112 protein-coding genes, 2 tRNA genes and 1 pseudogene (1 of these 115 cut by a window edge) are annotated in these 113,103 nt (G+C 63.7%); 69 read left to right on the top strand and 46 right to left on the bottom strand.

The window, feature by feature from the left end; all coding sequences use genetic code 11:
- From NKI37_RS13425 to NKI37_RS13390, 8 genes are all read right to left on the bottom strand, one after another.
- Positions 1–366, bottom strand: the start of a protein-coding gene (locus NKI37_RS13425; RefSeq protein ID WP_352789278.1) for an amidohydrolase. Its footprint begins 1,014 nt before the window's first position; the window shows 366 of its 1,380 coding nt (coding positions 1–366); its start codon is at positions 364–366; its stop codon lies off the left edge, out of view.
- A 1-nt stretch (position 367) separates the two neighbouring features.
- Complete coding sequence (locus NKI37_RS13420; RefSeq protein ID WP_023699368.1) at positions 368–1,027, bottom strand: glutathione S-transferase family protein; 660 nt, start codon at positions 1,025–1,027, stop codon at positions 368–370.
- Positions 1,024–1,869: an aromatic ring-hydroxylating oxygenase subunit alpha gene (locus NKI37_RS13415; RefSeq protein ID WP_023699367.1), complete on the bottom strand. Its 846-nt coding sequence runs from the start codon at positions 1,867–1,869 to the stop codon at positions 1,024–1,026. Before NKI37_RS13415 ends, NKI37_RS13420 begins: the two co-directional genes overlap by 4 nt.
- Positions 1,866–2,519 carry a Rieske 2Fe-2S domain-containing protein gene (locus NKI37_RS13410; RefSeq protein WP_352514440.1) on the bottom strand — a complete coding sequence of 218 codons (654 nt, stop codon included), beginning with the start codon at positions 2,517–2,519 and terminating at the stop codon, positions 1,866–1,868. Before NKI37_RS13410 ends, NKI37_RS13415 begins: the two co-directional genes overlap by 4 nt.
- Before the next feature lie 157 nt (positions 2,520–2,676).
- Positions 2,677–2,910, bottom strand: coding sequence for an acylphosphatase (locus NKI37_RS13405; protein ID WP_023822906.1), 234 nt, complete (start codon positions 2,908–2,910; stop codon positions 2,677–2,679).
- A 297-nt stretch (positions 2,911–3,207) separates the two neighbouring features.
- A tRNA-Arg gene (locus NKI37_RS13400) sits at positions 3,208–3,284 on the bottom strand.
- Between the two features lie 162 nt (positions 3,285–3,446).
- Positions 3,447–4,349 (bottom strand): DUF1003 domain-containing protein, encoded by a 903-nt coding sequence (locus NKI37_RS13395; RefSeq protein WP_023703727.1) that lies wholly within the window; start codon positions 4,347–4,349, stop codon positions 3,447–3,449.
- Positions 4,350–4,778: 429 nt separating this feature from the next.
- A complete protein-coding gene (locus tag NKI37_RS13390) occupies positions 4,779–5,747 on the bottom strand; it encodes a D-alanyl-D-alanine carboxypeptidase family protein (RefSeq protein WP_023689149.1) in 969 nt (322 codons plus the stop codon).
- Positions 5,748–5,996: 249 nt separating this feature from the next.
- On the opposite strand from NKI37_RS13390, the gene NKI37_RS13385 reads away from it, so the two are divergent.
- The 4 genes from NKI37_RS13385 to NKI37_RS13370 all read left to right on the top strand — a co-directional run bounded on the left by NKI37_RS13385 (position 5,997) and on the right by NKI37_RS13370 (position 10,482).
- Positions 5,997–7,808, top strand: a complete 1,812-nt coding sequence (locus NKI37_RS13385; RefSeq protein ID WP_023714517.1) for a methyl-accepting chemotaxis protein — start codon at positions 5,997–5,999, stop codon at positions 7,806–7,808.
- 235 nt (positions 7,809–8,043) lie between these two features.
- On the top strand, positions 8,044–9,135 hold the full coding sequence (locus NKI37_RS13380; RefSeq protein ID WP_352789275.1) for a hypothetical protein: 1,092 nt from the start codon (positions 8,044–8,046) through the stop codon (positions 9,133–9,135).
- A 269-nt stretch (positions 9,136–9,404) separates the two neighbouring features.
- Positions 9,405–10,025, top strand: coding sequence for a nucleoside triphosphate hydrolase (locus tag NKI37_RS13375; RefSeq protein WP_023671222.1), 621 nt, complete (start codon positions 9,405–9,407; stop codon positions 10,023–10,025).
- Between the two features lie 85 nt (positions 10,026–10,110).
- Complete coding sequence (locus tag NKI37_RS13370; protein ID WP_023683605.1) at positions 10,111–10,482, top strand: hypothetical protein; 372 nt, start codon at positions 10,111–10,113, stop codon at positions 10,480–10,482.
- A 25-nt stretch (positions 10,483–10,507) separates the two neighbouring features.
- Here NKI37_RS13370 and NKI37_RS13365 read toward each other — a convergent pair whose 3' ends face one another.
- The 3 genes from NKI37_RS13365 to NKI37_RS13355 all read right to left on the bottom strand — a co-directional run bounded on the left by NKI37_RS13365 (position 10,508) and on the right by NKI37_RS13355 (position 12,833).
- Complete coding sequence (locus tag NKI37_RS13365; RefSeq protein ID WP_023671224.1) at positions 10,508–11,212, bottom strand: glutathione S-transferase family protein; 705 nt, start codon at positions 11,210–11,212, stop codon at positions 10,508–10,510.
- 152 nt (positions 11,213–11,364) lie between these two features.
- Positions 11,365–12,573, bottom strand: a complete 1,209-nt coding sequence (locus NKI37_RS13360) for a beta-ketoacyl-[acyl-carrier-protein] synthase family protein (protein ID WP_023671225.1) — start codon at positions 12,571–12,573, stop codon at positions 11,365–11,367.
- A 5-nt stretch (positions 12,574–12,578) separates the two neighbouring features.
- Positions 12,579–12,833, bottom strand: a complete 255-nt coding sequence (locus NKI37_RS13355; protein WP_023671226.1) for an acyl carrier protein — start codon at positions 12,831–12,833, stop codon at positions 12,579–12,581.
- A 235-nt stretch (positions 12,834–13,068) separates the two neighbouring features.
- Between NKI37_RS13355 and NKI37_RS13350 the strand changes: the two genes are divergently transcribed.
- The 5 genes and pseudogenes from NKI37_RS13350 (at position 13,069) to NKI37_RS13330 (ending at position 15,424) form a co-directional block, all read left to right on the top strand.
- Positions 13,069–13,890, top strand: a complete 822-nt coding sequence (locus NKI37_RS13350; protein ID WP_081726189.1) for an urease accessory protein UreD — start codon at positions 13,069–13,071, stop codon at positions 13,888–13,890.
- A gap of 30 nt (positions 13,891–13,920) precedes the next feature.
- Positions 13,921–14,223: an urease subunit gamma gene (locus NKI37_RS13345; RefSeq protein ID WP_023689153.1), complete on the top strand. Its 303-nt coding sequence runs from the start codon at positions 13,921–13,923 to the stop codon at positions 14,221–14,223.
- A gap of 10 nt (positions 14,224–14,233) precedes the next feature.
- Positions 14,234–14,488, top strand: coding sequence for a DUF1272 domain-containing protein (locus NKI37_RS13340; protein WP_023671229.1), 255 nt, complete (start codon positions 14,234–14,236; stop codon positions 14,486–14,488).
- A gap of 29 nt (positions 14,489–14,517) precedes the next feature.
- A pseudogene (locus NKI37_RS13335) lies at positions 14,518–15,110 on the top strand (HupE/UreJ family protein).
- An 8-nt stretch (positions 15,111–15,118) separates the two neighbouring features.
- Positions 15,119–15,424: an urease subunit beta gene (locus tag NKI37_RS13330; protein WP_023671231.1), complete on the top strand. Its 306-nt coding sequence runs from the start codon at positions 15,119–15,121 to the stop codon at positions 15,422–15,424.
- 26 nt (positions 15,425–15,450) lie between these two features.
- Here the strand turns inward: NKI37_RS13330 and NKI37_RS13325 are convergent, their stop codons facing one another.
- Both NKI37_RS13325 and NKI37_RS13320 read right to left on the bottom strand, forming a co-directional pair.
- Entirely contained in the window at positions 15,451–15,948 is a 498-nt protein-coding gene (locus NKI37_RS13325; protein ID WP_023689155.1) for a hypothetical protein, read from the bottom strand.
- A gap of 123 nt (positions 15,949–16,071) precedes the next feature.
- Positions 16,072–16,434, bottom strand: a complete 363-nt coding sequence (locus tag NKI37_RS13320) for a hypothetical protein (protein WP_023671233.1) — start codon at positions 16,432–16,434, stop codon at positions 16,072–16,074.
- A gap of 180 nt (positions 16,435–16,614) precedes the next feature.
- Here NKI37_RS13320 and ureC point away from each other — a divergent pair, with 180 nt between their 5' ends.
- The 8 genes from ureC to NKI37_RS13280 all read left to right on the top strand — a co-directional run bounded on the left by ureC (position 16,615) and on the right by NKI37_RS13280 (position 22,842).
- Positions 16,615–18,327, top strand: a complete 1,713-nt coding sequence (gene ureC / locus NKI37_RS13315) for an urease subunit alpha (RefSeq protein ID WP_031195771.1) — start codon at positions 16,615–16,617, stop codon at positions 18,325–18,327.
- 92 nt (positions 18,328–18,419) lie between these two features.
- A complete protein-coding gene (locus tag NKI37_RS13310; RefSeq protein ID WP_023683601.1) occupies positions 18,420–19,013 on the top strand; it encodes a hypothetical protein in 594 nt (197 codons plus the stop codon).
- A 42-nt stretch (positions 19,014–19,055) separates the two neighbouring features.
- Positions 19,056–19,661 (top strand): glutathione S-transferase family protein, encoded by a 606-nt coding sequence (locus NKI37_RS13305; protein WP_023683600.1) that lies wholly within the window; start codon positions 19,056–19,058, stop codon positions 19,659–19,661.
- Positions 19,658–20,260, top strand: coding sequence for an urease accessory protein UreE (gene ureE / locus NKI37_RS13300; RefSeq protein ID WP_023683599.1), 603 nt, complete (start codon positions 19,658–19,660; stop codon positions 20,258–20,260). Before NKI37_RS13305 ends, ureE begins: the two co-directional genes overlap by 4 nt.
- Positions 20,253–20,924: an urease accessory protein UreF gene (locus tag NKI37_RS13295; protein ID WP_023683598.1), complete on the top strand. Its 672-nt coding sequence runs from the start codon at positions 20,253–20,255 to the stop codon at positions 20,922–20,924. The genes ureE and NKI37_RS13295 overlap by 8 nt, the downstream gene beginning before the upstream one ends.
- Positions 20,921–21,379, top strand: a complete 459-nt coding sequence (locus NKI37_RS13290; RefSeq protein ID WP_023732687.1) for a DUF3995 domain-containing protein — start codon at positions 20,921–20,923, stop codon at positions 21,377–21,379. Before NKI37_RS13295 ends, NKI37_RS13290 begins: the two co-directional genes overlap by 4 nt.
- Positions 21,376–22,008 (top strand): urease accessory protein UreG, encoded by a 633-nt coding sequence (gene ureG / locus NKI37_RS13285; RefSeq protein ID WP_023671240.1) that lies wholly within the window; start codon positions 21,376–21,378, stop codon positions 22,006–22,008. The genes NKI37_RS13290 and ureG overlap by 4 nt, the downstream gene beginning before the upstream one ends.
- Before the next feature lie 66 nt (positions 22,009–22,074).
- Positions 22,075–22,842, top strand: coding sequence for a class II aldolase and adducin N-terminal domain-containing protein (locus NKI37_RS13280; RefSeq protein ID WP_352789269.1), 768 nt, complete (start codon positions 22,075–22,077; stop codon positions 22,840–22,842).
- Positions 22,843–23,202: 360 nt separating this feature from the next.
- Here the strand turns inward: NKI37_RS13280 and NKI37_RS13275 are convergent, their stop codons facing one another.
- Positions 23,203–23,835, bottom strand: coding sequence for an HAD family hydrolase (locus NKI37_RS13275; protein ID WP_023671242.1), 633 nt, complete (start codon positions 23,833–23,835; stop codon positions 23,203–23,205).
- Between the two features lie 220 nt (positions 23,836–24,055).
- Between NKI37_RS13275 and NKI37_RS13270 the strand changes: the two genes are divergently transcribed.
- Positions 24,056–25,015, top strand: coding sequence for a sugar-binding transcriptional regulator (locus tag NKI37_RS13270; protein WP_023671243.1), 960 nt, complete (start codon positions 24,056–24,058; stop codon positions 25,013–25,015).
- 35 nt (positions 25,016–25,050) lie between these two features.
- On the opposite strand, the gene NKI37_RS13265 is transcribed toward NKI37_RS13270, so the two are convergent.
- A complete protein-coding gene (locus tag NKI37_RS13265; RefSeq protein ID WP_023671244.1) occupies positions 25,051–25,236 on the bottom strand; it encodes a hypothetical protein in 186 nt (61 codons plus the stop codon).
- Between the two features lie 110 nt (positions 25,237–25,346).
- On the opposite strand from NKI37_RS13265, the gene NKI37_RS13260 reads away from it, so the two are divergent.
- From NKI37_RS13260 to NKI37_RS13215, 10 genes are all read left to right on the top strand, one after another.
- Positions 25,347–26,255 carry a LysR substrate-binding domain-containing protein gene (locus tag NKI37_RS13260; RefSeq protein WP_023739716.1) on the top strand — a complete coding sequence of 303 codons (909 nt, stop codon included), beginning with the start codon at positions 25,347–25,349 and terminating at the stop codon, positions 26,253–26,255.
- Positions 26,256–26,367: 112 nt separating this feature from the next.
- Entirely contained in the window at positions 26,368–26,709 is a 342-nt protein-coding gene (locus NKI37_RS13255; RefSeq protein WP_155921639.1) for a hypothetical protein, read from the top strand.
- Positions 26,710–26,934: 225 nt separating this feature from the next.
- A complete protein-coding gene (locus tag NKI37_RS13250) occupies positions 26,935–28,245 on the top strand; it encodes an ABC transporter substrate-binding protein (RefSeq protein WP_023714527.1) in 1,311 nt (436 codons plus the stop codon).
- A gap of 119 nt (positions 28,246–28,364) precedes the next feature.
- Positions 28,365–29,237 carry a carbohydrate ABC transporter permease gene (locus NKI37_RS13245; protein WP_023671249.1) on the top strand — a complete coding sequence of 291 codons (873 nt, stop codon included), beginning with the start codon at positions 28,365–28,367 and terminating at the stop codon, positions 29,235–29,237.
- Between the two features lie 11 nt (positions 29,238–29,248).
- Positions 29,249–30,073 carry a carbohydrate ABC transporter permease gene (locus NKI37_RS13240; protein ID WP_023671250.1) on the top strand — a complete coding sequence of 275 codons (825 nt, stop codon included), beginning with the start codon at positions 29,249–29,251 and terminating at the stop codon, positions 30,071–30,073.
- Positions 30,074–30,123: 50 nt separating this feature from the next.
- Positions 30,124–31,128 carry an ABC transporter ATP-binding protein gene (locus NKI37_RS13235; RefSeq protein ID WP_023689168.1) on the top strand — a complete coding sequence of 335 codons (1,005 nt, stop codon included), beginning with the start codon at positions 30,124–30,126 and terminating at the stop codon, positions 31,126–31,128.
- Entirely contained in the window at positions 31,125–31,892 is a 768-nt protein-coding gene (locus tag NKI37_RS13230; protein WP_023736921.1) for an L-iditol 2-dehydrogenase, read from the top strand. Before NKI37_RS13235 ends, NKI37_RS13230 begins: the two co-directional genes overlap by 4 nt.
- A gap of 46 nt (positions 31,893–31,938) precedes the next feature.
- Entirely contained in the window at positions 31,939–33,417 is a 1,479-nt protein-coding gene (locus NKI37_RS13225) for a mannitol dehydrogenase family protein (RefSeq protein WP_023736920.1), read from the top strand.
- An 11-nt stretch (positions 33,418–33,428) separates the two neighbouring features.
- Entirely contained in the window at positions 33,429–34,088 is a 660-nt protein-coding gene (locus NKI37_RS13220; RefSeq protein WP_023736919.1) for an HAD family hydrolase, read from the top strand.
- Positions 34,089–34,222: 134 nt separating this feature from the next.
- Positions 34,223–35,809 (top strand): FGGY-family carbohydrate kinase, encoded by a 1,587-nt coding sequence (locus tag NKI37_RS13215; protein WP_352789265.1) that lies wholly within the window; start codon positions 34,223–34,225, stop codon positions 35,807–35,809.
- Between the two features lie 54 nt (positions 35,810–35,863).
- On the opposite strand, the gene NKI37_RS13210 is transcribed toward NKI37_RS13215, so the two are convergent.
- The 7 genes from NKI37_RS13210 to NKI37_RS13180 form a co-directional block, all read right to left on the bottom strand.
- Complete coding sequence (locus NKI37_RS13210; protein WP_023683585.1) at positions 35,864–36,958, bottom strand: ABC transporter ATP-binding protein; 1,095 nt, start codon at positions 36,956–36,958, stop codon at positions 35,864–35,866.
- Between the two features lie 2 nt (positions 36,959–36,960).
- Positions 36,961–38,007, bottom strand: coding sequence for an NAD(P)-dependent alcohol dehydrogenase (locus NKI37_RS13205; RefSeq protein ID WP_023683584.1), 1,047 nt, complete (start codon positions 38,005–38,007; stop codon positions 36,961–36,963).
- 15 nt (positions 38,008–38,022) lie between these two features.
- A complete protein-coding gene (locus NKI37_RS13200; RefSeq protein WP_023671259.1) occupies positions 38,023–38,835 on the bottom strand; it encodes a carbohydrate ABC transporter permease in 813 nt (270 codons plus the stop codon).
- A gap of 11 nt (positions 38,836–38,846) precedes the next feature.
- Positions 38,847–39,713, bottom strand: a complete 867-nt coding sequence (locus tag NKI37_RS13195) for a carbohydrate ABC transporter permease (protein ID WP_023683583.1) — start codon at positions 39,711–39,713, stop codon at positions 38,847–38,849.
- A gap of 97 nt (positions 39,714–39,810) precedes the next feature.
- Positions 39,811–41,082, bottom strand: coding sequence for an ABC transporter substrate-binding protein (locus tag NKI37_RS13190; protein WP_023695883.1), 1,272 nt, complete (start codon positions 41,080–41,082; stop codon positions 39,811–39,813).
- Between the two features lie 229 nt (positions 41,083–41,311).
- Entirely contained in the window at positions 41,312–42,229 is a 918-nt protein-coding gene (locus NKI37_RS13185; protein WP_023671262.1) for an AraC family transcriptional regulator, read from the bottom strand.
- Positions 42,230–42,323: 94 nt separating this feature from the next.
- Positions 42,324–43,133, bottom strand: a complete 810-nt coding sequence (locus NKI37_RS13180; protein WP_023755457.1) for a helix-turn-helix transcriptional regulator — start codon at positions 43,131–43,133, stop codon at positions 42,324–42,326.
- 113 nt (positions 43,134–43,246) lie between these two features.
- Here NKI37_RS13180 and NKI37_RS13175 point away from each other — a divergent pair, with 113 nt between their 5' ends.
- The 6 genes from NKI37_RS13175 to NKI37_RS13150 all read left to right on the top strand — a co-directional run bounded on the left by NKI37_RS13175 (position 43,247) and on the right by NKI37_RS13150 (position 49,641).
- On the top strand, positions 43,247–44,383 hold the full coding sequence (locus tag NKI37_RS13175) for an ABC transporter ATP-binding protein (RefSeq protein ID WP_023755456.1): 1,137 nt from the start codon (positions 43,247–43,249) through the stop codon (positions 44,381–44,383).
- Complete coding sequence (locus NKI37_RS13170; RefSeq protein WP_352791445.1) at positions 44,364–45,527, top strand: ABC transporter substrate-binding protein; 1,164 nt, start codon at positions 44,364–44,366, stop codon at positions 45,525–45,527. Before NKI37_RS13175 ends, NKI37_RS13170 begins: the two co-directional genes overlap by 20 nt.
- 57 nt (positions 45,528–45,584) lie before the next feature.
- Positions 45,585–46,448, top strand: a complete 864-nt coding sequence (locus NKI37_RS13165; protein ID WP_352791447.1) for an ABC transporter permease — start codon at positions 45,585–45,587, stop codon at positions 46,446–46,448.
- Positions 46,448–47,260 carry an ABC transporter permease gene (locus NKI37_RS13160; protein ID WP_023671267.1) on the top strand — a complete coding sequence of 271 codons (813 nt, stop codon included), beginning with the start codon at positions 46,448–46,450 and terminating at the stop codon, positions 47,258–47,260. The genes NKI37_RS13165 and NKI37_RS13160 overlap by 1 nt, the downstream gene beginning before the upstream one ends.
- Before the next feature lie 28 nt (positions 47,261–47,288).
- Positions 47,289–48,050 carry an SDR family NAD(P)-dependent oxidoreductase gene (locus NKI37_RS13155; protein ID WP_352791449.1) on the top strand — a complete coding sequence of 254 codons (762 nt, stop codon included), beginning with the start codon at positions 47,289–47,291 and terminating at the stop codon, positions 48,048–48,050.
- 187 nt (positions 48,051–48,237) lie between these two features.
- On the top strand, positions 48,238–49,641 hold the full coding sequence (locus NKI37_RS13150) for an MATE family efflux transporter (RefSeq protein WP_023806246.1): 1,404 nt from the start codon (positions 48,238–48,240) through the stop codon (positions 49,639–49,641).
- A gap of 180 nt (positions 49,642–49,821) precedes the next feature.
- Here the strand turns inward: NKI37_RS13150 and NKI37_RS13145 are convergent, their stop codons facing one another.
- The 9 genes from NKI37_RS13145 to speB all read right to left on the bottom strand — a co-directional run bounded on the left by NKI37_RS13145 (position 49,822) and on the right by speB (position 59,526).
- A complete protein-coding gene (locus tag NKI37_RS13145; RefSeq protein ID WP_352791452.1) occupies positions 49,822–52,116 on the bottom strand; it encodes a hypothetical protein in 2,295 nt (764 codons plus the stop codon).
- A gap of 244 nt (positions 52,117–52,360) precedes the next feature.
- Positions 52,361–53,164 (bottom strand): ABC transporter permease, encoded by an 804-nt coding sequence (locus NKI37_RS13140; protein WP_352762029.1) that lies wholly within the window; start codon positions 53,162–53,164, stop codon positions 52,361–52,363.
- A complete protein-coding gene (locus NKI37_RS13135; RefSeq protein WP_352652466.1) occupies positions 53,161–54,015 on the bottom strand; it encodes an ABC transporter permease in 855 nt (284 codons plus the stop codon). Before NKI37_RS13135 ends, NKI37_RS13140 begins: the two co-directional genes overlap by 4 nt.
- On the bottom strand, positions 54,012–55,049 hold the full coding sequence (locus NKI37_RS13130; protein WP_352791454.1) for an ABC transporter ATP-binding protein: 1,038 nt from the start codon (positions 55,047–55,049) through the stop codon (positions 54,012–54,014). The genes NKI37_RS13135 and NKI37_RS13130 overlap by 4 nt, the downstream gene beginning before the upstream one ends.
- Before the next feature lie 77 nt (positions 55,050–55,126).
- Positions 55,127–56,215, bottom strand: a complete 1,089-nt coding sequence (locus NKI37_RS13125) for an ABC transporter substrate-binding protein (protein ID WP_023671275.1) — start codon at positions 56,213–56,215, stop codon at positions 55,127–55,129.
- 64 nt (positions 56,216–56,279) lie between these two features.
- The gene (locus NKI37_RS13120) at positions 56,280–56,927 is read right to left on the bottom strand and encodes an amino acid ABC transporter permease (protein ID WP_023695893.1); all 648 of its coding nucleotides are present in this window, start codon (positions 56,925–56,927) and stop codon (positions 56,280–56,282) included.
- A complete protein-coding gene (locus NKI37_RS13115) occupies positions 56,924–57,580 on the bottom strand; it encodes an amino acid ABC transporter permease (protein WP_023671277.1) in 657 nt (218 codons plus the stop codon). Before NKI37_RS13115 ends, NKI37_RS13120 begins: the two co-directional genes overlap by 4 nt.
- 6 nt (positions 57,581–57,586) lie before the next feature.
- Entirely contained in the window at positions 57,587–58,381 is a 795-nt protein-coding gene (locus NKI37_RS13110) for a transporter substrate-binding domain-containing protein (RefSeq protein ID WP_352791457.1), read from the bottom strand.
- An 83-nt stretch (positions 58,382–58,464) separates the two neighbouring features.
- Positions 58,465–59,526 carry an agmatinase gene (gene speB, locus NKI37_RS13105; RefSeq protein ID WP_352791459.1) on the bottom strand — a complete coding sequence of 354 codons (1,062 nt, stop codon included), beginning with the start codon at positions 59,524–59,526 and terminating at the stop codon, positions 58,465–58,467.
- Between the two features lie 212 nt (positions 59,527–59,738).
- Between speB and gcvA the strand changes: the two genes are divergently transcribed.
- The 8 genes from gcvA (at position 59,739) to NKI37_RS13065 (ending at position 68,828) form a co-directional block, all read left to right on the top strand.
- A complete protein-coding gene (gcvA, locus tag NKI37_RS13100; RefSeq protein ID WP_023671280.1) occupies positions 59,739–60,707 on the top strand; it encodes a transcriptional regulator GcvA in 969 nt (322 codons plus the stop codon).
- A 169-nt stretch (positions 60,708–60,876) separates the two neighbouring features.
- On the top strand, positions 60,877–62,181 hold the full coding sequence (gene pncB, locus NKI37_RS13095) for a nicotinate phosphoribosyltransferase (protein ID WP_023683568.1): 1,305 nt from the start codon (positions 60,877–60,879) through the stop codon (positions 62,179–62,181).
- Between the two features lie 191 nt (positions 62,182–62,372).
- Positions 62,373–63,815 carry a hypothetical protein gene (locus tag NKI37_RS13090; RefSeq protein WP_352791461.1) on the top strand — a complete coding sequence of 481 codons (1,443 nt, stop codon included), beginning with the start codon at positions 62,373–62,375 and terminating at the stop codon, positions 63,813–63,815.
- Between the two features lie 152 nt (positions 63,816–63,967).
- Complete coding sequence (locus NKI37_RS13085) at positions 63,968–65,272, top strand: ABC transporter substrate-binding protein (protein WP_023683566.1); 1,305 nt, start codon at positions 63,968–63,970, stop codon at positions 65,270–65,272.
- Positions 65,273–65,531: 259 nt separating this feature from the next.
- Complete coding sequence (locus NKI37_RS13080) at positions 65,532–66,413, top strand: branched-chain amino acid ABC transporter permease (protein ID WP_023683565.1); 882 nt, start codon at positions 65,532–65,534, stop codon at positions 66,411–66,413.
- A complete protein-coding gene (locus NKI37_RS13075; protein WP_023683564.1) occupies positions 66,410–67,372 on the top strand; it encodes a branched-chain amino acid ABC transporter permease in 963 nt (320 codons plus the stop codon). The genes NKI37_RS13080 and NKI37_RS13075 overlap by 4 nt, the downstream gene beginning before the upstream one ends.
- Complete coding sequence (locus tag NKI37_RS13070) at positions 67,369–68,094, top strand: ABC transporter ATP-binding protein (protein WP_023683563.1); 726 nt, start codon at positions 67,369–67,371, stop codon at positions 68,092–68,094. The genes NKI37_RS13075 and NKI37_RS13070 overlap by 4 nt, the downstream gene beginning before the upstream one ends.
- Positions 68,091–68,828 carry an ABC transporter ATP-binding protein gene (locus NKI37_RS13065; protein ID WP_023683562.1) on the top strand — a complete coding sequence of 246 codons (738 nt, stop codon included), beginning with the start codon at positions 68,091–68,093 and terminating at the stop codon, positions 68,826–68,828. The genes NKI37_RS13070 and NKI37_RS13065 overlap by 4 nt, the downstream gene beginning before the upstream one ends.
- Here NKI37_RS13065 and NKI37_RS13060 read toward each other — a convergent pair whose 3' ends face one another.
- Together NKI37_RS13060 and pncA are read right to left on the bottom strand one after the other, a co-directional pair.
- The gene (locus NKI37_RS13060) at positions 68,829–70,196 is read right to left on the bottom strand and encodes a sodium:proton antiporter (RefSeq protein ID WP_050588706.1); all 1,368 of its coding nucleotides are present in this window, start codon (positions 70,194–70,196) and stop codon (positions 68,829–68,831) included. It lies immediately after the preceding gene.
- Positions 70,197–70,281: 85 nt separating this feature from the next.
- Positions 70,282–70,896 carry a bifunctional nicotinamidase/pyrazinamidase gene (pncA, locus tag NKI37_RS13055; RefSeq protein ID WP_023683560.1) on the bottom strand — a complete coding sequence of 205 codons (615 nt, stop codon included), beginning with the start codon at positions 70,894–70,896 and terminating at the stop codon, positions 70,282–70,284.
- A 281-nt stretch (positions 70,897–71,177) separates the two neighbouring features.
- Between pncA and NKI37_RS13050 the strand changes: the two genes are divergently transcribed.
- Genes NKI37_RS13050 through NKI37_RS13025 form a run of 6 tightly spaced genes read left to right on the top strand, consistent with a single transcriptional unit; the run spans position 71,178 to position 78,473 of the window.
- Positions 71,178–72,041, top strand: coding sequence for an FAD binding domain-containing protein (locus NKI37_RS13050; protein ID WP_023683559.1), 864 nt, complete (start codon positions 71,178–71,180; stop codon positions 72,039–72,041).
- Between the two features lie 11 nt (positions 72,042–72,052).
- Positions 72,053–75,016, top strand: coding sequence for a molybdopterin-dependent oxidoreductase (locus tag NKI37_RS13045; RefSeq protein WP_502896367.1), 2,964 nt, complete (start codon positions 72,053–72,055; stop codon positions 75,014–75,016).
- The gene (locus tag NKI37_RS13040) at positions 75,013–76,554 is read left to right on the top strand and encodes a hypothetical protein (RefSeq protein ID WP_023693116.1); all 1,542 of its coding nucleotides are present in this window, start codon (positions 75,013–75,015) and stop codon (positions 76,552–76,554) included. Before NKI37_RS13045 ends, NKI37_RS13040 begins: the two co-directional genes overlap by 4 nt.
- Positions 76,554–77,438: a UPF0280 family protein gene (locus tag NKI37_RS13035; protein WP_352789748.1), complete on the top strand. Its 885-nt coding sequence runs from the start codon at positions 76,554–76,556 to the stop codon at positions 77,436–77,438. The genes NKI37_RS13040 and NKI37_RS13035 overlap by 1 nt, the downstream gene beginning before the upstream one ends.
- Positions 77,431–78,015, top strand: coding sequence for an amino acid synthesis family protein (locus tag NKI37_RS13030; RefSeq protein WP_023703687.1), 585 nt, complete (start codon positions 77,431–77,433; stop codon positions 78,013–78,015). The genes NKI37_RS13035 and NKI37_RS13030 overlap by 8 nt, the downstream gene beginning before the upstream one ends.
- Complete coding sequence (locus tag NKI37_RS13025) at positions 78,012–78,473, top strand: MarR family winged helix-turn-helix transcriptional regulator (RefSeq protein WP_023671294.1); 462 nt, start codon at positions 78,012–78,014, stop codon at positions 78,471–78,473. The genes NKI37_RS13030 and NKI37_RS13025 overlap by 4 nt, the downstream gene beginning before the upstream one ends.
- Before the next feature lies 1 nt (position 78,474).
- Here NKI37_RS13025 and NKI37_RS13020 read toward each other — a convergent pair whose 3' ends face one another.
- On the bottom strand, positions 78,475–79,587 hold the full coding sequence (locus NKI37_RS13020) for an aminomethyl transferase family protein (RefSeq protein ID WP_352789746.1): 1,113 nt from the start codon (positions 79,585–79,587) through the stop codon (positions 78,475–78,477).
- A gap of 70 nt (positions 79,588–79,657) precedes the next feature.
- Complete coding sequence (locus NKI37_RS13015; protein ID WP_023700430.1) at positions 79,658–80,428, bottom strand: ABC transporter substrate-binding protein; 771 nt, start codon at positions 80,426–80,428, stop codon at positions 79,658–79,660.
- Positions 80,429–80,676: 248 nt separating this feature from the next.
- Here NKI37_RS13015 and NKI37_RS13010 point away from each other — a divergent pair, with 248 nt between their 5' ends.
- Positions 80,677–81,567, top strand: coding sequence for an SGNH/GDSL hydrolase family protein (locus tag NKI37_RS13010; protein ID WP_023689203.1), 891 nt, complete (start codon positions 80,677–80,679; stop codon positions 81,565–81,567).
- Positions 81,568–81,589: 22 nt separating this feature from the next.
- Here NKI37_RS13010 and NKI37_RS13005 read toward each other — a convergent pair whose 3' ends face one another.
- Complete coding sequence (locus NKI37_RS13005; RefSeq protein ID WP_023700429.1) at positions 81,590–83,272, bottom strand: hydantoinase B/oxoprolinase family protein; 1,683 nt, start codon at positions 83,270–83,272, stop codon at positions 81,590–81,592.
- A gap of 1 nt (position 83,273) precedes the next feature.
- Positions 83,274–85,358: a hydantoinase/oxoprolinase family protein gene (locus NKI37_RS13000; RefSeq protein WP_352789744.1), complete on the bottom strand. Its 2,085-nt coding sequence runs from the start codon at positions 85,356–85,358 to the stop codon at positions 83,274–83,276.
- 220 nt (positions 85,359–85,578) lie between these two features.
- Here NKI37_RS13000 and NKI37_RS12995 point away from each other — a divergent pair, with 220 nt between their 5' ends.
- The 5 genes from NKI37_RS12995 (at position 85,579) to NKI37_RS12975 (ending at position 92,289) form a co-directional block, all read left to right on the top strand.
- A complete protein-coding gene (locus NKI37_RS12995; RefSeq protein ID WP_023671300.1) occupies positions 85,579–86,406 on the top strand; it encodes a ferredoxin--NADP reductase in 828 nt (275 codons plus the stop codon).
- 218 nt (positions 86,407–86,624) lie between these two features.
- A complete protein-coding gene (deoC, locus tag NKI37_RS12990) occupies positions 86,625–87,674 on the top strand; it encodes a deoxyribose-phosphate aldolase (RefSeq protein ID WP_023829345.1) in 1,050 nt (349 codons plus the stop codon).
- A gap of 225 nt (positions 87,675–87,899) precedes the next feature.
- Positions 87,900–90,272, top strand: a complete 2,373-nt coding sequence (locus NKI37_RS12985) for an aldehyde dehydrogenase family protein (RefSeq protein ID WP_352789741.1) — start codon at positions 87,900–87,902, stop codon at positions 90,270–90,272.
- A gap of 292 nt (positions 90,273–90,564) precedes the next feature.
- Positions 90,565–91,296: an SDR family oxidoreductase gene (locus NKI37_RS12980; RefSeq protein WP_352760008.1), complete on the top strand. Its 732-nt coding sequence runs from the start codon at positions 90,565–90,567 to the stop codon at positions 91,294–91,296.
- Positions 91,297–91,443: 147 nt separating this feature from the next.
- On the top strand, positions 91,444–92,289 hold the full coding sequence (locus NKI37_RS12975; protein ID WP_352789738.1) for a fumarylacetoacetate hydrolase family protein: 846 nt from the start codon (positions 91,444–91,446) through the stop codon (positions 92,287–92,289).
- Between the two features lie 81 nt (positions 92,290–92,370).
- Here the strand turns inward: NKI37_RS12975 and NKI37_RS12970 are convergent, their stop codons facing one another.
- Positions 92,371–93,390 (bottom strand): LLM class flavin-dependent oxidoreductase, encoded by a 1,020-nt coding sequence (locus NKI37_RS12970; RefSeq protein ID WP_023745836.1) that lies wholly within the window; start codon positions 93,388–93,390, stop codon positions 92,371–92,373.
- A gap of 82 nt (positions 93,391–93,472) precedes the next feature.
- Positions 93,473–93,670: a hypothetical protein gene (locus NKI37_RS12965; protein WP_155923605.1), complete on the bottom strand. Its 198-nt coding sequence runs from the start codon at positions 93,668–93,670 to the stop codon at positions 93,473–93,475.
- A gap of 60 nt (positions 93,671–93,730) precedes the next feature.
- Between NKI37_RS12965 and msuE the strand changes: the two genes are divergently transcribed.
- The 5 genes from msuE to NKI37_RS12940 are packed head-to-tail and all read left to right on the top strand — an operon-like array spanning position 93,731 to position 98,423.
- Entirely contained in the window at positions 93,731–94,288 is a 558-nt protein-coding gene (msuE, locus tag NKI37_RS12960; protein ID WP_023683545.1) for an FMN reductase, read from the top strand.
- Between the two features lie 55 nt (positions 94,289–94,343).
- Entirely contained in the window at positions 94,344–95,720 is a 1,377-nt protein-coding gene (locus NKI37_RS12955; RefSeq protein ID WP_352789736.1) for an LLM class flavin-dependent oxidoreductase, read from the top strand.
- Positions 95,721–95,744: 24 nt separating this feature from the next.
- The gene (locus tag NKI37_RS12950; RefSeq protein ID WP_023806227.1) at positions 95,745–96,593 is read left to right on the top strand and encodes an ABC transporter permease; all 849 of its coding nucleotides are present in this window, start codon (positions 95,745–95,747) and stop codon (positions 96,591–96,593) included.
- Between the two features lie 42 nt (positions 96,594–96,635).
- Positions 96,636–97,634: an ABC transporter substrate-binding protein gene (locus NKI37_RS12945; RefSeq protein WP_352789735.1), complete on the top strand. Its 999-nt coding sequence runs from the start codon at positions 96,636–96,638 to the stop codon at positions 97,632–97,634.
- Positions 97,635–97,658: 24 nt separating this feature from the next.
- Complete coding sequence (locus NKI37_RS12940; protein WP_352789732.1) at positions 97,659–98,423, top strand: ABC transporter ATP-binding protein; 765 nt, start codon at positions 97,659–97,661, stop codon at positions 98,421–98,423.
- 49 nt (positions 98,424–98,472) lie between these two features.
- On the opposite strand, the gene NKI37_RS12935 is transcribed toward NKI37_RS12940, so the two are convergent.
- The 3 genes from NKI37_RS12935 to NKI37_RS12925 all read right to left on the bottom strand — a co-directional run bounded on the left by NKI37_RS12935 (position 98,473) and on the right by NKI37_RS12925 (position 99,606).
- Entirely contained in the window at positions 98,473–98,862 is a 390-nt protein-coding gene (locus NKI37_RS12935) for a hypothetical protein (RefSeq protein ID WP_023693130.1), read from the bottom strand.
- A 102-nt stretch (positions 98,863–98,964) separates the two neighbouring features.
- Positions 98,965–99,040 (bottom strand) — tRNA-Ala (locus NKI37_RS12930).
- A gap of 173 nt (positions 99,041–99,213) precedes the next feature.
- Positions 99,214–99,606, bottom strand: a complete 393-nt coding sequence (locus tag NKI37_RS12925) for a TIGR02300 family protein (protein ID WP_023683538.1) — start codon at positions 99,604–99,606, stop codon at positions 99,214–99,216.
- Between the two features lie 206 nt (positions 99,607–99,812).
- Here NKI37_RS12925 and aroA point away from each other — a divergent pair, with 206 nt between their 5' ends.
- The 5 genes from aroA to NKI37_RS12900 all read left to right on the top strand — a co-directional run bounded on the left by aroA (position 99,813) and on the right by NKI37_RS12900 (position 105,372).
- Positions 99,813–101,171: a 3-phosphoshikimate 1-carboxyvinyltransferase gene (aroA, locus tag NKI37_RS12920; RefSeq protein ID WP_352789728.1), complete on the top strand. Its 1,359-nt coding sequence runs from the start codon at positions 99,813–99,815 to the stop codon at positions 101,169–101,171.
- A gap of 59 nt (positions 101,172–101,230) precedes the next feature.
- The gene (locus tag NKI37_RS12915; RefSeq protein ID WP_023693132.1) at positions 101,231–101,734 is read left to right on the top strand and encodes a hypothetical protein; all 504 of its coding nucleotides are present in this window, start codon (positions 101,231–101,233) and stop codon (positions 101,732–101,734) included.
- 26 nt (positions 101,735–101,760) lie between these two features.
- Positions 101,761–102,405: a (d)CMP kinase gene (gene cmk, locus NKI37_RS12910; RefSeq protein ID WP_031195781.1), complete on the top strand. Its 645-nt coding sequence runs from the start codon at positions 101,761–101,763 to the stop codon at positions 102,403–102,405.
- Between the two features lie 205 nt (positions 102,406–102,610).
- Complete coding sequence (rpsA, locus tag NKI37_RS12905) at positions 102,611–104,308, top strand: 30S ribosomal protein S1 (protein WP_023671316.1); 1,698 nt, start codon at positions 102,611–102,613, stop codon at positions 104,306–104,308.
- A gap of 242 nt (positions 104,309–104,550) precedes the next feature.
- Positions 104,551–105,372: an MOSC domain-containing protein gene (locus tag NKI37_RS12900; protein ID WP_352789725.1), complete on the top strand. Its 822-nt coding sequence runs from the start codon at positions 104,551–104,553 to the stop codon at positions 105,370–105,372.
- 135 nt (positions 105,373–105,507) lie between these two features.
- On the opposite strand, the gene NKI37_RS12895 is transcribed toward NKI37_RS12900, so the two are convergent.
- The 4 genes from NKI37_RS12895 to NKI37_RS12880 form a co-directional block, all read right to left on the bottom strand.
- Positions 105,508–106,215 carry an SDR family NAD(P)-dependent oxidoreductase gene (locus NKI37_RS12895; RefSeq protein WP_352789722.1) on the bottom strand — a complete coding sequence of 236 codons (708 nt, stop codon included), beginning with the start codon at positions 106,213–106,215 and terminating at the stop codon, positions 105,508–105,510.
- Between the two features lie 187 nt (positions 106,216–106,402).
- Positions 106,403–107,983 (bottom strand): 5-guanidino-2-oxopentanoate decarboxylase, encoded by a 1,581-nt coding sequence (locus NKI37_RS12890; protein ID WP_023739671.1) that lies wholly within the window; start codon positions 107,981–107,983, stop codon positions 106,403–106,405.
- Entirely contained in the window at positions 107,980–108,648 is a 669-nt protein-coding gene (locus tag NKI37_RS12885; RefSeq protein ID WP_352520586.1) for a TetR family transcriptional regulator C-terminal domain-containing protein, read from the bottom strand. The genes NKI37_RS12890 and NKI37_RS12885 overlap by 4 nt, the downstream gene beginning before the upstream one ends.
- Entirely contained in the window at positions 108,618–109,490 is an 873-nt protein-coding gene (locus NKI37_RS12880) for a dimethylarginine dimethylaminohydrolase family protein (RefSeq protein WP_023755779.1), read from the bottom strand. The genes NKI37_RS12885 and NKI37_RS12880 overlap by 31 nt, the downstream gene beginning before the upstream one ends.
- Here NKI37_RS12880 and NKI37_RS12875 point away from each other — a divergent pair.
- From NKI37_RS12875 to NKI37_RS12855, 5 genes are all read left to right on the top strand, one after another.
- Positions 109,417–109,572, top strand: a complete 156-nt coding sequence (locus NKI37_RS12875; protein ID WP_196813600.1) for a hypothetical protein — start codon at positions 109,417–109,419, stop codon at positions 109,570–109,572. The two genes, NKI37_RS12880 and NKI37_RS12875, sit on opposite strands and share 74 nt — an antisense overlap.
- Before the next feature lie 144 nt (positions 109,573–109,716).
- Positions 109,717–110,532 carry an ABC transporter ATP-binding protein gene (locus NKI37_RS12870; protein ID WP_023671322.1) on the top strand — a complete coding sequence of 272 codons (816 nt, stop codon included), beginning with the start codon at positions 109,717–109,719 and terminating at the stop codon, positions 110,530–110,532.
- Between the two features lie 54 nt (positions 110,533–110,586).
- Complete coding sequence (locus NKI37_RS12865) at positions 110,587–111,387, top strand: transporter substrate-binding domain-containing protein (protein WP_023671323.1); 801 nt, start codon at positions 110,587–110,589, stop codon at positions 111,385–111,387.
- Positions 111,388–111,526: 139 nt separating this feature from the next.
- Positions 111,527–112,240: an ABC transporter permease gene (locus NKI37_RS12860; protein WP_196813869.1), complete on the top strand. Its 714-nt coding sequence runs from the start codon at positions 111,527–111,529 to the stop codon at positions 112,238–112,240.
- A complete protein-coding gene (locus NKI37_RS12855) occupies positions 112,240–113,049 on the top strand; it encodes an ABC transporter permease (protein WP_023750417.1) in 810 nt (269 codons plus the stop codon). Before NKI37_RS12860 ends, NKI37_RS12855 begins: the two co-directional genes overlap by 1 nt.
- Positions 113,050–113,103: the final 54 nt, after the last annotated feature.

Raw genomic sequence — 113,103 nt, 5'->3', positions numbered from 1 at the left:
CTTTATCATCTCTGCCATCGCCGTGATCGAGGCGTGGTAGAAACAATCCTCGTTGAGCCGGGAGAAGATCGGATAGATCCGGTCGAGCCATTCGATGACCGACAGCTTCGTCCAGTCGAGTTCGGCACGGTTGCGCACAAAGCACTGAAAGAAGTGATGGTGCGTGTTGACGAGGCCGGGATAGACGAACCAGCCGTCGGCGTCCTGCACGATAGTACCGGCCGGCAACTCGCTTCTGTGCAGGCCTTGCCCGATTGCCTCGATCTGCGGGCCATTCGTCAGCACATCGACATTGCGCCGGACGCTCGGACCCCTGCCCTCGTCGGTGATGACCGCTGCGCAATTCTTCAGGAGATAGCCGGTCACCTCACGCCTCGTCCAGCATGGGTCGCGGTTCGGGCTTCAACTCGTGCAGCCGGTGGATACCGGGCATTTCGATGAAATTGTCGAGGCTGCGGAGCGCTCGCGACCAGAGCCGGATCGTGGGATACGGATCGAGGGAAACGCCGCCGTCGGGCGCGAGCGCGACGTAGGGAAAGCAAGCAATGTCGGCAATCGTCGGCCGGTCGGATGCGAGAAACCGATCGCCACGCATTTTTTGTTCGAAGAGGCCGGCTTCCAGCTCACGTAGTGCCGCTATGCCATTGGCCTGAAGCGCACCGATGTCACCGGGACGCAGCAGCATCTCATGCAGGCGCGCGCCGCCGAGGTTGGCGGTCAGCCTGTGCGAGAAGGAAAGCCATTGCTGGATGCGCGCCGTCTCCTCGGGGGCGCCGCTGCCGAGCCAGGCCGGTGCTGCCTTCGCGGCGAGATAGCCAAGCATGGCGGAAGACTCGGTCAGGATCAGGTCGCCGTCTTCAAGGATCGGGATGGAGCCTCCCGGATTAAGCGCCATAAGCTCGGGGCCACGATGCTCGGCGCCGGGATGGAAGTCGACCGGGCGGATTTCGAGCTTCACACCTGACAGCGTCGCCATCAGGCGCACCTTGTAGCAACTTGGGGAGAGGATGTAGTCGTAAAGCTTCATTGTGCCACCAATTGCGCGCCGTAGGTATAATTGTGGCGCTTCAGCCAGCGGCGATAGGCGACCGAGGTCAGGTCGGCGCGCGTCGGGATTTCCATGCCGGGATCGAGCGGCAAAAGACGCGGGATCTGGTTTTCGAGGATCGAGCGGTCCTGCAGGAAAATCGTCTGCTGGAAATGGATGAGGTCGGTCTGTGGCGTCTCGTCATCAAAAAGCGCCATCCACGGCCAGACGTCGCAGAGATCCTCGGCAAGCGGCTGGACGAATAGCGCAATCACATCCCATTCGCCCGGGCGCGGCGGGCAGGTCTTGTAGAGGACTGAGCAGGTCGGAGCCGGCACGCGGTACATGTATTCCGTCGTGATACCTCCGCTCGCGGATTTCGCCGCCTGCGGCTGGTAGAACTTCACCTGGGTCGCCCAGACCTCATCCTCTTCCTCGCGGATATCGACCTTGTAGTTTTCGACCTCGGTATGTGGCTCCGAGCCGAGGATGTCGGTATGGACGAAGGGGAAGTGTGCGATGTCGAGGAAGTTCTCGACGGCACGGAGCGGCGAGCAGCGCACCCGCACCACGCCGACATCGACGAAGCGGCGCCCGGGCTGGTCTGCCTCGGGAATCGGAAAGACCGGTTTCTTCGGTTCGCCGAGCGACGACCAGATATGGCCATAGCGCACCGAAACCGGCAGCACGCGCCCGTTTTCGCCTGTCACTTTCGCCGCGCCATTGGCGTCGAGCGCAACCTTGATCCGCTCGTCCATCAGGGTGGTCTCGCGCCCATAGCGGTCGAGCCGGCTGAAAAGCCCGACCGGATACCATTCGTCGCGCATCGCATCGTCGATCATGGCACAGCCCCTTTCGCCTCGATCCCTTCGGCCATGCGCCGAAGGCTCTCGGCGGCTCGCGAGGCGGCGATGCGCTCGGACGCATCGCAATCGGCTGGAACAAGGACGTGGATCAGCGTCTCGCCGGCTTCCTGCGGGATAGGCAGCAGGCGAATTGCCGGCGCGCCGGGTGCCTGCCAGACGTATCCTTCAACGGTGGCCTTCGTACCGGCAGCGACCGAGAGCGCCGAATGTCCGGCACGGGCCGTCAATGAACGGAGCGGCACGTAACCCTCAAAAAGGGGTGGGTTGCCATCAGGCTCTCCATCAGCGACCCAGATGATCCCGCCGGCCTCTTCGACCAACCGGGTCGCAACGCGAATCGTCTCCGGCGGCGTGAGGCTGGGATGGGCAGGAATGCGCAGGCACTGACCGGCCTGCGAATAGGTCCAGCCGTGATAGATGCAGGAGAGCGCCTCGCCGCGCACGAAGCCATGGGAGAGGCGCATGCCGCGATGCGGACAGCGATCGGCCGATGCCGCCAAGCGCCCCGATTGGCTTCGCCAGAGGGCAATGGGACCGGCGGGCGTCCGCGCCGGCATTACCTGTCCTGTTGGCAGATCCTGGGAAAGGGCGACCGGCACCCAGGTGTCCGTCTTGTCGGACAGCATGACCTTACTTTCCGTACTGATACTACTGTTTCCCGACCAGAGAGATGCCGGCGCAAGGAGTTGGCGAACCGCTCGATGCGGCTGACGTATGCATAATTATTTCGCAATTGCAATATTGATTAAATTAAGTGCAAACGGAGGGTAACCACACGCAAAGCTATATGTTTTTTTGCTCGACAGGCGCGCGGTCGACCGTCTCGACCCAGACTTCAATGGGCCCAAGCGAACATCCCATCTCCATCATGTCGATCAGTTCCGCCGCACCGGCAATATCGAGTTCGATGCGATCGGTGCTTGCATGAGCGATGTGGTGCGCGAGACCGAGCTTGGCCGCATGGCGCATGATCCAGGGCAGGAAGGACGCGGGTTCGAGGTGGCCGCGAATGGTCATCCGCTCATGCAAGCGGTGTTGACTTTGCTTCATCACGAACGGAACGCGCGCCTTGGTGTCATGGTCGGCAGCATAGCGTCTGACTGAACGGGCGGAAGTGGTAATCGACGCGCCATGACGCCGAATATGGACTGATCGCCCATGCCTACACCGGGCACTCATGCATGTCGCCCAGAAGTGAGCCGCGGTTCTGGGACAACGACATGCATTAAAACAAAGACTTCAAGCGGGTCGCATGGATCCGTTCAGCGTGACGCGCTTTAGGGTTATCTGAGCTATTGTAATACATGGGTAGATTGGCGCACCCGACAGGATTCGAACCTGTGACCTCTGCCTTCGGAGGGCAGCGCTCTATCCAGCTGAGCTACGGGTGCCTTCAAGGAACCTGAAAACGAACCAGCCGATAGGCCGGCCAGCCACGGCTTCTTAGCGGAAGCCGCGCCGGGCTTCAACGGGCAATTGGCGTGGCGATATTTTCGAAGCCACGTCGCGCGGCTTGGCAACTTCGCGTCCGCCCTGCAGCCTCAGCCCGGGACTCACCCCGCCACCTCCACCTTCGCCACCCGCCTGCGCACCCTGCGCGGCGCCCGCTTCGCCTTCTTCGCGCCGGTCAGTTCGTGCATCGCATCCAGCTGCATCTGCTGCATTTCGGCCAGCCGCGTCCATTGGCGCGAGATCAGATAGTCGAGCTTTTCGTGCAAATGGCGCACTTCCAGCTCGGCTTTCAGGTTCACCCGGTAGTCGTTGAACGAGCGCAGGCGGTCCTTGGCCTCCGTCCGTCTCTGGCTCATCATGATGATCGGCGCCTGGATGGCGGCGATACAGGAGAGCAGCAGGTTGAGCAGGATGAAGGGGTAGGGGTCGAAGGCGCTGCTCACGCCCGCGATCAAATTGATGCCGATCCACACCGCAAGCACGCTGCCGAACGAGATCAGGAACCACCAGCTGCCGCCGAAAGCCGCCATGTTGTCGGAGACGCGGTCGGCGAACGAGCGGTGCTCCTCGAACTCCTCTTCCGAGTTTTCCGAAATCGTGTCCTGCCTGGCGATCGATTCGACCACCTGGCGGTCGAGCTCGGAGAATTCGCCATGCTCCTGCTGCAGCAGCTCCTCCATGTAGCGCATGCGGTAACGGCCGAGCTCCTCCCGGCTGATGCGGGCGCCGCGCGGCAGGTCGGGATGATCGGAGCGGATGCGGTCGGCCAGGCTCGGCCTGAGGTCGTCGATGCGCACCAGGTCACGCTTGCGAAACTTTCTACCTGATATCGCCGACGGTTTTCGCTTCGGCTTCAGGCGGCCATGGGGTTCGGAGTCCGGCACATCGGGCGCTTCCAGCGCCTCGTCGGCAACCAGTTCGGCGTCGTGGGCGGGCGGCGCCTCGAAATACTCGCCGCCGCTGTCGTTTTCATTGTCGGCCTGTTCGGATGGTTTTGGGCTCATGATGCCGGCTCCTGCTGTCGCGCCCACGATACGCCAAGGCGAGGCGGCATAGCCACTGTGGCGGTGAAGATTGGGGGCTTGTGCATGCTTGTGATGAATGCCTGCTGCAATTGCCCGTGGCAGCGCAGCCCCCCGGGGCCTCGCTCGCCTGCTGCTCGGCAATCAGACCGCCGAAGTGCTGTTGCCGACGGAGGTCGCGCCTGCTGCAGAGTTAAGATGAGGCAGCGATCCTTCACGACCCCCCTCTGTCCTGCCGGACATCTCCCCCTCAAGGGGGGAGATCAGATGTCGCCATGGCTTCGCCAAACACGAAAAAGAGGCGAGACGCCGAAGCTGCTAATCTCCCCACTTGAGGGGGAGATGGCCGGCAGGCCAGAGGGGGGTGCTGTCCCGCCGGCGTTTCAGAGTTCCTCCACCCAACGACGGGTTCTATTGCGGCGGTAAACCAGGCAACTGCGACCCCTGCGCCGGCAAACCAGGCGGCGGCAGGCCGGGCGACGCGGCCGGCTGATCTCCCGCAAACATCAGCCGCGTCTTCGTATCGGCCATGGCGGGCGACAGACTGCGCTGGATCAGCGCTTCGACATGGTCGTTGCGCTGCCTAGCGCTGTCGGCGCCCATCACCACCACGATCAGATGCCGGCCGTCGGCATTGTAGGACGTGACGATATTGTAACCGGATGCCCTGATATAGCCGGTCTTGATGCCGTCGACGCCGCGCACCCGGCCGAGCATGTCGTTGTGGCCGCGCACCAGCCGGCCGCGGAACATGAAGTCGCTTTCGGAGAAATAGTGGAACTGCTGCGGGAAGCGGGCGCGCAGCGCCATCCCCAGCGTCGCCATGTCGCGCGCCGATGTGTGCTGGCCATCGTCGGGCAGGCCGGAGGCATTGCGGAAGACGGTGCTGCTCATGCCGATCTGGCGCGCCTTGGACGTCATCATGGCGGCGAACTGGTCCTCCGAGCCGCCGAGATATTCGCCCACCGCCACCGCCACGTCATTGGCCGACTTGACCACGATCGCCCGGATCGCCGAATCGACATCGATGCTCTCGCCGCGCTTGAAGCGCAATTTGGTCGGCGGCTGCCGGGCGGCATTGTCGGAGACCGGAATCTGCGTTTCCTTCGAGACGCGGCCGGACTCCAGCGCCTCGAACAGCAGGTACAGCGTCATCATCTTGGTCAGCGACGCCGGATAGCGTTGCGCCCTCGAACTGACTTCGAACAGCGTCTTGCCACTGCCGGCATCGACGACGATGGCCGCATATTTCTCCTGCGGCGCCGGCACCGCCAGCACGCTGTCGGGCGGTGCGGTGGTGCTGCAGCCGGCCACGAAGACAAGCAGCAGGAGGGCTGCGAGAAATTTCTGGGCGGGGGAGGGGAAATGGAAATTTGGCAAGTCAAGTCCGGCGTTGCTGAGAGGGCCGGAACCTAGCCTAACCCATTTTGTTCGTCCATTTGGTTAACGGCGGAGCTGCCGATGACGCTGCCAATCTCCCCCGCAAGGGGGGAGATCAGATGTCGCTTCGGCTTCGCCAACCATCGGCGCTGAAACGGCAACCTCCCGAAATCGCCTGCTTCCTGTCCTGTTTTGCCTGCGGGGTCGCGGTGCTGATATAGAGGCGGCAATTGCTTGGGGGATTTGACAATGACCGGTGACATCGGCGCGGCTGCGCCATCTCTTATCAGGGCTTCGCTCAGCCGCACCGGCAAATGGGCCGGCAGCGTCGCTTTCATCGGCGGCGCCGCATCCGACATCCTCAATCCGCTGGCGCCGTTCGCCGCCTATATCGCGCTGGTCGCTTCGGTTGCCGCCGCCGTCATCGCCATTGCCATCGTTCTGCGGCTGGTGCTGGCCGCCAAGGCGCTGCCGGCGCTGATCTTTGCCACCAGCGCTGCCGCCGTCGCCGGCGGCGTCTATGGCCTGCAGCAGCAGTCCAATTCGCAGAACGGTGTGATCGCCGGCCTGGTGCCGGCCATCGCCCAGTTGCAGCAGCAGATGGGCATCGTCTCGGCCAGGGTGGCCAGGATCGAGCAAACGGTAACCGAGACGAAGCTGGCGGTCGACCAGGTCAAGCAATCGACCGACGCGGTGGCGAAGAAGACCGAGGAAATTGCGTCGACCCAGCAGCAGCAGGCTGAGCAGGGCGCGCAGACGCAAAAGTCGGTAGAGGCGGTCAAGCAGACGACCGAAACGCTCGCTGCCGGCCAGCAGAAACAGGCCGAGCAGGCGGATAAGCTTCAGGCGACCACCGAGCAGATCGCCGCCTCGATCGACACCATCGCCAAGGGCTTTGCCGCATTGGCCGCGCAGGGCGGGACGATCGCCGAGCCGAAGCGGCCGGACGAATTCTATCACAATGCCCGCGTCTACGAGCTTTCCGGCGACATGCTGAATGCGCGGCGCTCCTATCTCGCTTTCGCCGGTTTCGACGTCGACGCCGTCGATCCCTACACACGCTTCGCCACCCTGCTGCGCGTGCAGGACGGCAAGGCCGGCGCCCGCGAAGTGTTCGGCGCCCTGGCCGACAAGGCCAAGGCGCTGTCGATCAAGCTGGTCCATATCCTGCAGTTCGACGATGCCCAGCGTCTCGACAAGCTCAACGCCTTCATCGCCGCCAATCCGGATTTCGCACCGGCCTATTACCTGCTCGCGCAGGAGTTTTCCGAGGATCGCCTCGGCGTCCAGTCGCTGTCCGACAAGCGCAGCGAGGCCGAGGCGCTGACCAGGTTCGTCTCCTATGAAAAGGAAGGCGGGCTGCTCAAATATTTCGTCGACCAGACGCAGCTCGCCGACTGGCTCGACCGCAGCCGTACCCGCCTGACGGCGCTTGGCGACGTGCTCGACCCAGCACGCTTTGCCCCGACGCTGACGCCGATGCGCTCCAATGCCGGCTGGACGATCTCCATCTCGCTGCCCGAGGCCGCGACCGGCATTTCCTGGCGCATGGGTGTGTCAGGTCCGTTCACCGACACCGGGCTGATGGCGATGAACGACCAGCGCACCGGCAAGCCGATGCCCAATCCGAGCTTCGAATTGCCCGACAGCACCACGGCCACCACCATCGGGGTCAAGTATCTCGATCTCAGGGGCCGCGAGACCGGGCCGTTCAACATAAGTTTCGATCCGGACGCAGCGCTGCAACAGGGCAACAAACAGATCCTCGACCAGTTCTGGACGTCGTGGATCGCCTTCGACGCCAGCGGCAATCATGGCCTGGTCTATTTCTCCCAGATGCTGTCGTTCCGCTGCGGCATCAAGGAGGTGCGCTACAGCCTGAACGGCACGGCGCTCGACAGGGAGATCAAGCTGCCGCCTTGCGACAAGAAGGACCCGTACGCCATTCCTTATGACTACCAGCCTTACTTCAAGGTCGCCGACAACGTGACGTCGATGGCGGTGCAGGTCACCTACACCGACGGCACCAAGTCGCCGGTGCGCGAGTATAAGCGGCAGTAGGCGCCCACCCTCCCCCATGTGGGGAGGGTCGATCCGCGTAGCGGATCGGGGTGGGGGTCCTCGTAGGGCGCTACCCCCACCCCGTCGATCGATCTCCGCTTCGCTCCGATCGCTCGCCGACCTCCCCACAAGGGGGAGGGTAAAAATCGCCCTGATGCAAAATGCCGGTCGCTGTGCTTGCGCATCCCTCGCGGAGCGGGTTTGTTCGCTGCCATCAGAATCAGCAGGTGCGCGGATGGATACGGTCACGATCAAGGCAAAGGGCATTTCGGTCACGCTCGATCTCATTGTCGGCCATATCGCCGACATAACGGTCGACAGCGATGGCCGCCAGCTGAAGCCGCTGCACCGCGCGCCCTGGATCGATGCCGGCGAGACGCTGCCGCCGGACCTGCCTGAAGGCACGGTGCGGCTGTCGGGCGATTTCCTATGCGCACCGTTTTCGGCCAGCGACATCGAGGCCGCACCGCTGCATGGCTGGCCGGCCAACAGCCCCTGGGATGTCACCGTCAGCGAAGCGACATCCGACGGCTGGCGGGCCGTCTTCCGGTTGCGCCGCACGGTGATGGGCGCGACGGTCGACAAGATCTTCACGCTCCGCAACAGTCATCCCTTTCTCTATCAGGAGCATGTCTTTTCCGGCGGTTCCGGAGCGGTCTCCGCCGCCCACCATCCGATGGCGGCGATGCGCGATGGCGGCCGGCTGGCCTTTTCGCCGAAGCGCTTTGCCGGGACACTGGACGCACCGCTGGAGCCCGATCCGGCCCGCGGCCGCTTCAAGCTTTCCTATCCCGCCCGCTCGACCGATCTGACGCGCTTTCCAGCCACTGGCGGCGGCACGCTCGATCTCACCGACTACCGCATGGAGGATGAGCGCGAGGATTTCATCACCCTGGTCGAAGCCGATCATGACGGTCCGGGCTGGACGGCGCTGGCGCGCCGGGCCGAACAGGATCTGGTGCTGGTGCTGAAGAACCCGGCGGAGCTTCCGGTCACCATGCTGTGGTTCAGCAATGGCGGCCGCGACTACGCGCCGTGGAGCAGCCGCCATCGCGGCGTGCTCGGCATCGAGGACGGCCGCGCCGCCATCGGCCATGCCGCATCGATCGACGACAATTGGCTGAAGCGCGAAGGGGTCGCGACCGCTTTTACCCTCGGCGGCGAAGTCTCCTTCCGCCATGTCATCGGCACGCTGCCGCTGGCGAGCGGCGAGCCGCCGCGCGCTATCGGGACAGCCTCAGGTCACATGCATCTCACCGGAGCCGATGGTTCGACCCGCGATGTCGCATTCGACAGCGATTTCCTGCGGATCGGCCAGCCCGGCTGATTTTCGAACGCTGGCCCTGCCCCTCACCTGCCTGCCGGCATCCTCGACACACGGCACATGGAGCTTGTCCGCCGCACCGCCGCGCCAACCAATCTGCTTGGCGCTGCGGCGGACGCATAGGGGGAGAAGTGTTACCCATCTATCGGCTGCACACCGGCAGGGCGACGAGGGGCAGCGCTGACGTGGCGGATGTCGTGAGATTGCCCAAATCGCGGTTTGAAATTTCCTCAAACTGCCGACAAGATGCAAAGCATAACTGGAAGCGCCCAATGTCCGAAATCGCCCATCTCGCCGCCACCATCTTCAAGCGCGCCGGCAAGGCGAAACGCTTCATCGTCGCCATTGCCGGCCCGCCCGGCGCCGGCAAGTCGACGCTCTCGGCCGGCCTGCATGATCTGTTGCCGGAGGGCGCGGCTGAAGTCGTGCCGATGGACGGCTTCCACTATGATGACATCGTGCTCGACCAGCGCGGCCTGCGGTCAAGAAAGGGCGCGCCGGAGACTTTCGACTTCGCCGGCTTCGAGACGCTGTTGAAGCGCATCCGTTCGGGCGAGCCAGACATCGCCATTCCGGTGTTCGACCGCAGCATGGAATTGTCGCGCGCCGCCGCCTCCATCGTTGCCGCCGAGACCAAGTTCATCCTGGTCGAAGGCAATTACCTCCTGCTGGACGAGGAGCCGTGGTCGCGGCTGGCGCCGCTGTTCGACTTCACCATCTTTGTCGATGTGCCGCGTGCCGAACTCGAGCGCCGCCTTCTGGTGCGCTGGCACGAGCATGGCCGCTCCGACGAAGACGCCCGCGCTTGGATCGCTTCCAACGACATGCCCAACATCGATCGCGTGCTCGGCCGTCGCAGGTCCGCCGACCTGGTTGTTGGCGATCCCGCATAGTTCGCTGGACTTCGGAACGGGAACCTTAAGACTTTCAGGTCGTTATCTCTCATCGGCAATCGTGCCGCCGTGAGGGAACCGTCAGATGGCAACCAAGGCAAAAACACCCGCCAAGAGCAAGACCGCTCAACCCAAAGCCAGGCAGGCAAAGGCCACGCAGGCGAAGGCAGGCGCCGGCCCGGCGATCGCCGAGCGGTCCAAGGACGCAAAGCCGGCTTTCGGCAAAGCGGCGCCAAAGAAGGTAGAACCGGTGGCGACGGCAAAGGTGACGGCGAAAACCGCCAAACCCAAGAAGCCGGCAAGCAGCGGCTCGGTGGCCGGCGGCGCGATGCGCACCGTCAAGGCGACCGCCAATGTCGCCGCTGGTGCGGTGGCGGCGACAGCCAGGGGCGCTGCGTCGCTCGCTGCGTCCGTCATCGGCAAGGGCGGCTCGAAAAGCAAGGCCAAGGCGAAATAGACCCGGCTGCTTCGGCTGGCCGAGGTCAATTCCTGGCGGGAATGGTCAGGCCGCGCTGCACCGCGGGCCGCGCCAGCCCGCGCTCCAGCCATGCCGCGACGGTGGGGAAGTCGTCGAAGCCGACGAGTTCGCGCGCCTCGTAGAAGCCGATCAGATTGCGCACCCAGCCCAGCATCGAAATGTCGGCGATGGTATAGTCGTCGTCCATGATCCAGGTTCGACCCTTCAGCCGCGTCTCCAGCACCCCGATCAGCCGCCGCGATTCATTGCGGTAGCGATCCAGCGGCCGCTTGTCGGCGATCTCGCGTCCGGCGAATTTGTTGAAAAACCCGACCTGTCCGAAAATCGGCCCGATCGCCGCCATCTGGAAGAACACCCATTGGATGGTCTCGTAGCGCCGCGCCGGATCGGCAGGGATCAGCTTGCCGGTCTTGTCGGTGAGGTAGAGCAGGATGGCGCCGGATTCGAACAGGCCGAATGGCCTGCCGCCCGGCCCGTCGGGGTCGATGATCGCAGGTATCTTGCCGTTCGGGTTCAGCGACAGGAATTCCGGCGTCCAGCTCTGGTCCTTGCCGATATCCACCAGATGCGCCTCGTAGGGGAGGCCGAGTTCTTCCAGCGCGATCGAGACTTTCACCCCATTCGGCGTCGTCGCGGAATAGAGCTGCAGGCGGTCGGGGTGGCTGGCCGGCCAGCGCTTGGTGATCGGAAAGGCGGACAGGTCGGTCATCGAAAGCTCCGGTCGGGAATTTGGCGCGGTATCGCGCCGTCTGGCGAGTTGCGAAGGATTATCCTCGGCTTCTTTGCCGATCAACCGGTCGAAGGTGCACACACCGTCTTCGCAGTCATTCAGGGCCAGTCGCTCAGGCCAGTCGCTTGCCGTCAGACCGCCTTGAACGCCACCACGGCATTGGTGCCGCCGAAGGCAAAACCGTTGCTGATCGCCGCGCGCACCTTGCGCTCGCGCGCCACATTCGGCGTGATGTCGAGATCGCAGTCGGGGTCGGCCTGCCGGAAATTGGCCGTCGGCGGCACGATGCCTTCGCGGATCGCCATCACGCAGGCGATCATTTCCAGGCCGCCCGAGGCGCCGAGGCAATGGGCATGCATCGACTTGGTCGACGACACCGACAGCTTATAGGCATGGTCGCCGAAGACGCGCTTGATTGCCGCCGTCTCGATCTGGTCGTTGGCCTTGGTGCCGGTGCCGTGGGCGTTGAGATAGTCGACGTCCTCGGGATTGAGCCCGGCGTCCGCCAGGCAGGCGCGCATCGCCGCCGTCGGTCCCTCGACAGTCGGCGCGACGATATCGGAAGCGTCGGCGGAAAGGCCGGCTCCAGCAAATTCGGCCAGAATGGTCGCGCCGCGCGCCATGGCGTGTTCATACGTTTCCAGCACCGCCATTCCAGCACCTTCGCCGAGCGACAGGCCTTGGCGATCGGCCGAGAACGGCCGGCAGGTATCGGGCGCCAGCACCCGCAGGGCCTCCCAGCCCTTCAGGATGCCCCAAAGCAGCGGCGCGTCGGTGCCGCCGGCGACCATGACATCGGCGCGGCCGAGCCGGATCTGGTCGACCGCCGAGGCAAAGGCGTGATTGGACGAGGAGCAGGCCGAAGTGACGCCGAACACCGGCCCGCGCAGGCCGAGATTCATGCTGACATGGCCGGATGCCGCACTCGGCATCACTTTCGGCACGGTGAAGATGCCGGCCCGGTTCTTGCCGTCGACCAGGATGGCGCGATAGTTCTCCTCGATCGCCTCCCAGCCGCAGACGCCGACGCCGACAACCGCGCCCATCCGGTAGGTGGTTGCTTCAGTCGATGTCAGGCCGGCATGCTGCATGGCTTCGCGCGCGGCAATCGTCGCCAAAAGGCTGAAGCGGTCCATCGACACGGTCTGCTTGTGGCTGATGCCATGGTCGGGCAGCGTCTTGATTTCGCAGCCGACCTTGACCTTCAAATCATGCAAACCGGGATTGCTGATTTGACCGATGGCCGATCGGCCGGCCCGCATTTCGTTCCAGATTGCAGGCGCATTGGCGCCGAGCCCGCATATGCCGCCGATGCCGGTAATGACGACGCGCTTTTGCATTCAGCTCAGGCTTTTTTCGCAATCAGCGCGCGAACAGCCTCAACCATATCGCCGACATTCTTGAGATTGCTCCAGGCATCGACCGTGTTCATCTCGATCTCGATGCCGTACTGCTCCTCGAGATCGAAGATGATCTCGGTCAGTTCCAGGGAATGGATGCCAAGCGCGGTCAATTCCGTATTGGTGGTGATCTCTTCGCCACCGGGCTCCGCATGTGCCCTGATCTTGGCGATGATTTCCGTTGCCAGCTCGTCAGCCATTCGATTCCTTCCCCAATTTTATAACGTCGCGGTGCCGATTGGTTGGCGCCCCTGTTGCCTGGACTGAAATCGCCGTCGCCTTCAAAAACCCGCCAGGCGCAGCATGACCGTTCCAAAGAGGCTCCCTCTATAGAAACGGAAACGCTGTCAAGCAACAAGCTATATCAACAAGCACCATATCGACAAAGCGCCGGGAGTGCTTAACGTTAGCGCCGTGGATACGTTGCAGCATGTCTTGATCCCAGCTCTTCCGGCCCAGCGCGCGGCCGGGGCGGCCCGGCTTGCGTGCGGCGTCAGGGATGGACGCACCCGGCTTTTGCGCCTCTATCAGGACGGCTCGGCCAAAATCCGCATGCCGGCCGTTGCGGCCGATCCGCTCGAAGCCGTGCTCATCAACACCGCCGGCGGTCTGACCGGCGGCGATCGGCTCGGCTGGGAAATCGATGTCGGGCCAGGTGCCTCCGCCTCGATAACCACCCAGGCCTGCGAAAAGATCTATCGTGCCGCTAGCGACCGCGCCGAAGTTCGGGTGAAGCTCAGCGTCGGCGCGGGCGGGCGTATCGCCTGGCTGCCCCAGGAAACCATCGTCTTCGACCGCTCGGCCTTTGCCCGCACGCTCGAGGTCGAGCTTGCCGCAGGCGCCGAGGCATTGCTGCTTGAAGCCACCATATTCGGCCGCCTCGCCATGGGCGAAGAGGCCGCGCACGGCCATTTCCACGACCGTTGGCGTGTCCGCCAGGATGGTGCGCTCGTTCATGCCGAGGATTTCCGCATCGGGCCGGCTATCGCGGCGGCACTTGGCCGCCCGGCGGTCGCCGGCGGCGCCATTGCCGCTGCGACGCTGCTGATGGTCTCGCCGCAGGCCGAAGCCTTGCTCGATCCGGCCCGCGACATCGTCGGCGCCGACGGCGATGCCAGCGCCTGGAGCGTCAAAAAATCTGGCAAGCTTCTTGCGAGGCTGTTTGCCGAGGACGGCTATCAGCTGCGCAAGCGGCTGGTTCCGCTAGTCGAACTGCTCAACGGGCGGGCGGGTCTGCCCAAATTATGGTCACTCTGAGCCAAATACAGGCCAAATCCAGGAAAGCGCATGAACCTGACGCCGCGTGAAAAGGACAAGCTGCTCATCGCCATGGCGGCGATCGTGGCGCGCAAGCGGCTGGAACGCGGCGTCAAGCTCAATCACCCCGAAGCGATCGCGCTGATCACCGATTTCGTCGTCGAGGGCGCCCGCGACGGCCGCCCGGTCGCCGAACTGATGGAGGCCGGCGCCCATGTCATCACCCGCGGGCAGGTGATGGAAGGCATCGCCGAGATGATCCACGACGTGCAGGTCGAGGCGACCTTTCCCGACGGCACCAAGCTGGTGACCGTTCACGAACCGATCAGGTGAGGAGAAAACGATGCTGGAGCTGCGACCGAATTGCGAATGCTGCGACAAGGACCTGCCGCCGGAAGCGGCGGACGCGCTGATCTGCACCTTTGAATGCACCTTCTGCGCTGACTGCGCTGAACATGTGCTGGGCGGCGTCTGCCCGAACTGCGGCGGCAATTTTTCCGCACGCCCGATCCGCCCAGTGGAGAAACTGGTGAAATATCCGGCCTCGACCCAACGCGTGCTCAAGGCCGAGGGCTGCGGCCCGCGCAAGGCTGCGTGATTGTTTTCGTGACTTCGAAGGGAAGACCGATGATCTCTGCTTCAACCAAACGCACCACGCTTGCAGCGATCCTGCTGCTGGCGGCGGCGATGCCCGCCTATGCCCATGTCGGATCGGCACGACCTCGTCCTTCGCGGCGGGCTTCGCGCATCCGCTGTCCGGCCTCGACCATATGACCGTCATGGTAGCCGTCGGCCTGTGGGCGGCGCTCAAGGGCGGCAAGGCAATCTGGGCCTGGCCGCTGGCCTTTGTCGGCGTCATGCTGGTCGGCGGCGCGCTCGGCATGCTCCACGTGCCGGTGCCTTTCGTCGAACCGGGCATCCTTGCCTCCGTCGTCGCGCTTGGCTTGCTGGTGGCGTTGGCGGTCGATCTGCCGGTCTCGGCCGGAGTCGCCATCATCGGCCTGTTCGCGCTGTTCCATGGCCATGCCCACGGCACCGAAGTGCCGGAAAATGCCGGTGGACTTGACTATATGGCCGGCTTTGCCGTTGCCACCGCACTTCTCCATGCCATGGGCATCGCTGCCGGCCTTGGCCTCGGCATGCGCTTTCGCGGGCTTGCCCGCGCCGCTGGCGCCGCTTGTGCTGCAGTCGCCGTCGGCCTGGTCTTCGGCGTTTTGTGAGGCTAACGATGATTCCCGGCGAAATCATCACGGCAAGCGGCGACATCGAGCTCAACAAGGGGCTGCCGACGGTGACGCTGAAGGTGGCCAACAGCGGCGACCGGCCGATCCAGGTCGGCAGCCACTACCATTTCTTCGAGACCAATGAGGGGTTGAAATTCGATCGCGACAAAGCGCGCGGCATGCGTCTGGACATTGCCGCCGGCACCGCGATGCGCTTCGAACCGGGACAAGAGCGGGACGTCACGCTGGTGCCGTTCGGAGGAAAACGCGAGGTCTACGGTTTTCAGCAGAAGATCATGGGCAGGCTGTGAGATCGACGGGGTCGGGCGCCCTGAGGTCAGTTCGACGGCCTGGCCGCCGCGTAGATGACGATTCTTGCCGAGCCGTCGAATTCCACCGCAAGGACGTCTTCCGTAAGCACGCGCCGCGAATCGATGGCGTTGAACAGCAAGGCGTTGGCGTCGATCTCCTTGCGCAGTTCCGCAATGTCATCCTGATGCTGTTCGACCTTGCTCTCGACCGCCGGCGGCGGGCCGCCTTCGCTGCGCGCCGCGTCGGTGAGGAAGACGATATCCACAGTATCGAGCTTGGACGTCTTGCGCACGGCGCCGATGTTCTCACGCGTCCGCTCGATCGCGGTGATGATCTTGTTGGTCTGTGGTTCCGTCCGCGCCTCCTCCTGCCGGACATCGGAGCCGACGATCCTGTTGACGGTGTCGGCCCGGTTGACGGCGTCAGCGCTTTCAAGACCTTGCGCGGCTTGCGGGCCGAAAGCTGCGAGAAATGTGCAGGCAGCAAGGCTCTGGAGCCATCTGGTGTCGGCAAAGACAGGCATTGCTCGCTCCTGGTGGACTTTTCTGTGCAACGCCGTTCGGCGCCAAAGGAACGAAACGCCTCCTGTCGGGCGAAGGTTCCCTGTGGGCTGGCGGGCCGGGGGCCGGCCCGCCAAGCGCTTCTTTCAGCTTGCCTTCTTGGTGACAAGGGTCAGCGCGCCATCGGTGGTCATGCTGGCGGCGACCACCTGTGCCGAGGTGAGCCCCTTGGCTTCGAGCGCCGACTTGATCTGCGGCGTCGCGTCGATCGAAGAGCGCAGTTTCTGCAGCCCGGCATCGCCACGCTGGGCGATCACCTGATTGACCTGCGTCTGGGTGGCCTTGGGCAATTCGCTGATATCGACGATGTTGACCTTCTGGATCGCCGGCGCCGCCGGCTGAGCGCTGGGCGCCGCCGGCTTCGGTTGCGGCGTGGGCTGCTGCTGGGCGCCGGCTACGGTTGCGGAGGCCAGCGTGGCGGCGGCTGCAAGAACGATGATTTTGCGCATGTATTTTCCTTTCATCGATTTGGCCAAGGGTTTGGCAAACGGGCGGTTTGGGGTGGCACGGCCACCTCAACGGCCAAATGGGATCAGAAGGTGTCGCCGAGCGGGTCATTGCATGACCATTGGATGGCGACGATGTGGAGTTCGGCTGCGGCCGGACTCTCGTTTGGGGAGCATTGACTGATGGCTAGAATTACCCGCGCCGCCTACGCGCAGATGTATGGCCCGACGGTCGGCGACAGAGTGCGCCTGGCCGATACCGAGCTGTTTATCGAGGTCGAAAAGGACCTCACCGTCCATGGCGAGGAGGTGAAATTCGGCGGCGGCAAGGTCATCCGCGACGGCATGGGCCAGAGCCAGGTGTCGCGCGCCGGCGGCGCGGTCGACACGGTCATCACCAACGCGCTGGTGGTCGATGCCACTGCCGGCATCTTCAAGGCCGATATAGGTCTCAGGGACGGCCGCATCGCGGCGATCGGCAAGGCCGGCAATCCCGACACGCAGGACGGTGTCACCATCATCATCGGCCCCGGTACCGAGATCATCGCCGGCGAGGGCAAGATCCTGACCGCCGGCGGCTTCGACGCGCACATCCACTTCATCTGCCCGCAGCAGATCGACGAAGCGCTGATGTCGGGCATCACCACCATGCTCGGCGGCGGCACCGGCCCGGCGCATGGCACGCTGGCCACCACCTGCACGCCGGGACCCTGGCACATGGCGCGCATGATCCAGTCCTTCGACGCTTTCCCGATGAACATCGGCCTGTCCGGCAAGGGCAATGCCTCGCTGCCGGCGGCGCTCGAGGAAATGGTGCTGGGCGGCGCCTGCTCGCTGAAGCTGCACGAGGACTGGGGCACGACGCCGGCGGCCATCGACTGCTGCCTGTCGGTTGCCGACGATTACGACGTGCAGGTGATGATCCACACCGACACGCTGAACGAATCCGGCTTCGTCGAGAACACCGTCGCCGCCATCAAGGGCCGCACCATCCACGCCTTCCACACCGAGGGTGCCGGCGGCGGCCATGCGCCTGACATCATCAAGGTTTGCGGCCTGCCCAACGTCATCCCGTCCTCGACCAACCCGACCCGGCCCTACACCGTCAACACGCTGGCCGAGCATCTCGACATGCTGATGGTCTGCCATCATCTGTCGCCGTCGATCCCCGAAGACATCGCCTTTGCCGAAAGCCGCATCCGCAAGGAGACCATCGCGGCGGAAGACATTCTGCATGACATCGGCGCCTTCTCGATCATCTCGTCGGACTCGCAGGCAATGGGCCGCGTCGGCGAGGTGGCGATCCGCACCTGGCAGACCGCCGACAAGATGAAGCGCCAGCGCGGGTCATTGCCGCAGGAGACCGGCAACAACGACAATTTCCGCGTCCGCCGCTACATCGCCAAATACACCATCAACCCGGCAATCGCGCATGGCCTGTCCAGGGACATCGGTTCGATCGCGGTCGGCAAGCGCGCCGATCTGGTGCTGTGGAACCCAGCCTTCTTCGGCGTCAAACCGGACATGGTGCTGATCGGCGGCATGATAGCCGCAGCCCCGATGGGCGACCCAAACGCCTCTATCCCGACACCGCAGCCGATGCACTACCGCCCGATGTTCGGCGCCTATGGCAAGGCCAGGACCAACTCGTCGGTGACCTTCGTTTCGAAGGCGGCGCTGGAGTCCGGCCTGCATGGCAGGCTCGGCGTCGACAAGCAGTTCGTGGCGGTGGAAAATACCCGCGGCGGCATCGGCAAGCACTCGATGATCCTCAACGACGCCACGCCGCATATCGAGGTCGATCCCGAAACCTATGAGGTTCGCGCCGATGGCGAACTCTTGACTTGCGAGCCGGCAACCGTGCTGCCGATGGCGCAGCGGTATTTCCTGTTTTGAGGCGAGGGGCGATTTGATCGACCCGGCAAATTCCATTGCGAGCCGGTCGGTCCCACCGCAATATGCGGCTCAAAGAAACCGCGTAGCAGGTCATGGTCACCGAAATAGCCTCCGCCCACGACATCTTCCCGCATATCCGCATCGTCATGGGCATGGTGATCGGACTTGGCGTCGCTCGCCTGCTGTCGGGGGTGGCGCGAATCGTCCAGCATCCCGGCCAGTACAGGCTCTATCCCGTGCACCTCGGCTGGGTCGCCTCCATGCTGTTGCTGCTGGTGCATTTCTGGTGGTGGGAGTTCGGCCTCTACACCATAGAGGTCTGGACTTTCGGCAAGTACCTGTTCCTGATCTTCTACGCCATCACGCTGTTCCTGCTGTGCGCGCTGCTGTTTCCGGATTCGATGCTCGACTACACCAGCTACGAGGATTTCTTCTATTCACGCCGTGGCTGGTTCTTCGGCCTGCTGGCGACGACCTATCTGCTCGACGTCGTCGACACGCTGCTGAAGGGTCCCGAGCATTTCGCCCGCTACGGCAATGAATATCTGTTCCGAACGCCGGTTTTCGTGGTGTTGTGCATCGCCGCCATACTGGTGCGTGACCGCCGCTTCCACATCGCCTTCGTCGCCGGCACGCTGATCTATCAGATATCGTTCATCCTGCGGCTCTTCGACACCATCGTCTGAACAGTGGCTATGGTTTAGGGTCGCAGGAAAGAGGGTTCAACCATGTACAAGGCCATCGGATCGCGTGGATCCCGCGTCAGCCGCGTTCTGTGGATGCTCGAGGAACTCGGGCAGCCCTATGAATTCGTCGAGGTCAAATTGCGTTCGCCCGAAGCCTATGCGCTCAACCCGTCGGGCAAGGTGCCGATCCTGATCGATGGCGAACTGACGGTGACTGATTCGGCGGCAATCTGCGTCTATCTCGCCGACAAGCACGCCGACAAAGGCATGGGCGCCAATCCAGGTGTGGCCGGACGCGCCGAAATGGATTCCTGGATGCATTTTGCCCAGTCCGAGTTCGAAGCGCCGCTGTGGAACAAGCTGCGCCACCGCTTCCTGTTGCCGAAGGACGTGCGGGTCGATGTCGGCCCCGCCGCCGCCTACGATTTCGCCTCGGAGGCCAAGGCGCTCGACGGCCGGCTGGGGGATCGGGAGTTTGCGCTGGGCGACCGGTTTTCCGCCGTCGACGTGCTGTTGGGCGACATGGGCGGCTGGGCCCGCGCCGGAAAATTTCCGATCGAATCCGAGCGCGTCAACGCGTATTTCGACCGCGTCCTGGCGCGGCCTGCCCGTGCGAGAGCCCAGGCTAACGGTGGAGCCATGCGATGAAACTCAACCTGAACACCGACTTCACCAAGTTCCCCCGGGCCGTCTCGGTGGTGCCTGCCGGCACTGCCGGAACTACGCCGCCATCCGGCCGTGCCGTCCTGCCCCATGACGAGCGTCATTTGCGCCGCCGCGCCATTGAGCTTGCCGACGGCAGCAAGGTGCTGGTCGATCTGCCCGAGCCCGTGACCTTGAACGATGGCGACCGGCTGGTGCTGGAGGATGGCGGCCAGGTCGAGATCACCGCGGCACCCGAAGAGGTCTATGATATCCGCGCCCGCGATGCGGTGCATCTGACGGAGCTTGCCTGGCATATCGGCAACCGCCATCTGGCGGCAGCGATCGAGCCCGGCCGCATCCTGATCCTGCGCGACCATGTCATCAAGGCTATGCTGGAAGGGCTGGGCGCCACGGTGCGCGAAGTCTCCGAACCGTTCAAGCCGGTGCGCGGCGCCTATTCCGCCCAAGGTGCGCATGGTCACGATCATGGCCATGCGCATGCGCACGCCGAAGCGCATTCCCATGATGGACGTTCCCACGCACACAGCGAGTCGCATTCGCACAGCCATTCCCATGACGGGCACCATCACGATCATGACTGACCAGCCATCCGGCATCGCTTTGCTGCGGCTCATGGCGTGGCTGTCGCCGGCCTTTCCGGTCGGCGGCTTTGCCTACAGCCATGGCCTCGAACGCGCCGGGCAAGACGGGCTGGTTGCCGATACCGCCAGCCTCGCCTTCTGGCTGGAGACGCTGGTCGAGATGGGCTCGGGCTGGAACGACGCCGTGCTCTTCACGGAAGCCTGGCGCCGCGCCCGCGACGGCGGCGATCTCCATGAAATTGCCGATCTCGCCGAAGCGCTGGCCGGCTCGCGTGAGCGTCACACCGAAACCATGCTGCAAGGCGCCGCCTTCCTGAAAGCGGCAGCGGCTTGGGCGAATCCGGTGTTGGGCCGCCTGCCGGCCGAATGCGCCTACTGTGTCGCCGTCGGCGCCGTTGCCGGCGGCAACGGCATCGCGCTTCAGGACGCGATGTCGGCCTTCCTGCAGGCCTTCTTCTCCAACCTCGTCCAGGCGGCGATCCGACTCGGAATCGTCGGCCAGACGGACGCTATGGCCTTGCTCGCCGGCTTCGAGCCGTTGGCGCTGTCGACGGCCGCGCGCGCCGCCGGCTCGACATTGGACGATCTCGGCGGCTGCGCCTTCATCTCCGACATCATGGCGATGAAGCACGAGACGCAGTATTCCAGGCTGTTCCGCTCATGATCGTCCTCGCCTTCGCCCTCTCGGCCGTCCTGCTGCTGATCACCGCGCTGCATGTCTATTGGGGCCTTGGCGGCATCTGGCCGGGCAGGGACGGCGTCTCCTGCGCCCACGCCGTCGTCGGCTTTCGCGGCGTCGACGAGATGCCGACGCCGTTTGCCTGTCTCGCCGTTGCCGCGTGCCTGTGCCTCGCAACCCTGTGGCCGCTGGCGCTGACCGGGGTCTTCGCCACCCCCTTTCCAAGGGAAGGCCTTGCCGCCACAGCGCTGCTCATAGGGCTGGTCTTCCTCGGCCGCGGCATTGCCGGCTTCACGCCGTGGTGGCGCCGTCTGGCGCCGGAACAGCCTTTTGCGCGGCTCGATGTCAGCTTCTATTCGCCGCTCTGCCTGTTGATCGGGCTCAGCTTCGCCATCCTCGCCATCACGGAGTTTTTCGGCATGACGGATTTTTCGCTATGACTCAGGCCAACGGTCCCCTGCGCATCGGCATCGGCGGTCCCGTCGGCTCCGGCAAGACGACGCTAACCGAAAAGCTCTGCAAGGCGCTGCGCGACGATTTCTCCATCGCCGTCGTCACCAACGACATCTACACCAAGGAAGACGCCATGATGCTGGCTCGCCTGCAGGCGCTGCCTGAGGACCGCATCGTCGGCGTGGAGACCGGCGGCTGCCCGCACACCGCCATCCGTGAGGACGCCTCGATCAATTTGCAGGCGATCGCCGGGCTGAACAGGAAATTCCCCGATCTCGACATCGTCTTCATCGAATCCGGCGGCGACAATCTTGCCGCCACCTTCTCGCCGGACCTTGCCGACCTGACCCTCTATGTCATCTCGGTTTGCCAGGGCGAGGAAATCCCCAGGAAGGGCGGGCCGGCGATCACCCGTTCCGATTTCCTGGTCATCAACAAGAGCGATCTGGCGCCCTATGTAAACGTCAACCTCGATGTCATGGAGAGCGACGCCGCCCGAATGCGGGGCAAGCGCCCGTTCGGCTTCACCGATCTATCGCGCGGCAAGGGACTGCAGGAAGTCATCGACTTCATCGTCGAACATGGCGGGCTGCAGTCGGCCCGCTCGGCGGCCTGACCCAGTACTTACCGGTTGCTGGTCGGCATTGGGCGCGGCATTCTCGGGGAAATGGAGGATTTTTTGATGAGCATCGCCCGTTTGCAGAAAGAGCCGCTGACCAACCTGCCCTATTATGAGGAGCGCGTCGACCTTGCCGCCGCCTTCCGCTGGACGGCGCGGCTCAACATGCATGAAGCCGTGGCCAACCACTTCTCGCTGTCGGTCAACGAGGCCGGCAGCAAATTCCTGACGAACCCCAACCAGGTGCATTTCTCGCGCATCAAGGCGAGCGACCTTGTGCTGATCGACGCCAACGATCCCGAGACATTGTCCGGCCCGAATGCGCCCGACCCGACCGCCTGGGGTCTGCACGGCGCCATTCACCGCAACGTGCCGCATGCGCGCTGCGCCATGCATGTGCATTCCATTCATGCCACTGTGCTTGCATCGCTGGCCGACTCGACTCTGCCGCCGATCGACCAGAACTCGGCCATGTTCTTCAACCGCCACGTCGTCGATGCCCACTATGGCGGGCTGGCCTTCGAGGAGGAAGGCGAGCGCTGCTCGCAACTGCTCACCGACCCTAAGGTCAAGGTGATGGTGATGGGCAATCACGGCGTCATGGTCATCGGCGACACCGTTGCCGACGCCTTCAACCGCATGTTCTATTTCGAGCGTGCCGCCGAGACCTACATCAAGGCGCTGTGGACCGGCCGTCCGCTGCGCACGCTCTCCGACGCCATTGCCGAAAAGACCGCCAGCGAAATGGACGACTATCCCGGCCAGGCGGAGCGTCACCTTGCCGAGCTGAAGGCGATCCTCGACGAGGAGGAGCCGGTGTACCGCAGCTAAGCGACCATCCGTGCTTCTCCCGTTTACGCTACGCACTCACCTTCTGTGATTTGTTATGACTGATCGGCGTAAGGTTGATTGCCAGGTGGTTCCCCCAATCCGTCGCTGCTTCGCAGCGCCACCTTTCCCCCTCCGGAGGGAAGGAAGGGAGCCTTTCTGGACGAGCGTTTGACGGCAAAAAGCTTGGCGCCTTTCCTCTACCCCGTCGATCGGGGGGTCCGAAGGACGGGCGAGACCCGTGGCTCGCCCCGGCAGGGTGGCTCGGCGAAGCCGAGACGGGGGTCGACCAGCGCAACATTAGACAATGCATGGCCAAGCTGAAGGGAGGATGAGGGGCAGCGCCGACGTTCATAGGCTCACTCAGAGTCCCAACTGAGCCCGCAACTCTTCCGCACTGTTGATCACGACAGCGCCCTTCGGTCCTGCCATCGGCGCTTCCGGCCAGAAGATCGTCCGCATCCCCGCGGCCAGGCCTGATGTGGCGCCGGTAACGCTGTCGTCGACGGCCACCGCGTCTGAAGGATCGACGCCGGCCAGCCACGCGGCGCGCAGGAACGGTTCGGGATGCGGCTTGCCTTCGCGCACGTCGTTTCGGCTGATCGTGCGCATGCCGGGATAGATCAGGCCGACGGCGCTCAGATTTGCATCGACGATCACCCGGTCGGAATTGGACACCACCGCCTGCTGCACGCCGAGCGCGCGCAACTCGTTGAACACTTCGATCGCGCCGGGGCGCGGCTTCAGCGTCTCGGCCATCGGCATGTAGTGATCGTATTTGCGCACGATCCAGTCGTCGAAGGGCAGGTCGAGGCCGAACTCGCTGCGCAGCATCTCGTAGACCGGTGCGGCGGCGACGCCCAGCACCCGCTCATGCAGGTCGGCCGGCGGCGTGATACCGACGCTGCGCAGCGCCGCCACCAAGGCCGCCTCGTGCAGCGGCTCGCTGTCGACCAGCGTGCCGTCCATATCCCAGAAAACCGCTTTCGGCGTCATGCGAGGCTCCTTTGCCGATCCCCTTAAAGCGTTTGTATCAGGAGATAAACCGCCGAGCCCGTCCGCTGGCGATTTTCGCTGGGTTGGTTGCCGCGCGGCGGCCGGATCGAAGCAGCAAGCAATTGTCTTCCCGATTGAACAATTGCGCGCCGACACATTCCCTGCAAGACTACGGCGCTTCGCCCAAGGGCGCGCAAAGGGGCAGGGCTGGAGGCACATTTTGAATTCGCGGCAAGATGGCGGCAGCAGCAGGCTGGACGAGGCAGCGCGCGCCGGCTGGCTTTATTATGTTGCCGGCAACACCCAGGACCAGATCGCCGCCACGCTCGGCATTTCCCGGCAGACGGCGCAGCGGCTGGTGTCGCTGGCGGTGTCGGAGGGGCTGATCAAGGTTCGCGTCGATCACCCGATCGCCAATTGCCTTGATCTCGCAGCTAGACTGAAGTCACGCTTCGCGCTCGACCTCGTCGAAGTGGTGCCGAGCGATCCAACCTCATCCTCGACCACGATCGGCATTGCCGAGGCGGCCGCGGCCGAGATCGAGCGGCGGCTGCGGTCACCGACGCCCATCGTCTTGGCCATCGGCACCGGCCGCACGCTGAAGGCGGCGATCGAGCAATTGCCGCCGATGGAATGCTCGCAGCACAAGGTTGTGTCCTTGACCGGCAACATCTCGCCCGACGGTTCGGCCGCCTTCTACAACGTCATCTTCACCATGGCCGACCGGGTCAAGGCGCGCTCGTTCCCGATGCCGCTGCCGGTCATCGCCTCGTCGCCGGAAGAGCGCGAGATGCTGCTTGCCCAGCCGATGATCCAACCGACGCTGGCGCTGGCCGCGGAAGCCGACGTGACCTTTGTCGGCATCGGCGATCTCGGCCCGAAGGCGCCGCTCTACGAGGACGGTTTTATCTCGGAAAGCGAGCTGAAGGCGTTGCAAAAGGCTGGCGGCGTCGCCGAGATCGTCGGCTGGGTGTTCGATCGGGAAGGCCGCATGATCGAGGGCATCACCAACGACCGGGTATCGTCGGCAGCCTTGCCGTCACGCGAAAAGTCGCTGGTCATTGCGCTCGCCATGGGCGAGCGCAAATTGCCGGGCATCCTGGCCGCTGTGAACCGCCGGCTGGTCAATGGCCTCATCACCGACGAGCGGACCGCCACGGCCTTGCTCGACGGTTCCTGATAGATTAAGCGGCCCATCGATAAAATCCAACACGTTTATTTGCAGCGCCCGGACGGGTCGTTGCCGTCGAGAAAACCCATGTCGCGCTGCAGATGCGGCGACAACTCCCGGACGTCGACGTAGCCGCGCCGGCGGTGCACAAGCAGGGAAAATTCATGCACCAGCAGGGAAAACCAGCTCTGCGCCGGGGTCGAATGGAGCTTTTGCTGTACCGTGGTCATGATCTTCAGCCTCCGCTATGCTTGAACTTGATTGATCGTCGACACCAGATATCGGCCTGATTGCCTCTTGCCGCCAATCAAACGTCGATCACGACCCATAAGGAGGGCTTATGCCCGATCTCAAGGCACCACAGCTCGCCCAGTTGCCGCCGCTGCAGGCAATCAGGGTGTTCGAAGCCGTCGCGCGGCATCTCTCCTTCACCAAGGCCGCGCAGGAACTCGGCATGACGCAGGCCGCCGCCAGCTACCAGATCAAGCTTCTGGAAGAGCGCATCGGTTCGCCGCTGTTCCTGCGCCAGCCGCGCCAGATTGTGCTGACGGAACCCGGCCAGCGCCTGGCGCCCGCCGTCAGCGAGGCGTTCAGCCTGCTCTCAAGCGCCTATTCCGCCGCGCGTGGGGGCGCCGATGGTGTGCTGTGCGTCTCGACGCTGCTGACCTTTGCCTCGAACTGGCTGGCGCAGCACCTCGGCTCCTTCCAGGTCGCGCATCCGTCGCTGGCGGTGCGCGTCGATACCTCGAACAGGGTGATCGATTTTGCCCGCGAGGACATGGACATCGCTATCCGCTCCGGCAGCGGCAAGTGGCATGGAGTGGAGACCCATCTTTTGTTCAAGGCCGATTTCACCCCGGTGCTGAGCCCGGCACTCGCTGCCACCATAGGTGGCGTCCACGAACCCGCCGACCTGTTCAAGCTGCCCATTCTCGATCCCGGCGACATCTGGTGGCGGGAATGGTTCGCCCTTGCCGGCGTCCCGGCGGACGAACTTGCCAGGCGCACCGGCACCAGCATGGGCGCGCAGGCCTATGAGGCGAACGCGGCCATCGCCGGCCATGGTGTTGCGATCCTGACCACCGCATTGTTCAAGACCGAGCTCGCCGCCGGCCGCCTGATCCAGCCCTTCGACCTGGTCGGCGACGACGGCCACGCCTATTGGCTGGTCTACCCGACGGCGCGTCGCAACGTGCCGAAGATAAAAGCCTTCCGGGACTGGATCCTGGCCGAGATCGCCTGCGCCTGAGGGCGAGCGATTCGCGGATTGATTTCCGAGATGCAAAGCGAGCCATGGATCCGCGACGAATGCTCGCTTTCGCGGACAAACAGCTGCGATCGGGCCACTCGGTTAACCAAGCTTGACAAAAACGCTGTCGATATCACTCGCCCGGCATAGGCTTGTGCTTGTGACGACCCAATTGAGCAGGATCAATCGTCTGCAGATTGAAACAGGGTCGATCAGCCGGCTGATGAAAGTCTATCGCGTCGAAGAAATCGAAAACAACACCGTGCGCACGACGCACGTGATCGAAGCATTTACGCCGTTTCAAGCTGCCGTGAAGGTAATCGGCCGGGAAGTTAGGCTGCGCAAGGACGAGCCCAGCTGGATCCAGGTGACGGAAGTGCTGACCAGAGCCAAGCAAACACGCGACGGCAGGGTTTTCGAATATTCCGTGGGAAGCTACCCGTCCCACGGCTGACGGGCTGGGCCCATGATTGGGTTGCGATGGGTCGGCATCAACCCGCTCTCACATCCCGTGCAAACAGCTTCCCAAATCCATTCAATATCCTCTACGCGCGCAATGTCGCGCACCTGCCCCGTGTGCTGCGCTGCAGCATCGAATCCGGCTTGACATAATTAACACCAAGTGAGTAATTGCCCATTACCAAGGCAAATGCTCATCTTGGTTCATGGGAGGAATTTGATGAAACTGCGCACGCTCACTTTGGGCTTGTTGTCGGCCAGCGCTTTCGCTTTTGCCGCACACGCCGAATCCATCACCATCGCCACGGTCAACAATGGCGACATGGTCCGCATGCAAAAGCTGACGGACGACTTCACCAAGGCGAACCCCGACATCCAGCTGAACTGGGTCACGCTCGAAGAGAACGTGCTGCGCGAGCGCGTCACCACCGACATCGCAACCAAGGGCGGCCAGTATGACGTGATGACGATCGGCACCTACGAGGTTCCGATCTGGGCCAAGCAGAGCTGGCTGTTGCCGCTCGACAAGCTCGGCGACGACTATGACGCCAAGGACATCATCCCGGCCATCGCCGGCGGCCTGTCGGTCGACGGCAAGCTCTATGCCGCGCCCTTCTACGGCGAAAGCTCCTTCGTCATGTACCGCAAGGACTTGATCGAGAAGGCCGGGCTGAAGATGCCCGACGCCCCGACCTGGGACTTCATCAAGCAGGCCGCCGACAAGATGACCGACCGCGCCAATGGCGTGAACGGCGTTTGCCTGCGCGGCAAGGCCGGCTGGGGCGAGAACATGGCCTTCCTCACCGCCATGTCGAACTCCTTCGGCGCCCGCTGGTTCGACGAGAACTGGAAGCCGCAATTCGACCAGCCGGAATGGAAGAACACGCTGCAGTTCTATGTCGACCTGATGAAGGCCGACGGTCCCGAGGGCGCCTCGTCCAACGGCTTCAACGAAAACCTGGCGCTGTTCCAGCAGGGCAAGTGCGGCATGTGGATCGACGCCACCGTCGCCGCCTCCTTCGTCTCCGACCCGAAGAACTCGACCGTCGCGGACAAGGTCGGCTACGCACTGGCCCCCGACAATGGTCTGGGCAAGCGCGGCAACTGGCTGTGGGCCTGGTCGCTGGCCATCCCGGCCGGCACGCAGAAGGGAGACGCCGCACAGAAGTTCGTCTCCTGGGCGACCAGCAAGCACTACGCAGAACTGGTTGCTTCGAAGGAAGGCTGGGCCAACGTTCCTCCAGGCACGCGCTCCTCGCTCTACGCCAATGCCGAGTATCAGAAGGCGGCTCCGTTCGCCAAGATGACGCTGGACTCGATCAATGCCGCCGACCCGACGCATCCGACCGTCAAGCCGGTGCCCTATGTCGGTGTGCAGTTCGTCGCCATTCCTGAGTTCCAGGGCCTCGGCACAACCGTTGGCCAGCTGTTCTCGGCGGCGCTCGCCGGCCAGACCAGCGTAGACGACGCGCTCAAGCAGGCGCAGGACGCCGCCACCGCGACCATGACCGAAGGCGGTTATATCAAGTAAGGCTCCTCCCGGTGCCGAATGCCGGCCGCCTCCTTGGCCGGCAACGGCCGCCCGAATCCCAGTTCGGGCGGCCCCTTTCACACACCTGAAAATTTGGCTGACCTTGAAGGGTGACCGTCATGGCTACTCAGCAGACCCGTTCGCTTGCCCGCTTTATGTTGGCGCCATCCGTGGTGCTGCTGTTCGTCTGGATGATCGTGCCGCTGGCACTCACGATCTGGTTCTCCTTCCAGCAGTACAATCCGCTCAATCCGATCCGCGACGGGTTTGTCTGGTTCTCGAATTACTCGCTGTTCTATTCCAACCCGGCATTCCTGCAGTCGATCCTCAACACGCTGGTCCTGGTGGGCAGCGTGCTGCTGATCACCGTCATCGGAGGCATCATGCTGGCGCTGTTGATCGATCAGCCGATGTGGGGACAGGGGATCGTCCGCATCCTCGTCATCTCTCCGTTCTTCGTCATGCCGCCGGTGGCTGCACTTGTCTGGAAGAACATGATCATGCACCCGCAATACGGCGTCTTTGCCGACATTGCGCGCTTCTTCGGGGCTCAACCGATCGACTGGTTCGGGCAGCATCCGATGCTGGCCATCATCATCATCGTCGCCTGGCAATGGCTTCCCTTCGCCACGCTGATCCTGCTGACCGCATTGCAGTCGCTCGACGGCGAGCAGAAGGAAGCCGCCGAGATGGACGGCGCCGGCTTCGTCAGCCGCTTCATCTATCTGACGCTGCCGCACATGTCGCGCGCCATCACCGTCGTCATCCTGATCCAGACCATCTTCCTGCTGTCGGTCTATGCCGAGATCCTGGTCACCACCAATGGCGGACCCGGCTATGCCTCCACCAACCTGCCCTTCCTCGTCTACCAGAAGGCATTGCTGGAGTTCAAAATCGGCCAGGCATCGGCCGGCGGTGTCATCGCCGTCATTCTCGCCAACATCGTCGCCTTCTTCGCCATGCGCGCGGTGGGCAAGAACCTGGACAAGTAAGGGAGGATACGATGGCACGTGCAGTCACCACCCAACACAAGGTCATTGCGACAGGCGCCGCCTGGATCGTCGCGCTGCTGATCTTCTTCCCGATCCTCTACACGATCATCACCTCGTTCAAGTCGGAGCAGGAGGCCATCCAGGGCTTCGCGCTGATCCCGTCGGGGACGTTCGAGAGCTATACCGAGGTCCAGGCGCAGAGCGGCTACTTCAAGTTCTTCTTCAACTCGGTGCTGCTCTCGGTCGGCTCGACCATCCTGGCCCTGATAGTCGCGGTTCCGGCCGCCTGGTCGATGGCCTTCTCGCCGGGCAAGTGGACCAAGGACATCCTGATGTGGATGCTCTCGACCAAGATGATGCCGGCGGTTGCCGTGCTGTTCCCGATCTACCTCATCTTCCGCGATGCCGGACTGCTCGACAGCCGCATCGGCCTGATGATCATGCTGATGCTGATCAACCTGCCCATCGTGATCTGGATGCTCTACACCTACTTCCGCGAAATCCCCGGCGAGATCCTGGAAGCGGCACGCATGGACGGCGCCACCTTGTGGGGCGAGATCGTCTATGTGCTGACCCCCATGGCCGTGCCGGGCATCGCATCGACCATGCTGCTCAACATCATCCTGGCGTGGAACGAAGCGTTCTGGACCATCCGCCTGACCACCACCGAGGCAGCGCCGCTGACGGCCTTCATCAGTTCGTTCTCGAGCCCGCAAGGCCTGTTCTGGGCCAAGCTTTCGGCGGCCTCGACGCTGGCCATCGCCCCCATCCTGATCATGGGCTGGTTCAGCCAGAAGCAGCTGGTGCGCGGCCTGACATTCGGCGCGGTAAAATAACGGACGTTGCCTGAAGCAATCCGGCCAAATAACCCCTCGGGGAGGAAACCATGGGAAACATCACGCTCAAGAACGTCTCCAAGCATTTCGGATCGACGGTCATCATTCCAGGCCTCGACCTCGTCATCGAGAATGGCGAGTTCGTCGTCTTCGTCGGGCCGTCGGGTTGCGGCAAGTCCACGTTGCTGCGCCTCATCGCCGGGCTCGAGGACACCAGCGGGGGCACCATCAACATCGATGGCCGTGACGTCACCGGCGAGGCGCCGGCCAAGCGCAAGCTGGCCATGGTATTCCAGTCCTATGCGCTCTATCCGCATATGACGGTGGCCAAGAACATCGGCTTCCCGCTGAAGATGGCGGGCGAGGATGTGGCGACGATCGACAAGAAGGTGAAGGACGCAGCCCGGGTCCTCAACCTCACCAACTATCTCGAACGCCGGCCTGGCCAGCTCTCCGGCGGCCAGCGGCAACGCGTCGCCATCGGCCGCGCCATCGTGCGCCAGCCCTCGGCCTTCCTGTTCGACGAGCCGCTGTCCAACCTCGATGCCGCACTGCGCGGCACCATGCGGCTCGAAATCAGCGAGCTGCACCATCAGCTCAAGACGACGATGGTCTACGTCACCCACGACCAGATCGAAGCCATGACCATGGCCGACAAAATCGTCGTGCTCAACGCCGGCAACATCGAACAGGTCGGCTCGCCGATGGAACTCTACAAGTCGCCGAAGAACCTGTTCGTGGCGGGCTTCATCGGTTCGCCGAAAATGAACCTGATCGAAGGTGCGCCGGCGGCCAAATACAACGCCAAGACCATCGGCATTCGTCCTGAGCATATGGGGATATCGACCACGGCGGGCGACTGGAAAGCCCTTGTCGGCGTCGCCGAGCATCTGGGCTCCGACACCTTCCTGCATGTCCAGGCCGACGGCGTCGGTCCGCTGACGGTACGCGCCGATGGCGAACTGGCCGTACGCCACGGCGACACCATCTACCTGACGCCCGACAAGGTCCGGATGCATCGCTTCGGCCCCGATGGAAAGGCGCTGACGCAGTGAGACTGACGGGCAAATCGGCGCTGATCACCGGATCCGCGCGCGGCATCGGCAGGGCTTTTGCCGAAGCCTATACGCGCGAGGGTGCCACGGTGGCCATTGCCGACATCAATCTGGCGGCTGCCGAAAAGACGGCCGCCGAGATTGGCGCCAACGCCTATCCGGTCAGGCTCGACGTCAGCGACCTTGCTTCGATCCAGGCGGCGGTCAAGGCGGTCGAAAAGACCGGCGGCCTCGACATACTGATCAACAATGCTGCCTTGTTCGACCTGGCGCCGATCGTCGAGATCACCAAAGCGAGCTACGACAAATTGTTCTCCGTCAACGTCGCCGGCACCTTGTTCATGCTGCAGGCAGCGGCGCGTTCGATGATCGCAAGGGGCAAGGGCGGCAAGATCATCAACATCGCCAGCCAGGCAGGACGCCGCGGCGAGCCGCTGGTCGCCGTCTATTGCGCCACCAAGGCCGCGGTGATTTCGCTGACCCAGTCCGCCGGGCTCGACCTGATCAAGCACCGCATCAACGTCAATGGCATCGCGCCCGGCGTCGTCGACAGCGATATGTGGGATGAGGTCGATGCGCTGTTTGCCAAATATGAGAACCGGCCGAAGGGCGAGAAGAAGCGGCTGGTCGGCGAGGGCGTGCCCTATGGCCGCATGGGCAAGCCGGAGGACCTGACCGGCATGGCGGTCTTCCTGGCCAGCGACGACGCCGAATACATCGTCGCCCAGACCTACAATGTCGATGGCGGCCAATGGATGAGTTGATGGGCCGGGATCACGAAGGCCGCAGCCCGGCCAAAAGGGTAAAAAAATGACCGTGAAACTCTCCTCCTCGATCCTCTCGGAACTCCCCGCCAAGGTCGCCGGTCCCAGATATGATCGCTCCAGGCTCAAACCCGGTATCGTCCATTTCGGCGTCGGCAATTTCCATCGCTCGCATCAGGCGGTCTACCTCGACGATCTCTTCAATTCAGGCATCGGCCATGACTGGGCGCTGGTCGGCGCCGGGGTCTTCGAGGGCGAAAAAATCGGCCGTTCCAAGCTGCAGGAGCAGGACTGGCTGACCACCGTGGTCGAGCAGGATTCCGACCATATGAGCGCCCGCGTCACCGGCGTTATGATCGACTTCCTGACGCCCGGCGATGCCGATGCCATCATCGACCAGCTCGCCGATCCGGCGATCAAGATCGTCTCGCTGACCATCACGGAAGGCGGTTATTTCATCGATCCGGCCTCCGGCAAGTTCAACCCGACCCACCCCGACATCGTCGCCGACGCACAGGCAGGCACGACGCCGAAGACGGTGTTCGGCCTCATCCTTGCGGGCCTGATACGCCGCCGGGCCGACGGCATCGTGCCGTTCACCGTCATGTCCTGCGACAACATCCCTCACAATGGCCATGTCACCTCGGATGGCGTCATCGGCCTCGCCCGGCTGATCGATGAGGATCTGGCAAACTGGGTCAGCGACAATGTCGCCTTTCCCAACGGCATGGTCGACCGCATCACCCCCGCCACCTCCGACCGCGAGCGCGGCATTCTCGCCACCGAGTTCGGCCTTGAGGACAACTGGCCGGTGTTCTGCGAGCCGTTCAGGCAATGGGTGCTGGAGGATCATTTCACCGACGGCCGCCCGCCGCTGGAAAAGGTCGGTGTGCAATTCGTGAGGGATGTCGCGCCCTATGAGCTGATGAAGATCCGCATCCTCAATGGCGGTCATGCCACGATCGCTTATCCCGCAGGGTTGATGGACATCCATTTCGTCCATGAGGCGATGCAGGAGCCGCTGGTGCGCGGCTTCCTCGCCAAGCTCGAGCATGACGAGATCATCCCGACCGTGCCGCCGGTGCCGGACACCGTGCTGGAGGATTATTACCAACTCATCGAGCACCGCTTTTCCAACCCGAAGATCGGCGACACCATCCGTCGGCTTTGCCTCGACGGTTCCAACCGGCAGCCGAAATTCATCATCCCGACCATTGCCGACCGGCTGAAGGCCAGCAAAGGCGTCGCGGGTCTGGCGCTCGAGTCGGCGCTGTGGTGCCGCTACTGTTTCGGCACCACCGACAGCGGCGCGGTCATCGAGGCCAACGACCCGAGCTGGGACCGGCTGCAGGCAAGCGCGAAGGCGGCGAAGGACAGGCCCGGTGCCTGGCTTGCGATGGAGGATATCTATGGCGGTGTCGGCCGCTCGGCGCCGTTCGCCGAGGCCTTTGCCCATGCGCTCAACGTCTTGTGGGCGAATGGCACGCGCGCGACGCTGACGCGCTACATCTCCGGCAAGCTCTGACGCCAGCCGCAATGACGCCCGAACTGGTCATCTTCGACTGTGACGGCGTGCTGGTCGACAGCGAGGCGCTGTCGGTTTCGGCTCTGCTCGGCATGATCTCTGCCGCCGGGGGCTCGGTCAGCGAAGATACCGCCTACGAGCATTTCCTCGGCAAGAGCATGAAGAGCGTGCGCGAGATACTTCTTCGCGATTTCACCATCGACATCACCGACGTGCATCTTACCGACATGCGGGTCGAACTGATGCGCAAATTCCGCGAGGAGCTGAAGCCGATTCCCGGCATCGGCGACATCCTGCCGAGGCTGGGCGTGCCCTGCTGCGTCGCGTCCTCCGGCACGCTCGACCGGATACGCTACGCGCTCGACGTCACCGGTCTGCTCGGCCTGCTCGAGCCGCATCTGTTCAGCGCCGCCATGGTCGCGCGCGGCAAGCCGGCGCCGGATCTTTTTCTCCATGCCGCCGCCGCCATGGGCGCGCATCCCGGTAATTGCATCGTAATCGAGGACAGCCCGGCTGGCATATCAGCGGCGCGTGCGGCCGGCATGCGCGTCTTTGCTTTCACCGGCGGTTCGCACGCCGGCAACCCGGCCTTGAAAGCGCGGCTTGCGTCGAGTGAACCGGACTTTATATTCGCGGACATGCTGCAATTGCCCGATCTGATTGCAGGCTAGAGCATGATGCCGAAAAGTGTGAAGCGGTTTTCGGACGACATCATGCTCTACTTCTTTGATTTAGAGACGGATTCAGATTTCGGGTCGAACAGACCTGAAATCATCCGGCTCTAGGGAGCGAGAGTAAAAGCATCTTGACGAAAAGCTTCGTTTGCGCGGTCGATGTCGGCACCGGGAGCGCCCGCGCGGGCATTCTCGATACGTCAGGCACCTTGCTCGGCCGCGCCGAGCATCCGATCGTCATGAACCAGCCGAAGGCCGATCACGCCGAGCACAATTCGCAGGATATCTGGTCGGCGGTCTGCATCGCGGTGCGTGCCGCGCGCGAAAAGGCCGGTGTGTCAGCCGACGATATTGTCGGCATGTCGTTCGACGCCACCTGCTCGCTGGTGGTGCTGGACAGGAATGCCGGCCAGCTCAGCGTCTCGGTGACGGGCGAACGGCGCTGGGACACCATCGTCTGGCTCGACCATCGCGCCATCGCCGAGGCAGATGAATGCACCGATAGCGGCCACGCCGTACTCGACTATATCGGTGGCGTCATGTCGCCGGAAATGGCGACGCCGAAGCTGATGTGGCTGAAGCGCAATCTGCCGGGAACTTGGCATGAAGCCGGCTACCTATTCGACCTCACCGATTTCCTGACCTGGAAGGCGACCGGGTCGCTGGCGCGCTCGCAATGCACGCTGACCGCCAAATGGACCTATCTGGCGCATGAGGAAACCGGCTGGCGCCGTGACTTCTTCGACAGGGTCGGGCTTGGCGATCTGTTCGAACACGGCAGCCTGCCGGAGAAGGCAAGTGCTGTCGGCGCAGACATCGGCACGCTCACCCCTGAAGCGGCGGCGGAGTTGGGCTTGAGCGAAAACTGTCGGGTCGGCGCCGGCGTCATCGATGCCTATGCCGGCGCGCTTGGCGTGCTCGGCGGCTTTGCTGGCGACGAGCAGAATATCGGCCGCCATCTGGCATTGATCGCCGGCACCTCGTCCTGCGTCATGGCCATGTCGCCCGATCCGCAGCCTTTCGCCGGCGTCTGGGGTCCATACTATGGCGCCGCACTGCCAAAACTCTGGCTGTCGGAAGGCGGCCAGTCGGCGACCGGTGCGCTGCTCGACCATATCATCCGCTGGCACGGCGCCGGCGGCGAGCCGGACGCGGCCATGCATGCAAAAATCGCCAGGCGCGTCGCCGAACTGCGCAGCACCGAAGGTGACAAGCTGGCGGCAAGGCTGCATGTGCTGCCGGATTTCCATGGCAACCGCTCGCCGCTTGCCGATCCGCATGCGGTCGGTGTGGTCAGCGGGCTGACGCTGGATTCCTCCTTCGACAGTCTGTGCAAGCTGTATTGGCGCACCGCCGTCGGCATCGCGCTCGGCGTGCGCCATGTGCTGGAGGCGCTGAACGAGAACGGCTATCTCATAGACACGCTGCATGTCACCGGCGGCCACACCAAGAACCCGTTGCTGATGGAGCTCTATGCCGACGCCACCGGCTGCGCGGTGATCGAGCCGCTGGCCGACGAAGCCGTTCTGCTCGGCACCGGCATGGTCGCCGCCACCGCGGCCGGTCTGTTCCCGGACCTGAATGCCGCTTGCGTCGCCATGCAGCAAGGCGGCAGGGCGCGCACCTCGAACCCGGCCGCGTCAGGCCGCTTCGACCGCGACTACAATATTTTCCTCGAAATGCACCGCCAGCGGCAGGAGCTCGACGCCATCAGCTAGAGCAATTCCAGGAAAAATGTGAAACGGTTTTCCGTCCGGAATTGCGTACCAAATCTAGGCCTCCTCTCGCCGGCGCAAGGATGCGCCGGTCGCCGCGTCGAACAGATGCACGCTCTCCTCCTCGAATGTGTAGCGCACAGGCGCGCGCAACCCCGGGCATTCGCGGGCCGATACCAATGCGCCGACCTCCTTGCCGCCGCAGGCGAACGTCACCAGCGCGTCATTGCCATGGAACTCGATGAGGTCGGCGGTGCCTTGCAGAAGATTGATGCTCTGAGCGCCGGCGGTCTTCAGGTCCGGCGGTCGGATTCCAAGCACGGCGCGCTGGACGCCGCGTAGATCGAAGCCCGAGCCTTCTATGGAGAAGCTCGAGCCGCCGCCTGTCAGCGTCCAGCGTTCGTCCTTCCGCCCGACGGCCACGTCGATGAAATTCATGTTCGGCGTACCGATGAAGCCGGCGACGAACAGATTGCCCGGCTGGCGATAGATCTCCGCAGGCGAGCCGATCTGTTCGATAACGCCATCCCTGAGCAGCACGATCCGGTCGGCCAGCGTCATCGCTTCCAACTGATCGTGGGTGACATAGACGGTGGTGGTCTTCAGCGACTGATGCAGCCGGGCGATCTCGACCCGCATGTGGTTGCGCAGCTTGGCATCTAGATTGGACAGCGGCTCGTCGAACAGGAACACTTTCGGCGTCTTGATCATGGCGCGCGCAATCGCCACGCGCTGCTGCTGGCCGCCGGAAAGTTCGGTCGGCTTGCGGGCGAGGTAAGGTTCGAGGCCGAGCGTCGTTGCCACCGCCTCGACCCGCTTCCGGATCTCGGCCGGGGGCACTTTCTGTCGCTTGAGCCCAAAGGCGATGTTGTCGAAGATCGTCATATGCGGGTAGAGCGCATAGTTCTGGAAAACCATGGCAATGCCGCGCTCGCCGGGCTCGAGATCGTTGACCACTTTGCCGCCGATCGACACTTCCCCGCCGCTGATATCCTCCAGTCCGGCCAGCATCCTGAGCAAGGTCGACTTGCCGCAGCCGGACGGGCCGAGGAATACGACGAATTCGTGCTCCTCGATCGAGAGATTGAGGTCGCGGATGACGGTGGTGGCGCCGTAAGCCTTGTCGACATGGGAGCAAACGATCGCGGACATGGTCAGCCCTTCTCGCCGGTAAGAAGGATTTGCAGCTTGACGTCTTGCGGCTTGCCTTGCGCCGCCCGCTCGAAGGCCTCGATGCTGTCCGAGAAATCATAAGTGCCGGTGATCAGCGGCTTGAGGTCGACCTTCCCCGAGGCGATCAGCTGCAGCGCGCGGTCGAAGATGTTGGCGTAACGGAACACCGTCTCGATGCGCACTTCCTTGGAGATCGCCGCCGGAACGTTGAGGCTGACCGGTTCGACCGGCAGTCCGACCAGCACCACCGCGCCGCCCGGCCGCACGACATCGAACAGGTCGGCGAATGCCTTCGGGCTGCCGCTCGCCTCGAACACGATATCCGCGCCCCAATTGTCGGTCGCGGCGGAGACTGCGTCGACCAGCGATTGCTCACCTATATTGACCGGCACGATGCCGGGATATTGCGCGGCAATCTTGAGCTTGGGTGCGGAAAAATCGGAGATCAGCACCTTCGAGCAGCCGCCGGCCAGCGCCGCCAGCGCGATCATGATGCCGATCGGGCCGCAGCCGACGACGACGGCGACGTCGCCAGGCACGATGCGGGCGCGGCTCGCCGCCTGCATGCCGATAGCAAAGGGTTCGACCATCGCGCCTTCGGCGAAGGTGACATTGTCCGGCAGTCTGTAGGTGAAGGCGGCCGGGTGCACGGCATAGGGCGCCAGCACGCCATGCACCGGCGGTGTCGCCCAGAAGCTGACATCGGGATCGACATTATAGATGCCGAGCCTCGTCGCGCGCGACGACAGGTTCGGCACGCCCGGCTCCATGCAGACGCGGTCGCCGACCTTCAGCGTGCCGACATTGGCGCCGATCTCAACGATCGTTCCCGCGGCTTCGTGGCCGAGCACCATCGGGGCCCGCACGACATAGCTGCCGATCGCGCCATGGGTGTAATAGTGCACGTCGCTGCCGCAGACGCCGACCGTGTGGATGGCGATCTTGACATCGCCCGGTCCGACGTCGAGCGGCAGCGCGATCTCGCGCAGCGACAGTTCGCCTTTTTTCTCAAGCACCAGTGCCCGCATAGGTAAGTCCTCGCATCAAGTCTTTTTTTGCCGGAAAACGGAATTCAGGAAGCCGCTGAGCACGCCGAGGAACAGCAGCGGCGGTAGCGACAACAGCACGACCGAGGCGTTGAGGATTCCCCACGGCACGTTCATGCCTTGCTGTGAAAGTTCGGAAGCGACGATCGGCAATGTCTTGGCGTTGGAACTGGACAGCATCAGCGCGATCAGGAATTCGTTCCACACCAGCACGAAGCTGAAGGCGACGGCGCCGATCAGCGAGCGCGCCGCTACCGGCAGCGCAATGCGCCAGAACACCGAGTAAGCGCCGTAGCCGTCGACGAAAGCGGCTTCCTCGATTTCCTTCGGCACGGCCTGGAAGGCGGGAATGGCGAGCCACATGATCACCGAGATGGTGAGCAGCGAATAGGTGACGATCAGCGCCGGCAAGGTGTCGTAGAGCCCGATCTGCAGCCAGATCACCATCAGCGGAATGGCGACTGCCACCGGGGGCAGGAAGCGCAGCGACAACACGAAGAACTGGATGTCGCCAGCGAAGCGATTGGGATAGCGCGCCACCGCATAGGCTGCCGGAAGGCCGAGCATGACGCCGATCAGCACGGCGACGCCGCAGGAAATGACCGAGTTATAGAGACCAGTCATGACGCTGTCGCGGCCGATGATGTAGCTGATATTGTCGAAGGTCGGGGTAAACACCAGGCGCGGCACGCGGGTGATGATGTCGACATTGTTCTTCAGCGAATTGACCGCCGTCCAGGCGAGCGGAAACACCGCCATGAAGCCGGCGAAGGCCAGGATGATCTTGCCGATGAGGCGGCCCGGTCTCATGCGATACGGCCTCATGCCTGCACCCGCTTCCACAGCATGGTGAAGGTGATGACAGTCGCGATCATCATCAGCACCGCCATGGCCGAGGCATAGGACACCTTGCCGGATTCGATGAAGCCTTGCGAGAAGGCGTACATGTCGAGCGTCTCGGTCGCCACGCCCGGCCCGCCGCGCGTCATCACATAAATCAGGTCGAAGGAGCGCAGCGATTCGATCATCTTGACGAACATCAGGCTGATCAGCGGCGCCTTCAGCATAGGCAAGGTCACATAGGCATGGATCTGCCAGCGTTTGGCGTGGTCGAGCCGCGCCGCTTCGATCGGCTGCGGCGGCAAGGTCTCCAGAAGCTTCAGCACGATGACCGCGAAGAACAGTCCCCACTGCCAGACATCGACCGAGGCGACGGCAAACAGGGCCGTCGACGGCTTCGACAGCGGGTCGAAGATCAGCCCGCCGGTGATCAGCCTGTAGGGATAGGTGGCGATGCCGTAGAGCGGATGATAGGCAAACTTCCACACGAAGGCCGCCGAGACACGCGGCAACAGCACCGGGATGATGAACAGCAGGCAGTAGATGTTGCGCAGCCGCGGCGACGCTACTTCGAACATCAGCACGCCGAGCCCGATCGCCACCATCATCGTCGCCACCACGGTGACGATTTCCCACTTCACCGAAACCCAGACCGCGTTGAGGAAACGCCGGTCGGCGAACAGGTCGATGAAGTTCGACAGCCAGACCCAGGAATAGTCCGACGAGCTCAGCTCGCGGTTCTGCAGCGCAATGACGATGGCGTACAGCGTCGGCACCATCGACAGCACCAGAAGAATGGCGAGCGTCGGAACCAGAAACGTCACGGGCAGGGAAGAGCGTCGGCGCATTGCCTATCCTCGGGCTGTGCCTTTTTGGAGAGACCCGCGGCGCACAGGTCCCGGCATCCGGTCGAATGCCGTGGACCGCGCGCCGCGGGCGGGAGGATTACTTCTTCTTCACCAGCTCGTTGGCGTAGGCCTCGAGTTCGTCGAGGCCGCCCTTGACGTCGGTGCGCGTGCCGGTGACCAGCTCTTCCAGGATGATGCCCCAGCGGTCGCCGAGATCCGGCCAGCGCGGATCCTGCCAGAAGTTCACCGCCGTCACCTTGCCGGTATCGGCAAGCGCCTGGCCGAGATCGGCGCCATAGATGTCGGCGAACTCCTTGCTGGACAGCACGCTGGTGCGGTTGAGCTCGCCGAATTGGTGCGCGTCGAGCCGGCGCTTCTCGTTCTCCTTCGACGTCGCCCAGGCGATGAACAGGCCGGCGCATTGCTTCGCGGCGTCATCGGCATTGGCCTTGGCGGCGATGGCGAGGCCGTGGCCGTAGCCGCCGCCGGTCAGTGGCGAGGGCGGCGGCAGGAAGCCGATCTTGCCGACCACTTGCGAGGTCTTCGGGTCGACCGCCATGCCCGACAGCGGCGTCGATTCGACCAAGATGGCAACCTGGCCCGACAGGAAGGCGCCGGTCGATTCATCCCAGCTGCCGGTCTGCGTGCCGGGCGCTGAATCCTTGAACAGTTTAAGATAGGTCACGGTCGCTTTGACCGCGGCCTCGGAGTTGAAAGCCGGCTTGTCACCGTCGAACCATTTTCCGCCATAGGCCTTGAAGAACGGCATCCAGCGCCAGACATTGGCGCCCGAGCCACGCGCGCCGCGCAGCGCGATGCCGTACATGCCCTTGTCGGGATCTGTCAGCTTCGGCACGTCGGCGATCAACTCGTCCAGCGTCTTCGGCGGCTGGATGCCGGCGGCTTCCAGAATGTCCTTGCGGTAGACCATCAGGTCGCCGCCGCCGGTCAGCGGCGCGAACCACACCTTGCCGTCATAGGTGGCGACCTTCTGCCGGCCCGGGTCGAAATCGGCGTAGTCGTAGTCAGCCGGGTAATAGTCGGTGAGCGGCACGATCCATTTCGACGAGGCGAACAGCGCGACATTGGCTTCGTCGACATAGTAGACGTTGTAGTTGCCGACCGTGGACGCATCGGCGCGCGACTTTGCCCGGCGGTCGTTCTCGTTGAGATAGTCGATCTGGAAGCTGGCGCCGGCCAGTTTCTGGAACTCGTCCTTGGACGCCTCCAGCAGCGTCAGCCCGTCACGCGGTTGCGCCAGCACCTTGACCGGTGCCGAGCAGACCGGCGCCGCCAGCGCCATGGTCGAGAGGGTCGTGGTAAGCATGAAAGCTGCGCTTATGCTCGCAGCGAGCCGAATTGGTTTCATTGATTTTCTCCTCCAGGAACAGTCGCAGGAAGCGGAAGTCTTCGGTTGCGCGATCCTCGCCATCGCCCGAGCGACAAGCCACCCATCGCCAAAATGAGGAGTTGCTAAAGGCCGCGCTAGAAGCCCCGTTGCAGCAGACCTGTACTTTTATGCATTGTGCGCTGCAAAATCCGGCTCGCCTGCACGGCCTCTGTCACATGAGTACCGATGGAGTGAGGAAGGCCGGTTTTCAGGCGCGCATCGTCATCCGCTGCTTCGACAGCTTGCGGTAGGATGACGGCGTCATCCGGTGCTTGCGCAGGAAGGCGCGGTTGAAGTTGGAGATGTTCATGTAGCCGACCTGGAAGCAGATGTCGGTGATCGGAATATCGGTGTCCGCCAGCAGCTTGCAGGCTTGCCAGAGCCGGAGCTTGGCGATGTGGTCGCTGAAACTGTTGCCGGTGTTTTTCTGGAAGAAGCGCGAAAACGTGCTTTCGCTCATCCCCGCCAGCTCCGCCGCCTCCGGCAGCTTCAGGTCCTCGGCGAAGTGCTGGAAGAGATAGGTCAGCGTGCGCTGGATGATGTCCAGCGAGGTTGCGTCGAGCGCGGGTGAGAAATCCGGCGAGGACAAAAGCTCGTATTCGTCTGTCCTGGCCAGCAGATCGACCAGTTCGAGGAAGAGGCAAAACCGGGCGAGCCCGTGCACGGTGCCCATCCTTTCCATCAGCGCAGCGCCGTCGAGCGCGGCGCGGCCATGGAAGACGATGCCGCGCAGCGATCGCTCCAGGAACGGTTCCAGTTCGCGCAGCTCCGGCAGCAGTCCCGCCGAGCCGCGCAGCCGCTGCGGATCGAATTGCAGCACGATGTCGCGTCCTTCGATCAGCTCGCCGGGTTGCACCGATGTCACCCAGTCATGCGGCAGCCCGCCGCCGACGATGCTCAGGTAGCCCGGCCCGAATTCGCCGATGTGATCGCCGACCAGCGCGACCCCGGAAGACTTCCTCAGGAGATGGATCTCGTATTCCGGATGAAAATTCCAGACATTGCGCTCCCAGGGATAGTCGTCGAGCCGCCACAGGAAACTGTCGCTCGCCTCGGTGACGATGTGCTCGAAAGCCGGCACCGTGCGAGGGATCGCGGCCGTGTTCTTTCTGCGCCTGAATGCCATCGTCTGCTCTCCGGGGCGTATGAGGAAGCGACTGGTTTCGGGTAATCCGTAGCAGTCTGTCGCCCGCAAGTGAACGATGTCTGCCTCAGCGATTTCAACGCCGGCTCTCGATGATCTCGATGAAGCGGGCGAACAGCCCGGCCTGGGATTTGATGCCGAGTTTGCGATGGATGTTGCGGCGATGAACCTTCACCGTTCCCGGCACGATGCGCATGGCTCTCGCGATCGACTCGGTGGAATGCCCCTGCAGCACCAGATCGACGACATGCTTTTCGCGCGGGGTCAGCGACAGGCTTTCCCAAATGTGGGCGCGGTCGAACTCGTTGACGGCGGCGATCGTCTCGCCCTGCTCCGCTTCGTCCTGCTCCTCGGCCGCAAGTGCGGGCCAGCGCAACCGGGCGAAGTTGATGACCGCCGGCGCCATGTCGCGCAGCAGCCTGGCATCGGCGGTGCCGAAGGGACCCGAGGCGTGCAATCGCATCAGCGACAGCACCAGCGCATCCTTGCCGGGCAGCGGCACGAAGAAGCCGACCTCCTCGGCCAGCCTTGTCTGGCTATAGTAGGTGCGAAAATACTCGCTGGCATAGAAGCGGTCGGGCGCCAGCTCGCGCATGCGCCAGAACCCCTCCTTGCGCTCCACCGCCGCGTGATGAAATGGGTCGAGCAGATAAGGTCCTTCCTGATAGAGCGTGACGAAGACATGGCTCTCGGCCGGCGAGAAGGTTTCGAACAGCAGCGGCGGTCGCGATGCGCCGCGATAGCCGAAGATAACGCAGTGGTCGAAGCTGACATGCTGGCTCAGCCAATCGACCATTGCCTGGCCGAACATTTCGCCGCTGGTCTCTCGCGTTGCCGCGACAAGGGCTGCGAGCCGGCTGTATTCGTCGCTGCGGGACGCACTCAACCTATACCCCCTCAAACGAGAAAATAGATCAGATATACCACCTGCGAGGTATATACTAGCCGCCATTGGCTCTGGTAGCGTCCTGAAATAGCCCTGTTGCTGGAGCCAGCACTTTGACCGCAGTGCCCGACATCGAGTTTCGCGGCGTCACCAAGCGCTATGGCGCCGTGACCGCTGTCAGCGGCATCGATCTGGCTGTGCCGCCCTCCGCCTTTGTCGCCCTTCTCGGACCGTCCGGCTGCGGCAAGACGACATGCCTGCGCATGATCGGCGGCTTCGAACAGCCGAGCGAAGGCCAGGTGTTCATCCGCGGCCAGGACATGGCCGGCACGCCGCCCTATCGCCGCCCGGTCAACATGGTGTTCCAGCAATACGCGCTGTTTCCGCATCTCGATGTGGAAGCCAATGTGTCCTACGGGCTACGCCAGGCGAGGCCGCGCCTGTCGTCGCAGGAAATCGGCCGACGCGCTGGCGAGGCGCTCGAAATGGTGCGGCTTGCCGGCTATGGCAGCCGCAAGATCCACGAACTCTCCGGCGGCCAGCAGCAGCGCGTCGCACTGGCGCGCGCGCTGGTGAACAAGCCGGCGGTGCTTTTGCTCGATGAGCCGTTGGCGGCGCTCGACAAGAAGCTGCGCACCGACATGCAGATCGAGTTGCAGAACCTGCAGCGTGAAATCGGCATCACCTTCGTGCTGGTCACCCACGACCAGGAGGAAGCGCTGTCGATGAGCGACTTCGTCTGCGTCATGAACGGCGGCCGCATCGTCCAGCTCGGCCAGCCAAGTGAAATCTATGACGAGCCGGCCGACCTGTTCGTCGCCGATTTCGTCGGCAAGACCAATCTGTTGAGCGGCAAGGTCGCCGGGCATACCGGCGATCTGGTGAATGTGGCGCTCGCCGACGGCACCGTCATTGCGGCGCGCAAACGAACTGCCTTGCAGCAGGGCGAGGCCGTTTCCGTCAGCCTGCGCCCTGAATCGCTAAGCCTCGGCGCCACGGAAGGCAGCCTGTTCAAGGGCATCGTCCGCAACCGGATATTTCTGGGCTCGACCGCGGAATACGCCATCGAGGTCCAGGGCATCGGAACGCTGCTGGCCAAGGCCGACCATGTGATCGGCCACGGCAATCTCTTCAAGCCGGGTGAACCCGTCGCCATCGGCTTTGCCTCCGGGACGCCGCTGGCGTTTCCGGAGACCAAGAACAACGGGACCAACCAGAGGGTAGCAAAAAATGTCGAAATCATATCGTGACGGACTGCCGATAAGCCCTGAGAACTTCGTCGACCAACTGATGCGTTTGAAGCGCGGCTCGATCGGCCGCCGCGACTTCCTCGGCCTCACCGGGCTTGGCATCGCGACCGCGGTGATGGCGCGCGAGATCGGCATCATGCCGACGCCGGCCTTTGCCGCCGAAAACCTCGGCGACCGCATGTCGATCGCCACCTGGCCGAATTATCACGACCCGCAGACCTTCGAAAACTTCAAGAAGGACACCGGCGTCGCCGTCGAGGTCAATGTCTTCGGCTCCAATGAGGAAATGCTGGCCAAGCTGCAGGCCGGCGCCTCGGGCTGGAGCCTGTTCGTGCCGACCAACTACACGATCTCGACCTACAAGAAGCTTGGCATCATCGATCCGCTCGACATGGCGAAGCTGCCGAATTTCGACGGGTCCCAGGAAGACCCACGCTTCACTGGGGAAGGCACGATCGACGGCACAACCTACGCCGTGCCGAAGAACTGGGGCACGACCGGTTTTGCCGTCAACACCAAGAAGCTGACCAAGCCGATGACGAGCTGGAAGGAGTTCTGGGACGTCGCCATGGCTGAGGGCGATGGCCGCACCATGGTGCACGACTACCAGCTGACCACCATCGGCAACGCGCTGAAATATCACGGCTATTCCTTCAACTCGCTGAAGCAGGACGAACTCGCCAAGGCCGAGGAACTGCTGCTCAAGGTCAAGCCGCATCTGTTTGCGGTCTCGTCCGACTACCAGCCGGGTATGCGGGCGGGCGACGCCTGGATGACCATGTGCTGGACGAATGACGGCGCGCAGCTGCATCGCGATATCCCAGAGATCGCCTATGTGCTGGGCAAGGAGGGTGGCGAGATCTGGACCGACTTCTACGCCATCCCGAAGGACGCGCCGAACAAGCCGGCAGGCTATGCCTTGCTCAACTATCTGATGACCCCTGAGGTTGCGGTGAAGGAGCATCTGGCCAATGGCGCGCCCTCGACCGATGCGCGGGTCAACAAGCTGCTGCCCAAGGAAGTGCTCGACAATCCTATCCTCTATCCTGCGGCCGACCTGTTGACGCCGCTTGAGTTCGGCGCGGCGGCAACGCTGACTGACCCAGGCCGCGCCGAGCTGATGGCGCGCTTCAAGTCGGCCTGAGGCTGGCCTGAAGCAAACGGAAACCGGCGGGCCTCCGCCGGCATCGGGGCGGGTTCCATGCACGGCAACAGATTTCGGTATAACATCCTGACAGCGCTGCTGCTCGCTCCGGCTACAGCGTGGCTGGTGGTGTTTCTGGTGTTGCCGTTCGTCGCCATTGCCGTGTTCAGCGTCGGCGAGCGGGCGCCGGAGGGCGGCTACCAGGCCGCCTTCACGCTGGCGCAGTATGCCAATCTTCCGGCGCGGGCGACTGCTTTCTGGAACACGATGATGCTGGCGCCGGTGGGCGCGCTTGCCTGCCTGCTCGTCGCCTACCCGGTTGCCTACTACCTCGCCCTGAAGGCGCCGCAACGCTGGCGACTGATCCTGCTTGCGCTCGTCGTCATTCCCTTTTGGACCAGCCTTTTGATGCGCACCTATGCCTGGATGTACATTCTGGGCGGACGCGGCATTCCCGCACTGCTGGCCTTTGTCGGCATCGAGGATGTCAGGCTGATCAACACGCCGGGCGCCGTGCTGCTCGGCATCGTCTATGGCTATTTGCCCCTGATGATCCTGCCGATCTATGTCAGTCTCGAGCGGCTCGACCGAAGGCTGCTGGAAGCCTCCGCCGATCTCGGCGCGACCCCGCTCTCAACCTTTCTGGGGGTGACGCTGAAGCTGTCGCTGCCGGGCGTGATGACCGGCTTCTCGCTGGTCATGATCCTGTTGCTTGGCGAATACCTGATCCCGACCCTGCTTGGCGGCGGCAAGGTGTTCTTCATCGGCAACGCGCTGGTCGACCTGTTCCTGCAGTCGCGCAACTGGCCGTTCGGATCGGCCATCGCCATCACCTTGGTGGCGGTTTCGGTGGTGGTGCTGATTGCGGCAAACCGCGTTTCGACGCGGGTGTCGGGCGCCCGCAGGGTGGATCTGATCTGATGCGCGCCTTCGTCACAGCCGTCTTCGCCTTCCTCTACCTGCCGATCGCGCTGGTCGTGCTGTTCTCCTTCAACGCCGGCCGCCATGCCAGCGAGTTCACCGGCTTTTCGGTGCAATGGTACGGCACCGCGCTGTCGAACCCGTTCCTGGTCGAGGCGCTGAAGAACAGCCTGTTCATCGCCACCACCAGCGCGCTTCTGGCGGCGGTGTGCGGCACGGCGGCCGCGCTCGGCCTGGCGCGGGTCGGGCTTAGGACTCGCGCCGTCTTCGACGCGCTGATGGGTGCCGCGATCGTCGTTCCCGGCGTCGTCATCGGCATCTCGACGCTCGTCGCGCTGGTCCAGTTGTTTGGCGTGCTCAACCCGTTCCTCGCCTCGATCTGGCCAAACGACCAGCCGCCGCGCCTGTCGCTCGGCTATGGATCGATCATCGCCGCCCACGGCCTGTTTTCGATGGCGTTGGTGACGATGATCGTCGGCACGCGTCTCGCCAGCCTCGACCGCAACCTGGTCGAGGCCTCGAGCGATCTCTACGCCACGCCGCTGACGACGTTTCGCTCGATCGTGCTGCCGCAGATCATGCCGGCGGTGATCGCCGGCTTCCTGCTCGCCTTCACCTTCTCCTTCGACGATTTCATCGTCGCCTTCTTCGTCGCCGGCGCGCAGACGACGCTGCCGATCTATGTCTTCGCCTCGATCCGGCGCGGCGTGACGCCGGAAATCAACGCCATCGCCACCATCGTGCTCGTCGCCTCGGTCCTGCTGGTGGTGCTTGCCCAATGGCAGCTGCGCCAGCGCCAGCCGTCAAACTGAACAAGCCATCCAGCTGAAAGACAAATTCATGCTCCTCAAAGACCGCATCGCCGTGGTGACGGGCGCCGGTTCCGGCATCGGCCGCGCTGGCGCCATGATCATGGCCAGCGAAGGCGCTGTGGTGGTCATCGCCGACCGGGATAAGACCAGCGGCGAGACGACAGCGGCGGACATCCGGGCAGTGGGCGGGCAGGCCGAGGCGATTGTCACCGACGTCTCTGACGACGCCGCGGTCGAGAAGCTCATCACAGGCACTCTCGGCAAGTATGGCCGCATCGACATTCTGCACAATCACGCCGGCATCCAGGTCGGCGGCACGCTGACCGAGGTCGAGGTCGATGGTATGGATGCGTCATGGCGCATCAATGTACGGGCGCAGTTTCTGGCCGCGCGGCTGGTCATGCCGGCAATGGTCGCGCAAGGCGGCGGCGTCATCCTCAACACGGCTTCGAATTCGGGCGTCTTCTACGACCGCGAGATGATCGCCTATGCCACGTCCAAACATGCCGTGGTGGCGATGACCAGGCAGATGTCGCTCGACTATGCCCGGCACAATGTGCGCGTCAACGCGCTCTGCCCCGGCTGGGTCGACACCCCCTTCAACGAACCGTTCATCGCCCAGATGGGCGGCCGCGAGGCGATCGAGACCTATGTCCGCACCAGGATCCCGATGGGGCGCTGGGCGAGCGCCGAAGAGATCGCCGAAGCGATCCTGTTCCTCGTCTCGGACCGCTCATCCTTCATGACCGGCCAGGCGCTGGTGATCGACGGCGGCGAAAGCATCGGTTGATCCAAAGGCAGCCGGATAGGAGGGTTCCCGCCTCTGGCTCAATCGCCGGCTGCCCGTCCTCCCTTGCCTTCATGTCGCATTTCGTCCAATAGAACGACGCAAACGCTGCGAAACCGAAGGTTTTGCCGTTTGGAAGTGCGGCTTCCGGCCTCGTTGCCGACGCGCCGCAATCGGAAAGAGCAGGACAATGTCTGCGATCGAAGCCGGCGCTCGTGCGCCGGAAAATCTTTGGCGTCAGGAAATCAGGGCGACGCTGGCGCTGGCCTGGCCGATGGTGCTGACCAATCTCGGCCAGACCGCGATGACCGCCACCGACGTCATGATGATGGGGCGTTTGGGCGCGGACACGCTGGCCAGCGGCGCGCTCGGCGCCAACCTCTATTTCATGCCGCTGATCTTCGGCCTCGGCCTGATGCTGGCGACTTCGCCGATGATCGCCACCGAGCTTGGCCGCCGCCGCTATTCGGTGCGCGATTTGCGTCGCACCGTGCGCCAGGGACTGTGGCTGGCGATCCTGATCTCGATCCCGATCTGGATCGTGCTGTGGCATGGCGAGGCCATTCTGCTGGCCATGGGCCAGGAGCCGGCATTGGCGCGTCAGGCCGGCATCTATCTGCGCTGGCTCGAATGGGCGGTGCTGCCTTTCTACGGCTATATCGTGCTGCGTTCCTTCATCTCGGCGCTGGAGCGGCCGGGCTGGGCGCTGATCATCGTCTTCGTCGCCGTTGCCTGCAACGCCTTCTTCAACTGGGTGTTCATGTTCGGCAATCTCGGCGTCACCTCGATGGGCATTGCCGGCTCGGGGCTGGCGACCACGCTGTCGAGCACGCTGATGTTCTGCGGCCTGGCAGCCGTGGTGATGCTGGAGAAGAAGTTTCGCCGCTATCGCCTGTTCGGCCGCTTCTGGCGCTCCGACTGGCCGCGCTTCAAGGGTCTGCTGCGGCTCGGCATGCCGATCGCCGGCATCCTCGCCTTCGAGGTGACGATCTTCAATGCAGCAGCCCTGCTGATGGGCCTGATTGATGCGGATTCGCTGGCCGCGCACGCCATCGCCATCCAGATCGCCTCGATCTCCTTCATGGTGCCGCTCGGTCTCAACCAGGCCGTCACCGTGCGCGTCGGCCTGGCCCACGGCGCCGGCAATCCGGCCGGCGTTTCGCGCGCCGGCTGGACCGCCTTCGTCATCGGCGTCTCGTCCATGGCGCTGATGGCGCTGGTGATGGTGCTGTGGCCGCATCTGTTGATCAGCGCCTTCATCGACATGACCGATCCGGCGAACGCCAGGGTGATCGCGCTGGCCGTGTCGTTCCTGGCCTTTGCCGCGCTGTTTCAGATCTTCGACGGTGCGCAAGCCGTTGCCGCCGGCATGCTGCGCGGCCTGCACGACACCAAGCTGCCGATGATCTATGCCGCGATCGGCTATTGGGGCATCGGCCTGCCGCTCGGCGTGCTGCTCGCCTTCCATTTCGGCCTGCACGGCGTCGGCATCTGGATCGGCCTGGCGTCGGGTCTGGCCGTGGTGGCGGTGCTGCTGTTAGCGCGCTGGCTGCGGCGGGACCGCATCGCACCGCCGCTCGTCTTCAGCCATTGAAGACGCACCAAGCGGTCCGCCAACTGCCCGAAGCAGTCACTGCAGAGCAGGTGTCTGGTTGTCGCCTTTTGGGCAGACAGCGGTCTGGCGGCTTATGGGGAGCGAGGCAAGCAGAGCAGACCTCAGGCAATCCGTTTGTCGGCTGTCGGCGCAGAGGTGCGTCAGGATTGGCCTGTTAGGCTAAGCGCTCGCGCTATCGGCCGCGTCTCCTGGGGAACGACGAACCAGAAGCACTGCTTCGTAGGGGATGTCCCAGCGGTCCGTACAACGGGCAAGGACTACTATATGGTCTACCCGTTCGTCCTCCATCGCCTCTGCGGCCAATCCTTCCATGGTCTTGCGCGATTCCCCACGCAGTGTCTCGGGAAATGCATAGAAAATGATGCGCGCCTTGCGCCGCAGCGGGGGCTGAACCTGAAGCGAACTGATGTGGCCGGGTTCGCGGAAATTCTTGCGCACCATGGCACGCAGCTTGATCAGGTTCCTTTCGATGGTCTTCTGCTCGCTGGGATCAGCCGATGACAAAAGGTGCAGACCGACGGTCGTCCAGCCCGGTGATTTACGCTGTTCGAGCTGCTTGATGATAGAACCGAACAGAGGTCCCAACTGAGGTTTCGGTTTTGGTAGGGCGATGCCCGCATCGCGGCTTGTATAGTACCGGTCGAGCGGTTCGGACATTCCGCTAGGCGAGAAGATGGAATTTTCCTCCCGCAGGCCCGCGATGTTGAAACCCGTGACGAGATAGAGGCCGAGGAAGTCGAGTTCATCCCCGAGCAGGCTGAATGACTTTTGAAGGTAGATGCGCTCACCGAGGTAGTGAAGGTAGGTGAGCGGGTGATCGAGAATGTCGGCGATGCAGATGAGATCAGCGATCGTAATCGTCGGCGCAAGCTGGTGGTCGGCAGGCACCCAGCCAATTTCCTTGAAGTCCGCCTCAGCGGAACTGAGAACCGAAAAATCATCAAGGGTCACCGATATCCTGATGATCTGATCGACCGATACCGGATCAATACCGATCTGGCGGACAATCGCTTCGGCTGCGGCATCGCCCTCCTTTGCAGAAGTGATGAGTGTGGCGAGGCGCGCAGACTGCTGGGATGGATATAGGACCATGTCCGAGACGTGCCGTTTCACGCGACCCGGCGCACCGCGTAGCCCCTGTGGAGTAAGGTGATTGGACTTCGCCTCAGCGATAATCACGGTGCGATCGAGCGTGACGAGTAGGTCTGTTTCGAACTGCTCGGCGCCAACCAGCCACTTTGCTGCCGGAACGATCATCGCTCCCGGCAGGGCTTTTCGCATCGTGTCTTCGAGTTGGCTTTCGAGATAGTCCGCCCTGCGGCTTTCAAGCTGGGTCTTGATGCCAGCTTCCTGCGCCAGCCGCGCCATCACGCGATGGATATGGCTAAAGACCATTTGCGGGATCGGGAACACGAATAGATCACCAAGATAGATGCCCGGAGCATCCCAGATCGGATTGGCAAGGAAGAGGTGGTCAGGGTTGGTTCCAGCCAGACTGCCCGGTGCGCGGGATAGGGACTCAAGGATCGCCTCGACGACATCTTTTGGTTTGCCCGAAAGCTTTGCGACTTCCGCGGCAGTGAAGCTGGCACGTTCGGAATGTCGCAGATCGCAATGCCCCATTATCATGCCCATCATGCCATCGCGTGAAACGCCCGGCGGCATGGCGGCTAGGAGGTCTTCTGGCCCACCTTTGAGTTCAGGAAAGTACTTGTAATAGTTTCGAACCATCTGCCGGACATTGGGCGAGCGAATGACCTTCGCCAGTCGCATGAAGTGTTCGGAATGCCGACGCTCAAACTCTCTGACGACGGCCGCCATAACCTCAATCAGGTCGGTGGCCCCGAAACCGAAATGCGGCTTCAGGCGATCGTCTAGGGATCCGTACAGATCGGTGCTGATACGGATGACATCGGAGTAGTAGCCCCAATTCCTGACCGCCTGCGTGTGAAGTCGAATGCGCTCCTGCAACGACAGGATCGTAAATTCCTGCTTATCCGCGACGTCCTCAGCGGCCAGGATGCGCTGATGCAGGAACGTCTCAGCGACCTTGGGAACAGTCTCGAACACCGTTCCCATGATAGCTGGTGTGAATGGGTCTTTTCCCCACTCGTCCAGCGGAATGGTCATCACCAGCGCCAGCAGCAACTCGGCGTGGTGCTGCTGAATGTCTTTGAGAACGGATTTGGTGTTCACGCCCTCACGTCCCGCCAGGGTCTGAAGCCCATAAACAGCGAAGGTTGAAACGATCCCGATGGCGTCCGACTTTCGAAGCTCATCCGTGACAATCTGGAGGGTCGCGGGGAACTCATCAACGCTGTGTCGTGCAGCAGCCAAGACGGCCTTCTTAAATTCGTCGTGGTGCTCTTCCTTGATGGCAAACGTTGAGAGTTCGAGCTTCAGCTCTTTTCTCTGTGGCGGCTTCTTGCGGCGGTTGTTCTTTCTTCGTGGCATGCAGCGATGGTATCGCGAAGTAGCGCCTGCTGTATGCAGGCGACTTATCGATTCCGTGGCCATTCCTCTGTGAAGGTCGACCCTACCACCCAATCAGCCGTCTGCTTGCGGGAGTTGGCAGAAGCTCGACGATTGACCGACATGAGGCACAAAGCTGCCGCATCCGGGGATGCATAGGCACTCAGACACCTTGATGGCATTGGAGGTTCTGAGCAATCATCGAGGGATTTTGTTACAAATTCAATCAGTTCACGTCCGACGACATCGCGCCGAGCAGCCTGCGTATATCGCCGAACCTGGCGATCGAGCCGAACACCAATGCGGCCACCGCGACGAAGAACACCGACACCGAAGCCATGGTCGGCGTGTAGCCATAGCGCAGCGCGTTGAAGATCTTGATGGGCAGCGTCTCGGTGGTGAAGCCGATCGTCATGTAGGCGACGATGTATTCGTTGAGCGACAAGACGAAGGCGAAGGCGTAGCCCGAGACGAGGTAGGGCAGGATCAACGGCAGCACCACGGTTTTCAGCACTGTGCGGTCATCGGCGCCCATGGTCGCCGCGGCCTCGACCAGCGAGCGGTCGATCGAGGCAAAGCCGAGCGACAGCGTCACCAGCGGCAGCGTCACGAAGAAGATGGCGTGGCTGATTATGGCGGTGAAGAACTGGCCGAACAGCCCGACCGTCGCCCAGAAGGAGAGGAAGCCGAGCGCGGTGATGACCGGCGGCAGGATGAAGGGGGCAAGCCCCAGCACCTGGAAGATGTTCGCCCATGGCGCGATGCGCCGCCACAGGAACCAAGCCAGGGGCAGCGCGACCGCCACGGCAATGGCTGCCGAGCAGACGGCCAGCGTCACCGAATGGATCAGCGCCAGCCGCCATTCCGGATCGGTGAAGATCTGGGCGTACCAGGCGAGCGAGAAACCGACCGGCGGGAAGCTGAGCTCCTGGCGCGAATTGACCGACACGCCGGCGACGACGATCAGCGGCGCCGCCAGGAACAAAGCGACGATGGTGAAATAGACACGGCGCAGCAAGGTCGCGGTCATAGGGCGTTCTCCCTTCGTCCGACGAGCAGTGTCAATCCGACCAGCGCCAGCGAGATCAGCACCAGGAACACCGCCATTGCGGCCGCGAACGGCATGTTGGACTGGTAGATCGCCTGGTCGGTGATCAGCACCGACAGCGTCCAGTGTTGCGGCCGTCCCAGAATCTGCGGCAAAAGATACGAGCCGAGGGCGAACACGAAGACCATGATCAGTGTCGCCACAATGGTGTTGCGCAGTGCCGGCGCGACGACGGTGAAGAAGGCGCGGATCGGCGAGGCGCCGAGCGTGCGCGCTGCCTCGAGCAATGTCGGGTCGAGGCGCACGAGGGCGGGGTACAGCACCAGGATCGTATAGGGCAGCGCCTGGTAGACCATGCCGGTCAGCACCGCGCCAAAGGTCGGCAGCAGCGCCACCGGCTTGTCCATCAGCCCGATCGCCACGAACAGATTGGTGATGCCGGCGGTGCGCGAAAACAGCGTCGACCAGGCAAAGCCGATAATGACTTCCGACAGCGACAGCACCGACAGGAGGCCGACCAGCCACAGCGTCTGCACGCGGCGCGGCCGACGGGTCAAAAGGTAGGTGAAGGGGAAGGCGATGGCGACGCAGCAGACGGCGACCAGCACCGCCAGCAGCAGCGAAAAGCCGAGCACGCCGCCGAAGAACACCGACAGGAAGCGGGCGTAATTGTCGAACACGAAATCCGGCGTGTAGAAACCGGACGGGTTGCGCTTGAAGAAGCTCACCGCGATCATCGTCGAGAACGGCACGACGAAGAAGACGATCAGCATCAGCGCCGGAAAGAACAGCGGCGTGTAGTCGGCTATCGACTTCGGCGCTTCGCGTCTCATGCGCCGAGCACCACGCAGCTTGCCGGCGGCAGTTTGACGCCGACCTTGGCGCCGACCGGCACGTCATGCCGCTCGCGCGGCGTCGTCACCGCAATGATGCTGGTGCCGCCGACGTCGACGAAGGTCTCGATGGTGCCGCCGAGATCGCGCACGAAACTCACCTCGCCGGTGATGGCCGAGCCGCCGGGGCTGCCGAGATGCACATCCTCGGGGCGGACCGATACAGACGCTTTGGTCTGACCCGCCGGCATGGCAAGACCTGGAATGGCTGTGCCCAGAATGGTGGTGCGCCCGGTGCTGTCGATCTCGGCCGGCAGCAGATTGGTGATGCCGATGAAGTCCGCGACGAAGGCGTCGGCCGGCTTGCGGTAGATCTCGATTGGCGGCGCCGCCTGCAGGATCCTGCCGTGGCCCATGACGACGACCAGGTCGGCCATGGTCATGGCTTCGCGCTGGTCGTGGGTGACGACGATGGTGGTGATGCCCAACCGCTGCTGCAACTGGCGCAGTTCTACCTGCATGGCCTCGCGCAGTTTGGCGTCGAGCGCCGACAGCGGCTCGTCGAGCAGGAACAGTTTCGGCGACAGCGCCAAGGCCCGCGCAATTGCCACGCGCTGGCGCTGACCGCCCGACAGTTTGGCCACCGGACGGTCGGCAAAGCCGGTCAGATGGATGAGGCCCAGCAACTCGTCGACGCGTTTCTTCTGCTCCTCGTTCGAGGCGCCGCGAATGCGCAGCGCATAGGCGATGTTGTCGCCGACGGAGAGATGCGGAAACAGCGCCAGCGACTGGAACACCATGCCGAGATTGCGCTTGTGCGTCGGCAAAGGCGTGATGTCCTCGCCGTCGAGCACGATGGCGCCGCTGGTCGGCTCCTCCAGTCCGGCAATCATGCGCAGCAGCGTGGTCTTGCCGCAGCCCGACGGGCCGAGCAGACACACGAACGTGCCATGCGGCACGTTGAGCTGGACATTGTCGACGGCGGCGAAGTTGCCGAATTTTTTGGTGACGGCGTTGATGTCTAGTCCGGACATGCTCATCCCTTGGAGGGTTTGCTAAGGGGCCGCCGGACTATGCCGGCGGCCGCTGTGGTTCAGACGGATCGAACGGCTCAGCCGACGATCAGCTCGGTCCACTTCTGGTTGATCCAGTCGGCCTTCGACGTATAGAGGTCGTAGCGCGGGATGATCGGATCGATATCCGACGACACGGCTGCGAACTCTTCCGGCTTGAGGTCGAGCACCTCTTTCTTCAGCGTCGGCGTGGTTCCGACCTTGCGCGACATCAGGCCCTGCATCGACGGCTGGCTCATATAGTCGATGAAGGCATGCGCCTCGTCGACCTTGGTCGAGGCGCGCGACAGCACCCAATTGCCGGAATCCTGGATGCCGCCTTCCTTCGGGAAGGTCGAGCGGACATGGAAGCCGTCGGCGACCGCGAGGCCGGTGACGTCGTGATAATACTGGCCCATCGGGATCTCGCCCGACTTCAGCGCCTGCTCGAACTGCGCCTCGTCGCGATACCACAGCCGGACATTCGGCTTGAGCTCGGCGAGCTTTTCGAATGCCTTGTTCAGTCCGTCCTCGGTGTCGAGCGCATTGGTGCCGCCCATGAAGGTCTTTGCCGTCACTTCGAGCAGGAACGAGTTCGAGGCAAGCGCCAGCAGGCCAAGCTTGTCCTCATTGGCCTTGTCCCACAGCGTCTCCCATGAGGTCGGCGCATCCTTGTAGACGTCGGTGTTGGAGACCAGCGTGATCCACCAGGCGACGGCGCCGATGCCAGCAACACGGCCATCCGGATATTTGTTGACGAAGCGCGGCAAGAGGTCGTTGTAGTGCTTGAACTTCGACGTATCGAGCGGCGTCCACAATTCGGTCGACTGGCCCTTCAGCGTCGAGGTCTGCGACATCATCGAAAGGTCGGCTGGCGCCTGGCCGGCCTTGGACGCCTGTTCGAGCTGCACCAGCCAGGCTTCGCCGGTCGGCTCGGCGACCGATTCCACTGCAATGCCGGTGGCCTTGGTAAAATCTGGGAAGACGTGCTCGTCAAAGGATTTCTTGAAATAGCCGCCATAGACGCCGACCTTCAGCGACTTGTCCTGCGCGCGCAGGATCGACGGCATGGCGAGCACGCCGGCTGTAGCGAGGCCCGCACCAAGCACGCCGCGCCGTGTCAGGGATTTTCCGATCAGTCTGTTCATCTGGTTTCTCCTCAGTTGATGCCGTTCCCGGCAGGTTCCCTTCACGCACTGTCGCCCCCTGGCGTCAGTGGGCCGCCGCTCGTTGTTCGAGCGTACGGGCGTATTGCGTCAGTGGAAAGCACATGACGAAGAAGATCAGCGCCACCAGCCCGTAGACCTTGAACGGTTCGAAGGTGGCGTTGTTGATGGCGTTGGAGGTTCTGACCAGCTCCTCGAAGCCGATGATCGAGGTCAGCGCCGTCGATTTGATCAACTGCACCAGGAAGCCGACGATCGGCGCCCTTGTGATCGAGAACGCCTGCGGCAGGATGATCAGCCTGAGCTCCTGCAGGCGGTGCAGACCGAGGCTGGCGCCGGCATCCCACTGTCCGCGCGGCAGCGCATCGACGCCGCTGCGCCAGATCTCGGCCAGATAGGCGCTGGCGAAGAAGGTCAGGCCGAGCACTGCTGCCGTCCATGGCTCGATGCGCAGGCCGAGCATCGGCAGGCCGAAGAACATCAGGAACAGCTGCATCAACAGCGGCGTTCCCTGGAACAGGGCGATGTAGCCCGAAGCGACCCGCTGGCTCCATTTATTCTCTGCGATCCTGAAGAACAGCACGATCAGCCCGACCAGCGCCCCGCCGACAAAGGCCGCCAGTGACAACAGCACCGTCCAGCGGGCGGCGAGCAGCAGATTGCGAACGATGTCCCAGAAGGTGAATTCGATCATGTGACACCTGCCCCCAATACGCGGCGCCCGCCTGTGACCAGCAGCCGGCGCAAGGCCATGGACAGGACGAGGTAGACCAGGGTCACGACGAAATAGGTTTCGAAGGACCGGAAGGTGCGGGCTTGCAGCATGTCGGCCTCATAGGTCAGCTCGCGCACGGCGATCTGCGACACCACGGCCGATTCCAGCATCATGATGACGATCTGGCTGGTCAGCGCCGGGTAGATCACCTTGAGCGCCTGCGGCAGCACGATCTTGATGAACACCTGGCGCGGTCTCAAGCCCAGTGCAAGCGCTGCTTCCGTTTGTCCGCCGGGCACGGCATCGAGACCGGCGCCGACGATTTCAATGGTGTAGGCTGCCATGTTGAGCGTCATTGCCAGCATGGCGGCCAGGATCGGATCGAGCCTTATGCCGAGGCTGGGCAGGCCGAAGAAGATGAAGAACAGCTGCACCAGGAACGGCGTGTTGCGCATCACCTCGACATAGACCGCGATGGCGCGCTTCACGAATACCGGGCCGTTGCGCCGGCCGGCAGCGCCCAGGATGCTGAGCAGCGTGCCCACGAGCGTAGTCACGACGATCAACAGGATCGTCGTGGCCGCGCCGCGCGCGATGTCGCCCACAGCACCTGGGAGCCAGGCAAAGGCCACGAGAACTCAATCCTTGAGGTTGTCGGGATTGAGCGGCGTCTTCAGCCAGGCCTTCGAGCTCTCGTCGAGCTTGCCGTTGGCCAGCATCTTGGCAACCGCATCATTGACCGCCGTCTTCAGCCGGTCCTCTTTCTTGTTGAGGCCGATATGCGAAGGCGAGGTCAAAAGCTGGAACTTCTGCTCCGGCTTCAGCGCGTCCTGCTTGGCCAGCACCTGCGCGCCGACATCATTGCCGACCACCATCAGCTGGGTCTGGCCGGAGATGAAGGCCTGGATGACGGAATTGTAGTTGTCGAAGCGCTTGATGTCGGCCGATGACGGCGCCGCTTCGGTCAGCGACGTATCCTCCAGCGTGCCGCGATTTACGGCGATCGACTTGTCGGCAAGGTCTTCCTTGCCTTTGACGGAGAGCGCCGCCGGACCGATGACGGCGATGTAATAGGGCGCGTAGGCGGCGGCGAAATCGATCACCTCCTCGCGCTCCTTGGAATAGCCGACGCTCATCAGGATATCGACGCGCTTGTCGGTGAGATACGGGATGCGGTTCTGGCCGGTGACGCTGACCAGATTGAGCTTCACCTTGAGTGAATCGGCGATCGCCTGCGCGACGTCGACGTCGTAACCCTTGATGCTCATATCGGCGCTGGCCGAGGAGAAGGGCGGAAAGTCGGAGAAGATGCCGACATTGATGGCGCCGGCCTTGGTGATGTCGTCGACGGCGTCGGCATTGGCCTGGGCGGCGAAGCCGAGGCCGGCGAGCATCAGCGCGGCGGCGATGGTTGATTTCATTTGGATTGTCATTGGTATTCCCCTTCTGGAAGCTTGTTTGTTTTGGAAACGGCCGCCGGCTCCAGCGCGGCGGCCGCCTTTGCATGTGAAATCCGTCAGGCCCCCTTGGCGGTGATCGCCGGGCTGAACACCATCAGGCTCAGGATCTCGAACAGGACCTGGGCGCCGACATGGGCGGTGTTGGTGGTCGCGTCATATTGCGGCGCCACCTCGACGACGTCGCCGCCGACGATGTTGAGGCCTTTCAAGCCGCGCAGCAGTTCGAGCACTTCGCGCGTCGTCAGGCCGCCGATTTCCGGCGTGCCGGTGCCTGGCGCGAAGGCCGGATCGACACTGTCGACGTCGAAGGAAATGTAGGTCGGGCCGTCGCCGACTATTCTGCGCGCCTTCTCGATGATGGCCGGGATGCCGAGACCCGTCACCTCTTCGGCATGCACGACCGTCATGCCGGATTCATAGGTGAACTCCCACAGATACTCCGCCGAGCCGCGGATGCCGATCTGGATGGTGCGGGTGGGGTCGAGCACGCCGTCCAGCACCGCGTTGCGGAACGGTCCGCCATGATGGAACTTGGTCATGTCGAACAGCCCGCTTGTGTCGCAATGAGCGTCGATATGGATCATGCCGACCGGCGCCTTTTTGCCGACCGCCTTCAGGATCGGATGGCTGATCGAGTGGTCGCCTCCGACCGAGAGCGGCAGCACGCCGGCATCGACGATCTGGTTGGTGCGGCGCTCGATATCTTCGTGGCTGACCTCCAGCCGGTAGCGGCTGCGGAACGGCGTATCGCCGATGTCGGCGACGCGCAGCTCATGCGTCGGCGCGCATTCCAGCACATGATTATAAGGGCCGATGCGCTCGATGGCGCGCAGCGCCCTTGGCCCGAAGCGCGAGCCGGGCCGGTTGGTGACGCCGAGATCCATCGGCACGCCGATGATCGCCACCTGCAAATCGCCGAAATCCGGATTGTCGGCAGCGATTTCACGGTAGGGCGCGGCGAGGAAGGTGGGGATGCCGGCATAGGGCGCCAGCCTTGTGCCGCTCTTGGAGAAGATCTTGTCCGCGACCTTGCGGAACTTCGGGTCGAACATCTCGCCGCCATGGCTCTCGCCATACTTGCGGCGCAAGGCTTCCAGCTTGCCTCTGTCATAACCCATGTCGGTCTCCTCCTGCGGGCTGATGCATGCGGCCGTGGCGACATCTGCGAACTGACCATCATCCGGCCGGGTCGCTGTCCCGCTGGCTGCCTGTAGATTTCACGTCATTGATGCTGTTGACCTGCCAAAGTGTCCGGCAGCCGCATTGAAAAATCAATTGATATTGTTACGGTGCTGATTGTGAGAAAATCTCACAGAGTATCCGGTTGCTCATGGCCAAGCGTCTGCCCCCCTTGAATCCCTTGCGCGCCTTCGAGGCGACGGCGCGGCATGCCTCGCTGACCAAGGCGGCGAGTGAGCTCAACGTCACCCACGGCGCAATCAGCCACCAGATCAAGGCGCTCGAGCAATCACTCGGCGTAAAACTGTTCGAACGCACCGGACAGCGGGTAAAGCTCACCCCGCACGGCGCCGAATTGCTGCCGGCGGTCTCGACCGCCTTCGACGGCATCGCCGCCGCCACCCAGCGCATGACCAGGCCAGCCAGCGCCGGTACGCTGTCGGTCTCCTGCGTGCCGGCGCTGCTGCTTCTGTGGATGACGCCGCGGCTCGGCAGCTTCATGGCGCAATATCCTGATATCAGGTTGACGCTGATCCCGTCCAACGACCCCAAGGACATCCGCGCCCCACAGGTCGATGTCTGCGTGCTCTATGGCGACGGCAGCTGGACCGATTGCTGGATGCGCAAATGGTCGGGCCTCGAACTGTTCCCGGTGGTCAGCCCGACGCTGATCAACAACCGGCCGCTCCGCATCTGCCGGGATCTTGCTGGCCATGTCATCCTGCATGGCGATGATGGCCGCGAATGGCACACCTGGCTGGCCGCCGCCGATGGGCTCGACCTCGAACGTGGCCGCCGCCACCATCTCGGCGACGCCCGTACGGCGATCGAAGCCGCGGTGCACGGACATGGCGTGGCTCTCGGCGATTCCGTCACCGCCAGCATGCTGCTCGCCAGGGGCCTGCTGGTGGCGCCGTTCAGCCTGTCGGTGCCGGCGGTCGATGATTTCTACGTCGTCTGCCGCAACGAGATGCGTTCGGCGCCTATCGTGCAATTGTTCGTCGACTGGCTGTTTGCCGAAAAGGAACAGGCCGACAGCCGGGCCGACGCGCCGGTGGCCGGCCGCATCGGCAGCCGCAGGAAGCGTCCGGCGCTGCGGGTGGTGGGCGCCAAGAGTTGAGGCTGGACCTGAGCGGCTGCTTTTTGTCGGGCCAGCCCGGAAAGCGGGAGGCGCTTTCAAAAATTCAATGCTAATAAGCTCTTGCCCGGCAATTCCAGGAAAACTGTGCGGCGGTTTCCCGTCCGGAATTGCGTAAGAAAGACGTGAGCAGCGAAGGCGACGGCAGGACATGGCAAGAACCGATATAGCGCGGCGCGTCTACAACCACACCTGGAAGCTGGACCCGATCGTCCGCAGCCTGCTCGACACCGATTTCTACAAGCTTCTGATGCTGCAGATGATCTGGGGCATGTACCCCAAGGTCGACGCCACCTTTTCGCTGATCAACCGCACCACCTCGGTGCGCCTGGCCGACGACATCGACGAAGGCGAATTGCGCGACCAGCTCGACCATGCCCGCACGCTGCGCTTCTCCAAGAAGGAGATGATCTGGCTTGGCGGTAACAATTTCTATGGCCGCAAGCAGATCTTCGAGCCGGAATTCCTCGCCTGGCTGGAAGGTTTTCGGCTGCCCGACTACGAGCTGTCCAAGCGCGACGGTCAGTACGAGCTCTCCTTCAGCGGTCCCTGGATGTACACCACCCTGTGGGAAATCCCGGCGCTGGCGATCATCAATGAGCTTCGTTCCCGCGCCGCCATGCGCGCCTTCGGTCCCTTCGCGCTTGACGTGCTCTATGCACGCGCCAAGGGGAAGATGTGGGCCAAGACCGAACGCTTGAAGGCGCTGCCCGGCATCCGCATCTCCGATTTCGGCACCCGCCGCCGCCATTCCTTCCTGTGGCAGCGCTGGTGCGTCGAGGCGCTCAAGGAAGGCATTGGCGAAGCCTTCACCGGCACCTCGAACGTGCTGCTGGCCATGGACAACGACCTCGAAGCGCTCGGCACCAACGCGCATGAATTGCCGATGGTTTTTGCCGCCCTTGCCAAGTCGGAAAAGGAATTGAAGGAATCGCCCTACAAGGTGCTGCAGGACTGGCAGCGCTATTACGGCGGCAACCTGCTGATCGTGCTGCCCGACGCTTTCGGCACCGCATCCTTCCTGCGCGACGCCCCGGACTGGGTCGCCGACTGGACCGGCTTCCGCCCCGACAGCGCGCCGCCGATCGAAGGCGGCGAAAAAATCATCGACTGGTGGCGCGAGAAGGGCAAGGACCCCAGGCAGAAGCTGCTGATCTTCTCCGACGGTCTCGAGGTCGAAACCATCGAGGAGACCTACAGGCACTTCAAGGGCAAGGTGCGCATGTCCTTCGGCTGGGGCACCAACCTCACCAACGATTTCGAAGGCTGCGCGCCGACCGAAACCAACAGCCTGGATGCGATATCGCTGGTCTGCAAGGTGACGGAGGCCAATGGCCGGCCGGCGGTGAAGCTGTCGGACAATCCGGCGAAAGCGACGGGCGACAAGAAGGAGATCGAGCGCTATCTCCGGATTTTTGGGGCGAAGGACCGCGTGGAGCAGCTGGTCAAGGTTTGAGGGTCGGCGGGTGCCTTGCTGGACGAAATGGAAATCGCGATAGCGTGAGTTGCCGCCCACCCCCCTCTGTCCTGCCGGACATCTCCCCCGCAAGGGGGGAGATTGGCAGCATCGAGTACCGCGCCTCTTTCTTTACCCTTGAAAGTTGGCGAAAGCCCCGGCGACATCCAATCTCCCCCCTTGCGGGGGAGATGGCCGGCAGGCCAGAGGGGGGTGTGAAGGATCGCGTCAGGCTGACATATGTCGCCTGCTCCCCCACCCTCACACTCCTCCCCACCCCTGCCTTCGCCCACGCCTCCGACCGCGGCCACGTCCTCCTCCTCCCGACCGGCTACTACATCGCCGGCGGCGCGCTTGCCGTCGCGGTAAGCTTCCTCGTCCTCGCCCTGCTGCCACCCGCAACCCTCGACCGCTTCTGGCGCCGCCGCCTGCCGCTCTTCCCATTCGCCGACACCCCTCGCACAATCATCAGCCTCATCTCCTTTGCCGGTTTCGCAACGCTCATCGCCGCCGGCCTGTTCGGCAGCCGCGATCCGCTCTCCAATCCGCTGCCCCTGACCATCTGGACGCTGCTCTGGGTCGGCCTTGCCATCGCGCAAGGCCTGTTCGGCGATGTCTGGTCGTGGCCGAATCCATGGTATGGCCCGTGGCGGATCGTAAGCCGCCTGTTCAAGCTTCGTGGCGGTGAGGGACAGAAATTGCGTTTGCCTTCATGGCTCGGCTGCTGGCCAGCCGTTATCCTGCTCTTCGCCTTTGCCTGGTTCGAGCTGATCGACCCGGCGCCCGACGACCCGGCGCGGCTGGCCTATGCCGCCGGCCTCTACTGGTTGCTTACCTTCATCGCCATGCTCGCCTTCGGCTACCGCGATTGGAGCCGGCGCGGCGAATTCCTGACGGTGTTCTTCGCCATGGTGGCGCGCTTCGCCATCGTCGAGCGCGATGAACACGGGCGGCTCGCTCTCTGCTGGCCGGGCTCAAAACTGCTCGGCGCGGCACCCCTGCCGGCAAGCGGCATCGCTTTCCTGCTGCTCAGCCTGTCATCGGTGTCCTTCGACGGCCTGTCGAAAACCTTCTTCTGGCTCGGCCTGTCCGGCATCAACCCGCTGGAATATCCCGGCCGCACCGCGCTCATCGGCATTAGCAGCTTCGGCCTCGTGCTGACCTTCGTTCTGCTGGCGGCGGCATTCCTGCTGGCCGTCATCCTCGGCCAGCGCCTCGCCGGCAGCCGACATTCCCTCCGCGAGGCCGCCGGGCTGTTGGTCTGGTCGATCGTGCCGATCGCGCTCGCCTATCATGTCGCGCACTATCTGACGGCGCTGCTGGTCGACGGCCAGTATGCGATCGCCGCTTTGTCCGATCCGTTCGCGCTGGGCTGGAACCTGTTCGGCGCCGCCGACATGCAGATCGAGGCCGGCATCGTCGCCGGCGCCGACTCCGCCTGGTGGCTGTGGAACCTGCAGGCCGGCATCATCATCGCCGGGCACATGCTGGCGGTGCTCGTCGCCCATGGCCTGGCCTGGCGACTGCACCATGTGCCATCGCGCGCCGCCCTCAGCCAGTTGCCGCTCACCATACTGATGATTGCCTACACGATCTTCGGCCTGTGGTTGCTTGCCACGCCGACGGCCGGATGAGACAAGCTGATCAATATGCCTTTGCGGAAAGCCCGCTTGCAAGCTCTGTGCTTTGGTGATTTAGTTTGTACACATGCAATTTCTGCCCCTCCTGCAAGGGAGTGGCCTTGCCTCGTTACAGACAGTCAAAACTCAAAAACAGGGGAACTGCCGTGACTGACAAGAATGGGTTTTTCGATCTCTCCAAATCCACCCTTAGCCGCCGCACCGCGCTGAAAGGTCTCGCCGCCGGCGCCGGGCTGACGCTCGCGCCCGGCTTCGTCCGCTACAGCCAGGCGCAGAGTTCAGCGCCAATCAAGATCGGCTTCCAGTCGCACCGCACCGGCATCGGCGCCGCCTATGGCCGCTGGTATGAAAAGACCAGTGCCGCCGCGGTCAAGGCGATCAACGACGCCGGCGGCATCAACGGCCGGCCTGTCGAACTGGTGATCGAGGATGACGGCACCGATCCCGGCCGTGGCGCCGAGGTGGTCGGCAAGTTCGCCACCCAGCACAAGACCGACATCGTCTTCGGCACGCTGTTCTCGCATGTGGTGATCGGCTCGGCGCCGGCCGCCGGCGAAAACAAGATCCCTTATTTCGTCGTCAGCGAAGGCCACCACGTCGCTTCGACCAAGCTCAACCGCTACGTCTTCCAGCCCGGCATCACCGATGTGAAGAGCCAGATCCAGTCGATGGCGCCATGGATCGCGGCCAATGCCGGCAAGAAGGTGACGCAGATCTTCCCCGACTTCGCCTTCGGCTACGACCATCGCGACTACCTGCCGCCGGCGCTGAAGGCGCAAGGCGCCGAGGTCATCGCCCAGATCGCCATCCCGCCGACAGAGTCGTCTTTCACCAAATACTTCCCGCAGATCCCGGCCGAGACCGAGGTCATCTACCATGTCATGGTCGGCCCCGCCGTGCTCACCTTCGTCAAGGAACTCGGCGAGTTCTACGGCTCCAACCGGCCGCAGCTGTTCGGCTTTATCGATTCGCTCGAAGCCACCGACATAAATAGCCCCGGCCTCGAATTTTTGGACGGCAGCCATTTCTGGGAAGGCTCGCCGCGCTATGCCCAGGCCAATGACTCGGCCGCGCAGAAAGCCTACCGCGCCGCCGTTGGCATCGACGAAAATGGCGCTGCCGTCGGCGACCCCAAGGACGTCTCCACCGCCGCCCACATGTTCGGCTGCTGGGAGACGCTCTATGTCGTCAAGAAGGCGATGGAAGACGCCGGCTACAAGGGCCTGGAAGACCGCGCCAAGCTGGTCGAGGCGACCGAGGCGCTGACCGAATTCGCCGAAGGGCCGGAGCATCCGCAGGGGCCGAAGACCTTCAACGGCAAGATCCACCAGTGTTTTGGCATCCAGAACATCTCCAAGGTCGAAGGTGGCAAGCTGAATGTCGTCCACAAGACCAAGATCGAGGACGGGCTTTACGAGGCCGAAGGGGATTATACGACGCAGGCGCTGTGAGGCGCCTTACCCTCCCCCTTGTGGGGAGGGTCGGCACCCCAACTTCGGCCATTTTCGAAGGATGGGAGAACGGGTGGGGGTCGCGACGGCCCGGGCCCAACCCCCCCCCCCCCCGCTGGCGCGGCCGGCCCCCCCCCCACGCAGCCCCGCTCCCCCCCCCCCGGGCGGGGGGGGCGCCCCCCGCGACGGCCCGTGCCCAACCCCCACCCGACCGCTGCGCGGTCACCCTCCCCACAAGGGGAGGGTAAGGGCGCCCTGAATGCATTTCGGACCCCATCTCCTCCTCGCCGCCCTCGAAGGCCTTGTCACCTCAGCCGTGCTGGCGCTGACGGCGCTTGGGCTGTCGCTGGTGTTCGGCGTCATGCGCGTCGTCAACGTCGCCCATGGCGAGTTCTTCATGCTGGGCGCGGTGCTGGCCTGGGCGATCTCGACGGCGATACCCGGCCATCCCACGCTCGGCTTCCTGGCGGCGCTGGTGATTGCGCCGCTGATTGTCGGCGCCATTGCGCTGGTAGCCGAGCGGCTTGTGCTGCGGCGGCTCAATTACAATCCGGAAGCCACCATCGTCGCCACGATCGGCATGCTCTACATCATCCAGCAGCTGGCGTTGAGCTTCTATGGCCCGGAAGCCCGCCCGGTGGAGCCGCCCTTCAGCTACCGCATCCTTTTGCCCTGGTTCGGCTATTCCGGCTACAAGCTGTCGATCATTGCCGCTTCGGCCCTTCTGCTCATCGCCACCTGGCTGGTGCTGACGCGCACCAAGATCGGCCTCATCATGCGCGCCACCCAATATGACAGCGAGACGGCGCAGGCCTTCGGCATTCCGGTCGCCCGCGTCTATGCCGGCGTCTTCGCGCTCGGCGCCATGCTGGCGGCCATCGCCGCCGTGCTGATCGTGCCGATCAGTCAGGCGCACTACCTGATGGGGCAGGACCCGCTGCTGTTGTCCTTCATCGTCGTCATCATCGGCGGCCTCGGCTCGCTGCGCGGCACCGTCGTTGCCGCCGTGCTGATCGGCCTGTCCGATGGCATCATCTCGGTGTTCTTCTCGCCGACTTTGGCCAAGATCATAGCCACGCTGCTGGTGGCCATGGTGCTGGTGTTCAGGCCGCAAGGCCTGTTCGGGCAGGCGCCGCGATGAGCGAAGCTTCGCCGGCAAAAGCGTATGCATTGCATATCGGCGCCATCGCGCTGCTGTTCGCCCTGAGCTTCGTCCTGCCGGATTATCATCACGGCCTGCTCGCCCGCATCATGGTGCTGGCGGTGTTCGCCATGGGCTACAACATGCTGTTCGGCTATGTCGGCCTGCTCAGCCTCGGCCACGCCATGTTCTTCGCCGCCGGGCTCTATGGCGCTGGTCTCGCCGTCATCCATCTCGGCTGGAGCGTGCCTTTGGCTTTCCTCGCCGGTATCGCCTGCGGCGCGCTGCTGGCACTTGTGATCGGCCTGCTGGCGCTGCGCACCACCGGCGTCGCCTTCATGATCGTCACCATGATGTTCGCGCAGGTGTTTTACCTCACCATCCTCTATTTCGCCGCCTGGACCGGCGGCGACCAGGGTCTGGTGGTGCCGCAGCCGGCGCGGGTTCTGGCCTTCGGCTCGACATCGCTCGACCTCACCAACCCGACCGTGCGCTACATGAGCGCGCTGGCGCTGTTCTCGGTCGTGCTGCTGATCACCCTCGCCATCGTCCGCTCCCGCTATGGCCGCGTGCTGGTCGCGGTGCGCGAGAACGAGGAGCGCACGAAAATGCTGGGCTACGACACCTTCTCCAACAAGCTGATCGCCGTCGTCGTCTCCGGCACCATCTGCGCCGCCTCGGGTGCGGCCTATGCGCTGCTGTTCGGCTATGTCGGCTCGAGCTTTGCCTCGGTGCAGTATTCCATCCTGCCGCTGCTCTGGGTGCTGCTCGGCGGCGCCGCCACGACGCTGGGCGCGCTGCTCGGCACGGTGTTCATGTACTATGTCATCGACACCGCCAGCGGCTACACCTCCGCCTATCTCCTGATCGTCGGTATTGCGCTCATCCTGCTGGTGCTGTTTTTCCCCAAAGGCATTCTGGGCACCATCCGCCAGCGCTGGCTCGGGTGGCTGCCATGATGCCGTTGCTGACCACCAAAGGCCTGGCGCGCAGTTTCGGCGGCCTGCGCGCCGTCGACGGTGTCGATTTTCAGCTGATGCCGGGCGAGATCCGCGCCGTCATCGGTCCCAATGGCGCTGGCAAAACCACCTTCGTCAGCCTGGTCAGCGGCCGCATTCAGCCATCGTCCGGCATGATCGTCTTCGACGGCGCCGACATCACCAGCCAGCCGGCCTATCTCAGGGTGCGCCGGGGCATCGCCTACACCTTCCAGATCACCAGCGTCTTCGCCAACCTCTCTGCCTACGATAATGTCGCGCTGCCGGTGCAGCGCACGCTGACCGATGCCCGCTCGAAAGGTGCGGTGCGCACCGGCGTCATGGCCGCGCTGGAACGCACCGGACTGGCCGGCCGCGCCCATATGCCGGCCGGCCAGCTTTCCTACGGCCATCAGCGCCTGCTGGAAGTGGCAATGGGCCTGGCGCTGAAGCCGCGGCTTTTGATCCTCGACGAGCCGACGCAAGGGCTGGCCGACAGCGAGATCGACAATTTCATCGAACTGGTGCGCGAGATCGCCAAGAGCGCCACCGTGCTTTTGATCGAGCACAACATGCCTGTCGTCATGCAGCTGGCCGACCGCATCACGGTCTTCAACGCCGGCAGGATCCTGGCCGAAGGCACGCCCGAACAGGTTCGCGCCAACACACAGGTGCAGGAAGCCTATCTGGGGACGGCGCCATGAGCGAAGCCCCCAAGACTGAAGCCCACGAGACTGAAGCGCTGACTATCTCCAGGCTCGACTGCTTCTATGGCGAGGTTCAGGTGCTCTATGGGCTCGACCTAGTGCTCAACAAGGGCGAGGTGCTGTGCCTGTTCGGTCGCAACGGCGCCGGCAAGACGACGACGCTGAAAGCGATCATGGGGCTGGTTCGGTCGAGCGCCGGTTCGATCCGGCTCGCCGGCAAGGAGTTGACCGGCCTGGCGGCGCATGAGGTGCCCAAGGCCGGCGTCGCCTATGTGCCCCAGGGCAGGCGGCTGTTCGCCGAGATGACGGTGGCGGAAAACATCGAGATCGGCCTGATGGCGCGCGGCAAGGGAAGAGCGACGCGCGAGAGCGTGCTCGACCTCTTCCCGCTGCTGCGCCAGCGGCTGCGGCAGCGCTCCGGCACTTTGTCCGGTGGCGAACAGCAGATGCTGGCCATGGCCCGCGCGCTTTGTCTGGAGCCGCAGGTGCTGTTGCTAGACGAGCCGACCGAAGGGCTGATGCCGTCGATGATCGCCAAGATCCGCGAGACGGTGGTGAAGCTGCGTGAGCTAGGTGTCTCCACCATTCTGGTCGAACAGCGCGTCGACGCCGTGCTGTCGGTCGCCGACCGCGTCTGCTTCATCGAAAACGGCCGCAACCGCGAGACCGTCGATGTCGAGCAATTGCGCGCCGACCCATCGGCAGTCAGGCGCTATGTCGGCGTCGGCTGATCAGCCGAAAAACAGGAACCCGGCGATCAAAAAGATCGGGATCAGCACCAGCCCTGACCATGCCATGTAGCCGAAGAAGCCCGGCATCTTCACACCGCGGTGTCGGGCGATGGCGTAGACCATGAAGTTGGGTGCATTGCCGATATAGGTGTTGGCCCCCATGAACACCGCGCCGGCCGAGATCGCGGCCAGCGTCGAGGCCGCCTCCGTCATCAGGTGCCGCGCGTCGCCGCCTGCGAGTTCGAAGAACACCAGATAGGTCGGCGCATTGTCGAGGAAGGACGACAGCCCGCCGGTCAGCCAGAAATAGGCGAGATCATTGGGCTGCCCGGTGGGTGACGTCACCAGCGCGACCAGCGGCGCCAGCGCGCCGTCATGGCCGGCGCGAAGGATGGCAATGACCGGCACGATGCAGATGAAGATGCCAGCAAACAGTTTCGCCACCTCCGCGATCGGGCCCCAGGTGAAGCCGTTGGCCTCGCGATGGCTCTTGAGTGACACGACAAGCGACAGTCCGGCGAGCCCCAGGATAATGGCGTCGCGCGCCAGGTTCTGCAGTTCGAGGCTCACGCCCAGCACTGAAAAGCTCACGCCCGGCTTCCACGCTGCCGACAGCAGGATCGCGGCAATGACGCCGGCCAGCAGCGGCAGATTGGCCAGGCCGCGAAGGCGCACCTTCGTATCCGGCGTCGGATCCTTGATCTTCGGCGCGCCGCCTTCACGGCGATGCAGCATGATGTCGATGGCCAGGAAGACAAGCAGCACCAGGCCGCCGGTAAACAGCGTCTCGCGCCAGAGGTTCGCCGACGTCCAGAAGAAGTCGACGCCGCGCAGGAAGCCGACGAACAATGGCGGGTCGCCCAAGGGCGTCAACGAGCCGCCGATGTTGGACACCAGGAAGATGAAGAAGATGACGACATGGGCGTTGAACTGCCGGTTGTCGTTGGCGCGCAGCATCGGCCGGATCAGGATCATCGAGGCGCCGGTGGTGCCGATCACCGAGGCCAGCATCGCCCCGACGAGCAGCAGCCCGGCATTGACCAGCGGCGTGCCATGGATGTTGCCGGCGACAAGGATGCCGCCCGAAATGGTGTAGAGCGCGAACAGCAGGATAATGAAGGACATGTATTCGGTGAGCAGCGTGTGCAGCACGGCTTCACCGGCTACCGGAACGCCGAATGCAACCATCAGCGGGATGACCGCCAGCGCTGCCCAGCCGGCGGCGATCTTGCCGTAATGATGCTCCCAGACATAGTGGAACAGCAGCGGTCCGGTGGCGATCGAGAGCAGCAGGCCGGCGAAAGGCAGCGCCCACCACAGCGACATGGCAGCATCGGGCAGGCCGCGGGCCTCGGCCGCGAAGGCCATTTGCGGAGACACAGCGGAAGCGAGTACACCTGCCGCGAAAGCCTTCCCCAACTGTGTGCAGCCCCCTCGATGCGTCACGATCCAGTCACTCCGAGATCGGGTCTTCGAGCTTCACCCCGGCATCGCGCATCCTCTTCAGCATCGCCTCGACCGAACCGTTTAGATCGATGCCGCGGCACGCGTCGAGCCGCACCGTCGTCTTGAAGCCTTGCTTGACCGCGTCGAGGGCCGAAAAGGCAACGCAGAAGTCGGTCGCCAGGCCAACCAGGGTCACACTGTCGATGCTGCGCTCCTTGAGGTAGCCGGCGAGCCCCGTCGGCGTCTTGTGGTCGTTCTCGAAGAAGGCGGAGTAGCTGTCGATATCAGGGCGAAATCCCTTGCGGATCACCAGCTCGGCCTTGGTCCAGGCGAGCCCCGAGTGAAAATCCGAGCCGAGGCTGCCCTGGATGCAATGGTCCGGCCACAGCGTCTGCGGCCCATAGGGCATCTCGATCGCGCTAAAGGGCTGCGCCCCCGGATGGCTGGAGGCAAAGCTCGAATGTCCGGCCGGGTGCCAGTCCTGCGTCAGCACGACATGCTCGGCATGCCGAATCAGATCGTTGACCAGCGGCACGATTTCGTCGCCGCCGGCAACCGCCAGTGCGCCGCCGGGGCAGAAGTCGTTTTGCAGGTCGATGACAACAAGCGCTTCGTCGGCCATGGCGCCTCTCCTCTTCTACGTCTCGAACGGGGGATCGAGTGAAATACGCCGCTGATGCGACCGGATGCTGAAACTTGACCGGATGGCCGCCTGCGTCAACCTCTGCAAGCGTAAGAAATGCTTGGCGGCCGGGTTCCCTTAAACTCCGGCTTTGACAATTTCCGCCAGCTTGATATCATTTGCATACGAATGAATTTGGCCTGATCAGACACTGGCGGGTTCGGGAAGTCCCCACCTTTGAAGGCCCCAATGGGAAGGCCGATTTTTTTGGAAGGCAAAGCGTGATCCGTTACGCGAAACCCACCACGCTCGACGAGGCGCTCGCTCTGCTGGGCGAGGGCGCCTGGCGCGTGCTTGCCGGCGGCACCGATTTCTATCCAGCGCAGGGCGCCAAACCGTTCCGCGACAATGTTCTCGATATTAACGGCCTGCACTCGCTGCGCGGCATTGCCGAGACCGAAACCCATTGGGTTTTGGGCGCCCGCACCACCTGGACCGACCTTGTCCGCCATCCATTGCCGGCGGCTTTCGATGCGCTGAAGCAGGCCGCGCGCGAAGTGGGCTCCCTGCAGATCCAGAATGTCGCCTCGATCGCCGGCAATCTCTGCAATGCTTCGCCTGCCGCCGATGGCGTTCCGGGACTGCTGGTGCTGGACGCCGAGGTCGAGCTGCGCTCTGCAGCCGGGACGCGTCATCTGCCGCTGCAGGAGTTCATTCTCGGCAACCGCCGCACCGCGCTGCTACCGGGCGAGCTGGTTACCGCCATCCGGGTGCCGAAGCCCAGGGCCACCGGCACGTCGGCCTTCGTCAAGCTCGGTGCGCGGCGCTACCTCGTCATCTCCATCGCCATGGTGGCGGCGCGCCTCGTTGCCGAGGATGGCATGGTCATGGAAGCCGCTGTCGCGGTCGGGTCCTGCTCGGCCGTGGCCAAGCGGCTCGCCGCTGTCGAAGCCGTGCTGGTGGGCAAGCCTGTCGGCCCGGCACTCGCCGATGCGCTCCTGTCCGCGCCGATGGCCGAGCTCTCGCCGATTGCCGACGTGCGCGGCAGCGCCGAATACCGGCTCGACGCAGCGCGCGAGCTTGTCGCCCGCGCCGTGCTGAGGGCTTGCGGACTGACGAACGACAACAGCATGGTGGCGGCATGAGCCACTCCGAGATGATTGAAGCCCTGCCCGACCTCGTGCCGGGCGTCGGCCTCGATCGCGCCGAGATCGCCTTCGCCGTCAATGGCGCCGCCGTCTCGGTCAATGTGCCGCCGCTGCGCCGTCTGTCGCAGGTTTTGCGCGACGAATTGCAGCTGACGGGCACCAAGGTTGGCTGCGATGCCGGCGATTGCGGCGCCTGCACGGTGCTGGTCGACGGCGACGCCGTCTGCGCCTGCCTGATGCCGGCGGCCTCCGCAGCCGGGACGTCCGTAACGACCGTCGAAGGCCTCGCCAATGGCCGGCTCTCGGCTCTGCAGGCGTCCTTCCTGGCACATGGCGCCGCGCAATGCGGCATCTGCACGCCGGCGCTGCTGGTCGCGGCAACGGCGCTGGTGGATGGCACGCCGAATCCGACCGAGACCGAGGTGCAGGATGCGCTGGGTGGCATCCTGTGCCGTTGCACCGGGTACAGAAAGATCATTGCGGCAGTGATGGATGCGGGACGGTTCGAGACGTCGACCGACGGCGCTGCCCCTCATCCGCCTGCCGGCACCTTCACCCCGTATAGTGACGGGGAGAAGGGAAGTGCTCCAGCGCCGACGCTCCCCTCTCCCCGTTCTTCACGGGAAGAGGGTAAGGGTGAGGGGCAGCGCCAACGTCATTCGTTGGAATTCAACTTTGAACGTAGAATGCCAACCACAGGGAATGCTGTAGGCGCCTCCCCGGTCCGGCTCGACGGCGTGCCAAAAGTCACCGGCGCTGAAAAATTCGGCGCCGATGCCTTTCCCGCCGATGCGCTGGCCGTGCTGGTGGTCCGCTCGCCGCATTATCATGCCGGCTTCGCCTTCGGCGACCTGGAGGGCTGGGTGAAGTCGCATCCCGGCATCGCCGGCGTCTTCACCGCCGCCGACATTCCGGGAAAAAACTGTTTCGGCGTCATCGGTCCGTTTGCCGACCAGCCGGCGCTGGCCGAAGGCTTTGCGCGGCTGCGCGGCGAGGCAGTGGCGCTGGTCGCCGGCGAGCGCGAGGCCATGCTCGATCTCGACCTCCAGGATTTCCCGGTCCGCTGGACCGAGCTGCCGCATTTTCTGCAGCCCGGCGACGCGCAGGCAGAAGGGGCGGCGCTCATCCACGCGAACCGCCCGGCCAATTTGTTGACCAAGGGCTTTGTCGAGCGCGGCGACCCCGAGGCGGCGCTTGGCGAGGCTGCCTTCACAGTGTCCGGTGCCATCGACACCTCCTATGTCGAGCACGCCTATATCGAGCCGGAAGCCGGCCATGCCTACATGGACGGCGACACGCTGGTCGTCGTCGCCTGCACCCAGGCCCCCTACATGGATCGCGACGAAACGGCGAAGGTGCTCGGTCTTGCCGTCGACAAGGTGCGCATCGTGCCGACCGCGACCGGCGGCGGCTTCGGCTCGAAACTGGACGTTTCACTGCAGCCGCTCATCGGCCTTGTGGCACTGAAAACCGGCCGGCCGGCGGCGCTTGCCTACACCCGCACCGAATCGATGATGTCGACCACCAAGCGCCACCCCGCCGAGATGAAGGCGACGATCGGCACTGACGCCGAGGGCCATGTCACCGGCATGATCTTTTCCGGCGATTTCAACACCGGCGCCTATGCCAGCTGGGGCCCGACCGTCGCCAACCGCGTGCCGGTGCATGCCTCCGGTCCCTATGCGACGCCGAATTACCGCGCCGAAGGCCGCGCCATCCACACCCACGGGCCGATTTCCGGCGCCTTCCGCGGCTTCGGCGTGCCGCAGGCGACGATCATGCAGGAGACGCTCTATGATGAGCTCGCCGGCAAGCTGGGCATGGACCGGCTCGATTTTCGGCTGAAGAACTGCCTTCGGAACGGATCCGAAACGGTTACCGGACAGCGACTGGAGTCGGGCGTCGGCATATTCGAGTGCCTCGACTCCTTGCGGCCGCATTGGGCTCGCGCGAAGGCCGACGCAGATACATTCAACAATGCCAATACGAGCAAAAAGCGCGGCGTCGGCATCGCGTCCTGCTGGTATGGCTGCGGCAACACCTCGCTGCCCAATCCGTCGACCATAAGGGTCGGTATCTCGCCGGAGGGCGAGGTCATCCTGCACCAGGGCGCCGTCGATATCGGCCAGGGCTCCAACACCGTCATCGCCCAGATCTGCGCCGACGCATTCGGCCTGCCGCTGGAAAAATTCAAGCTGAAGAGCGCCGACACCGCGATCAGCCCCGACGCCGGCAAAACATCGGCCTCGCGCCAGACTTTTGTCACCGGCAAGGCGGCCGAGAAGGCCGGCCGCGCCTTGCGCGAAAAGATCCTGCGTTTTGCCAATGTCTCGGAGAACGCGAGCCTGCAATTGGACGGCCCGGCGATCGTCATTCGCGAGGGCGAAGCCACTCGGCGCATCGATCTCCCCGCCCTCGATGTCGATGCGGACGGCTACGTCTTCCGCGCCGAGGAAACCTACGACCCGCCGACGCTGCCGCTCGACGCCAAGGGCCAGGGCAAGCCTTACGCCGTCTATGGCTATGGCGCGCAGATCGCCGAACTGGAGGTCGACCTCAAGCTCGGCACGGTGAAGCTCTTGAAAATCACCGCCGCGCACGATGTAGGCAAGGCGATCAACCCGCTTCTGGTCGAAGGCCAGATCGAGGGCGGCATCGCGCAAGGCATCGGCATGGCGCTGATGGAGGAATACATCCCCGGCCGCACCGAGAATCTGCACGACTATCTCATTCCGACCATCGGCGACGTGCCTGAGATCGAGCACATATTGATCGAGGTTCCCGATCCCGAGGGGCCGTTCGGCGCCAAGGGCCTGGGCGAGCATGTGCTGATCCCGACCGCACCCGCCATCCTCAATGCCATACGCCACGCCACCGGCGTTCTCATCACCAAGGTTCCGGCGACGCCGACGCGCATCCGCGCCGCCATCCGCGAAAAAGATGGCATCGACGACAAGGAGGCACGCCGATGAGCGAGCTTGCCGAACGCTTCGAAACCCACGATCCCGGCGAAAAGCTGGTGGCGGAAAAGATCCGCTGCGATGCCTGTCCGGTCATGTGCTACATCGCCGATGGCCGCACCGGCGCCTGCGACCGCTACGGCAATGTCGGTGGCCGCATCGTGCGTATGGACCCGCTGACCATCCTCGACCATGCGGCAGAGAGCGGCGCCGCGGTCGTGCCTTTCACCGCCGAGGGCGAGCAATGGGACGGCGAACTGGTCAACACCGGCCGCCGCTTCGTCACTGCAATCGGCGCCGGCACCACCTATCCCGACTACAAGCCGGCTCCCTTCATCGTCAGCCAGGAGGTCGAGGGGGTCGATCTGGTGACCGTGGTCACCGAAGGCATTTTTTCGTACTGCGGCGTCAAGGTGAAGATCGACACGGACCGTCATCTCGGCCCCGAAACGGCAATCGTGCGCGCGCAAGGCGAGCCGATCGGCCACGTCACGACAGGCGAATATGGCTCGCAGATGCTGTCGCTGGGCGGCGTGCATCATCTGACCGGCGGCTCCAAGGCCGAAGGCCGGGCAACCTGCGACGCGATGCTCAATCTGTGCAACCGCAAGCCTGTCGAACTGACCATCGACGGTGGCGCCACCATCATCGTCGAAGCCGGCAAACCACCTGTCATCGACGGCAAGCAGGAACATCGCATGCGCGTCGGTTGCGGCTCGGCCACCATCGGCATGTTCGCCACGCAATGGCGCGGCCTGGTCGACGAAGTGGTGGTGGTCGACGACCACATCACCGGCGTCGTGTCGGAGCATCAAGCCGGCAAGGTGCTGGGCTGGCAGGATACGGGGATAAAAATCATCGGCCGCCGTTCGACGCCGGGCCGCTACTTCAAGGTCTCCGAGCCCGGCCTCGGCTGGGGCGGCACAAGCATTTCCGACCCGCTGTCGATCCTCGGCGAATGGAATTCCAAGAAGGGCGCGCGTCCTGGCCTGTCGCTGTTGATGGTGTCGACCACTGGCGAGCAGTTCGCCTATTACGAGCTCGACGACGAGTTGAAGCCTGTGGAAAAACCGTTCCCGGACCGGTTGCAAAAATCGGTCGGCCTGATCGAGGACAATTGCGAACCGGCGCTCTGCACCGTGCTGTTCATCGGCGGCGCCGGCGGGTCGCTGCGCGCCGGGGTCACCGAAAACCCGGTCAATCTCACCCGCTCGGTGCAGGGCTTGAAGACCTATGTCACCGTCGGCGGCGCGCCGGTCTATGTCTGGCCGGGCGGCGGCATCACGCTGATGGTCGACGTCACGCGCGTGCCGGAAGGCGCGTTCGGCTATGTGCCGACCCCGGCCCTGGTGGCGCCGATCGAGTTCACGCTGCGCCGCGACGACTATGTCAGGCTGGGCGGCTACGAGGCCGAGATACGCAGCGTCGAGGATATTGTTGCCAAGGGCGGCGAATACCTCAATCCGCGTCGCGGCTCCGGGGCTGCCTGTCAAAATCCATGGCCGCCGCTGGCGCAGTTGCGCCGCGCCGGCTCGAACGGGGCCGCGTGATGCAAGGCCCGCAAGTCCACTGGCTGCAGGACGGCAAGCGGCTGCACCTCAACCACGGGCCGATCGACCTGATCGTCGAGGCCTTTGGTGAGGCGGCTGAGTGTCGTGCCGCCTACGATCAGGCGATCGAGCGCTTCCAGACGATCCTGATCGAGTTGGTCGAGGAGCTTCCCGAATTGCGGCTGCCGGCATTTTTCCTGGCGCCGCGCACCTTCGCCGGCCCGACCGCGCGGCGCATGGAAGCAGCCGTCATGCCCTTGGCGGAAAGCTTCATCACGCCGATGGCCGCCGTCGCCGGATCGGTAGCCGACGAAATGCTCTCGGCATTGCTTGCAGGCCGCAGACTCGACCGCGCCTATGTCAACAATGGCGGCGACAGCGCACTCCACATCGGCAAGGGCCAGTCGATGAACCTGGCGATCGCCGGCACCGGCAACGGCTTGGCCGACCGTCTCACCATTCGCTCGGCGGACGGCGTGCGCGGCGTCGCCACGAGCGGCTGGCGCGGCCGTTCGTTCTCGCTTGGCATTGCCGACGCCGTCACCGTGCTCGCGCGCACCGGCGCCGAGGCCGATGCGGCCGCGACACTCATTGCCAACGCCGTCGACCTGCCCGGCAAACCCGCCATCAAGCGCATTCCCGCGCAGGACTTGGTGCCCGACAGCGATCTCGGTGCACGGCTGGTGACACAAGCCGTCGGCATGCTCGCGCGTGGCGATGTGGAGCGGGCGCTGGACAATGGCCTTGCCGTCGCCGAAGATTTTCGCCGGCGCGGCCTGATTGCCGCATCGGCGCTGTTTCTAGGCGGGGAAGCCCGCATCAGTGGTTCCATGGCGCTTGCCGCGCCCAACAAAAGTCCAGGGAAGGAAGTTGCCCATGCCTGAGTTTCCGATCCGCAAGATCGCGGTTCTTACCGAAGAGATCTTTCACGATGGCGGGCCGGTCGCTGCTCTGCCGCGCCGCCGCGCTGCAGCCGTGGCCCTGGTGAAGAACCCGTTCGCCGGCCGCTACGTCGAAGAACTGCAGAGCGCCATGGACGATCTGAAGCCGCTCGGCCTGCTGCTCACCGACAAGCTCATTGCCGCATTGGGCGGCGACATCAAGCAGATCGACGCCTACGGCAAGGGCACCATCGTCGGTTCGTCAGGGGAGCTGGAGCACGGCGCGCTCTGGCATGTGCCGGGCGGTTATGCCATGCGCGAGCGGCTGGGCGACGCCAAGGCGATCGTGCCGTCGGCAACCAAGGTCGGGGCGTTCGGCTCGCGGCTCGACGTGCCGCTCGGCCACACCAACGCTGCCTATGTCCGCAGCCATTTCGACGCCATGGAGGTCGGCCTCAGCGACGGGCCGCGTGCCGACGAAATCCTGTTTTGCCTCGCCATGAGCTGCGGCCCGCGCGTGCATGACCGCATGGGCGGCCTGGCTGCAGGCGACATCAAGGCCTGGGATGGCCTGCGATGAGCGGCGGTGACAATCTTCTCAAGCTGGTCGAGGCCGAAGAGCCCGACGAACATGATTACCGCCTGCAGGAGCAGGTCGGCTTCATCCTGCGCAAGGCGCATCAGCGCCATGTCTCGATCTTTGCCGCCCAGATAAGCGACCTGACGCCGCCGCAATTTGCTGCACTTGCCAAGCTGCACGATGTCGGCGAGACCTCGCAGAACCAGTTGGGCACGCTGATCGCCATGGACGCGGCGACGGTCAAGGGCGTCATCGACCGGCTGAAGGCGCGAGGCCTGGTAGACCTGACCAAGCACGAGGTCGACAAGAGGCGGCTGCTGGTCAACCTCACGCCAGAGGGACGCGAGGCGATCGAACGGCTGATCCCGTTGGCCCGCGCCATCACCCAGGAGACACTGGCGCCGCTGACGGCCAAGGAAGCGGCCACGTTTATGCGGCTGCTAGCGAAGTTAGCCTGATTTAGGCCCGCAGCCGAGCGCCTTCAGGATCGAAGAATGGCATCGGCGCCACCACCGCGCGGGTCGGCTTGCCGTCAATGTCGATGCTGAGTTCGGTCCCGATGGCGGTGAACGGCAGCCGCAAATGCGCCGTCGCCAGAACTTTGCCTAAGGAATAGCCGTGATCGCTGTAGGTGACGACGCCGGCATCCTCGCCGTCGGCGAAAACCCTGGCATCCGTCGCGGCCGGCTTGTCACCGTCGAGAATCAGCCCGGTCCAGCGTTCGTCGAGCCCTTTGTCGCGAATTTTGAGCAGCGCCTCGCGGCCGATGAACTCGCCCTTGTCGAACTTGATCCAGCGATCGAGCCCGACATGGAAGGGCGTACGGCTCTCGTCCATGTCGATGCCATGCGCCGGATAGGCCTTTTCCAGCCCGAGCGTGAACATGGCCAGCACGCCGTATGGCTTCAGGCCGAAATCGCTACCGGTCCGCATCAGCGCGTCCCAGAAGGAAGTGGCCTCGTCCGCCGGCACGAACAGTTCGAAGCCGAGCTCGCCGGTCACCCCGGTGCGTGAGATCAGGACTTTGGTCTCGCCGACGCGCCCTGAAGTGAACGCCCAGCGTTTCAACTCATCGAGATCGGCATCCGAAAGTGCTTTCAGCAGCTCGCGTGAACGCGGCCCCTGTATCGTCGGAAAGGCGACGGCCGCCGTGATGTCGGTGACATAGGCCTTTCGCGCTTCAGCATGATGTTGCAGCCAGGGCAGCATCTTCAGCCGGTTGACCGAGCCGGTCACCAGCATGAAATGCTCAGGCGCCAGCCGGAACACGGTGAGGTCGTCCATGATGCCGCCATCGTCGCGGCAGACGGTGGAATAGCGCACCTGGCCGGGGCTCATCGCGGCCGCATCGTTGACGATGATGTGGTTGACCAGCGCCTCGGCTTCCGCCCCCTTGATGTCCATCTTGCCCATGGTGCTGAGATCCTGCACGCCGACATTCTTGCGCGTGTTCAGGTGCTCGTCGGCAATGCCGGAGTAAGTTTTGGCCGAGACGAAATCGCCGCCGACCCGGCCCATCGTGGCGCCGAGGCCAACGATGCTGGTGTAGAAAGGGGAGCGCCGCTCAACCAAGAAACTTCTCCGTCATCTCATGAAAACGGCAGCGCCTGATGGCGCTGCCGAGGTAGGAGCGGTGAAGGGGTTAACTTCCGTAGACGTCGAACAAGAAGTATTTGTCGTTGATTTCCTTGTACTTGCCGTTGGCACGCAGGGCGTCGATGGCGGCATTGAACTTGTCGGCCAGTTCCTTGTTGCCCTTTTGCAGGGCGATGCCGACGCCGGGTCCATGAATGGCCGGATCGGCGGCCAGCGTGCCGAGCAATTTGCAGCAGGCGCCATCGGGCTTCTTCAGCCATTCGGTCAGGATGATCGAGCCGTCCATCATCGCGTCCAGCCGGCCATTGGCCATGTCGGTGCGGGCGTCGTCGCCGGTCGGATAGGCCTTGACGGTCGAGCCGGAGTATTTCTTCTCGGCGAAATTCTGGTGGATGGTGGCGCTCTGCACACCCAGCACCTTGCCCTTCAGATCGTCAGGCGACGTGCCTGCAATGGTCGAATCCTTCGGCACGGCGATGGCCGGTGGCGTCTGGTAATATTTGTGGGTGAACTCGACCTTCTCGGCCCGTTCCGGCGTGATGGTGATGTTGATGATGGCGTCGAACTTGCCGGCCTGCAGCGCCGGAATGGAACCATCGAAATCCTGTACGGAGAATTCGCACTCGGCCTTCATCTCGGCACACAGCGCCTTGCCGAGGTCGATGTCGAAGCCGCCCAGCGTGCCGTCCGAATTGGCATAGTTGAAGGGCGGATAGGCGCCCTCGGTCCCGATCCTGAGTTTCTCGGCGGAGGCAGCACCGGTCCCAAGCAGCAGGGCGGCGGAAGCGGCAAGCACGAAACGACCGAAAAGACGCATGTTCCTGATCTCCGTTGACTAAGCAATTCCAGGGAAGGTGTTGGCGGTTTCCCGTCCGGAATTGCGCGAAAACAAGGATAGAAGTCTATGGTCTTTTGCAGGCCCCACGGAAACGACATGCTCTGCGGCGATCACGGCGTGGCAAGCCGTCCTTCCCCAGGAATCTTACTGTGATCTAAATTACAGACCGATCATGGACATGGGCGCATGCTCAGCTGGAAGTAGACGGTCGTGGGAGGGACCTGGGGATGGACCAGCAGGAATTCGTGCAGGAAGCCGCGCAGCGGCGCATAGACGACGACATCGCCAAGCGCATCAGGGTTCACCAGGCCAACATCGAGCGGCTCGAAACCGCAAGGGAAAGTGCCGGCAATCTCGAGGCGGCCGTCGCCAACCGGCCGCTGGTGATGCTGGCGCAGGGCGATTCCTGGTTCGACTATCCGCTCACCGGGAACGGATTTCCGTTCGTCGACACCGATGTGATCGCGCAGCTGCGCCGCATCGGCTCGATGCCGCCGACCATCCTCAACCTTGCCCATCATGGCGATGCGGCGACCGACGAGATGTCGCTGCCCAAGCAGCAGCGCATGATCGCCGCCCTGCGCAACAAGGCCAACTGGCTGGACGGCAAGCCCGATGCCATCCTGTTCTCTGCCGGTGGCAACGACATTGCCGGCGACCAGTTCTGCATCTTCCTCGACTTCAATGACGGCCACGCCCCCGGGCTGAACAAGAACCGCTTCACCAAGGCGCTCGGCATGGTCGAGGCCTGCTATCTCGATTTGTTCGCGCTGCGCGACCGCGTCGCGCCAGGCGTGCCGATCTTTGGCCATTGCTATGATTTTCCGATCCCGAACGGAGCGCATCCGTCCTGTGTCGGCCCGTGGCTGAAACCGTCGCTCGATTTCTGCAACTGGACGGTCGCCAAGGGCACGGTCATCGTTCACGACGCGCTGGCGGCGTTCCGCGATGTGGTGAAGCGCCTGGCCGACGATCCCAACAACAATTTCCATCTGGTCGACACGCAGGGAACGTTGAAGGTGGCCGACTGGGCCAACGAACTGCATCCCGATCCCGCCGGCTTCAAGAAGATCGCGCAAAAATTCGCCGATGCGCTGAAGGCCAAGCTGCAGACCTGACGCGGCTCGGGCCTGTCGGCTGTCAGGTTCCGAACAGCTCTTTGGCTTGTTCAACGGTGTAGTAACCAAGCCTGATGTCTTCGGCGACCAGTTTCGGGTCGCGCTCACGCGGATCACCATAGCCGCCGCCCCCGGGCGTGCCGACCCTCACGCGGTCGCCGGCCTTGAGCGCGATGTCCTGTTCCTTGGACAGATGCGGCGGCACATGTGCCTCGCCGTCGCGGAACACGGTCACCGTGTTCACCGCGCCGTCCTTGCCGCCGAGCGCGCCTTGCGGGCCGAAACGGCCATGGTCCATGACGAAGGACGCGCGCGCCTCTCCTCGCAATATCTCGACCTCATAGGCGAGGCCGAAGCCGCCGCGCTGCTTGCCGGCGCCGCCCGAGCCTTCGCGCAAGGCATAGTGGCGGTAGAGAACCGGAAAGGCCTGCTCCATGATCTCGACCGGCGGCGATTTCGAAATGCCGATGGTCGAGCAGCCATTGGTCAGGCCGTCATGGCCGGAATTGCCGCCATAGCCGCCGCCGGAGATCTGATACATCACATAGTCGCGGCCGCGCGCCGGATCGTTGCCGCCCAGCGCGAAATTGCCGCTGGAGCCGGCGGGCGCGGCCGTCACCTTTTCCGGCAGCGCCTGCACCATCGCCGCGAACACCGCCTCGGCGATGCGCTGCGAGACTTCAGCCGCACAGCCGGAGACGGGACGCGGGTATTTGGCGTCGAGGAACGTGCCTTCCGGCCGCTTGACGATCAGCGGCTCGAAAGCGCCGGCGCTGATCGGCACATCAGGGAAAATATGGCGCATGGCGAGATAGACCGACGACAATGTCGTCGCCAGCACGCTGTTCATCGGCCCGGCACAGGGTTTTGACGAACCTGTGAAATCGAAGGTCAGCGTATCGCCCTTCTTCTCCACCGCGAGCGCGATGGTCAGCGGCTCGTTGACCACGCCGTCCGAGTCGACAAAGGCCTTCGAGCTGTAGGTGCCGTCGGGAATGGCGGAGATGTTGGCGCGCATCTGCTCGGCGGCGCGGCGACGCAGTTCGGCGATCGCCCCGACGACGGTTTCGTCCCCGTAACGATCGAGGATTCCATTGAGCCGGTCCTGACCGATCAACAGTGCCGCGGCTTGCGCCCTTATATCGCCGATGCGCTGGTCGGCGACGCGGATGTTGGAGCAGATGATGGCGTAGATTTCGGTGTCGAGCACGCCCTTCTTGAACAGCTTGACCGGCGGCAGCCGCAGGCCTTCCTGCTCGACGGCTGTGGCGGAGGCGGAGAAGCCGCCCGGCACCGAGCCACCGATATCGGGCCAGTGGCCGGTATTCGATAGCCAGCAAAATATCTTGCCGTCGCGGTAGACTGGCATGGCGAAGCGCACGTCCATGAGATGCGTGCCGCCGAGATAGGGATCGTTGACGATGTAGATGTCGCCCGGCTCAGGCGGCAGGCAACGGCCGTCGGCGATCATCTCGATCACCGTTTTGGTCGAATACTGCATGACGCCGACGAACACCGGCAGGCCCTGGCTGCCTTGTGCGATCAACGAACCATCGACGGCCGAGTAGATGCCGTCGGAGCGGTCATTGGCCTCGGCGATGACAGGCGAGAAGGCAGCGCGGGAGAAAGTGAGATCCATCTCGTCGCAGACCTGCTGCAAGGCTGCCTGCAGGACCGAAAGCGTGATGGCGTCGAGCTTTTGCATCTCAGGCCTCGCCAATGTCGATGATGATGTTGCCGTCGGCGTCCGATCTTGCGCGGTCGCCGGGTTCGAGCACGGTGGTGGCGTCCATCTGTTCGAGGATCGCCGGCCCTTGGATAACGGCATCGAGCGGCAATTTTTCGCGTGCGTATATCGGCGTATCGTGCCAGCGTCCGGCATACCAGACCGGCCTTGTCTCGCGCAGCGCCTCGTCTAGCGTCTTTGTACGTCCGGCCGGGTCGATCAGCCGTGACAGGTCGATTGCCGGCCGCACGCCCGTCACCGACGTGTTGAGGTTGACCAGATTGGCGCGGATCTCCGGCAACTCGACCTTGAAGCGGGCGAAATAGGCTTTTTCGAACAGCGCCTGCAACTCCTGCCTTGTCACCGATGAAGACGGCAGCGCCACGTTGATGATGTGGGTCTGGCCGACGAACTGCATGTCGGCAGAGTGCGTAACGCGGATCGTTTCCGGCTTCACCGCTTCCTTGCCGATCAGTTCCTCGCCTTCCCCGCGGTGACGTTCCAGCACCTCGCGAAGCCGGGCTTCATCAAGCACGGCGACCGGCTGGTTGATGGTGTTGACGAAGTCATGGCGCAGATCGGCCACGACGCAGCCGAGCGCGTTGGTGATGCCCGGACGGGCCGGCACCAGCACGCGGGGCAGGCCGAGTTCGCGCGCCAGCGCGGTTGCATGCAGCGGCCCGGCGCCGCCGAAGGCGAACAGCGCGAAATCACGCGGATCATGGCCGCGCGACACCGAGACCATGCGGATGGCGCCGGCCATTTTCATGTTGCCGAGCCGCAGGATTGCACCCGCCGCCTCGACGCCGGAGAGGCCGGTGGCCTTGCCTATTCTGTCTTCGAAGATGCCGGTGACGCGCTCGACGGTGACCGGATTTTCGACCGCCAGCAGTTTTTTCGGCGCCAGCCGTCCCAGCACCAGATTGGCATCGGTGATGGTCGGCTCCAAGCCGCCGCGGCCGTAGCAGATCGGACCGGGATTGGCGCCGGCACTTTCCGGGCCGATCTGGATCAGGCCGGCCGCATCAACGCGCGCGATCGAGCCGCCGCCGGCGCCGACCGTATGCACCGCCACCATCGGCACGTGGATCGGCATCGCATATTCGATCTCGATCTCGTTGGAGACCGCCGGCTCGGCGTTGCGGATCAGCGCCACATCGGTCGAGGTGCCGCCCATGTCGTAGGTGACGAGGTTTTCAAAGCCGGCGCGCTTGCCCGTATAGGCAGCCGCGATGACACCCGAAGCCGGGCCTGACATCACGGTCTTGGCCGACTCGCGCGTGACGAAGCGGGCCGAGATCATGCCGCCATTGCCGTTCATGATCAGGAAGTCGCGGGCATAGCCTTTGGCGGCCAATTCCTTGCGCAGCCGCTCGACATAGCGCTCGAGGATCGGCTGCACCGAGGCGTTCACCGCGGCGGTCACGCCGCGCTCGAATTCTCGGGCTTCCGACAGCAGCGCATGGCCAGTCGTGATGTAGCCGTTCGGCCAAAGCTCGGCGGCGATTTCGGCAGCGCGCCGCTCATGCGAAGGGTTGGCGTAGGAATGCAGGAAATGAATGACGAGGGACTCGCAGCCGGCCGCGATCAGCGTCTTCACGGCGTCGCGCATCTCGGTCTCGTCAAGCGGGGTGCGCACCGCGCCCGACGCCTCGACGCGCTCCGAGACTTCGAGCCTGAGATCGCGCGGGATGATCGGAACGAAGGTGCCTGTCATGCCATAGGGCTGCGGCCGTGTGCGCCGTCCCAACTCGATCACGTCGCGAAAACCGCGCGTGGTGATCATGCCGGTTTTGGCCAGCCGGCGTTCCAGAACTGCATTGGTGGTGGTGGTCGTGCCATGCACGATGAGGTCGATGCCGTCTATGGCAAAGCCGGTGGCGCCGAGCGCTGAAACCACGCCGAAAGCCTGGTTGTCGACGGTGGTCGGCGTCTTGGCGATATGCACCTTTCCGCCGTCTTTTCCGTCGATCAAAATGAGGTCGGTGAAGGTTCCGCCAACATCGATGCCGGCAACGACGTGACCCAGGGAATCCGGTTGTTGCACCGAAAAATTCTCTTTCATTGTCGAAATCCGAAATGGCGGAACTACGAATATGCCGCAGTTTGGAAAGCTGTTTTAGCGTGGTATCTTGACACAAATATCGTTTGTATACTAATAAATTTGGGACACAAGAGCGCACTGCTTTGGAGTGTGTGAACGGCTCGCCGGGACCTGAATGGTCTGGGCGCGCAGGAAACGGTTTGGCGCCCGCACAGGCGTGGGCAAGACAGAGTTGGATTTGATGAACACCACATCCGCACTCAACACAGCCGGCGCCCGTCCGCTGCAGTTTCCGATTCCGGCCAATGTCTATGCCGAAACCGTCGTCTCGGTGAAGCATTACACCGACCGCCTGTTCTCGTTCCGCATCACCCGTCCGCAGTCGCTGCGCTTCCGCTCCGGCGAGTTCGTCATGATCGGTCTGCCCAATGCCGAAAAGCCGGTGTACCGCGCCTATTCGGTCGCCAGCCCGGCCTGGGACGAGGAGCTGGAATTCTTCTCGATCAAGGTGCCGGATGGTCCGCTGACCTCCGAACTGCAGAAGATCCAGGTCGGCGACACCGTCATCATGCGCCAGAAGTCGACCGGCACGCTGGTTGTCGACGCGCTGACCCCGGCAAAGCGCCTGTTCATGATCTCGACCGGCACCGGCATCGCGCCCTTCGCCAGCCTTCTGCGCGACCCCGATACCTACGAAAAATTCGATCAGGTCATCCTGACCCACACCTGCCGCGACAATGCCGAACTGACCTATGGCCAGGAACTGGTGGCCGCGCTCGAGAACGATCCCCTGATCGGCGAACTGACCGGCGGCCGCGTCACCCTCTACAATTCGACGACCCGCGAAGAGTCGGCGCGCATGGGCCGCATCACCGCGCTGATCGGCTCCGGCAAATTCTACGACGACCTCGGCATCGAGAAGCTCAATCCGGAGACGGATCGCATCATGATCTGCGGCTCGATGCATATGCTGAAGGACGTCAAGGAAATGGCCGAAAGCCTCGGCTTCCATGAGGGCTCGCTCAGCCATCCCTCGACCTTCGTCGTCGAGCGCGCTTTCGTCGGCTGACATCAGCAGGCGCCTCGGCGCCTGCTTCTCGATTGGAATTTTGACCATGCGGTCAAAATTCAGCTGCTTTCGCCGCCTTTTTCCGCTATGACCGCTTGAAGGACTCGTGAAGCGATGCTTCACGGGCTATCTTCGGTGTGCGTCGCCTAAAGCCGCCGTGCGGTCCGGGAGCAACGACACGCACCACGACGTAAAATCGTCGATCGAAAGGGCAGGAGATGAGCAGCACAATCCGCGAAGCCGATCTCGGCGGGTCCAAGGTCACGCCGCTGCCGGCGCGTGCCGCAGCCAACACGCCCGTTCCGCAATCGCATGGCATCGCCCGCAACACCGGCATGCGGCTCGATCTCGGCTTCATGGAATCGGTGCGCTCGGTCAATCGCTCGGCGCTGGAGCGCCGCGTCGCCAGCCTGATCAAGCGTCGTTCGATCAAGGCCGACAACCAGGCGGCATGGCTGCTGCGCGCCGTCTCCTGCATGGATTTGACGACGCTGAATTCCAACGACACCGAAGAGCGCGTCCGCCGCCTGTGCGCCAAGGCGATCAACCCGTTCCGCCGCGACATCGTCGAGGGGCTTGGCATCGAGGGCGAAAAAATCCGCCCGGCGGCGGTCTGCGTCTATCATCCATTCGTCGCGACGGCTGTTGATGCCGTGCGCGGCACCGGCATCCATGTCGCCGCCGTCTCCACCGCTTTCCCGCACGGCCTTGCGCCGCTGTCGACCCGCCTGCAGGAGATCGAGGCATCGGTGCGCGACGGCGCGGACGAGATCGACGTCGTCATCCCGCGCGGCCTGGTCTTCGGCGCCAAGTGGCAGGAGCTCTACAACGAGATCGTCTCGATGCGCGAAGCCTGCGGCGATGCGCATCTCAAGGTTATCCTCGGCACCGGCGACCTCGCCACGCTGCGCAATGTCATGCTGGCCTCGATGGTGGCGATGATGGCGGGCGCCGATTTCATCAAGACCTCGACCGGCAAGGAAAGCGTCAACGCCACGCTGCCCGTCGGCCTTGCCATGGTGCGCGCCATCCGAGCCTATTTCGAGGAGACCGGCTTTCTCATCGGCTTCAAGCCGGCCGGCGGCATCTCTACCGCCAAGGCCTCGCTCGACTGGCTGGTGCTGATGAAGGAGGAGCTCGGCCGGCCCTGGCTGGAGCCAGACCTGTTCCGCTTCGGCGCCTCGAGCCTGCTCACCGACATCGAGCGCCAGCTCGAGCACCATCTGACCGGGCATTATTCGGCCAATCACCGCCACGCGATGGCGTGAGGCGGAGAAGGCCTTGAACGTCGAGTTCCTTCGCGCCTCCCTCTGTCCTGCCGGACATCTCCCCCACTTGGGGGGAGATTGGCTAACGTCGACGATTTCGCCAATTGTCGACGTTTCAGAGCCGACAGGCGCGAAGGCTAATCTCCCTCCTTGTGGGGGAGATGTCCGGCAGGACAGAGGGGGGCGCCACAGAGCGCCTGCCAAGACGATTATCTGGAGCGCGTCATGAACATTCTCGAACGCTATCACGCCATGGAATACGGCCCAGCGCCGGAAGCCCGCACCGAGGCCGATGCCTGGCTTGCCGGACGCGATTTCGGCAAGGCGCTGTTCATCGACGGCGGCTGGAAGGCAGCAAGCGGCGGCAAGACCTTCGAGACCAGCGAACCCTCATCCGGCAAGCTGCTGGCCAAGATCTCCGATGCCAGCGCCGCCGATATCGACGCAGCCGTCGCCGCAGCCACCAAGGCCTTACCGAAATGGTCGGCGTCCTCCGGCTACCAGCGCGCCAAGGTGCTTTACGCCATCGGCCGCGCGATGCAGCGTCATCAGCGCCTGTTCGCAGTGCTTGAGTCAATCGACAACGGCAAGCCGATCCGCGAAAGCCGCGACATCGACGTGCCGCTGGCCATCCGCCATTTCATCCATCATGCCGGATGGGCGCAGGCGCTCGACATGGATTTCTCCGGCCACAAGGGCGTCGGTGTCGTCGGCCAGATCATCCCATGGAATTTCCCGCTGCTGATGCTGGCCTGGAAGATTGCGCCGGCCCTCGCCGCCGGCTGCACGGTGGTGCTGAAGCCGGCCGAATTCACCCCGCTCACGGCCATCCTGTTCGCCGAGATCTGCGAGCGCGCCGGCGTGCCGAAGGGCGTCGTCAACATCGTCCAGGGCGGGCCGGAAGCGGGCGTCGCCATCGTCAACCATCCCGGCATCCAGAAGATCGCCTTCACCGGCTCTTCGGAGGTCGGCAAGATCATCAGGAAAGCCACGGCCGGATCGGGCAAGAAGCTGTCTCTGGAGCTCGGCGGCAAGTCGGCCTTCATCGTCTTCGAGGACGCCGATCTCGACAGCGCCGTCGAAGGACTGGTCGACGGCATCTGGTTCAACCAGGGCCAGGTCTGCTGCGCCGGGTCACGGCTTCTGGTGCAGGAAGGCATTGCCGATGCCTTGATCGCCAAGGTCAAGGTCAGGATGAGCCGGCTTCGCGTCGGCAGCCCGCTCGACAAGAACACCGATATCGGACCGCTGGTCGACGGCACACAGCTCGACCGCGTCAAGGGTCTGGTCGCCGAAGGCGCCAGACAGGGCGCCGTCTGCTGGCAGCCCGACGCGGTGCTGCCGTCTTCCGGCTACTACCACCTGCCGACGCTCGCCACCGGTGTTTCGCCGGCAAATATATTGGCGCAGGAAGAGGTGTTCGGTCCGGTTCTGGCCACCATGACCTTCCGCAACACCGAGGAAGCGATCGAGCTTGCCAACAACACGCGCTATGGGCTGGCCGCCTCGGTGTGGAGCGAAAACATCAATCTCGCGCTGCATGTCGCGCCGCAGCTGAAGGCCGGCGTCGTCTGGGTGAACGGCACTAACATGTTCGACGCCGCCTGCGGCTTCGGCGGCTACCGCGAAAGTGGTTTTGGCCGTGAAGGCGGCCGCGAGGGCATGTTCGAATATCTGTCGGTGAAACTGCCGCTTGGTCCCGTGATCAAGCCGGCGACCTCTTCGGCGCAGCCGGTCGAGCAATCGGATGGCGGCGCCATCGACCGCACGGCAAAACTGTTCATCGGCGGCAAGCAGGTGCGGCCCGACGGCAATTATTCGCTGGCGATAGCCACTGCCAAGGGCAAGCTCGCCGGCGAAGTCGGTCTCGGCAGCCGCAAGGACATCCGCGACGCCGTTGCCGCCGCCCGCGCCTGCAAGGCGTGGCCGGAGGCTACCGCCTACAATCGTTCCCAGGTGCTCTACTACCTCGCCGAAAATCTGTCCGGCCGCACCGGCGAATTTACCGCACGCTTGACCGAACTGACCGGCGCCAACGCCAAGGCCGCGCGGGAGGAAGTGGAACAATCGATCGAGCGCCTGTTCCTCTATGCCGGCCTTGCCGACAAGTATGAGGGCAGGGTGCATCAGCCACCGGCCCGCGCCGTCACGCTCGCTTTGCACGAGCCGGTCGGCGTCGTCGGCATCGTCGCCCCGGACAGCGCGCCGCTGCTCGGCTTGATCTCCCTGATCGCACCTGCGCTTGCCATGGGCAACACGGTGGTGGCCGTGCCGTCGGAAAAATACCCGCTGCTTGCCACCGATCTCTACCAGGTGATCGAATATTCCGACGTTCCGGCAGGCGCCATCAACATCGTCACCGGCCGCACGGCGGAGCTTGCCGGCGTGCTGGCCAAGCATGACGATGTCGACGGGCTCTGGCTGTTTGCCGATGCCGACACTTGCTCCAAGGCGGAGGCCGATTCCGTCGGCAATCTCAAGCGCGTCTGGACCGGCAACGGCCGCAGCCTCGACTGGACGTCCGACGAGGCCGCCGGCGATGCCATGCTGCGCCGCGCCGTCGAAGTGAAGAACGTCTGGGTGCCATACGGCGACTAATGCCGCCTGAAGCGCGCTGTGCTTGAGTGAACCATGGCAGCGCGACTCGTTGCCCGGTTGTCATACATGTTGTTGCATCAGAGCAAGCGATGTGCATTACATCAGCCGTCGCGAAGGTGATCGCGTTCGGGCTTGACGCCCGGACGTGTGTTCTTTAACCAGAAAAAACATTTGTTATTTTGGACTGATGGATTGTGCAGGCCGCATAGTCGCGCCTGTCTGGCACAGGACGCCCTGGTCAGCCCGCATTAAATCGGGCCGGGAAGTGGCCAAAGAGGGCGAGGAGAAACGCATGGCGGATCTGGCAGGCAAGGTCGTTGTCGTCACGGCGGCGGCGCAAGGCATCGGCAGAGCGAGCGCTCTGGCCTTCGCCAAGGCAGGTGCCGTCGTGCACGCCACCGACATCAACGAGGCGCTGCTGGCCGAACTCGCCAAGACCTCCGGCATCAAGACCCGCAGGCTCGACGTCCTCAACGATGATGCCGTCACGTCGGGCTTCGCCGAAATCGGCCGCGTCGACGTGCTGTTCAACTGCGCCGGCTTCGTTCATTCCGGCTCGATCCTCGAGATGAAGGATGCCGATCTCGACTTCGCCTTCAATCTCAATGTCCGCGCCATGATCCGCACCATTCGGGCCGTGCTGCCCGGCATGCTGGAGCGCGGCGACGGCTCGATCATCAACATGTCGTCCGTCGCCGGCGCCGGCAAGGGTGTGCCCAACCGTTTCGCCTACGGCGTCACCAAGGCGGCCGTGATCGGCCTGACCAAGGCGGTCGCGGCCGACTATGTCGCCAAGGGCATTCGCTGCAACGCCATCTGCCCCGGCACCGTCGAGAGCCCGTCGCTGCAGGACCGCATGCATGCGCAGGGCGACTATGACGCCGCCCGGGCGGCCTTCATCGCCCGCCAGCCGATGGGCCGTCTCGGCACCCCCGAGGAAATCGCCGACCTTGCGGTCTACCTCGCCGGCGCCACGTACACCTCAGGGCAGGCCTATAATATCGACGGCGGCTGGTCGATCTGAGCAATAGCCTCGATCCGCAGGCCCAGGCTCGAACAGTTCTAAAGTCCGGCTTGCCCCAGGTCGGGTCCGATAGCCAGAGTCCGCCCAGTCGTCGCTTTGGCGGAGCGAGTGTTGAAAACGGCCTTGGGCCACAATTTGGAGAGCAAGATGAAACTGCTGCGCTATGGCGAGATAGGGAACGAACGCCCCGGCCTGCTCGATGCGGATGGCACGATCCGCGATCTTTCAGGTCATGTCGCCGACATTGCCGGCAAGGCGCTCGATCCGGCGTCGCTCGAGACATTGTCGAAGCTCGATCCGAAGTCGCTGCCGGTGGTTTCCGGCAAGCCGCGCCTCGGCGCCTGCGTCGCCGGCACGGGCAAGTTCATCTGCATCGGCCTGAATTATTCCGATCATGCCGCCGAAACCGGCGCCACCGTGCCGCCGGAGCCGATCATCTTCATGAAGGCGAGCTCGGCCATTGTCGGCCCCGACGATGATGTGCTGATCCCGCGCGGCTCGGAAAAGACCGACTGGGAGGTTGAACTCGCCGTGGTCATCGGCAGAAAAGGCAAATATGTCAGCGAGGCCGATGCGCTGGATTATGTCGCCGGCTATGCCGTTGCCCATGACGTGTCCGAGCGCGCCTTCCAGGCCGAGCGCCAGGGCCAGTGGACCAAGGGCAAGAGCTGCGACACGTTCGGTCCGACCGGGCCGTGGCTTGTCACCAAGGACGAGGTTGCCGATCCGCAGAACCTCAAAATGTGGCTGACGGTCAACGGCAAGACGATGCAGAACGGCTCGACCAGGACCATGGTCTACGGCGTCGCCTATCTCGTTTCCTATCTCAGCCAGTTCATGTCGCTGCATCCTGGCGACATCATCTCCACCGGCACCCCGCCCGGCGTTGGGCTGGGCATGAAGCCGCCCGTGTTCCTGAAGCCCGGCGATGTGGTGGAACTGGGCATCGAGGGGCTAGGCCAGCAGAAGCAGACCTTCAAGGCGGATGCCTAGCCGCCTCTGCCCTTAGAGCGTTTCACCGTTTGCCGGCGAAACGGTCTATCTCTTTGTTTGCCGGGCGGCTGGCGCCTCTTGTCAGCGCCAGCCCAGAGCCGGCGCGACGTGCTTCAGGATCGCCTCGATGACGTGGGCGTTGTACTCGACGCCAAGCTGGTTGGGGACGGTCAGAAGCAGCGTGTCGGCCTCGGCGATCGCTTCGTCCTCTTTCAGCTGATCGATCAGCACATCGGGCTCCGCGGCATAGGAGCGGCCGAAGACGGCAAGCTTCTCAGGCTCGATATAGCCGAAATGATCTTCGCTGCTGCCGCCGCCGAAATAGGCGCGGTCGCGGTCGTTCACCAGCGCAAAGATGCTGCGGCTGACCGACACGCGCGGCTCGCGTGTGTGGTCGGCCGCCTTCCACGCCGCGCGATAGGCGCGGATCTGTTCGGCCTGCTGGATGTGGAGCGGCTGGCCGCCCTCATCGAACTTCAGCGTCGAACTTTGCAGGTTCATGCCGAGCTTGCCCGCCCATTCGGCGGTGGCGTTGGTAGCGGCGCCCCACCAGATCCGGTCGCGCAGGCCGGCCGAGAACGGCTCGAGCCGCAGCATTCCCGGAGGATTGGGGAACATCGGCCGCGGATTGGGTTGCGCGAAACCTTCGCCGCGCAGCACGTCCAGGAACACCTCGGCATGGTTGCGCGCCATGTCGGCATCGCTTTTGCCGTCCTGCGGCACGTAGCCGAAGTAGCGCCAGCCGTCGATCACCTGCTCCGGCGAACCGCGGCTGATGCCAAGCTGCAGCCGGCCACCGGCGATCAGGTCGGCAGCACCCGCATCCTCGGCCATATACAGCGGATTCTCATAGCGCATGTCGATGACGGCGGTGCCGATCTCGATGCGGCTGGTGCGGGCGCCGACCGCGGCCAGAAGCGGAAATGGCGAAGCGAGCTGGCGGGCAAAATGATGGACGCGGAAATAGGCGCCGTCCGCGCCCAGCTCCTCGGCGGCGACGGCCAGGTCGATCGACTGCAGCAGCGCGTCGGAAGCCGAGCGCGTCTGCGATTGCGACGAGGGCGACCAATGGCCGAAAGAAAGAAAGCCGATCTTCTTCATGCGCGCATCCTGTTCTTTGATTCCAGTTGCCTACTTCGTCGCCCACGCGATCGGGTTCAATCGACACTCACACAACGCAGTGTCAATGCCGCCGGCCCTTGACGGTTTCGCGACGATACCCATCGGTGCGCAAAGGACCAAGGCCATGGTCCCCGGCGATGCCTTGCGCGACCGCGTCAGCATCTGCCGCGGCGCTTTTGGGGCCAAATGAACCAACCAAAGGCGATGTACCGCAAACTCCATTCGCTTCAGAGCCCGGTTTTGAAATCTTCTCGCTCATTTAATTCTACAAAATCGGTAGGCTTAATGCGGATAGTGCGTTTGCGAGAAGGAGCCTCGGATGTCAAAAAAGCTGGTGGTGGGGTTGTCCGGCAACCTGACCCGTCCGTCCAAGACGAAGGCATTCGTCAGCCACATCGCCGGTGAGGTGGCGAGCCGGGCCGGCTCGGCTTTGAGCGTTTTCGACATCGAGGATCTCGGCCCGTCCTTTGCGCCTGCAAGACAGCTTGGCGATCTCGATCCGGCGGCGCGCGGTATTATCGAGCAGCTGCTCGGCGCCGACGTGCTGGTGGTCGGCTCCCCGACCTTCAAGGGCAGCTACACCGGGCTGTTCAAGCACTTCTTCGACCTGCTCGACCCGTCGTCGCTGCGCGGCAAGCCGATCATCCTGGCGGCAACAGGCGGCGGCGAGCGTCATTCGCTTGTCGTCGAACACCAGTTGCGGCCGTTGTTCGGCTTCTTCGAGGCGCAGACCCTGCCGACCGCGATCTACGCCTCGGACAAGGACTTTGCCGATGGCGTGCTGGTGTCAGAGGCAGTCAAGGCGCGAGCCCGGCAGGCGGTCGCCGAGGCATGCCGGGTGGCCGGCGTGCCCTACAGCGTCGTCCTTGCCGCCTGAAACCATGATCCGCGACGCAATAGTCCATCCCGCATAGACCAGAAGGACGCCTGCAATGACCCGAACCAGCAAGTCCGATAGCAGGCCGCGGCAGATCAAGCTCGGCGCCTTCCTGCCCGGCGGCGGGCAGCATATCGCCGCCTGGCGTCATCCCGATGCGCCGGCCGACGGCGCCACCAATTTCGAGTTCCACAAGCAACTGGCGCTGACCGCCGAGCGCGGCCTGTTCGACGCCTATTTCCTGGCCGACAACCTGACCGTCGGCCTCGGCGCCCGCGAGGGCGGCAACGCCAAGATCGCCGGTTTCGAGCCGGTGACGCTGTTTGCGGCGCTGGCGCCGCTGACGACGCATCTCGGCTTCATCGCAACGGCCTCCACCACCTATGAGGAGCCCTACACGCTGGCGCGCAAATTCGCTTCGCTGGACCTGTTGTCGAACGGCCGCGCCGGCTGGAACGTGGTGACCTCGGCCGGCGACGAAACGGCACGCAATTTCAACCGCGACGTCCAGCCCAGCCATGCCGAGCGCTATGCCAGGGCGCATGAGCATGTCGAGACGGTCAAGGCGCTGTGGGACAGCTGGGAGGATGACGCCTTCATCCGCGACAAGCAGTCGGGCCGTTTCTACGACAAGGACAGATTGCACGACATCGACCACAAGGGCGAGCATTTCAGCGTCAAGGGTCCGCTCAACGTGCCGCGCCCGGTGCAAGGACATCCGGTTGTCGTACAAGCGGGGCAGTCGGAAGACGGCCGTGGGCTTGCCGCGCACTCGGCCGAGGTCATCTTCACGGCCCATCAGAAGCTCGAGACGGCGCAGGAATTCTACCGCGACATCAAGGCGCGCGTGGCTGAAGTCGGCCGCGATCCCGACCAGGTGCTGATCATGCCGGGCGTCGCGCCCTTCGTCGGCCGCACCGAGGACGAGGCCCGTGCCAAATACCAACAGCTTAACGACCTTATCCTGCCCGAGGACGGTGTCGCCCTGCTCAACGGGCTGGCCGGCCAGACGCTCGACATCAGGGGCTATCCGCTCGACGGCCCGTTGCCGCCGAGCAAGGAAACCGAAGGCATGAAAAGCCGCCAGGCGCTGATCCGGCAGATTGCCGACGAGCACAATTTCAGCATCCGCCAGCTTTACCAATGGGTAGCGACGGCGCGCGGCCACTACACCATCGTCGGCAGCGTCACGCAGGTCGCCGATCAGCTGGAGGAATGGTTCACCAGCGAGGCGGCCGACGGCTTCAACATCCTGCCGCCTTGGCTGCCCGGCGCGCTCGACGATTTCGTCGACCTGGTCATTCCCGAACTGCAACGGCGCGGCCTGTTCCGCACGGCTTACGAAGGCCGCACGCTGCGCGAGAATCTCGGCCTCAGGCGCCCGGAAAATCCATGGACCGTCGCCCGCTCGACCGTCCTTGCCGCCGAATGACCTTGGCATCGAAGGGGTGAAGCAATGACGTTGCAGCACATCGATCGGCAGATCACGGTTCGCCGCAGTGGTGGCGAAACTGGGCTCGGCACCGACTTCCTGAACCTCGGCAGCAAGGCGGCTGTTCGCTTCCTGAAGCGCTACGGCGTGCTTGCCGGCTTCCTGGCGCTCTGGCAGGTGGCGAGCAGCGTCGGCTGGGTCAACGCGGCGGTGCTGCCGCCGATCGACATGATCGTCGTCGCACTCTGGAAGGGGCTTGCCGGCGGCAGCCTGCTCGGCGACATCGCCATCAGCCTGCAACGCGCCGGCATCGCCTTTGCCGCAGCCGTCGCCGTTGCCATTCCGCTCGGCCTGTTCATGGGCCAGGTGCGCCCGGTCGAAACCGCGCTCGATCCGATCCTGCAGGTGTTCCGGCAGACGTCGGCGCTGGCGCTCTATCCGGTGTTCATCCTGCTCTTGGGACTTGGCGAGACCTCGAAGATCTTCGTCATCTTCTGGGCGACGCTGTTTCCGCTGCTGCTCAACACCATCAGCGGCGTCAAGGAAGTCGATCCCAAGCTGCTTGAAATGGCGCGCGTCTATGGTGCGAGCCGGCTCACCGTGTTTCGCCGCGTCGTACTGCCGGGCGCCGTGCCGTCGATCTTCGTCGGCTTGCGGCTGAGCGCCACCACGGCGCTGCTGCTGCTGATCGCGTCCGAGATGATCGGTGCCAACAAGGGCATCGGCTTCCAGGTGATGAACGCGCAGTACAATTTCCAGATCCCGCTGATGTTTGCGGCAATCGTCATCCTCGCCGGGCTTGGCCTGATCGCCAACCAGGCATTGGTCACCCTGCAGCGGCGGCTCTGTCGCTGGAGCAATCCTGTCAACTGAGCAGTCCGCCCCTCACCGTTTACCTCCAGGAAGGACCCGATCATGAAAATCACCCGCCGTTCGCTGCTTGCCGGCGCGCCGCTTGCCGCCGGCCTCATCGCCGCCGGCCTGCCGCGCATGGCCTTTGCGCAAGCCGCAGCCGTCAAGTTCCGCTACCTCGCCAGCCGTGGCAGCATCTCCCCGCACGAGCTGGCCGACGAGCTTGGCTACTTCAAAGGGCTCGGCGTCGAGCTGGAGAATGTCGGCTATTCCTCGGGCGGACCGGAATCGCTGTTTGCGCTGTCTTCCGGCAGCGTCGACATCGGCTCGGCCGCCACCGCGGCGGTGATCAACTCGATCTCCGGCGGCAACGACTTCGTCGCGGCGTATCCGAGCAACGGCATCAACAAGGATGTGAAGAGCGTCTTCTACGTGCTGGAAGACAGCCCGATCAAATCGATCGCCGACATTGCCGGCAAGACCATCTCGGTCAACACGCTCGGCGCTCATCTCGACTATACGGTGCGTGAGGCCCTGCACAGCGTCGGCCTGCCGCCGACCGCCGCCAACCTCATTGTCGTGCCCGGCCCGCAGCTTGAGCAGACGCTGCGCTCGCGCCAGGTCGACATTGCCGGCCTCGGCTACTGGCAGGCGACCTTTGCCGGCGCGCTGGTCGCCAATGGCGGCGTGCGCGGCGTGTTCGACGACACGCAGGTGCTCGGCGAACTCGCCGGCGGCTTCGTCGTACTCAGGCGCGACTTCATTACCGCCAACCCGGATGCGGCGCGCAACTTCGTCGAACAGTCGGCGCGCGCCTCGGACTGGTCGCGCCAGAACCCGGACGAAGCCCGCAAGGTGCTGGCCACTATCCTCGACAAGCGCGGTGAAAACGGCGATCTCGCCCGCTACTGGACCGGCTTTGGTCTGCGCGAAGGTGCGCAGGCGACCGACCGCGACATCGACTTCTGGGTCGCCGTGCTGGAGCGCGACGGCCGTCTGGCCAAGGGCAAGCTGAAAGCCGCCGACATCCTGTACCGGCCCGGCGAAACCAAGATCAACTGAGCTCTGGAATAGCTGAGAGATGAGATGACCGGTTCCAACCGCGGCGGGGAGGTCTCGATCCGCGACCTGTCCAAATCCTTCAGCCTCGGCGGGCGCCAGCTTGCCGTGCTGCGGACGCTCAACCTCGACATTCGTTCGGGGGAATGCCTGGTCATTGTCGGCGCCAGCGGCTCCGGCAAGACCACGTTGCTGCGTATTCTGGCCGGGCTGGAGGCGGCCGACAGCGGCGGTGTCGCCATCGACGGCCAGCCGGTGCATGGCGTCGGCGCCGAGCGTGCCGTGATTTTCCAGGAGCCGCGGCTGCTGCCCTGGCTGAGCGTGCTCGGCAATGTCGCGTTCGGCCTCGAAGTGCGCGGCGTTCCCAGGAAGCAAGCCGAGGAACGCGCCCGCTTCTACGTCGCGCTGGTCGGCCTTGCCGAATTCGCGGATGCTTTTCCGAGCCAGCTTTCCGGCGGCATGGCGCAGCGCGTCGGCATCGCCCGGGCGCTCACCGTGCAGCCCGAAATCCTTCTGCTCGACGAGCCGCTGGGGGCGCTGGACGCCATGACCAAGATCGGCATGCAGGAGGAACTGGCGCGCATCTGGAGCGAGGAGAACGTCACCATGGTGATGGTCACCCACGATCTGGAGGAGGCGATCTATCTTGCCGACCGGGTGCTGATCCTGCCCAAGGAGAAAGGCGGCGCGGCGCGGTTGATCGACATCGACCTGCCACGCCCGCGCGAGCGCAGCGAGAGCCGCTTCGTGCGCTATCGCGAAGAACTGCTGCGCGAATTCGGCCTGCACTGATCAAGGGAAGGGGCCAGCCGTGGCTCCCCCGGAAGATTAGCTCTCGCGATTACTGCTTGGTGAACGTGCCCGTATAGGTGCGGTCGGCAAGCCCATAGGTGACGGCCAGCGTTCCGTCCGCTTGAATGACCGCGCTGACGTCCGCGCCATTGGGAAGGCGCCGCAGTTTCAGCGTGTTGCCGAAAATCTTGCCTTCGCCATCTGCCACGCCCGGTTTGTTGTCGCCGACATCGCCCCAGGCATAGGTGGCGGTGACATTGCCGCCGCGCGTAATCGTCAGCACAGCGAGCTTGCCATCATACATCCCGTCCAGCTGTCCGCCCCATATGCCGGAAAACGCGACATATTTGGCCGGGACGCCTTCGCCGGGCGGCATGACCCGCACGGATGGATCGAGGACCGCCGCACCATCAGGAGCAGAGATCGCGGCAGGCGCCATGGGCTGAGGTGCGGGCGCTGGCGGCGGCGATGATGGTTCAGGCGCCGACTGGCAGGCGACAAGCATGAATGCCGCGAAACCGAGCGTCGGAAAGAGACTGTTTGGTGGAGCCAATCGGGATCGAACCGACGACCTCTTGAATGCCATTCAAGCGCTCTCCCAACTGAGCTATGGCCCCACTCCGGCAGTCAGCCGTCGCCGTTGCCGGCGAGAGGTCCGGCGCGGGTTTCAGGACCGCGCCGCTTAGTGCAGGCGGCTTCTAACCCCGCCTTCCCTGAAGATCAAGCCTTCGAGGGCCGCTTTTTCGTCATAGCCCGTCAACGCCGCTAAATGCATGCGTTCGAAGCGTTCTTAGACTTCGTCGTCGTCGTCGCCGACGCCGATCATGTCGGCGACGTCGTCGTCTTCTTCCTCTTCGTCGGCAAGGAAAGTATCGTCCTCATCGTCGCCTAGATCGACATCGTCCTCGTCGTCGCCCAGGTCGGGAAGCTCGTCGCCGGCCTTGACGTCTTCGTCGGCCTCTTCAAGCGAGACGACTTCAACGCCTTCTTCTTCCTCGGCGTCCACTTCCTTCTCGGCCACTTCCTCTTCCTCTTCGAGGGCGGCGATCTTGCCGTCCTCGAAATAGGAACGCGGATACGTCTTGCCCGTATAGGGCGAGACGATAGGGTCCTTGTTCAGGTCGTAGAATTTTCGGCCCGTTTCAGGGTCGACACGCTTTGTGCCAAGTTCGTTTTTTGCCACGTCAAGCCTCGTCAGTAAAAGAGTGGTCCCCTTAACCACAGTTTACCGCGCTGTCAAAGCGAAAAGCCGGCGTCACAAAACCAAGCACTGAAAGGCCTCGCGCCAAGCGACGACCATGGGGATGACCATTCGTGCCCGCCGTGATACGAGACCGCCGCAACAAATGAAAAGCGCCGGTGCGCCGGCATTCCGTCCAGGGAAATTCCATGTCTCACGCCGCCGCTGCCAAGCCGGCCACCGCCCGCAAATCATCCGCCCTTTCCGGCACCGCTCGCGTGCCGGGCGACAAGTCGATTTCGCACCGTTCCATGATGTTCGGCGGCCTTGCCTCCGGCGAAACCCGCGTCACCGGCCTGCTCGAAGGCGAGGATGTGATGCGCACGGCGGCCGCCATGAAGGCGATGGGCGCGCATATCGAGAAGCGCGGCGCCGAGTGGGTGATCCGCGGCACCGGAAATGGCGCGCTGCTGCAGCCGGAAGGCCCGCTCGATTTCGGCAATGCCGGCACCGGCTCCCGCCTCACAATGGGCCTCGTCGGCACTTACGACATGGAAACGACCTTCATCGGCGACGCATCGCTGTCCGGACGGCCGATGGGCCGCGTGCTCGAACCCTTGCGCCAGATGGGCGTGCAGGTGCTGAAGGCGACGCCGGGCGACCGCATGCCGATCACGCTGCATGGGCCGAAACACGCCGCACCCATTACCTACCGCGTGCCGATGGCCTCGGCGCAGGTGAAGTCGGCCGTGCTGCTGGCAGGCCTCAACACGCCCGGCATCACCACCGTGATCGAACCGGTGATGACGCGCGATCATACCGAAAAGATGCTTAGGGGATTTGGCGCCAATCTCTCGGTCGAGACCGACGAGCGCGGCGTGCGCCACATCTTCATCGAGGGCCAGGGCAAATTGACGGGGCAGACCATCGCCGTGCCCGGCGACCCCTCCTCGGCCGGCTTCCCGCTGGTCGCGGCACTGATCGTGCCGGGTTCGGACATCGTCATCGAGAACGTGCTGATGAACCCCACCCGCACCGGCCTGCTTCTAACGTTGCAGGAAATGGGCGGCCAGATCGACATCTTGAACCCGCGCAATGCCGGCGGCGAGAATGTTGCCGATCTGCGCGTGCGCTACTCCGAGCTCAAGGGCGTCACCGTGCCGCCCGAGCGGGCGCCGTCGATGATCGACGAATATCCGGTGCTGGCGGTTGCCGCGAGCTTCGCCGAGGGCGAGACGTTGATGCAGGGGCTGGAAGAGCTGCGGGTGAAGGAATCCGACCGACTGGCAGCGGTTGCCAATGGGCTGAAGCTCAACGGCGTCGACTGCACCGAAGGCGAAGCTTCGCTCGCGGTGCGCGGAAAGCCCGGCGGCAAGGGGCTGGGCGGCCATCCCAATGGCCAGGACACGACGGTGCAGACGCATCTCGACCATCGTATCGCCATGAGCTTCCTGGTGATGGGGCTGGCAACGGAAAAGCCGGTAACCATCGACGACGCCGCAATGATCGCGACGAGCTTCCCGGAGTTCATGGGGCTGATGACGGGGCTGGGCGCGGAGATTGGGTGATTTTCCCTGTCTCAATGTGCAGTATTCGTGCATGAGAGTGCAATGTCGGAATCGCGGCAATGATGGGCAGGCAGGTCAATTTCTGGTTGTCAGACAAAGATCAAACTGAGCTTCAGTCCCTCGTGCTTTCAAAGGGGGTATTCGCGGTGATCAACAGCCAGTCGAAGACCCCCGCACCCTCGCTGAAAGAAAAATTTGAACGAGTGCACCCGGGCCGTAAGGTCGAGGGCTTTCATCTCGTTCCCAAGGCACTGAGGGAGGAAATTGTTTGGAACCACAATCCATACAACGATACGTATGATCCCGATCTCAGCCGCTCATCTGTGATACAGTACAACCCATCCCGGACCGAAGGCAGTTCAATTTTTCAGGGCCGATTTTATTTCCAAGCGCGCGACTTCGACGATCTTGGGCAGTTGATAGAGAAGCATGCGGCATTCACCAAGATTGGCGACGCGCTGCTACGCCTGGTGCGGAAAAATCTAAATCATCTGCACAGTGGCTTTTACGCTGGAAATGAAGCTCTGAAGCTGAAAGATGCGGGTTTCCAGTTTCGATCCTGATAGCAGCAAATCTTCGAGGTCGCGAATTGCCGTTCACCATCGCCATCGACGGCCCGGCCGGCGCCGGCAAGGGCACGCTGGCCCGCCGGCTGGCCGACCACTACCGTCTCAACCTGCTCGACACCGGCCTCACTTATCGCGCGGTCGCCCATGCGTTGATCCGGCACGCGCTGCCGCTCGACAATGTCTCGGCCGCCGAAACCGCTGCCCGCCAGGTCAATCTAGCCAAGCTCGACCGGGCGGTCTTGTCGGCGCATGCTGTCGGCGAAGCGGCTTCGAAGGTAGCGGTTTACCCTACCGTTCGGCGCATCCTGGTCGAAAAGCAGCGCGATTTCGCCAAAACGCCGCCGGGCGCGGTGCTCGACGGGCGCGACATCGGCACGGTCGTGTGCCCTGACGCCGACATAAAACTCTATGTGACGGCGAGTGCGCAGGTGCGGGCGCAGCGCCGGCTGGCGGAAATCGAGAGCATCGGCGGCACTGCCAATTTCGCCGAAATCCTTGCCGATATCATGCGCCGCGACGAGCGCGACATGGGCAGGGCCGACTCGCCGCTGAAGCCCGCCGCCGACGCGCACTTGCTTGATACCTCCGAAATGGCTATAGAGGCCGCGTTTCTGGCGGCCAAAGCGATCATCGACGACGCCTTGGCCAAGAGAGATAAAGCCTGATCCAGGGTTTTCCCGCTGCCACCGATTGCCGGAAGCGAAGAAAATACCCATATCGGGCACGAACCAGCCTGCCAGCATTCTTCATGCGCCGGAATTGCCGCTTAGGCGGCCCAGGGCTTTTGTAGCCCGGAACGCCGGCAGGCCAACGCAACGCTAACCCACGGCGCCCGTCCCGCTTCAGATGCGGGGCACTCCAGGAGAAAATATGTCAGCTGCAAATCCCACTCGCGACGATTTCGCGAGCCTGCTCGAAGAATCATTTACCACCGGTCACTCCGGCGAAGGTCAGGTCGTCAAGGGCACGATCCTGGCGATCGAAAAAGACATGGCCATCATCGATGTCGGCCTCAAGGTCGAAGGCCGCGTGCCGCTGAAGGAATTCGGCGTCAAGGGCAAGGACTCGACGCTCAAGGTCGGCGACACGGTCGAGGTCATGGTCGAGCGCATCGAAAACGCGCTGGGCGAAGCCGTCCTGTCGCGCGACAAAGCCCGCCGCGAAGAGAGCTGGGTCAAGCTCGAAGAGAAGTTCACCAAGGGTGAGCGCGTCGAAGGCGTCATCTTCAACCAGGTCAAGGGCGGCTTCACTGTCGACCTCGACGGCGCCGTGGCCTTTCTGCCGCGCAGCCAGGTCGATATCCGCCCGATCCGCGATGTCTCCCCGCTGATGCACAACCCGCAGCCCTTCGAGATCCTCAAGATGGATCGCCGCCGCGGCAACATCGTTGTGTCGCGCCGCACCGTGCTCGAGGAAAGCCGCGCCGAACAGCGTTCGGAAATCGTGCAGAACCTCGAAGAGGGCCAGGTTGTCGAAGGCGTCGTCAAGAACATCACCGACTACGGTGCGTTCGTCGACCTCGGCGGCATCGATGGCCTGCTGCATGTCACCGACATGGCGTGGCGCCGCGTCAACCATCCGACCGAAATCCTCAACATCGGTCAGACGGTCAAGGTGCAGATCATCCGCATCAACCAGGAAACCCACCGCATCTCGCTCGGCATGAAGCAGCTCGAGAGCGATCCGTGGTCCGAGATCGGCACCAAGTTCCCGATCGGCAAGAAGATCAAGGGTACCGTCACCAACATCACCGACTACGGCGCGTTCGTCGAGCTGGAGCCGGGCATCGAAGGCCTCATCCACGTTTCGGAAATGTCGTGGACCAAGAAGAACGTGCACCCCGGCAAGATCCTGTCGACGACGCAGGAAGTCGACGTTGTGGTGCTCGAGGTCGATCCGGCCAAGCGCCGCATCTCGCTCGGCCTCAAGCAGACGCTGGAAAACCCGTGGCAGGCTTTTGCCGCGAGCCATCCGGTCGGCAGCCAGGTCGAGGGCGAGGTCAAGAACAAGACCGAGTTCGGCCTGTTCATCGGCCTCGAAGGCGACGTGGACGGCATGGTGCACCTTTCCGACCTCGACTGGACCCGTCCGGGCGAGCAGGTCATCGAAGAGTACAATCGCGGCGACATGGTCAAGGCGCAGGTGCTCGACGTCGACATCGACAAGGAGCGCATCTCGCTCGGCATCAAGCAGCTGGCCAAGGACACGGTCGGCGAAGCCGCGACTTCAGGCGAACTGCGCAAGAACGCTGTCGTCACCTGCGAAGTCACCGGCATCAAGGATGGCGGTCTGGAAGTGCGGCTGGTCGACAGCGGCATCGAGACCTTCATCAAGCGCAACGACCTCAGCCGGGACCGTGACGAGCAGCGCCCCGAGCGCTTCTCGGTCGGCCAGAAGCTGGACGCCCGCGTCATCGCCTTCGACAAGAAGACCCGCAAGCTGCAGGTCTCGATCAAGGCGCTGGAAATCGCCGAAGAGAAGGAAGCCGTCGCACAGTACGGCTCTACCGACTCCGGCGCTTCGCTGGGCGACATCCTTGGCGCCGCGCTGAAGAAGCAGGGCAGCTAAGCCGCTTCGCGCGCAGCGCGTAAGCCGCTTCGCGCAAGCTAGGCCTCGGCTGCGCCTCGCGCGCAGCCTGAACAAGAAAACCCGCGGGCCGCAAGGCTCGCGGGTTTTTCATGCTCGGCTGCGCGATTGGCACAAGACTAAGACCGTGCAACCCCCTCAATTCCGCACGCGCGGTTGTAGGCTCGGCCGTCGTTGCAGACGTAAACACGGAAGGCCCTTCGGGCAACAGAGAAGCATGCGGGATGAAGGTCGCCGAACTCTATCGCTATCCGGTCAAGAGCCTGCGCGGCCATGCCGTGCCGAGCGCCGACATCGAGACAATGGGCATGGAAGGCGACCGCCGCTGGATGGTCGTCGACAAGGATGGGCAGTTCCTCACCATTCGCCAGATACCTGATATGACGACGATCGACGTCGAGCATCGCGAAACGGGCATCCTGTTGAAACATGACAGGCATGGCTCGCACTTCGTCGAGGCTCCGGCTCCCGGCACCGCGCTCCGGCAAGTCAAGATCTGGAAGGATATGGCTGCCGCGCGGCCGGGCGATCCGGCCGCCGGCGCCTATCTCTCGGCTATTCTTGGCCGGCCCGTCGATCTCGTCTATTTCGATGATCCGCAAAACCGGCCGGTCGATGCGGAATTCGGCCAGCCCGGCGATTTCGTCGGCTTTGCCGACGGTTTTCCGCTGCTGATCGCCACGACAGGCTCGCTGAACCATCTGAACAGCCATCTTGCCAGGCCCATCGAGATGGCGCGGTTCCGGCCAAACATCGTCGTCGACGCAGACGGCGCATGGCTCGAAGACAGCTGGAAGACGATCCGCATCGGCGCTGTCGAGTTGCGCATCGCAAAGCCTTGCTCGCGGTGCGTCATCACGACCCGAGATCCGTTGAGCGGCGAGCAGCCGGACCCGCGCGAGCCGTTGCAGACGCTTGGCAAAATCCACCGCTCCGCCAAGGGCGGCATCATCTTCGGCCAGAATGCGATTCCCAACAACGCCGGCGCGATCGCCATCGGCGACGCAGTCGAGGTCGTGGAAGCGGGCGTCTCGAACCTGACGTAGTCGCAGGCCTTCTAATGCCGTGGAGGCGTCGGCGGTCGCCATGATTGAATGGCTAACCTCCGCTGTAGATCAGGCGAGGTCGGCAAAGGCCGCCATCGGAAGCCAAACCAAATGAGTCGCCTGCGCGGCGGAACTTCAGGCGCGGCCGTAAAGTGGCGCCAGCGTTCCGCTCATTGCCAGATTGGCCGGTGATGCCAGATAGGCGATTGCCTCGGCGGCGGCTTCGAGGCTGACCCATCTGCCGAAATCGGAATCCGGCATGTCGGCGCGGTTGGCCGGCGTATCGAGCGTCGAGGGCGCTACCGCGTTGACCAGTATGCCTTTATGCTTCAGCTCTTCCGCCATCGCCACGGTCATCGCCGCCACTGCCGCTTTGCTGGCGGTATAGGCGACCATGCCGGCGCCTCTGCGCGGGTCGAGCCCGGCGCGTGCCGTGACATTGACGATGCGGCCCGCTGTGTTCGAGCCCAGCATGGAGCGTACTGCCGCGCGGCAGCACAGAAAGGCGGTGCGGGCGTTGGTGTCCATCATTTCGGCAAAGGATGCGGATTCGATTTTCTCGACGGGGGCCATGGCAAAGCCGCCGGCCAGATGGATGGAGGCCCACAATTCGGGAACGCTGTCATAGAAGGCATCGACCTTGGCAGGATCGGCGAGATCGACATTATGCGCCAGCCGGACGCGATCATGGGCCGCGAAGGGGAAATGCGTGGGGGCCGACGCGTGGGCATTGGGCACATGGCAGATCGCGCCGTCCGCCAGCAATTTGCCGACGACCGCGGCACCCAGCGCCCCGGTGCCACCGGTCACCACGATATGCTTGCCCTGAACTGTTTCCGTCATCCTGGACGCTCCTGTCTTTCTTATGATTATGTCGCTTGTCGTGCCGCGCCGACGCAGAGCGTCGCGCCTTTTGCACGATCACTCAACCGACATCTCGACATGGCAGTTGTTGCGTCTTTGCATCGCTCGAAGCCGCCGACCGCCCCTTCCGACCCCCGCGCATGGACATCCGGCGCGCGGCCAGGCGTCAGTCGATGGTGATTTCGATGACGTGCGGCAGTCTGGTTGCGCGTGCGCGCTTGAGCGCATCGGCGAGACCGGCAGTACCGGCAAGCCGCTCGGCTGATATACCATAGGCCTCGGCCAGCTTGCAGAAATCCGGCGGCGCCGGGGACACGCCGACCGGCTCGACGCCGACATCGAGCATCGACGTTTCGATCTCGCGATAGCCTCTGTTGTTCCAGACGACGAAGATGACCGGTGCGGGTGCATCGAGCGCCGCGCCTAGCTCCGGCAAGGTGAACTGGAAGCCGCCGTCGCCGGTCAGGCAAACCACCGGCACGCCGGGCATGGCGAGCGCCGCGCCGATCGCCGCCGGCGGCCCGTAGCCGAGCGCGCCGAAACCGGTGGCGGCGTTGAACCAGCCGCCTGGCCGGTCATGGTCGTAATAGAGATTGGCGGCGTAGATCGGCTGGGTGGAATCGCCGACGATGATGGCGCCCGGCAGTGCGTCGCGGATGGTTTCCACCGCACGCACCTGCGCGGCATAGGCCGGGCTGAGCTCGGCAAAGGCCGCCTTTCTCGACGCGGCTGCGCGGCTCTCGCCGTCCTTCGCTGCGGCATGATCAGGGTGGAGCGCGCCTAGCAGTGCACCAAGCGCCTCCGCGCAATCGGCCTGGATGCCGACGCTCACCGGGCGGCGGGCGAGCTGGTCGGCGCCGATATCGATGCGGATCAGATTGGCGGGCAGCACGAAGCCGCCGTCGCTGTAACCGTCATAGTCGGTCGGGCCGAATTCGGTGCCGGCGGCGATGACCAGATCGGCGTCTGCCATCAGCGCACGCACCGCCTTCAGGCTGGGGCTGGCCGGCACGCAAAGCGGATGCGCGTGCAGCAGACCGCGCGCATTGGCGGTCTGGACGACAGGTGCGCCGAGCCGCTCGGCCAGGCGCTGCAGTGGCTGTTCGGCGCGCTTGGCGCCGCCACCGGCAAGGATCAGCGGTCGGCGCGCGGCTGCGATCAGTTTGGCTGCCTCGGCAATGGCTGCGCCATCCGGCGCCGGCGGCGCTGCATTGGTGAGCGAAGCAGCGATGCCGTCGGCCGGTTTGACCATGACGTCGGTCGGGATCTCGATATGGACGGGGCCCGGCCGCGACGACGAAAACAGCGCGAAGGCCCGCGCCAAAGCGCCAGGCAATTCGCTGGCCTCGGTGACACGCTGCGAAAACAGCGCCACCTTCTCCATCATGCCGCGCTGGTCCGGCAGTTCGTGCAGGAAGCCCAGCCCCTTTCCCAGCGTCGGCATCGCGTTGACGCCCGAAATCACCAGCATCGGCACCGAATCGGCGCGCGCCTGGCCCATTGCGGTGATGGTGTTGGTCAGCCCCGGTCCGGTGATGACAAAGGCAACGCCCGGCCGGCCGCTGGCACGGGCATAGCCGTCGGCCATGAAGCCGGCGCCCTGTTCGTGACGCGGCGTGACATGGCGTATCTTTGAACGCGCCAGCCCGCGGTAAAGCTCGACAGTGTGGACGCCAGGAATGCCGAAAACGGTGTCGACGCCATGCGCTTCGAGCAGCGTGATCAGCGCTTCGCCGATGGTGGTCATAGCTTCTCTCCCTTTTGCGGCGCGAGGCCGAGTTCGGCCTCTATGGCTTTGACGCCGATCGCCGCCAATTCTCCAGGCGAAAACATCTCTGCGGCCAGACAGCCTTCGATCCAGAGCCCGTCGATGATAGCGTTGATGGCAATGGCATGGCGGCGCAGCTCATTTGCGTTTGGCCTGCGCTGCTCGGCGCCGAGCACTTCGGCAACGACTGCTTCCACCTCGTTGCGAAAGCCAAGATAGCCTTCGCGGTGGGCGCGAGCCAGGCTCGGATCCGCGCCGGCGCGGCCGATGAAGGTTGCCCACAGCGAAAACACGCGTGCATCGATGATCGGCGCGTTGAGGTTGGCAGTAACGAAGGCCGCAAGGCGCTGGCGCGGCGAGGCGTTTTCCATGAGCAATGCCGCCTTCGCCTGCTCGATCATGCGGCCCATCAGCGCCGCGTACGCTTCCTGCAGCAAGTCTTCCTTGCCGGGGAAATAGTGCCGGATCAGCCCGGCGGTGACGCCGGCGCGCAGTGCGATGGTGCGCAGGCTGGCGCCCTCCAGCCCATGTTCGGCCACGCTGTCCAGGGTCGCGTCGATCAAATCCTGCCGCCGCCGCTCCTCGCCCTCGCGGCGGAACTTGCGGCGCTCATTCATTGCCGCAGGATGGGCCGCGTCAGGCATGTCGGCCCACCTTCGCAGGCGATGCAGAGGGCATCCGCCTCGAAGATTTGAACCGTGCAGCCGGCGGCTTCCATCGCGGCCTTGGTCTTGGGAAAGCCGGCGACGGCAATGACTTTATGCGGGCTCGTCGGCAGCACGTTCAGGCTGAGGCCGTTGGACGCGGCAAACTCTTCGGCGTCGCCTTCCACCAGCCGGATGCCGCGCGCCTTCAGCAACTGATAGAACGGCGCCGGCAAAAGCGGTGAATAGACCAGGGCCAGGTCGTCGGCCAGCGGGCTGATCACCGACATCAGATGCAGGCACGCCTCCTCGCCCTGCCACAGCGGCAGATCGAAGCCGTAGACGGAAATGCCGAGCGGCGTCAGCAGGTTGGAAACCTGCTGTATGCCTTCCTGGTTGGAGCGCACCCCGCGCCCGATCACCAGCGTGCTGGCATCCAGCCATACGCAATCGCCGCCTTCGACCTGGCCGGGAGCCTCGACGCGGCCGAGGATAGGAATACCCAGGCGTGTGTAGGTTTCCTCATGCAGCGATGGCTCCCGGGCGCGCAATGGCTTGCCCATGGACAGGATCAGCGCGCCGCGGTCGGTCATCAGCGACGGGTCGTGGGTGAATACGGAATCCGACAGCCCGTCGGCCTTGTCATCGATCCATTCGATTTCGGCGCCGGACGCCGTCACCAGCTCAGCGAGAGCCGCGTGCTGCGCCGCCGCTTTCGCCGGGTCGAAACCCGGGCCATAGTGCCAGGTAGCCCGGTCGGCACCGCGCATGGCATTGGCCGCCGACCGCATCAGCACGCGCCGCAACGGCGCCGCCATGGATTGTGATCCGAAAGCGCTCATCAGTGCCCTTTTCAATGCCGTGTTCAAGGTGAAAAAAATGGAAAAAATTTCATCGGAGGCTATTTATACACTTGCACAATAAGGCCGCAAGTGCCGTAATGAGCGGGATTGACGGGCTCGCGCTGTTGGGTCCATGCTGAAGTCTGGAGTGGGCATTACAGCGTATGTTGATTAGCCGGATAGACGTTCGACGATCTGCCGTGGACCCTGTGGCAGAGGTTCCCCGGTGAGCGCGGCGGGAACCGCCGCAGTCCAATCCGGCAAGGCGCAGGACGGCGCCGCCGAAGCCATCCATGTCGAGAACCTGCACAAGAAATTCGGCCATCTGCATGTGCTGAAAGGCGTATCGCTGTCGGCGCGCGACGGCGAGGTGATCGCCATTATCGGCGGCTCGGGTTCCGGCAAGTCGACGCTGCTGCGCTGCATCAACTGCCTGGAAAATCCGACCAGCGGCATCATCCGCGTCAATGGCGAGGAGATCAAACTCAAGGCAGACAGCCACGGCCACACCGTGCCTGCCGACCGCCGGCAGATCGAACGCATCCGCGCCAAGCTCGGCATGGTGTTCCAGAACTTCAACCTGTGGAGCCACATGACGCTGATCGAGAACGTCATCGAGGTTCCGGTGCATGTTCTGGGCGTCAGGCGCGACGTGGCGATCAGGGAAGCCGAAAAGCTTTTGGCGCGCGTCGGCCTCGCCGAAAAGCGCGACGTCTATCCGGCCTATCTCTCGGGCGGCCAGCAGCAGCGCGCGGCGATCGCCCGCGCCCTGGCCATCAACCCGCGCGTCATGCTGTTCGACGAGCCGACCTCGGCGCTGGACCCGGAGCTGGTCGGCGAGGTGCTGAAGGTGATCGGCGACCTGGCGCGCGAGGGCCGCACCATGGTGCTGGTCACGCATGAAATGAAATTCGCCCGCGAGGTCGCGACCCATGTCGTCTACCTCTGCAATGGGCTGGTCGAGGAAGAGGGGCCGCCGGAGCAGATATTCGGCGCACCGAAATCCGAAAGGCTGAAGCAGTTCATCCGCAACATCGGCTAGGACAAGCCGGGACGGAAGAAAACCGGGAACCAACAACAAACTGGGAGTCGTGACATGAAGACTGTTCTGAAAACATTCGCCGCAGCGCTGCTGCTCGGCGTCGCCGCCATGGGCGTGGCCAAGGCCGATCCGGTCAAGATCGGCGTCGCCGCCGAGCCCTATCCGCCCTTCACCTCGCCGGACGCTTCCGGCAAATGGGTTGGCTGGGAAATCGAGTTCATCGACGCCGTCTGCGCCGAGGAGAAGCTCGACTGCGTCATCACGCCTGTCGCCTGGGACGGCATCATCCCGGCGCTGACGACCAAGAAGATCGACGTCATCGCCAGTTCGATGTCGATCACTGCCGAACGCGAGAAGACCATCGACTTCTCGGATAAGTACTACAACACGCCGACCGCCATCATCGGGCCGAAGGACCAGAAATTCGGCGCCACGCCCGACGATCTCAAGGGCAAAGTGCTCGGCGTGCAGGTGTCGACCACCCATTCGGCCTATGCCAAGAAGCATTTCGGGCCCACGGCCGCCGAGATCAAGGAATACCAGACGCAGGACGAAGCCAACAACGATCTGGCCGCAGGCCGCCTCGACGCCGTCCAGGCGGATTCGATCGCGCTCGACGCATTCCTGAAGTCGGACCAGGGCAAGGCCTGCTGCGATCTGAAGGGCATGGTGGCTCCGGACGATGAAGTGCTCGGACCGGGCGTGGGCGCCGGCGTGCGCAAGGAAGACACCGACCTTAAGGCCAAGATCAACGCCGGCATCAAGGCGATCCGCTCGAACGGCAAATATGACGAGATATCGAAGAAATACTTCGATTTCGACATTTACGGTGGTGGCGGCGCGCAGTCGAACTGACGATCCTCGCATGAGCTAGGGGGCATGGCGTTAGCGCCATGCCTCCCTGCCCCCGCCGGCGCTGCCGTCGGCGGTGGTTGAAGCCAGCAATCCGGGGGCGACGCTGATCGACGCACTTCTTTCGGCCTCGGCGGCCGGCATCATAGAACTTCTCTCGCCCAATCCGCCGGGCTGGGGCGGCACGCTGTTGCTTGGGCTGCTCCATTCGATCGAGATCGCGCTCGGCGCCACGGTCCTCGGTCTCCTGATCGGCACCGGTGGCGCCTTTGGCAAGCTTTACGGCGGTCCTGTCGTGCGCGACCTGCTGGCGGTTTACACCACCATCGTGCGCGCCGTGCCCGAACTGGTGCTGATCCTGCTGCTCTATTATGCCGGGACGGACCTGATCAACCAGGCGCTGACCGCTATGGGCTACCAGCGCGTCGACATTAGCGGCCTTGCCGCGGGCATCGCCGTGCTCGGCTTTGTCCAGGGTGCCTATTCGACCGAAGTGATCCGCGGCGCCATCCTAGCCATACCGCAGGGCCAGATCGAAGCCGCCCGCGCCTATGGCATGTCACCCGGGCTCATGCTGCGGCGCATCACCTTGCCGGCGATGCTGCCCTTCGCCATACCCGGGCTCGCCAATCTGTGGCTGATCGCCACCAAGGATACGGCCCTTCTGGCGGTCGTCGGCTTTTACGAACTGGCGCTGGCGACGCGGCAGGCGGCGGGCGTCACCAAAGCCTATTTCACCTTCTTTTTCGCCGCGGGCGTGCTCTATCTCATCTTGTCGCTGGTCTCCAACCTGCTCATCGGCCGCCTCGAGGCCTGGTCGCGGCGCGGTATGCCGTCGCTCAAGGATGCGCGCTGATGGCCGGAGAAGCGACCATCATCAACGCTGCCGCGCGCACGTCGCTGTGGCTGCAGCCGCATCGCATCGTGCTGATCCTGATCGCGATCGGGCTGGTGCTGAGCGCCGCCTTCTTCATGCGCTGGGACTGGCTGCCGCAATATTATGAAATGGGGCTTCTCGGCATCTGGCGGTCGCTGTGGATCCTGGCCGTCACCTGCTTTCTCGGCTTCCTGCTCGCCGTGCCGCTCGGGCTCGCGCAGGCCGCCGGCTCTTTCTGGTTTTCCGCGCCCGCCAGGACATTCTGCACCGTCATCAGGGGCACGCCGCTGCTGATCCAGCTATGGCTGCTCTATTACGGGCTGGGCTCGCTGTTTCCGCAATTTCCCTGGATCCGCGAATCCTGGATGTGGCCGTATCTGAGGCAAGCCTGGCCTTATGGCGTGCTGGCACTGACCTTGTCCTTCGCCGGCTATGAGGGCGAAGTAATGCGCGGCGCCTTTGCCGGCGTGCCGAAGGGGCAGTTAGAGGCGGCCCGCGCTTTCGGCATGAGCCGCTGGAAGATTTTCCGCCGCATCTGGCTGCCGCAGGCCATCTACCGGGCGCTGCCGACGCTGACCGGCGAAACCGTGCTGCAGCTGAAGTCGACGCCGCTGGTGGCGACGATCAGCGTCATCGACATCTTCGCCGTCTCGTCCAAGGTCCGGCAGGACACCTATCTCACCTATGAACCCTTGCTGCTTTTGGCGCTGATCTACATGATCATCACCGGCATACTGGTGTTTGCATTCAGCAAGATCGAGGCGCGCATACCGAACAAGGTGGGCTAGGGAATAGTGAGTAGGCAGTAGTGAGTAGTCAGCATATGACCGGGAAACCGCTTG

The organism is Mesorhizobium sp. M0626 (assembly GCF_040320665.1).
Lineage (GTDB): Bacteria > Pseudomonadota > Alphaproteobacteria > Rhizobiales > Rhizobiaceae > Mesorhizobium.
This window is presented reverse-complemented; position numbering and strand designations above follow the sequence as displayed.

Coding starts and splice junctions, on each gene's coding strand:
- NKI37_RS13420 (WP_023699368.1), bottom strand. CDS start 1,027: ATGAAGCTTTACGACTACATCCTCTCCCCAAGTTGCTACAAGGTGCGC.
- NKI37_RS13415 (WP_023699367.1), bottom strand. CDS start 1,869: ATGATCGACGATGCGATGCGCGACGAATGGTATCCGGTCGGGCTTTTC.
- NKI37_RS13410 (WP_352514440.1), bottom strand. CDS start 2,519: ATGCTGTCCGACAAGACGGACACCTGGGTGCCGGTCGCCCTTTCCCAG.
- NKI37_RS13405 (WP_023822906.1), bottom strand. CDS start 2,910: ATGACCATTCGCGGCCACCTCGAACCCGCGTCCTTCCTGCCCTGGATC.
- NKI37_RS13395 (WP_023703727.1), bottom strand. CDS start 4,349: ATGAGCCCAAAACCATCCGAACAGGCCGACAATGAAAACGACAGCGGC.
- NKI37_RS13385 (WP_023714517.1), top strand. CDS start 5,997: ATGACCGGTGACATCGGCGCGGCTGCGCCATCTCTTATCAGGGCTTCG.
- NKI37_RS13380 (WP_352789275.1), top strand. CDS start 8,044: ATGGATACGGTCACGATCAAGGCAAAGGGCATTTCGGTCACGCTCGAT.
- NKI37_RS13375 (WP_023671222.1), top strand. CDS start 9,405: ATGTCCGAAATCGCCCATCTCGCCGCCACCATCTTCAAGCGCGCCGGC.
- NKI37_RS13370 (WP_023683605.1), top strand. CDS start 10,111: ATGGCAACCAAGGCAAAAACACCCGCCAAGAGCAAGACCGCTCAACCC.
- NKI37_RS13365 (WP_023671224.1), bottom strand. CDS start 11,212: ATGACCGACCTGTCCGCCTTTCCGATCACCAAGCGCTGGCCGGCCAGC.
- NKI37_RS13360 (WP_023671225.1), bottom strand. CDS start 12,573: ATGCAAAAGCGCGTCGTCATTACCGGCATCGGCGGCATATGCGGGCTC.
- NKI37_RS13355 (WP_023671226.1), bottom strand. CDS start 12,833: ATGGCTGACGAGCTGGCAACGGAAATCATCGCCAAGATCAGGGCACAT.
- NKI37_RS13345 (WP_023689153.1), top strand. CDS start 13,921: ATGAACCTGACGCCGCGTGAAAAGGACAAGCTGCTCATCGCCATGGCG.
- NKI37_RS13340 (WP_023671229.1), top strand. CDS start 14,234: ATGCTGGAGCTGCGACCGAATTGCGAATGCTGCGACAAGGACCTGCCG.
- NKI37_RS13330 (WP_023671231.1), top strand. CDS start 15,119: ATGATTCCCGGCGAAATCATCACGGCAAGCGGCGACATCGAGCTCAAC.
- NKI37_RS13325 (WP_023689155.1), bottom strand. CDS start 15,948: ATGCCTGTCTTTGCCGACACCAGATGGCTCCAGAGCCTTGCTGCCTGC.
- NKI37_RS13320 (WP_023671233.1), bottom strand. CDS start 16,434: ATGCGCAAAATCATCGTTCTTGCAGCCGCCGCCACGCTGGCCTCCGCA.
- ureC (WP_031195771.1), top strand. CDS start 16,615: ATGGCTAGAATTACCCGCGCCGCCTACGCGCAGATGTATGGCCCGACG.
- NKI37_RS13310 (WP_023683601.1), top strand. CDS start 18,420: ATGGTCACCGAAATAGCCTCCGCCCACGACATCTTCCCGCATATCCGC.
- NKI37_RS13305 (WP_023683600.1), top strand. CDS start 19,056: ATGTACAAGGCCATCGGATCGCGTGGATCCCGCGTCAGCCGCGTTCTG.
- ureE (WP_023683599.1), top strand. CDS start 19,658: ATGAAACTCAACCTGAACACCGACTTCACCAAGTTCCCCCGGGCCGTC.
- NKI37_RS13295 (WP_023683598.1), top strand. CDS start 20,253: ATGACTGACCAGCCATCCGGCATCGCTTTGCTGCGGCTCATGGCGTGG.
- NKI37_RS13290 (WP_023732687.1), top strand. CDS start 20,921: ATGATCGTCCTCGCCTTCGCCCTCTCGGCCGTCCTGCTGCTGATCACC.
- ureG (WP_023671240.1), top strand. CDS start 21,376: ATGACTCAGGCCAACGGTCCCCTGCGCATCGGCATCGGCGGTCCCGTC.
- NKI37_RS13280 (WP_352789269.1), top strand. CDS start 22,075: ATGAGCATCGCCCGTTTGCAGAAAGAGCCGCTGACCAACCTGCCCTAT.
- NKI37_RS13275 (WP_023671242.1), bottom strand. CDS start 23,835: ATGACGCCGAAAGCGGTTTTCTGGGATATGGACGGCACGCTGGTCGAC.
- NKI37_RS13265 (WP_023671244.1), bottom strand. CDS start 25,236: ATGACCACGGTACAGCAAAAGCTCCATTCGACCCCGGCGCAGAGCTGG.
- NKI37_RS13260 (WP_023739716.1), top strand. CDS start 25,347: ATGCCCGATCTCAAGGCACCACAGCTCGCCCAGTTGCCGCCGCTGCAG.
- NKI37_RS13250 (WP_023714527.1), top strand. CDS start 26,935: ATGAAACTGCGCACGCTCACTTTGGGCTTGTTGTCGGCCAGCGCTTTC.
- NKI37_RS13245 (WP_023671249.1), top strand. CDS start 28,365: ATGGCTACTCAGCAGACCCGTTCGCTTGCCCGCTTTATGTTGGCGCCA.
- NKI37_RS13240 (WP_023671250.1), top strand. CDS start 29,249: ATGGCACGTGCAGTCACCACCCAACACAAGGTCATTGCGACAGGCGCC.
- NKI37_RS13235 (WP_023689168.1), top strand. CDS start 30,124: ATGGGAAACATCACGCTCAAGAACGTCTCCAAGCATTTCGGATCGACG.
- NKI37_RS13225 (WP_023736920.1), top strand. CDS start 31,939: ATGACCGTGAAACTCTCCTCCTCGATCCTCTCGGAACTCCCCGCCAAG.
- NKI37_RS13220 (WP_023736919.1), top strand. CDS start 33,429: ATGACGCCCGAACTGGTCATCTTCGACTGTGACGGCGTGCTGGTCGAC.
- NKI37_RS13210 (WP_023683585.1), bottom strand. CDS start 36,958: ATGTCCGCGATCGTTTGCTCCCATGTCGACAAGGCTTACGGCGCCACC.
- NKI37_RS13205 (WP_023683584.1), bottom strand. CDS start 38,007: ATGCGGGCACTGGTGCTTGAGAAAAAAGGCGAACTGTCGCTGCGCGAG.
- NKI37_RS13200 (WP_023671259.1), bottom strand. CDS start 38,835: ATGAGACCGGGCCGCCTCATCGGCAAGATCATCCTGGCCTTCGCCGGC.
- NKI37_RS13195 (WP_023683583.1), bottom strand. CDS start 39,713: ATGCGCCGACGCTCTTCCCTGCCCGTGACGTTTCTGGTTCCGACGCTC.
- NKI37_RS13190 (WP_023695883.1), bottom strand. CDS start 41,082: ATGAAACCAATTCGGCTCGCTGCGAGCATAAGCGCAGCTTTCATGCTT.
- NKI37_RS13185 (WP_023671262.1), bottom strand. CDS start 42,229: ATGGCATTCAGGCGCAGAAAGAACACGGCCGCGATCCCTCGCACGGTG.
- NKI37_RS13170 (WP_352791445.1), top strand. CDS start 44,364: ATGTCGAAATCATATCGTGACGGACTGCCGATAAGCCCTGAGAACTTC.
- NKI37_RS13165 (WP_352791447.1), top strand. CDS start 45,585: ATGCACGGCAACAGATTTCGGTATAACATCCTGACAGCGCTGCTGCTC.
- NKI37_RS13160 (WP_023671267.1), top strand. CDS start 46,448: ATGCGCGCCTTCGTCACAGCCGTCTTCGCCTTCCTCTACCTGCCGATC.
- NKI37_RS13155 (WP_352791449.1), top strand. CDS start 47,289: ATGCTCCTCAAAGACCGCATCGCCGTGGTGACGGGCGCCGGTTCCGGC.
- NKI37_RS13150 (WP_023806246.1), top strand. CDS start 48,238: ATGTCTGCGATCGAAGCCGGCGCTCGTGCGCCGGAAAATCTTTGGCGT.
- NKI37_RS13145 (WP_352791452.1), bottom strand. CDS start 52,116: ATGCCACGAAGAAAGAACAACCGCCGCAAGAAGCCGCCACAGAGAAAA.
- NKI37_RS13140 (WP_352762029.1), bottom strand. CDS start 53,164: ATGACCGCGACCTTGCTGCGCCGTGTCTATTTCACCATCGTCGCTTTG.
- NKI37_RS13135 (WP_352652466.1), bottom strand. CDS start 54,015: ATGAGACGCGAAGCGCCGAAGTCGATAGCCGACTACACGCCGCTGTTC.
- NKI37_RS13130 (WP_352791454.1), bottom strand. CDS start 55,049: ATGTCCGGACTAGACATCAACGCCGTCACCAAAAAATTCGGCAACTTC.
- NKI37_RS13125 (WP_023671275.1), bottom strand. CDS start 56,215: ATGAACAGACTGATCGGAAAATCCCTGACACGGCGCGGCGTGCTTGGT.
- NKI37_RS13120 (WP_023695893.1), bottom strand. CDS start 56,927: ATGATCGAATTCACCTTCTGGGACATCGTTCGCAATCTGCTGCTCGCC.
- NKI37_RS13110 (WP_352791457.1), bottom strand. CDS start 58,381: ATGACAATCCAAATGAAATCAACCATCGCCGCCGCGCTGATGCTCGCC.
- speB (WP_352791459.1), bottom strand. CDS start 59,526: ATGGGTTATGACAGAGGCAAGCTGGAAGCCTTGCGCCGCAAGTATGGC.
- gcvA (WP_023671280.1), top strand. CDS start 59,739: ATGGCCAAGCGTCTGCCCCCCTTGAATCCCTTGCGCGCCTTCGAGGCG.
- pncB (WP_023683568.1), top strand. CDS start 60,877: ATGGCAAGAACCGATATAGCGCGGCGCGTCTACAACCACACCTGGAAG.
- NKI37_RS13090 (WP_352791461.1), top strand. CDS start 62,373: ATGGCCGGCAGGCCAGAGGGGGGTGTGAAGGATCGCGTCAGGCTGACA.
- NKI37_RS13080 (WP_023683565.1), top strand. CDS start 65,532: ATGCATTTCGGACCCCATCTCCTCCTCGCCGCCCTCGAAGGCCTTGTC.
- NKI37_RS13075 (WP_023683564.1), top strand. CDS start 66,410: ATGAGCGAAGCTTCGCCGGCAAAAGCGTATGCATTGCATATCGGCGCC.
- NKI37_RS13070 (WP_023683563.1), top strand. CDS start 67,369: ATGATGCCGTTGCTGACCACCAAAGGCCTGGCGCGCAGTTTCGGCGGC.
- NKI37_RS13065 (WP_023683562.1), top strand. CDS start 68,091: ATGAGCGAAGCCCCCAAGACTGAAGCCCACGAGACTGAAGCGCTGACT.
- NKI37_RS13060 (WP_050588706.1), bottom strand. CDS start 70,196: ATGGCCTTCGCGGCCGAGGCCCGCGGCCTGCCCGATGCTGCCATGTCG.
- pncA (WP_023683560.1), bottom strand. CDS start 70,896: ATGGCCGACGAAGCGCTTGTTGTCATCGACCTGCAAAACGACTTCTGC.
- NKI37_RS13045 (WP_502896367.1), top strand. CDS start 72,053: ATGATTGAAGCCCTGCCCGACCTCGTGCCGGGCGTCGGCCTCGATCGC.
- NKI37_RS13040 (WP_023693116.1), top strand. CDS start 75,013: ATGAGCGAGCTTGCCGAACGCTTCGAAACCCACGATCCCGGCGAAAAG.
- NKI37_RS13035 (WP_352789748.1), top strand. CDS start 76,554: ATGCAAGGCCCGCAAGTCCACTGGCTGCAGGACGGCAAGCGGCTGCAC.
- NKI37_RS13030 (WP_023703687.1), top strand. CDS start 77,431: ATGCCTGAGTTTCCGATCCGCAAGATCGCGGTTCTTACCGAAGAGATC.
- NKI37_RS13025 (WP_023671294.1), top strand. CDS start 78,012: ATGAGCGGCGGTGACAATCTTCTCAAGCTGGTCGAGGCCGAAGAGCCC.
- NKI37_RS13015 (WP_023700430.1), bottom strand. CDS start 80,428: ATGCGTCTTTTCGGTCGTTTCGTGCTTGCCGCTTCCGCCGCCCTGCTG.
- NKI37_RS13010 (WP_023689203.1), top strand. CDS start 80,677: ATGGACCAGCAGGAATTCGTGCAGGAAGCCGCGCAGCGGCGCATAGAC.
- NKI37_RS13005 (WP_023700429.1), bottom strand. CDS start 83,272: ATGCAAAAGCTCGACGCCATCACGCTTTCGGTCCTGCAGGCAGCCTTG.
- NKI37_RS13000 (WP_352789744.1), bottom strand. CDS start 85,358: ATGAAAGAGAATTTTTCGGTGCAACAACCGGATTCCCTGGGTCACGTC.
- NKI37_RS12995 (WP_023671300.1), top strand. CDS start 85,579: ATGAACACCACATCCGCACTCAACACAGCCGGCGCCCGTCCGCTGCAG.
- deoC (WP_023829345.1), top strand. CDS start 86,625: ATGAGCAGCACAATCCGCGAAGCCGATCTCGGCGGGTCCAAGGTCACG.
- NKI37_RS12985 (WP_352789741.1), top strand. CDS start 87,900: ATGAACATTCTCGAACGCTATCACGCCATGGAATACGGCCCAGCGCCG.
- NKI37_RS12980 (WP_352760008.1), top strand. CDS start 90,565: ATGGCGGATCTGGCAGGCAAGGTCGTTGTCGTCACGGCGGCGGCGCAA.
- NKI37_RS12975 (WP_352789738.1), top strand. CDS start 91,444: ATGAAACTGCTGCGCTATGGCGAGATAGGGAACGAACGCCCCGGCCTG.
- NKI37_RS12970 (WP_023745836.1), bottom strand. CDS start 93,390: ATGAAGAAGATCGGCTTTCTTTCTTTCGGCCATTGGTCGCCCTCGTCG.
- NKI37_RS12965 (WP_155923605.1), bottom strand. CDS start 93,670: ATGAGCGAGAAGATTTCAAAACCGGGCTCTGAAGCGAATGGAGTTTGC.
- msuE (WP_023683545.1), top strand. CDS start 93,731: ATGTCAAAAAAGCTGGTGGTGGGGTTGTCCGGCAACCTGACCCGTCCG.
- NKI37_RS12955 (WP_352789736.1), top strand. CDS start 94,344: ATGACCCGAACCAGCAAGTCCGATAGCAGGCCGCGGCAGATCAAGCTC.
- NKI37_RS12950 (WP_023806227.1), top strand. CDS start 95,745: ATGACGTTGCAGCACATCGATCGGCAGATCACGGTTCGCCGCAGTGGT.
- NKI37_RS12945 (WP_352789735.1), top strand. CDS start 96,636: ATGAAAATCACCCGCCGTTCGCTGCTTGCCGGCGCGCCGCTTGCCGCC.
- NKI37_RS12940 (WP_352789732.1), top strand. CDS start 97,659: ATGACCGGTTCCAACCGCGGCGGGGAGGTCTCGATCCGCGACCTGTCC.
- NKI37_RS12935 (WP_023693130.1), bottom strand. CDS start 98,862: ATGGCGCCTGCCGCGATCTCTGCTCCTGATGGTGCGGCGGTCCTCGAT.
- aroA (WP_352789728.1), top strand. CDS start 99,813: ATGTCTCACGCCGCCGCTGCCAAGCCGGCCACCGCCCGCAAATCATCC.
- NKI37_RS12915 (WP_023693132.1), top strand. CDS start 101,231: ATGATGGGCAGGCAGGTCAATTTCTGGTTGTCAGACAAAGATCAAACT.
- rpsA (WP_023671316.1), top strand. CDS start 102,611: ATGTCAGCTGCAAATCCCACTCGCGACGATTTCGCGAGCCTGCTCGAA.
- NKI37_RS12900 (WP_352789725.1), top strand. CDS start 104,551: ATGAAGGTCGCCGAACTCTATCGCTATCCGGTCAAGAGCCTGCGCGGC.
- NKI37_RS12895 (WP_352789722.1), bottom strand. CDS start 106,215: ATGACGGAAACAGTTCAGGGCAAGCATATCGTGGTGACCGGTGGCACC.
- NKI37_RS12890 (WP_023739671.1), bottom strand. CDS start 107,983: ATGACCACCATCGGCGAAGCGCTGATCACGCTGCTCGAAGCGCATGGC.
- NKI37_RS12885 (WP_352520586.1), bottom strand. CDS start 108,648: ATGCCTGACGCGGCCCATCCTGCGGCAATGAATGAGCGCCGCAAGTTC.
- NKI37_RS12875 (WP_196813600.1), top strand. CDS start 109,417: ATGGCATTGGCCGCCGACCGCATCAGCACGCGCCGCAACGGCGCCGCC.
- NKI37_RS12880 (WP_023755779.1), bottom strand. CDS start 109,490: ATGAGCGCTTTCGGATCACAATCCATGGCGGCGCCGTTGCGGCGCGTG.
- NKI37_RS12865 (WP_023671323.1), top strand. CDS start 110,587: ATGAAGACTGTTCTGAAAACATTCGCCGCAGCGCTGCTGCTCGGCGTC.
- NKI37_RS12855 (WP_023750417.1), top strand. CDS start 112,240: ATGGCCGGAGAAGCGACCATCATCAACGCTGCCGCGCGCACGTCGCTG.